The sequence below is a fragment of the Mesorhizobium sp. P160219 genome, from assembly GCF_057786095.1.
In genome coordinates this window covers 174,736-283,694 of the sequence record NZ_JBYNWG010000001.1, presented here as the reverse complement: position 1 = coordinate 283,694, position 108,959 = coordinate 174,736, and the positions used below count along the sequence as shown (strand labels likewise).

Annotated in this window: 119 protein-coding genes, 1 tRNA gene and 1 pseudogene (1 of these 121 running past the window's edge); 63 read left to right on the top strand and 58 right to left on the bottom strand. The window is 63.4% G+C overall.

Annotated elements, in window-relative coordinates; genetic code table 11:
• Window positions 1–238: 238 nt before the first annotated feature.
• The 5 genes from AC3EMP_RS01450 to AC3EMP_RS01430 form a co-directional block, all read right to left on the bottom strand.
• Entirely contained in the window at window positions 239–484 is a 246-nt protein-coding gene (locus tag AC3EMP_RS01450) for a MoaD/ThiS family protein (protein WP_023690044.1), read from the bottom strand.
• Between the two features lie 24 nt (window positions 485–508).
• On the bottom strand, window positions 509–2,773 hold the full coding sequence (locus AC3EMP_RS01445; protein ID WP_023690045.1) for a xanthine dehydrogenase family protein molybdopterin-binding subunit: 2,265 nt from the start codon (window positions 2,771–2,773) through the stop codon (window positions 509–511).
• On the bottom strand, window positions 2,770–3,252 hold the full coding sequence (locus tag AC3EMP_RS01440) for a (2Fe-2S)-binding protein (protein WP_023684040.1): 483 nt from the start codon (window positions 3,250–3,252) through the stop codon (window positions 2,770–2,772). The genes AC3EMP_RS01445 and AC3EMP_RS01440 overlap by 4 nt, the downstream gene beginning before the upstream one ends.
• Window positions 3,252–4,112 (bottom strand): FAD binding domain-containing protein, encoded by an 861-nt coding sequence (locus tag AC3EMP_RS01435; RefSeq protein ID WP_023816392.1) that lies wholly within the window; start codon window positions 4,110–4,112, stop codon window positions 3,252–3,254. Before AC3EMP_RS01435 ends, AC3EMP_RS01440 begins: the two co-directional genes overlap by 1 nt.
• A 178-nt stretch (window positions 4,113–4,290) precedes the next feature.
• Window positions 4,291–5,247, bottom strand: a complete 957-nt coding sequence (locus AC3EMP_RS01430) for an SDR family oxidoreductase (RefSeq protein ID WP_023834960.1) — start codon at window positions 5,245–5,247, stop codon at window positions 4,291–4,293.
• Between the two features lie 95 nt (window positions 5,248–5,342).
• On the opposite strand from AC3EMP_RS01430, the gene AC3EMP_RS01425 reads away from it, so the two are divergent.
• Window positions 5,343–6,251 (top strand): LysR family transcriptional regulator, encoded by a 909-nt coding sequence (locus AC3EMP_RS01425; RefSeq protein WP_023724474.1) that lies wholly within the window; start codon window positions 5,343–5,345, stop codon window positions 6,249–6,251.
• Here the strand turns inward: AC3EMP_RS01425 and AC3EMP_RS01420 are convergent.
• From AC3EMP_RS01420 to AC3EMP_RS01410, 3 genes are all read right to left on the bottom strand, one after another.
• Window positions 6,215–7,390: an MFS transporter gene (locus tag AC3EMP_RS01420; RefSeq protein ID WP_352514802.1), complete on the bottom strand. Its 1,176-nt coding sequence runs from the start codon at window positions 7,388–7,390 to the stop codon at window positions 6,215–6,217. The genes AC3EMP_RS01425 and AC3EMP_RS01420 overlap by 37 nt on opposite strands.
• 324 nt (window positions 7,391–7,714) lie before the next feature.
• On the bottom strand, window positions 7,715–8,023 hold the full coding sequence (locus tag AC3EMP_RS01415; RefSeq protein ID WP_023673120.1) for a DUF1244 domain-containing protein: 309 nt from the start codon (window positions 8,021–8,023) through the stop codon (window positions 7,715–7,717).
• A gap of 12 nt (window positions 8,024–8,035) precedes the next feature.
• Entirely contained in the window at window positions 8,036–8,833 is a 798-nt protein-coding gene (locus tag AC3EMP_RS01410; protein WP_023690052.1) for an N-formylglutamate amidohydrolase, read from the bottom strand.
• 246 nt (window positions 8,834–9,079) lie between these two features.
• On the opposite strand from AC3EMP_RS01410, the gene AC3EMP_RS01405 reads away from it, so the two are divergent.
• Window positions 9,080–9,568, top strand: a complete 489-nt coding sequence (locus AC3EMP_RS01405) for a DUF1036 domain-containing protein (protein WP_023673118.1) — start codon at window positions 9,080–9,082, stop codon at window positions 9,566–9,568.
• Window positions 9,565–11,010 carry a pyruvate kinase gene (gene pyk, locus AC3EMP_RS01400; protein WP_023690053.1) on the top strand — a complete coding sequence of 482 codons (1,446 nt, stop codon included), beginning with the start codon at window positions 9,565–9,567 and terminating at the stop codon, window positions 11,008–11,010. Before AC3EMP_RS01405 ends, pyk begins: the two co-directional genes overlap by 4 nt.
• On the opposite strand, the pseudogene AC3EMP_RS01395 reads toward pyk, so the two are convergent.
• The 4 genes and pseudogenes from AC3EMP_RS01395 to ykgO all read right to left on the bottom strand — a co-directional run bounded on the left by AC3EMP_RS01395 (window position 10,968) and on the right by ykgO (window position 13,501).
• Window positions 10,968–11,473 (bottom strand): annotated as a pseudogene (locus AC3EMP_RS01395) (hypothetical protein). The gene pyk and the pseudogene AC3EMP_RS01395 sit on opposite strands and share 43 nt — an antisense overlap.
• Before the next feature lie 5 nt (window positions 11,474–11,478).
• The gene (locus tag AC3EMP_RS01390) at window positions 11,479–12,543 is read right to left on the bottom strand and encodes an alpha/beta fold hydrolase (RefSeq protein ID WP_023673115.1); all 1,065 of its coding nucleotides are present in this window, start codon (window positions 12,541–12,543) and stop codon (window positions 11,479–11,481) included.
• 137 nt (window positions 12,544–12,680) lie between these two features.
• Window positions 12,681–13,262: a tetratricopeptide repeat protein gene (locus tag AC3EMP_RS01385; RefSeq protein WP_023684032.1), complete on the bottom strand. Its 582-nt coding sequence runs from the start codon at window positions 13,260–13,262 to the stop codon at window positions 12,681–12,683.
• A 113-nt stretch (window positions 13,263–13,375) separates the two neighbouring features.
• Window positions 13,376–13,501 (bottom strand): type B 50S ribosomal protein L36, encoded by a 126-nt coding sequence (ykgO, locus tag AC3EMP_RS01380; protein WP_006327841.1) that lies wholly within the window; start codon window positions 13,499–13,501, stop codon window positions 13,376–13,378.
• A 241-nt stretch (window positions 13,502–13,742) separates the two neighbouring features.
• Between ykgO and AC3EMP_RS01375 the strand changes: the two genes are divergently transcribed.
• Window positions 13,743–14,171: a lysozyme inhibitor LprI family protein gene (locus tag AC3EMP_RS01375; RefSeq protein WP_023702777.1), complete on the top strand. Its 429-nt coding sequence runs from the start codon at window positions 13,743–13,745 to the stop codon at window positions 14,169–14,171.
• Between the two features lie 38 nt (window positions 14,172–14,209).
• Here AC3EMP_RS01375 and AC3EMP_RS01370 read toward each other — a convergent pair whose 3' ends face one another.
• From AC3EMP_RS01370 to AC3EMP_RS01335, 8 genes are all read right to left on the bottom strand, one after another.
• Window positions 14,210–15,286, bottom strand: coding sequence for a 5-(carboxyamino)imidazole ribonucleotide synthase (locus AC3EMP_RS01370; protein ID WP_023698471.1), 1,077 nt, complete (start codon window positions 15,284–15,286; stop codon window positions 14,210–14,212).
• Window positions 15,283–15,780, bottom strand: a complete 498-nt coding sequence (gene purE / locus AC3EMP_RS01365; protein WP_023730826.1) for a 5-(carboxyamino)imidazole ribonucleotide mutase — start codon at window positions 15,778–15,780, stop codon at window positions 15,283–15,285. The genes AC3EMP_RS01370 and purE overlap by 4 nt, the downstream gene beginning before the upstream one ends.
• A gap of 74 nt (window positions 15,781–15,854) precedes the next feature.
• Window positions 15,855–17,060, bottom strand: a complete 1,206-nt coding sequence (locus tag AC3EMP_RS01360; protein ID WP_031195646.1) for an aminotransferase class V-fold PLP-dependent enzyme — start codon at window positions 17,058–17,060, stop codon at window positions 15,855–15,857.
• 20 nt (window positions 17,061–17,080) lie between these two features.
• Window positions 17,081–17,542: a RidA family protein gene (locus tag AC3EMP_RS01355; RefSeq protein WP_023673109.1), complete on the bottom strand. Its 462-nt coding sequence runs from the start codon at window positions 17,540–17,542 to the stop codon at window positions 17,081–17,083.
• Between the two features lie 117 nt (window positions 17,543–17,659).
• Window positions 17,660–18,454, bottom strand: coding sequence for an amino acid ABC transporter ATP-binding protein (locus AC3EMP_RS01350; protein WP_023673108.1), 795 nt, complete (start codon window positions 18,452–18,454; stop codon window positions 17,660–17,662).
• Window positions 18,455–18,458: 4 nt separating this feature from the next.
• The gene (locus tag AC3EMP_RS01345) at window positions 18,459–19,109 is read right to left on the bottom strand and encodes an amino acid ABC transporter permease (protein WP_023684027.1); all 651 of its coding nucleotides are present in this window, start codon (window positions 19,107–19,109) and stop codon (window positions 18,459–18,461) included.
• A gap of 1 nt (window position 19,110) precedes the next feature.
• A complete protein-coding gene (locus AC3EMP_RS01340) occupies window positions 19,111–19,776 on the bottom strand; it encodes an amino acid ABC transporter permease (RefSeq protein WP_023693641.1) in 666 nt (221 codons plus the stop codon).
• Window positions 19,777–19,845: 69 nt separating this feature from the next.
• Complete coding sequence (locus tag AC3EMP_RS01335; RefSeq protein ID WP_023673105.1) at window positions 19,846–20,676, bottom strand: transporter substrate-binding protein; 831 nt, start codon at window positions 20,674–20,676, stop codon at window positions 19,846–19,848.
• A gap of 156 nt (window positions 20,677–20,832) precedes the next feature.
• Here AC3EMP_RS01335 and AC3EMP_RS01330 point away from each other — a divergent pair, with 156 nt between their 5' ends.
• Window positions 20,833–21,648, top strand: a complete 816-nt coding sequence (locus AC3EMP_RS01330) for an IclR family transcriptional regulator (RefSeq protein WP_023684025.1) — start codon at window positions 20,833–20,835, stop codon at window positions 21,646–21,648.
• Window positions 21,649–21,672: 24 nt separating this feature from the next.
• Here AC3EMP_RS01330 and AC3EMP_RS01325 read toward each other — a convergent pair whose 3' ends face one another.
• Complete coding sequence (locus AC3EMP_RS01325) at window positions 21,673–21,876, bottom strand: YdcH family protein (RefSeq protein ID WP_023673103.1); 204 nt, start codon at window positions 21,874–21,876, stop codon at window positions 21,673–21,675.
• 239 nt (window positions 21,877–22,115) lie between these two features.
• On the opposite strand from AC3EMP_RS01325, the gene AC3EMP_RS01320 reads away from it, so the two are divergent.
• The 6 genes from AC3EMP_RS01320 (at window position 22,116) to AC3EMP_RS01295 (ending at window position 27,397) form a co-directional block, all read left to right on the top strand.
• Window positions 22,116–22,295 carry a YdcH family protein gene (locus tag AC3EMP_RS01320; RefSeq protein WP_023684024.1) on the top strand — a complete coding sequence of 60 codons (180 nt, stop codon included), beginning with the start codon at window positions 22,116–22,118 and terminating at the stop codon, window positions 22,293–22,295.
• 287 nt (window positions 22,296–22,582) lie between these two features.
• The gene (gene ispG / locus AC3EMP_RS01315; protein WP_023693643.1) at window positions 22,583–23,836 is read left to right on the top strand and encodes a flavodoxin-dependent (E)-4-hydroxy-3-methylbut-2-enyl-diphosphate synthase; all 1,254 of its coding nucleotides are present in this window, start codon (window positions 22,583–22,585) and stop codon (window positions 23,834–23,836) included.
• A 3-nt stretch (window positions 23,837–23,839) separates the two neighbouring features.
• Window positions 23,840–24,697, top strand: coding sequence for a lytic transglycosylase domain-containing protein (locus AC3EMP_RS01310; protein ID WP_023832024.1), 858 nt, complete (start codon window positions 23,840–23,842; stop codon window positions 24,695–24,697).
• 8 nt (window positions 24,698–24,705) lie between these two features.
• The gene (locus AC3EMP_RS01305) at window positions 24,706–25,257 is read left to right on the top strand and encodes a chloramphenicol phosphotransferase CPT family protein (protein ID WP_023690061.1); all 552 of its coding nucleotides are present in this window, start codon (window positions 24,706–24,708) and stop codon (window positions 25,255–25,257) included.
• A 176-nt stretch (window positions 25,258–25,433) separates the two neighbouring features.
• Complete coding sequence (locus AC3EMP_RS01300) at window positions 25,434–26,564, top strand: sterol desaturase family protein (RefSeq protein WP_352712613.1); 1,131 nt, start codon at window positions 25,434–25,436, stop codon at window positions 26,562–26,564.
• 80 nt (window positions 26,565–26,644) lie between these two features.
• Window positions 26,645–27,397: a Stf0 family sulfotransferase gene (locus tag AC3EMP_RS01295; protein WP_352712611.1), complete on the top strand. Its 753-nt coding sequence runs from the start codon at window positions 26,645–26,647 to the stop codon at window positions 27,395–27,397.
• On the opposite strand, the gene AC3EMP_RS01290 is transcribed toward AC3EMP_RS01295, so the two are convergent.
• From AC3EMP_RS01290 to AC3EMP_RS01280, 3 genes are all read right to left on the bottom strand, one after another.
• Window positions 27,398–29,740, bottom strand: a complete 2,343-nt coding sequence (locus AC3EMP_RS01290; protein ID WP_023711634.1) for a response regulator — start codon at window positions 29,738–29,740, stop codon at window positions 27,398–27,400.
• Window positions 29,741–29,825: 85 nt separating this feature from the next.
• Window positions 29,826–30,011, bottom strand: a complete 186-nt coding sequence (locus AC3EMP_RS01285) for a hypothetical protein (RefSeq protein ID WP_023684018.1) — start codon at window positions 30,009–30,011, stop codon at window positions 29,826–29,828.
• Window positions 30,012–30,048: 37 nt separating this feature from the next.
• Window positions 30,049–31,068: a LacI family DNA-binding transcriptional regulator gene (locus AC3EMP_RS01280; protein WP_031195645.1), complete on the bottom strand. Its 1,020-nt coding sequence runs from the start codon at window positions 31,066–31,068 to the stop codon at window positions 30,049–30,051.
• Between the two features lie 218 nt (window positions 31,069–31,286).
• Between AC3EMP_RS01280 and AC3EMP_RS01275 the strand changes: the two genes are divergently transcribed.
• The 6 genes from AC3EMP_RS01275 (at window position 31,287) to AC3EMP_RS01250 (ending at window position 38,047) form a co-directional block, all read left to right on the top strand.
• Entirely contained in the window at window positions 31,287–32,120 is an 834-nt protein-coding gene (locus tag AC3EMP_RS01275) for an inositol monophosphatase family protein (RefSeq protein ID WP_031198040.1), read from the top strand.
• Window positions 32,121–32,181: 61 nt separating this feature from the next.
• Entirely contained in the window at window positions 32,182–33,207 is a 1,026-nt protein-coding gene (locus tag AC3EMP_RS01270; protein WP_488494720.1) for an ABC transporter substrate-binding protein, read from the top strand.
• A gap of 91 nt (window positions 33,208–33,298) precedes the next feature.
• Window positions 33,299–35,503 carry an ABC transporter permease gene (locus AC3EMP_RS01265; protein ID WP_245275331.1) on the top strand — a complete coding sequence of 735 codons (2,205 nt, stop codon included), beginning with the start codon at window positions 33,299–33,301 and terminating at the stop codon, window positions 35,501–35,503.
• Window positions 35,504–35,517: 14 nt separating this feature from the next.
• Window positions 35,518–36,618 carry an ABC transporter ATP-binding protein gene (locus AC3EMP_RS01260; RefSeq protein WP_352712608.1) on the top strand — a complete coding sequence of 367 codons (1,101 nt, stop codon included), beginning with the start codon at window positions 35,518–35,520 and terminating at the stop codon, window positions 36,616–36,618.
• A gap of 98 nt (window positions 36,619–36,716) precedes the next feature.
• Complete coding sequence (locus AC3EMP_RS01255) at window positions 36,717–37,190, top strand: carboxymuconolactone decarboxylase family protein (RefSeq protein WP_352597604.1); 474 nt, start codon at window positions 36,717–36,719, stop codon at window positions 37,188–37,190.
• Window positions 37,190–38,047 carry a sigma-70 family RNA polymerase sigma factor gene (locus tag AC3EMP_RS01250; protein WP_023736997.1) on the top strand — a complete coding sequence of 286 codons (858 nt, stop codon included), beginning with the start codon at window positions 37,190–37,192 and terminating at the stop codon, window positions 38,045–38,047. The genes AC3EMP_RS01255 and AC3EMP_RS01250 overlap by 1 nt, the downstream gene beginning before the upstream one ends.
• A 113-nt stretch (window positions 38,048–38,160) precedes the next feature.
• Here the strand turns inward: AC3EMP_RS01250 and AC3EMP_RS01245 are convergent, their stop codons facing one another.
• Window positions 38,161–38,745: a TetR/AcrR family transcriptional regulator gene (locus tag AC3EMP_RS01245; RefSeq protein WP_023818413.1), complete on the bottom strand. Its 585-nt coding sequence runs from the start codon at window positions 38,743–38,745 to the stop codon at window positions 38,161–38,163.
• A 105-nt stretch (window positions 38,746–38,850) separates the two neighbouring features.
• On the opposite strand from AC3EMP_RS01245, the gene AC3EMP_RS01240 reads away from it, so the two are divergent.
• Window positions 38,851–39,666 carry an oxidoreductase gene (locus AC3EMP_RS01240; RefSeq protein WP_352712618.1) on the top strand — a complete coding sequence of 272 codons (816 nt, stop codon included), beginning with the start codon at window positions 38,851–38,853 and terminating at the stop codon, window positions 39,664–39,666.
• A 68-nt stretch (window positions 39,667–39,734) separates the two neighbouring features.
• Window positions 39,735–40,754 carry an NADP-dependent oxidoreductase gene (locus tag AC3EMP_RS01235; protein ID WP_352712606.1) on the top strand — a complete coding sequence of 340 codons (1,020 nt, stop codon included), beginning with the start codon at window positions 39,735–39,737 and terminating at the stop codon, window positions 40,752–40,754.
• A 69-nt stretch (window positions 40,755–40,823) separates the two neighbouring features.
• Here the strand turns inward: AC3EMP_RS01235 and AC3EMP_RS01230 are convergent, their stop codons facing one another.
• On the bottom strand, window positions 40,824–41,741 hold the full coding sequence (locus AC3EMP_RS01230; RefSeq protein WP_352712605.1) for a polyprenyl synthetase family protein: 918 nt from the start codon (window positions 41,739–41,741) through the stop codon (window positions 40,824–40,826).
• A 132-nt stretch (window positions 41,742–41,873) separates the two neighbouring features.
• Between AC3EMP_RS01230 and AC3EMP_RS01225 the strand changes: the two genes are divergently transcribed.
• The 4 genes from AC3EMP_RS01225 (at window position 41,874) to AC3EMP_RS01210 (ending at window position 44,656) form a co-directional block, all read left to right on the top strand.
• Window positions 41,874–42,581, top strand: coding sequence for a biosynthetic peptidoglycan transglycosylase (locus tag AC3EMP_RS01225; protein ID WP_050593969.1), 708 nt, complete (start codon window positions 41,874–41,876; stop codon window positions 42,579–42,581).
• Between the two features lie 153 nt (window positions 42,582–42,734).
• Window positions 42,735–42,917 (top strand): 50S ribosomal protein L32, encoded by a 183-nt coding sequence (rpmF, locus tag AC3EMP_RS01220; protein WP_008834724.1) that lies wholly within the window; start codon window positions 42,735–42,737, stop codon window positions 42,915–42,917.
• Window positions 42,918–43,113: 196 nt separating this feature from the next.
• Window positions 43,114–44,061 (top strand): agmatinase, encoded by a 948-nt coding sequence (locus tag AC3EMP_RS01215; protein ID WP_352712603.1) that lies wholly within the window; start codon window positions 43,114–43,116, stop codon window positions 44,059–44,061.
• Window positions 44,062–44,254: 193 nt separating this feature from the next.
• On the top strand, window positions 44,255–44,656 hold the full coding sequence (locus AC3EMP_RS01210; protein WP_023670154.1) for a hypothetical protein: 402 nt from the start codon (window positions 44,255–44,257) through the stop codon (window positions 44,654–44,656).
• A gap of 247 nt (window positions 44,657–44,903) precedes the next feature.
• On the opposite strand, the gene AC3EMP_RS01205 is transcribed toward AC3EMP_RS01210, so the two are convergent.
• From AC3EMP_RS01205 to AC3EMP_RS01195, 3 genes are all read right to left on the bottom strand, one after another.
• On the bottom strand, window positions 44,904–45,335 hold the full coding sequence (locus AC3EMP_RS01205; RefSeq protein WP_352712601.1) for a GlcG/HbpS family heme-binding protein: 432 nt from the start codon (window positions 45,333–45,335) through the stop codon (window positions 44,904–44,906).
• Window positions 45,336–45,509: 174 nt separating this feature from the next.
• A complete protein-coding gene (locus AC3EMP_RS01200; RefSeq protein WP_023684002.1) occupies window positions 45,510–45,743 on the bottom strand; it encodes a hypothetical protein in 234 nt (77 codons plus the stop codon).
• Between the two features lie 78 nt (window positions 45,744–45,821).
• Window positions 45,822–46,349, bottom strand: coding sequence for a winged helix-turn-helix transcriptional regulator (locus AC3EMP_RS01195; protein WP_023670151.1), 528 nt, complete (start codon window positions 46,347–46,349; stop codon window positions 45,822–45,824).
• A gap of 114 nt (window positions 46,350–46,463) precedes the next feature.
• Here AC3EMP_RS01195 and AC3EMP_RS01190 point away from each other — a divergent pair, with 114 nt between their 5' ends.
• The 5 genes from AC3EMP_RS01190 to AC3EMP_RS01170 all read left to right on the top strand — a co-directional run bounded on the left by AC3EMP_RS01190 (window position 46,464) and on the right by AC3EMP_RS01170 (window position 49,281).
• Window positions 46,464–47,297, top strand: a complete 834-nt coding sequence (locus AC3EMP_RS01190; protein WP_352712599.1) for an alpha/beta fold hydrolase — start codon at window positions 46,464–46,466, stop codon at window positions 47,295–47,297.
• A 116-nt stretch (window positions 47,298–47,413) separates the two neighbouring features.
• Complete coding sequence (locus tag AC3EMP_RS01185; RefSeq protein WP_352712597.1) at window positions 47,414–48,070, top strand: glutathione S-transferase family protein; 657 nt, start codon at window positions 47,414–47,416, stop codon at window positions 48,068–48,070.
• 5 nt (window positions 48,071–48,075) lie between these two features.
• Window positions 48,076–48,402 (top strand): ArsR/SmtB family transcription factor, encoded by a 327-nt coding sequence (locus AC3EMP_RS01180; protein WP_023699361.1) that lies wholly within the window; start codon window positions 48,076–48,078, stop codon window positions 48,400–48,402.
• A 23-nt stretch (window positions 48,403–48,425) separates the two neighbouring features.
• Window positions 48,426–48,800 (top strand): nuclear transport factor 2 family protein, encoded by a 375-nt coding sequence (locus AC3EMP_RS01175; protein WP_032996687.1) that lies wholly within the window; start codon window positions 48,426–48,428, stop codon window positions 48,798–48,800.
• Window positions 48,801–48,816: 16 nt separating this feature from the next.
• Window positions 48,817–49,281: an SRPBCC family protein gene (locus AC3EMP_RS01170; protein WP_023690078.1), complete on the top strand. Its 465-nt coding sequence runs from the start codon at window positions 48,817–48,819 to the stop codon at window positions 49,279–49,281.
• 29 nt (window positions 49,282–49,310) lie between these two features.
• On the opposite strand, the gene AC3EMP_RS01165 is transcribed toward AC3EMP_RS01170, so the two are convergent.
• From AC3EMP_RS01165 to AC3EMP_RS01155, 3 genes are all read right to left on the bottom strand, one after another.
• On the bottom strand, window positions 49,311–49,574 hold the full coding sequence (locus AC3EMP_RS01165) for an ArsR/SmtB family transcription factor (protein WP_023690079.1): 264 nt from the start codon (window positions 49,572–49,574) through the stop codon (window positions 49,311–49,313).
• A 32-nt stretch (window positions 49,575–49,606) separates the two neighbouring features.
• Entirely contained in the window at window positions 49,607–50,845 is a 1,239-nt protein-coding gene (locus AC3EMP_RS01160; RefSeq protein WP_023683997.1) for an MFS transporter, read from the bottom strand.
• Window positions 50,846–50,941: 96 nt separating this feature from the next.
• Window positions 50,942–51,136 carry a DUF1192 domain-containing protein gene (locus AC3EMP_RS01155; RefSeq protein ID WP_023670145.1) on the bottom strand — a complete coding sequence of 65 codons (195 nt, stop codon included), beginning with the start codon at window positions 51,134–51,136 and terminating at the stop codon, window positions 50,942–50,944.
• 136 nt (window positions 51,137–51,272) lie between these two features.
• Between AC3EMP_RS01155 and AC3EMP_RS01150 the strand changes: the two genes are divergently transcribed.
• From AC3EMP_RS01150 to AC3EMP_RS01140, 3 genes are all read left to right on the top strand, one after another.
• A complete protein-coding gene (locus AC3EMP_RS01150) occupies window positions 51,273–52,283 on the top strand; it encodes an NAD(P)H-quinone oxidoreductase (protein WP_032903975.1) in 1,011 nt (336 codons plus the stop codon).
• Between the two features lie 356 nt (window positions 52,284–52,639).
• Window positions 52,640–52,780 carry a DUF1127 domain-containing protein gene (locus AC3EMP_RS01145; RefSeq protein ID WP_023670143.1) on the top strand — a complete coding sequence of 47 codons (141 nt, stop codon included), beginning with the start codon at window positions 52,640–52,642 and terminating at the stop codon, window positions 52,778–52,780.
• A 326-nt stretch (window positions 52,781–53,106) separates the two neighbouring features.
• Window positions 53,107–53,799: a DUF1013 domain-containing protein gene (locus AC3EMP_RS01140; protein ID WP_023670142.1), complete on the top strand. Its 693-nt coding sequence runs from the start codon at window positions 53,107–53,109 to the stop codon at window positions 53,797–53,799.
• Between the two features lie 63 nt (window positions 53,800–53,862).
• Here the strand turns inward: AC3EMP_RS01140 and AC3EMP_RS01135 are convergent, their stop codons facing one another.
• From AC3EMP_RS01135 to AC3EMP_RS01125, 3 genes are all read right to left on the bottom strand, one after another.
• The gene (locus tag AC3EMP_RS01135; protein ID WP_023683994.1) at window positions 53,863–54,582 is read right to left on the bottom strand and encodes a helix-turn-helix transcriptional regulator; all 720 of its coding nucleotides are present in this window, start codon (window positions 54,580–54,582) and stop codon (window positions 53,863–53,865) included.
• Between the two features lie 126 nt (window positions 54,583–54,708).
• Window positions 54,709–55,119 (bottom strand): hypothetical protein, encoded by a 411-nt coding sequence (locus AC3EMP_RS01130; protein WP_031196067.1) that lies wholly within the window; start codon window positions 55,117–55,119, stop codon window positions 54,709–54,711.
• Window positions 55,120–55,300: 181 nt separating this feature from the next.
• Window positions 55,301–55,471 (bottom strand): hypothetical protein, encoded by a 171-nt coding sequence (locus AC3EMP_RS01125; protein WP_023670139.1) that lies wholly within the window; start codon window positions 55,469–55,471, stop codon window positions 55,301–55,303.
• Between the two features lie 204 nt (window positions 55,472–55,675).
• Between AC3EMP_RS01125 and AC3EMP_RS01120 the strand changes: the two genes are divergently transcribed.
• Entirely contained in the window at window positions 55,676–55,837 is a 162-nt protein-coding gene (locus AC3EMP_RS01120) for a hypothetical protein (RefSeq protein WP_023683991.1), read from the top strand.
• 9 nt (window positions 55,838–55,846) lie between these two features.
• Here AC3EMP_RS01120 and AC3EMP_RS01115 read toward each other — a convergent pair whose 3' ends face one another.
• From AC3EMP_RS01115 to tkt, 8 genes are all read right to left on the bottom strand, one after another.
• Window positions 55,847–56,167, bottom strand: a complete 321-nt coding sequence (locus tag AC3EMP_RS01115; RefSeq protein ID WP_352712594.1) for a hypothetical protein — start codon at window positions 56,165–56,167, stop codon at window positions 55,847–55,849.
• 25 nt (window positions 56,168–56,192) lie between these two features.
• The gene (locus AC3EMP_RS01110) at window positions 56,193–56,906 is read right to left on the bottom strand and encodes an SGNH/GDSL hydrolase family protein (protein WP_023683989.1); all 714 of its coding nucleotides are present in this window, start codon (window positions 56,904–56,906) and stop codon (window positions 56,193–56,195) included.
• A gap of 62 nt (window positions 56,907–56,968) precedes the next feature.
• Complete coding sequence (locus AC3EMP_RS01105) at window positions 56,969–57,709, bottom strand: DUF899 domain-containing protein (RefSeq protein WP_023683988.1); 741 nt, start codon at window positions 57,707–57,709, stop codon at window positions 56,969–56,971.
• A gap of 171 nt (window positions 57,710–57,880) precedes the next feature.
• Window positions 57,881–58,906: a class I fructose-bisphosphate aldolase gene (locus AC3EMP_RS01100; protein WP_352597607.1), complete on the bottom strand. Its 1,026-nt coding sequence runs from the start codon at window positions 58,904–58,906 to the stop codon at window positions 57,881–57,883.
• A gap of 121 nt (window positions 58,907–59,027) precedes the next feature.
• Window positions 59,028–60,230: a phosphoglycerate kinase gene (locus AC3EMP_RS01095; protein WP_352597608.1), complete on the bottom strand. Its 1,203-nt coding sequence runs from the start codon at window positions 60,228–60,230 to the stop codon at window positions 59,028–59,030.
• A gap of 143 nt (window positions 60,231–60,373) precedes the next feature.
• Window positions 60,374–62,260, bottom strand: a complete 1,887-nt coding sequence (locus AC3EMP_RS01090) for a potassium/proton antiporter (RefSeq protein ID WP_352597609.1) — start codon at window positions 62,258–62,260, stop codon at window positions 60,374–60,376.
• Between the two features lie 205 nt (window positions 62,261–62,465).
• Entirely contained in the window at window positions 62,466–63,476 is a 1,011-nt protein-coding gene (gene gap / locus AC3EMP_RS01085; RefSeq protein WP_027050775.1) for a type I glyceraldehyde-3-phosphate dehydrogenase, read from the bottom strand.
• Between the two features lie 155 nt (window positions 63,477–63,631).
• Window positions 63,632–65,623: a transketolase gene (tkt, locus tag AC3EMP_RS01080; RefSeq protein ID WP_023670129.1), complete on the bottom strand. Its 1,992-nt coding sequence runs from the start codon at window positions 65,621–65,623 to the stop codon at window positions 63,632–63,634.
• Between the two features lie 273 nt (window positions 65,624–65,896).
• On the opposite strand from tkt, the gene AC3EMP_RS01075 reads away from it, so the two are divergent.
• The 4 genes from AC3EMP_RS01075 to AC3EMP_RS01060 all read left to right on the top strand — a co-directional run bounded on the left by AC3EMP_RS01075 (window position 65,897) and on the right by AC3EMP_RS01060 (window position 68,417).
• Window positions 65,897–66,169: a DUF4164 domain-containing protein gene (locus tag AC3EMP_RS01075; RefSeq protein WP_023670128.1), complete on the top strand. Its 273-nt coding sequence runs from the start codon at window positions 65,897–65,899 to the stop codon at window positions 66,167–66,169.
• A gap of 12 nt (window positions 66,170–66,181) precedes the next feature.
• Window positions 66,182–66,547 carry a cell division protein ZapA gene (locus AC3EMP_RS01070; protein ID WP_023735225.1) on the top strand — a complete coding sequence of 122 codons (366 nt, stop codon included), beginning with the start codon at window positions 66,182–66,184 and terminating at the stop codon, window positions 66,545–66,547.
• A gap of 190 nt (window positions 66,548–66,737) precedes the next feature.
• Window positions 66,738–67,397, top strand: coding sequence for a peroxiredoxin (locus AC3EMP_RS01065; RefSeq protein WP_352597610.1), 660 nt, complete (start codon window positions 66,738–66,740; stop codon window positions 67,395–67,397).
• A gap of 147 nt (window positions 67,398–67,544) precedes the next feature.
• Window positions 67,545–68,417, top strand: coding sequence for an MBL fold metallo-hydrolase (locus tag AC3EMP_RS01060; protein WP_031199864.1), 873 nt, complete (start codon window positions 67,545–67,547; stop codon window positions 68,415–68,417).
• 308 nt (window positions 68,418–68,725) lie between these two features.
• On the opposite strand, the gene rpoH is transcribed toward AC3EMP_RS01060, so the two are convergent.
• Window positions 68,726–69,637 carry an RNA polymerase sigma factor RpoH gene (gene rpoH, locus AC3EMP_RS01055; protein WP_023670124.1) on the bottom strand — a complete coding sequence of 304 codons (912 nt, stop codon included), beginning with the start codon at window positions 69,635–69,637 and terminating at the stop codon, window positions 68,726–68,728.
• A gap of 244 nt (window positions 69,638–69,881) precedes the next feature.
• Window positions 69,882–70,940, bottom strand: coding sequence for an RluA family pseudouridine synthase (locus AC3EMP_RS01050; protein ID WP_023735223.1), 1,059 nt, complete (start codon window positions 70,938–70,940; stop codon window positions 69,882–69,884).
• Between the two features lie 26 nt (window positions 70,941–70,966).
• Here AC3EMP_RS01050 and AC3EMP_RS01045 point away from each other — a divergent pair, with 26 nt between their 5' ends.
• The 6 genes from AC3EMP_RS01045 (at window position 70,967) to AC3EMP_RS01020 (ending at window position 74,598) form a co-directional block, all read left to right on the top strand.
• Window positions 70,967–71,347 carry a fimbrial protein gene (locus tag AC3EMP_RS01045; protein WP_352597611.1) on the top strand — a complete coding sequence of 127 codons (381 nt, stop codon included), beginning with the start codon at window positions 70,967–70,969 and terminating at the stop codon, window positions 71,345–71,347.
• A gap of 13 nt (window positions 71,348–71,360) precedes the next feature.
• Entirely contained in the window at window positions 71,361–71,768 is a 408-nt protein-coding gene (locus AC3EMP_RS01040; protein ID WP_023735221.1) for a VOC family protein, read from the top strand.
• A 91-nt stretch (window positions 71,769–71,859) separates the two neighbouring features.
• Window positions 71,860–71,934, top strand: a tRNA-Glu gene (locus AC3EMP_RS01035).
• Between the two features lie 594 nt (window positions 71,935–72,528).
• Entirely contained in the window at window positions 72,529–73,110 is a 582-nt protein-coding gene (locus AC3EMP_RS01030) for a VOC family protein (protein WP_352597612.1), read from the top strand.
• Between the two features lie 25 nt (window positions 73,111–73,135).
• A complete protein-coding gene (locus AC3EMP_RS01025; RefSeq protein WP_023828378.1) occupies window positions 73,136–74,017 on the top strand; it encodes a glutathione S-transferase family protein in 882 nt (293 codons plus the stop codon).
• A gap of 212 nt (window positions 74,018–74,229) precedes the next feature.
• Window positions 74,230–74,598 (top strand): hypothetical protein, encoded by a 369-nt coding sequence (locus tag AC3EMP_RS01020; RefSeq protein WP_023735219.1) that lies wholly within the window; start codon window positions 74,230–74,232, stop codon window positions 74,596–74,598.
• 135 nt (window positions 74,599–74,733) lie between these two features.
• Here AC3EMP_RS01020 and AC3EMP_RS01015 read toward each other — a convergent pair whose 3' ends face one another.
• On the bottom strand, window positions 74,734–74,949 hold the full coding sequence (locus AC3EMP_RS01015) for a hypothetical protein (RefSeq protein WP_023696431.1): 216 nt from the start codon (window positions 74,947–74,949) through the stop codon (window positions 74,734–74,736).
• Window positions 74,950–75,241: 292 nt separating this feature from the next.
• On the opposite strand from AC3EMP_RS01015, the gene AC3EMP_RS01010 reads away from it, so the two are divergent.
• Window positions 75,242–76,153 (top strand): DUF2865 domain-containing protein, encoded by a 912-nt coding sequence (locus AC3EMP_RS01010; protein ID WP_023754145.1) that lies wholly within the window; start codon window positions 75,242–75,244, stop codon window positions 76,151–76,153.
• A 118-nt stretch (window positions 76,154–76,271) separates the two neighbouring features.
• Here AC3EMP_RS01010 and AC3EMP_RS01005 read toward each other — a convergent pair whose 3' ends face one another.
• Complete coding sequence (locus tag AC3EMP_RS01005) at window positions 76,272–76,628, bottom strand: hypothetical protein (RefSeq protein ID WP_023696429.1); 357 nt, start codon at window positions 76,626–76,628, stop codon at window positions 76,272–76,274.
• A gap of 188 nt (window positions 76,629–76,816) precedes the next feature.
• On the opposite strand from AC3EMP_RS01005, the gene AC3EMP_RS01000 reads away from it, so the two are divergent.
• From AC3EMP_RS01000 to phoB, 7 genes are all read left to right on the top strand, one after another.
• A complete protein-coding gene (locus AC3EMP_RS01000) occupies window positions 76,817–81,379 on the top strand; it encodes a PAS domain-containing hybrid sensor histidine kinase/response regulator (RefSeq protein WP_198025491.1) in 4,563 nt (1,520 codons plus the stop codon).
• 497 nt (window positions 81,380–81,876) lie between these two features.
• Entirely contained in the window at window positions 81,877–82,905 is a 1,029-nt protein-coding gene (locus AC3EMP_RS00995) for a substrate-binding domain-containing protein (RefSeq protein WP_023670113.1), read from the top strand.
• Window positions 82,906–83,001: 96 nt separating this feature from the next.
• Window positions 83,002–84,462, top strand: a complete 1,461-nt coding sequence (pstC, locus tag AC3EMP_RS00990) for a phosphate ABC transporter permease subunit PstC (RefSeq protein ID WP_023701343.1) — start codon at window positions 83,002–83,004, stop codon at window positions 84,460–84,462.
• Window positions 84,459–85,775 carry a phosphate ABC transporter permease PstA gene (gene pstA, locus AC3EMP_RS00985; RefSeq protein WP_023683971.1) on the top strand — a complete coding sequence of 439 codons (1,317 nt, stop codon included), beginning with the start codon at window positions 84,459–84,461 and terminating at the stop codon, window positions 85,773–85,775. The genes pstC and pstA overlap by 4 nt, the downstream gene beginning before the upstream one ends.
• A 17-nt stretch (window positions 85,776–85,792) precedes the next feature.
• Entirely contained in the window at window positions 85,793–86,617 is an 825-nt protein-coding gene (gene pstB / locus AC3EMP_RS00980; protein ID WP_023670110.1) for a phosphate ABC transporter ATP-binding protein PstB, read from the top strand.
• Between the two features lie 40 nt (window positions 86,618–86,657).
• On the top strand, window positions 86,658–87,362 hold the full coding sequence (gene phoU, locus AC3EMP_RS00975; protein WP_023670109.1) for a phosphate signaling complex protein PhoU: 705 nt from the start codon (window positions 86,658–86,660) through the stop codon (window positions 87,360–87,362).
• Between the two features lie 16 nt (window positions 87,363–87,378).
• On the top strand, window positions 87,379–88,068 hold the full coding sequence (phoB, locus tag AC3EMP_RS00970) for a phosphate regulon transcriptional regulator PhoB (protein WP_023822590.1): 690 nt from the start codon (window positions 87,379–87,381) through the stop codon (window positions 88,066–88,068).
• Between the two features lie 30 nt (window positions 88,069–88,098).
• Here phoB and AC3EMP_RS00965 read toward each other — a convergent pair whose 3' ends face one another.
• The gene (locus AC3EMP_RS00965; protein WP_023706295.1) at window positions 88,099–89,334 is read right to left on the bottom strand and encodes an ROK family protein; all 1,236 of its coding nucleotides are present in this window, start codon (window positions 89,332–89,334) and stop codon (window positions 88,099–88,101) included.
• Between the two features lie 265 nt (window positions 89,335–89,599).
• Between AC3EMP_RS00965 and xylF the strand changes: the two genes are divergently transcribed.
• From xylF to AC3EMP_RS00945, 4 genes are all read left to right on the top strand, one after another.
• A complete protein-coding gene (xylF, locus tag AC3EMP_RS00960; protein WP_023683968.1) occupies window positions 89,600–90,640 on the top strand; it encodes a D-xylose ABC transporter substrate-binding protein in 1,041 nt (346 codons plus the stop codon).
• Window positions 90,641–90,784: 144 nt separating this feature from the next.
• Window positions 90,785–92,101, top strand: a complete 1,317-nt coding sequence (locus AC3EMP_RS00955; protein ID WP_352712589.1) for a sugar ABC transporter permease — start codon at window positions 90,785–90,787, stop codon at window positions 92,099–92,101.
• A gap of 12 nt (window positions 92,102–92,113) precedes the next feature.
• Window positions 92,114–92,911: an ATP-binding cassette domain-containing protein gene (locus AC3EMP_RS00950; RefSeq protein ID WP_352712587.1), complete on the top strand. Its 798-nt coding sequence runs from the start codon at window positions 92,114–92,116 to the stop codon at window positions 92,909–92,911.
• 156 nt (window positions 92,912–93,067) lie between these two features.
• Complete coding sequence (locus tag AC3EMP_RS00945; protein WP_023670103.1) at window positions 93,068–94,714, top strand: CHASE domain-containing protein; 1,647 nt, start codon at window positions 93,068–93,070, stop codon at window positions 94,712–94,714.
• 39 nt (window positions 94,715–94,753) lie between these two features.
• Here the strand turns inward: AC3EMP_RS00945 and AC3EMP_RS00940 are convergent, their stop codons facing one another.
• The 6 genes from AC3EMP_RS00940 to AC3EMP_RS00915 all read right to left on the bottom strand — a co-directional run bounded on the left by AC3EMP_RS00940 (window position 94,754) and on the right by AC3EMP_RS00915 (window position 98,235).
• Window positions 94,754–94,996, bottom strand: coding sequence for a YMGG-like glycine zipper-containing protein (locus AC3EMP_RS00940; protein WP_023670102.1), 243 nt, complete (start codon window positions 94,994–94,996; stop codon window positions 94,754–94,756).
• Window positions 94,997–95,079: 83 nt separating this feature from the next.
• Window positions 95,080–95,406, bottom strand: coding sequence for a hypothetical protein (locus AC3EMP_RS00935; RefSeq protein WP_023670101.1), 327 nt, complete (start codon window positions 95,404–95,406; stop codon window positions 95,080–95,082).
• Between the two features lie 142 nt (window positions 95,407–95,548).
• Window positions 95,549–95,725, bottom strand: coding sequence for a hypothetical protein (locus AC3EMP_RS00930; RefSeq protein WP_023670100.1), 177 nt, complete (start codon window positions 95,723–95,725; stop codon window positions 95,549–95,551).
• 129 nt (window positions 95,726–95,854) lie between these two features.
• Window positions 95,855–96,889, bottom strand: coding sequence for a sensor histidine kinase (locus AC3EMP_RS00925; protein ID WP_023670099.1), 1,035 nt, complete (start codon window positions 96,887–96,889; stop codon window positions 95,855–95,857).
• Window positions 96,890–97,052: 163 nt separating this feature from the next.
• The gene (locus tag AC3EMP_RS00920) at window positions 97,053–97,220 is read right to left on the bottom strand and encodes a DUF1328 domain-containing protein (protein WP_023670098.1); all 168 of its coding nucleotides are present in this window, start codon (window positions 97,218–97,220) and stop codon (window positions 97,053–97,055) included.
• A gap of 220 nt (window positions 97,221–97,440) precedes the next feature.
• Entirely contained in the window at window positions 97,441–98,235 is a 795-nt protein-coding gene (locus AC3EMP_RS00915; protein ID WP_352712585.1) for a response regulator, read from the bottom strand.
• A gap of 204 nt (window positions 98,236–98,439) precedes the next feature.
• Here AC3EMP_RS00915 and AC3EMP_RS00910 point away from each other — a divergent pair, with 204 nt between their 5' ends.
• Both AC3EMP_RS00910 and AC3EMP_RS00905 read left to right on the top strand, forming a co-directional pair.
• On the top strand, window positions 98,440–98,643 hold the full coding sequence (locus tag AC3EMP_RS00910) for a NepR family anti-sigma factor (RefSeq protein ID WP_023670096.1): 204 nt from the start codon (window positions 98,440–98,442) through the stop codon (window positions 98,641–98,643).
• Window positions 98,644–98,646: 3 nt separating this feature from the next.
• Window positions 98,647–99,198 (top strand): sigma-70 family RNA polymerase sigma factor, encoded by a 552-nt coding sequence (locus AC3EMP_RS00905; RefSeq protein ID WP_023670095.1) that lies wholly within the window; start codon window positions 98,647–98,649, stop codon window positions 99,196–99,198.
• 56 nt (window positions 99,199–99,254) lie between these two features.
• Here AC3EMP_RS00905 and AC3EMP_RS00900 read toward each other — a convergent pair whose 3' ends face one another.
• Window positions 99,255–99,572: a response regulator gene (locus AC3EMP_RS00900; RefSeq protein ID WP_050485906.1), complete on the bottom strand. Its 318-nt coding sequence runs from the start codon at window positions 99,570–99,572 to the stop codon at window positions 99,255–99,257.
• 339 nt (window positions 99,573–99,911) lie between these two features.
• Here AC3EMP_RS00900 and AC3EMP_RS00895 point away from each other — a divergent pair, with 339 nt between their 5' ends.
• The 3 genes from AC3EMP_RS00895 to AC3EMP_RS00885 all read left to right on the top strand — a co-directional run bounded on the left by AC3EMP_RS00895 (window position 99,912) and on the right by AC3EMP_RS00885 (window position 101,597).
• Complete coding sequence (locus AC3EMP_RS00895; RefSeq protein ID WP_023670093.1) at window positions 99,912–100,673, top strand: Crp/Fnr family transcriptional regulator; 762 nt, start codon at window positions 99,912–99,914, stop codon at window positions 100,671–100,673.
• 124 nt (window positions 100,674–100,797) lie between these two features.
• A complete protein-coding gene (locus tag AC3EMP_RS00890) occupies window positions 100,798–101,124 on the top strand; it encodes an ElaB/YgaM/YqjD family protein (protein WP_023670092.1) in 327 nt (108 codons plus the stop codon).
• A gap of 11 nt (window positions 101,125–101,135) precedes the next feature.
• Window positions 101,136–101,597, top strand: a complete 462-nt coding sequence (locus AC3EMP_RS00885) for a hypothetical protein (protein WP_023683962.1) — start codon at window positions 101,136–101,138, stop codon at window positions 101,595–101,597.
• Window positions 101,598–101,655: 58 nt separating this feature from the next.
• On the opposite strand, the gene AC3EMP_RS00880 is transcribed toward AC3EMP_RS00885, so the two are convergent.
• Window positions 101,656–103,230, bottom strand: a complete 1,575-nt coding sequence (locus AC3EMP_RS00880; protein WP_084627206.1) for an HWE histidine kinase domain-containing protein — start codon at window positions 103,228–103,230, stop codon at window positions 101,656–101,658.
• Between the two features lie 115 nt (window positions 103,231–103,345).
• On the opposite strand from AC3EMP_RS00880, the gene AC3EMP_RS00875 reads away from it, so the two are divergent.
• Complete coding sequence (locus AC3EMP_RS00875; RefSeq protein WP_023683960.1) at window positions 103,346–103,573, top strand: hypothetical protein; 228 nt, start codon at window positions 103,346–103,348, stop codon at window positions 103,571–103,573.
• A gap of 26 nt (window positions 103,574–103,599) precedes the next feature.
• Here the strand turns inward: AC3EMP_RS00875 and AC3EMP_RS00870 are convergent, their stop codons facing one another.
• A complete protein-coding gene (locus AC3EMP_RS00870; protein ID WP_352712583.1) occupies window positions 103,600–104,520 on the bottom strand; it encodes a diacylglycerol/lipid kinase family protein in 921 nt (306 codons plus the stop codon).
• A gap of 256 nt (window positions 104,521–104,776) precedes the next feature.
• Between AC3EMP_RS00870 and AC3EMP_RS00865 the strand changes: the two genes are divergently transcribed.
• A complete protein-coding gene (locus tag AC3EMP_RS00865) occupies window positions 104,777–106,081 on the top strand; it encodes a PRC-barrel domain-containing protein (RefSeq protein WP_023715017.1) in 1,305 nt (434 codons plus the stop codon).
• A 125-nt stretch (window positions 106,082–106,206) separates the two neighbouring features.
• On the opposite strand, the gene AC3EMP_RS00860 is transcribed toward AC3EMP_RS00865, so the two are convergent.
• Window positions 106,207–107,745 carry an alkaline phosphatase family protein gene (locus AC3EMP_RS00860; protein ID WP_031197104.1) on the bottom strand — a complete coding sequence of 513 codons (1,539 nt, stop codon included), beginning with the start codon at window positions 107,743–107,745 and terminating at the stop codon, window positions 106,207–106,209.
• 217 nt (window positions 107,746–107,962) lie between these two features.
• Between AC3EMP_RS00860 and AC3EMP_RS00855 the strand changes: the two genes are divergently transcribed.
• Both AC3EMP_RS00855 and AC3EMP_RS00850 read left to right on the top strand, forming a co-directional pair.
• Window positions 107,963–108,895, top strand: coding sequence for a VOC family protein (locus tag AC3EMP_RS00855; RefSeq protein ID WP_352712581.1), 933 nt, complete (start codon window positions 107,963–107,965; stop codon window positions 108,893–108,895).
• A 4-nt stretch (window positions 108,896–108,899) separates the two neighbouring features.
• On the top strand, window positions 108,900–108,959 hold the start of the coding sequence (locus AC3EMP_RS00850) for an alpha/beta hydrolase (RefSeq protein WP_023730788.1). The gene runs 573 nt beyond the window's last position; 60 of the gene's 633 nt are visible here — the first part of the coding sequence; it begins with the start codon at window positions 108,900–108,902; its stop codon lies off the right edge, out of view.

Genomic DNA, 108,959 nt, shown 5'->3' with positions numbered 1-108,959 from the left:
AAAGGGGCCGGTGTTGTCCGTCAAACGGTGACCCGCTCGAGTCACTTCAGAGCCGTGTGCGGACTGATGTCCCTTGCCGATAGTAATCCAGCGAATCAGGTTCTCTGGATTGTTGGCCAACCCGCCGCCGATAAGACGCGGTCAGCAAAACTGGCATCTAGGCGAGGACCGACATTGCACTTGAAGTTCGCAGACCGAGGATGCCGGTCCGCTCTGGGACGTAGGGCGACACCCCACTTCACCCCCCAGCCAACCGCGGCAGCAGGAAAATCTCCGCTCCCTGTGGCAGTTCCTTCGACCAGGTATCGCGATAGATCGTACCGTCGATCGCCACCGCAATGCCCTTCTCGATCCAGGGCTCGATGCCGGGATACTGTTCAGCCAGCTTCCTGAACAGCTCCCTTATGTCCTTGGCCTCGACCTCGATCTTGCTCTGGCCGCCGGCGAGCTGGCCCAGCGCGCCCCAGAGCGTGACTTCGACCATTAGGGCAAGAACCTCATTTTTGCCCTAGCCTCCCCGTTCCGCCTCGATCGCGGCGAGAACCCGTGGCGGCGACATCGGGATGTGGGTCATGCGCACGCCGGCGGCGTTGGAGACCGCGTTGGCGATCGCCGCCAGCGGCGGCACGATCGAGGTTTCGCCGACGCCGCGCACGCCATAGGGGTGGTTGGGATTGGGTATCTCGAGGATCTGCGTGTCGATCATCGGCAGGTCCGAGCAGACCGGGATGCGGTAGTCGAGGAAGCCGGCGTTCTGGAGACGCCCGTCCTTTCCGTAGATGTACTCCTCGTTGAGCGCCCAGCCGATGCCTTGCGCGGCGCCGCCCTGGTACTGGCCCTCGACATAGGTGGGGTGCACCGCCTTGCCGGCATCCTGGATCACCGTGTAGCGGATCACCCTGGTCGAGCCGGTATCGGGGTCGACCTCGATGTCGCATATATGGGTGGCGAAGGAGACGCCGGCGCCGTCGGCGACGAGCTCGCTGTGGCCGGCGATCGGCCCGCCGGTCTTGCCGGACGCGGCGGCGATCTCCTTCAGCGAGAGGGCTGCAAGATTGCCGTACTTCTCGCCCTTGGCGATGGCGTGGCCGTTTTCCCAGACCACGTCGTCGACGGGGATGTCCCACGTCTGGGCGGCGCGCTCACGCAGGATCTTGATGGCGTTGCGGGCGGCCGAGATGGTCGCCATCGAGGACGAGAAGGTGCCGCGGCTGCCGTCGGTCATGTCGTTGTAGCCGAGCGAGGAGGTGTCGGCGACCACCGCCTTGAGCTGGGCATAGTCGATGCCGAGCTCCTCCGCCGCCACCAGCGACAGCGACGCGCGCGAACCGCCGACGTCCACCGTGCCGACGGCCAGCGACACCGAGCCGTCCATGCCGATGTTCAGGTCCACGCAGGTCTGGCCGCCGAAATTGAACCAGAAGCCGCAGGCCATGCCGCGGCCCTGGTTCTTGCTCAGCGGCGCCTTCATGTGCGGATGGTGCTTGGCCGCCTCCAGCGTCGGGCCGATGCCGATCGGGCCGTAGACCGGACCGTAGGAGGAGCGGGTGCCTTCCTGCGCGGCGTTCTTGATGCGGAACTCGACCGGGTCCATGCCGAGTTCCTTGGCCAGCTCGTCGACTGCACTTTCCACCGCGAACGCCGCCATCGGCGCGGAGGGCGCGCGATAGGCCGCGGTCTTCGGCCGGTTGACCAGCACTTCGAAGCCGACGGTCTGGACGTTATCGAGCTTGTAGCAGGCGAAGGCCGTCATGGCGCCGATCTCGGCCCAGGTGCCGGCATAGGGACCGCTGGTGTAGCGCAGCGTCGCTTCGGCGGCAGTGATGGTGCCGTCCTTGCGGGCGCCGATCTTCACGTCGATCGAGGTGGCGCTGGTCGGACCCGAGGCGCGGAACACCTCGTCGCGGGTCATGACGAGCTTGACCGGCCGACCGGCCTTGCGCGACAGCGCCAGCGCCACCGGCTCGGCCCAGACATGGGTCTTGCCGCCGAAGCCGCCGCCGATCTCCGAGGAGGTGACGCGCAGCTTCGAGGCTTCCAGCCCGAGCAGTTGCGCACAATGCTGGCGGTAGACGAAATGGCCCTGCGTGCAGACCCAGAGGTCGGCGGTGCCGTCCGACGAGACGCTCGCCACGCAGGCATGCGGCTCGATATAGCCCTGATGCGTCTGCTCGGTCTTGAAGGAGCGCTCGACAATGACATCGGCGTGGCCAAAGCCCTGATGGACATCGCCATGGCCAAACTGGCTGCGCTTGGTGACGTTGGACGGCTTTGCCGGCTTTTCCTCGAGACCCTCGGTGAAGATCGTGTCGTTGATCAAGGGGGCGGTGTGCTTCATCGCCTCGTCGACATCGGTCACATGCGGCAACAGCTCGTATTCGACCTCGATGAGCTTCAGCGCCTGCCTGGCCGTGCGGGCATCGACGGCGGCGACCGCGGCCACGGCGTGGCCGTCATAGAGCGCCTTGCCGCGCGCCATGCAATTGTCGAGGACGTCATACATGGCGGCGTCGCCATCGGTGAGGTCGGGCAGGTCGGCGGCGGTGATCACCGCTTTCACGCCGGCCAGCTTTTCCGCTTTCGAAGTGTCGATCTTGAGGATCCTGGCATGCGCATGCGGGCTGCGCAGGACACGCCCGACCAGCTGTCCCGCCATGTTGAAGTCGGCGCCGTAACGGGCGCGTCCCGTCACCTTGTCGACGCCGTCGGGACGGATAGGCCGCGTGCCGACGGAGGAGAATTTGCGGCCCGAAAAGCGTGGATCGAAGTTCATGCGTGCGCTCCCTTCATCACATTGGCCGCATCCTGGACCGCGCGCACGATCTTGTCGTAGCCGGTGCAGCGGCAGAGGTTTCCGGCGAGGCCGAAGCGGATTTCTTCCTCGGTCGGATCGGGGTTCTTGGCCAAAAGGTCCTTCGCCGCGATCAGGAAGCCCGGCGTGCAGATGCCGCATTGCAAGGCTGCATGCTCGAGGAATTTCTGCTGCAGCGGATGCAACTGATCGCCATGCGCCATGCCCTCGACGGTTTCGATATGCCGGCCTTCGGCTTCAGCGCCAAGCACAAGGCAGGAGCAGACCAGCCGATTGTCGAGAATGATCGAGCAGGCGCCGCAGTCGCCGGTGCCGCAGCCTTCCTTGGCGCCGGTCAGCCCGAGCCGATCGCGCAGGACGTCGAGCAACGTCTCGTCGGGCTGGCAAAGGTATTCGACGTGATCGCCGTTGATTGTCGTTGAAACTGCTACACCGGCCATCATTTGCCTCCTGCGCGTGCGTAGGCGGTCGTCGCGGCCCGTCCGGCCAGCACGCCCGCAACTTTTCGTCTGAACTCGATGGTGCCGCGCTTGTCGTCGATGGGGCGGCAGGCCCCAGCGCAGATCTTGGCGAGCCGCTCAAGTGCCGCCTCGTCCAGCTTCCTGCCGATGAGAGCCTCGGCTGCTTCTTCCACCAGAAGCACGGTCGGGGCCGCGGCGCCCAGCGCGACGCGCGCGGCCGTGATGACGCCATGCTCGTCGAGCGACAGCTTCACGCCGGCGCTGACCACGGCGATGTCCATCTCGGTGCGCGGAATGAACCTGAGATAGGCGTCGCCCGAACGCGGCTCCCGCTTGCCGAGCAGGATCGCCTCGACGATCTCACCCTTGGTGAGCGAGGTCTTGCCGGGCCCGATCGGCACGGCCTCGACAGGAATGGTGCGCTTGCCCGAGGGGCCGGCAACCACGGCCTTGGCGGCGGCGGCCACCAAGGCCGGGACGCTGTCGGCGGCCGGCGATGCGTTGCACAGATTGCCAACGATGGTGCAGCGGCCCTGGACCTGTTTCGAGCCGATCAGCTTCGACGCTTCGACGACACCGGGCCAGGCCTTCTTCAGAACCGAGCTCTCGCCCAGGACGGCGCAGGGGACGGTGGCGCCGATGCTGAAGCCGTCGGCCGTCTCCCTGATCTCGCTCAAGCCCTCGATCGCCTTGATGTCGACGATCAGGTCGGGATCGACAAACCCGCCCTTCATCCGAACGAGGAGGTCACTGCCTCCAGCGAGAATGGCTGATGTGCCGGAAGCGTCGGCCAGCAGGCCAACGGCGTCTTCGATTGAAAGCGGACGTATGTAACGCATCGTCTCCCCTTGGTGATGGTGATCTCGCCGACCGTTATAAACAGTCTCCTCATAATGACCATCCGGTTGCTGATTTCCAGCGATTGGGCCAGCACCGCGAGAGAGATTTTTGTCTAAAGTCTTTGTTTTGATGCATGTCGTTGTCCCAGAACCGCGCACACTTCTGGGCGACATGCATTTAAGCGGCGTCTTTTGCATTGTCGAGGCTGATGCCGATGTCCTTCAATGCCTCGGCCACGGCCTCGTCCAGCGGCGTGTGCGGGACTTCGCCGATGATGCTTGCCAGCCGGTCGGACACGAGCCGGTGCGGTTCGAAGCGCAGATAGGACATCGAGACGATCTCGCGCCACATCGCCACGAACGGGCTGCCGGCGCGCAGCACCCACCACGGCATGAAGGTCAGTTTCAGCGGCCGGCCAAGCGCCTTCTCGGCCGCGGCCTTGATGTCCATGTCGGTGACGGCGTGGCCGGGGAAGTTGAGCGCCTCAAAGAAGCCGAGCTTGCCCTGATTGCGCGCCAGGCCGACGAAGCCGATGGCGAAGTCCGGCAAATAGGCCCATTCGTGCACGAGGTTGGCAGGGCCAGGCGCGGTGTAGACGCCCTTGCTCATCTTGGCGGCGACGACGAGGTCGAACCATGATCCGCTGCCGGTGCCGCCGAAGAAATCGCCGGCGCGCAGGATGATGGTGCGGACGCGGCCGGCATCGGCCTCGCGGCGAAACAGCGCTTCCATGGCGCAGCGGATGCGGCCCTTCTCGGTGGTCGGACGGAATGGCGTGTCTTCGGTGACCACCTCAGGCATCGGCGAGCCGTAATTGTAGACAGTGCCGGGGAAAAGATGCAGCGCGCCATTGGCATGGCAGGCGGCCATGACGTTCTCCGCCATTGGCAGACACTTGCCCCAGTCGGTGTAGATCGGGTTGAGGCCGTTGAAGATGATGTCGACGCCTTGCGTGGCGCGGATCAGCGCCTCGCGGTCGAGCGCATCGCCGGCGACGGCGGTGGCGCCCTTGAGTTCGGCTGGGACCTTGCCGCTGCGGGTGACGGCGCGGACGTCGAAACCGGCGTCGATGAAGGCTTTGCCAACCACGCGGCCGAGCCGGCCATTGGCCCCCAGAATTGCGATCTTGGTCATTTTTCTTCTCCGTGTTGGTGTTTGCACGGCGAATATGATGCCTCCATATGCGAATGAAAATTGACTATCAATGCAGCTTTGTTATTCATAAATGAATGGAAGACATCGACTGGAACCTGATCAAGAGTTTCGTCACCGTGGCGGAGACCGGCAGCCTGTCGGCCGCGGCGCGCAAACTGTCGGCCAGCCAACCGACGCTCGGGCGTCACATCGGTGAGCTCGAACAGGCGTTGGGCGTCACCTTGTTCCGGCGCGGGCGGCGCGGCTATGCGCTGACGGAAGCAGGCGCCACGCTGTTCGAACGCGGCAGAGCGGTGAGCGAGCAGGCGAGCGCGTTCGCACTATTGGCATTGGGCTCGGTCGAGGCGATCGAAGGCACGGTGCGCATTGCCGCCAGCGAGGTGGTGGCGGCCTATGTGCTGCCGAAGATGACGGCGCGGCTCGGCATCGAGGAGCCCGGCATCGAGGTCGAGATCGTCGCCTCGAACCAGGTCGAGAACCTGCTGCGAAGGGATGCCGACATCGCCATCCGCATGGTCAAGCCGGCGCAGAACGAGCTGACGGCGCGCAAGGTCTGCGATATCAAGCTCTGCTGCTGCGCGGCGAAATCCTATCTCGACCAGCACGGCCGCCCGCTCAAGCCCGCCGATCTTCTCGACCACCCGCTGATCGGCTTCGACCGCAGCGACGAGATGATCCGGGGCTTTACCCAAGCCGGCATCCCCGTCACCCGAAGCAGCTTCCGCTTCAGGGCCGACAACCAGATCGTTCTGTGGGAAGCGCTGCGGGCGGGAAACGGCGTCGGTCTTGGCCAGGAGCCGCTGGCCGACAGCGACCCGTCGCTGGAGAAACTGCTGCCCGGCCTGCCACTGCCCAGCCTGCCGGTGTGGCTGGCCATGCATCGCGACGTGCGCACCAGCGTGCGCATCCGCCGCGTAGCGGATTTCCTCTACGAGGAGCTGAAGCGCTATTCGGCGGGGGCGGCCGCGAATTCGGCGCGGTGAGCGAGCCCGGCCATCAAAAGCACGACGATCAACAGCCCCGACATGGCGACGAAGATCGGCCCGAAGCTGGAATGCTCGGCGACGAAGCCGATCGCCGACGGCGCCACCAATATGCCGGAATAGCCCATGGTGGTGACGACGCTCATGCCGGTGCCCGACGACATGCCTTCCTGGTTGCCGCCGGCCGAGAAGATGATCGGCACCATATTGGCGATGCCGAAGCCGCAGAGAGCAAAAGCCGCGATGGCGATCCAGGGCGAAGGCGACAGGCCGGCGACCAGCATGCCGGCGGCGGCGACCACCGCCGAGCCGCGCAGCGTCGCCACCGCGCCGAAGCGGTTGCGCACGCCGTCGCCGAAGAAGCGCATGACCGCCATGACGCCGGAGAAGGCGGCGTAGGCAAGGCCGGCGATGGCGAGGTCGGCGCCGAGCTCCTGCCTGAGATAAAGCGCTGCCCAGTCGAGCACGGCGCCCTCGGAAATCATCGTCAGCAGCGCCATCAGCCCGACCAGGTAGACCAGCGGGTTGGCCGGCAGCGTAAATTTGTGATGTTCGGCCGCCTGCGGCTTGTCTTCGGCGATGAGGTAGCCGACCGCCACGGCAATGACGGCAAAAGCGATGATCGTGACTACAGCCGCATGGGCGAGGTGGCCGTAAGTCTGGATGGCGTAACCGCCCAGACCGCCACCGGCGAAACCGCCGAGGCTCCAGAAGCCGTGCGAGGACGACATGATGGCGCGGGACAGCCTGCGCTCGACCACCACGGCATTGGCGTTCATGGCGACATCCATGCCGCCGATCGAGCCGCCGAAGATGATCATGGCGATCGACGCCAGCGGCACGTTGGGCGCCAGCGCCACGACCAGCAGGCCGAGGCTGCCGCACAGGCCAAACCAGCGCAACACGGTGCGCGAGCCATGCCTGGAGATCAGATGGCCGCACCAGCTCATGGCCGCGACCGCGCCGACGCCGAACAGAAGGATCAGCAGACCGAGGGTGAATTTCGAGATGTCGAGCCGGGTCAGGAACACCGGAATCTGCGGCGCCCAGCTGCCGGTCAGGAAGCCGTTGCCGAGGAAGATGCTTGCTACAGCCCATCGCCCGCGAATGGCGCTCTGCATGGTGTTTTGCGCGTTCATGGCCCGAATCCGGTCAAAGAATGGCTTTGCGCGGCAAATTAGATCGATTCAATTTCTCGTCAAGCGCTTGGCTGCGAAAAGCTTGTGGGCCACATCTAAGGGGAAACCATTGGGCAGCGTTCCTTCGCGCCCCCCTCTGTCCTGCCGGACATCTCCCCCACAAGTGGGGAGATTGGCGGCTTCGGCGCCTCGCTTATTCTTGCACCGCTGGCGATTGGCTAGAGCCTGCGTGACGGCCAATCTCCCCCCAAGTGGGGGAGATGTCCGGCAGGACAGAGGGGGGCGCTGTCCCGCCGACGTCAATCCTGTGAACCGCGCGCTACTTCAATGATCCCTCGGCCGCCTCGCCTCGAATTCCGCCTTCTTGGCGTCCGAAGCCTCGGTCTGGTTCAGCGCCTGCCATTGCGCATAGGGCATGCCGTAGACGATTTCGCGCGACTGGTCCTTGCCGAGATCGACGCCCTCAGCCTCGGCCGCTTCGCGATACCAGTTCGACAGGCAGTTGCGGCAGAAGCCGGCGAGGTTCATCAGGTCGATGTTTTGCACATCGCTGCGCTCGCGCAGATGATCGACCAGCCGGCGGAAGGCCGCGGCCTCGAAATCGCGTTTCTGGTCATCGCTGAGTTCGGTCATTGCCTTGGGTCCTCACAGCGGCCCGGTGCGCGAGCCGAACATCTTCACCTGATGTATATCGGGACGGCGGTCGATGGCGTCAACGATCGGCGCCAGCCGTTCCGCCCAGGCCAGCGCCCCCTTGCGGTCTGATATCAGGTCCTGGCGGATCTCGATCAGCGCATGGGCAAAGCCGTTGACGATGGCGTGCTTGAACATGGTGTCGCCGCGCAACGCGCCGTCATAGGGTTCATTGTCGCCAACGACGAGGTTTTTATCCTGCGCCAGCATGTCGATCAGCGGCCGCGCCACGCGGTCGTCGAGGTCCCACAATATGCCGACATGCCAAGGGCGGATGAAGCCCTGCATGACAGGGGTGAAGGAGTGTACGGAGAAGATGAGCGGCGCTTTGCCTGAGGCGTGCGCCACCGACGCGATCATGGCGCCGACCGCGTCCTGATAAGGCCGGTAGAAGCCGTCGAGCCGCCTTTCGCGTTCGGCCGGTGCCATAGGGTAGTTTCCCGGCACGACAGTGCCGTCATAGAGCTGGCGGATCAGCGTCGGGTCGTCCTCGCCGCGATTGGGATCGATCAGCAGCCGCGAAAAATTGGCGATCACCGCCGGCACGTCGAGCGCTGCGGCCAGTTCGCGCGTCACCGTCTCGACACCGATGTCGTAGGCGATATGGCGATCGAGTTCCGCCGCCGGCAAGCCGAGACTGCCATACTCCTCCGGCAGGTCGCGGCGGGCATGGTCGGCGACAAGCACGATGCCTCGCTTGCGGTCGCCTTCGACGATATCGAAAGGCGCGAAAACTGTGGATCGGGTCATTGGCTGGAAAGGTCTGTTCGCTGGCTTCCGGGGAGGGTGGTATCGTCATTCCCACGAAGAGGACTGTTGCGCAATGCCGTTGTTTGGCCACGGTTTCTGCGAAAATCCTGTGACGCGCGGCAGATCGCGTGTCGGGGGCCTTTCTAAATCGATTGGAATTGGACAGAACGGCGCGTTGACATGCGCCCGGACTTTTCCGAAAAGGGGCGCTGAGAGATGCAGATGACGTTATTGAGGGGTTTCGGGATGGGTTCCGCCGGCAGGCCGCGTGCGCGCACCGCCTTTGCCGTGCCGCTCCTGACCCTGACGCTAGGGCTCACCGCGCTGGTCGCGGCTTCGCCTGCCCGCGCCGATTTCCGCGTCTGCAACGCCACGCAGAACCTGGTCGGCGTCGGCATCGGCTACCGCGCCAAGGCAGGCTGGATCACCGAGGGGTGGTGGCACATCGAAGGATCGAGCTGCAAGACGCTGATCGAAGGTCCGCTGTCATCGAGGTTTTACTATCTTTATGCAGAAGACGCCGAGCGCGGCGGGCGCTGGGATGGCCCGATCAACATGTGCGTGGCCGAAAAAGAATTCAAGATTGCCGGCGTTACCGATTGCGTCGCCCGGGGCTTCCAGCGCGCCGGATTCCAGGAATATGACACGGGCGAGCAGGCAAGCTGGATGGTCCAGCTGACCGATGAGTCCACAACGGGAGGCGCTCCAGCCGCCCCGGGAACAAACAGTCAATGAGACGTAGCCGCAAGGTCAAGATCCTCGCCACCATCGGTCCTGCCTCCTCGTCCGAGGAGATGCTGCAGAAGCTGTTCGAAGCCGGCGCCGATGTCTTCCGCATCAATATGAGCCACACCGATCACGAGCTGATGCGCACGCTGGTCGGCCGCATCCGCGCGGTCGAGGAAAAGGTCGGCCGTCCGATCGGCATCCTGGCCGATTTGCAGGGACCGAAGCTGCGCGTCGGCAAGTTCGCCAACGGCAAGGAGGTGCTGACCCCGGGCCAGACCTTCACCCTCGACAACAATCCCGAGCCCGGCACGTCGACCCGCGTCTACCTGCCGCATCCCGAAATCCTGAGTTCGGTCGAGGCCGGCCACCGTCTGTTGATCGACGATGGCAAGCTGGAGCTCAGGGCGGTGAAGAGCGACGGCAAGTCGATCACCTGCGCGGTCGTCGCCGGCACCACCATTTCCGACAAGAAGGGCGTCAGCCTGCCCGACACCGACCTGCCGGTCGGTGCGCTGACCGAAAAGGACCGCAAGGACCTCGATGCGGTGCTGGCGGAAAGCGTCGACTGGGTGGCGCTGTCGTTCGTGCAGCGGCCGGAGGATTTGGCGGAAGCCCGCAAGATCGCGCGCGGCCGGGCGCTTATCATGGCCAAGATCGAAAAGCCGCAGGCGGTAGCCCGGCTGGCCGAAATCATCGAACTCTCCGACGCGCTGATGGTCGCCCGCGGCGATCTCGGTGTGGAAATGCCGCTGGAAGCGGTGCCCGGCATCCAGAAGCAGATCACGCGCGCCGCGCGCCGCGCCGGCAAGCCGGTGGTGGTCGCCACGCAAATGCTGGAATCGATGATCACCGCGCCGGTGCCGACCCGCGCCGAGGTCTCCGACGTGTCGATCGCCGTGTTCGAGGGCGCCGACGCCATCATGCTTTCAGCCGAATCCGCTGCCGGCGCCTATCCGGTCGAGGCGGTGGCGATGATGAACCGCATCGCCACCAAGGTCGAAACCGACCCGACCTATGCCGGCATCATCAACGCGCAGCGCTCGGAACCGGAAGCAACCGGCGCCGACGCCATTTCGCTCGCCGCCCGCGAGATTGCCGAGACGCTGAAACTGTCGGCGATCATCACCTATACGGCGTCGGGCACCACCGGCCTGCGCGCCGCGCGCGAGCGGCCGCAAGTGCCGATCATCGCGCTGTCGCCGATCCTCAACACGGCGCGGCGGCTGTCGCTTTTGTGGGGCACGCATTGCGTCGTCTCGCCCGACGCCAGCGACCTCGACGACATGGTCGATCGCGCCTGCCGCATCGCTTTCGAAGAGGGGTTCGGCCAGCCGGGCGACCGCGTCATCATCACGGCGGGCGTGCCGCTGAGGACGCCGGGTTCGACCAACATGCTGCGCATCGCCTATGTCGGATCGGACGTGCAGGCCACCCGCAACATAGGCTGAGACCTCGTCACAGTCCGCAGCGCTCTTGCCGCACCTTCGGCGTGATCGATACGCTGAAGGAAGCGGCGTGCCCGTGGAACGGGGTCGTGCAGGTACTGGTCCGGACCCAGCATCTTTCGCCGGTTGAGTTCGACTGTGTCGAGCAGATCGAAATCGACCGTGGCGATCGTGCAGTGCCACCCGGGATTGCGCGACGCCCAGCCCCTCTCGTGGTGTTCCAAAAGCTGCTCGCGGGCGGAATAGCCGTGATAGTCGAACGCGATCACGCCGTTGGTCGCGTAAATATGGTTCCCGGAAAAGCCCTCGCCGGGAATGATCCGTTCGCCGTAAAATCCTTCCAGAGGAGCATGCTCGAGAAAGGCGCCAGCAAGAATGGCGCACGCGCCATAGCCGAAGAAGATGCGGTCCGGCAACGCCCATCGCTTCTCCGGGTTTCTTTGATGCCGTGTTTCAGGACATACATTGCGATCAGGTCGGGGCCAGTTCCGCGTCGGGCACGGTGATGTCGGGGCATCGCCCCTCATTGTAGGCGTCGCCGGCGATGCGTGCTTCCACGGTTTTTGCCATTGCCTGCAGGTCGACGACCTTGCCGGCGACTTTCTTGATCGCGCCGACGACGAGGTCGGAGGCGATCCAATCCGGCTTGTGGCCGAGATTGTGGACCCAGATCAGTTCGGCGCCGGGGATGTCCCTGACCAGGCCGACCGAATGGATCGAGGCATAGACCACCTTGTCGCGGTCGCCCGAGATGACGATCGTCGGCGCTGTGATGTCGCGGTAATGCGGCGCGGCCTTCAGCGTATAGTCGTAGAGGCCGGCGACATCGATGGCGTTGGCGCGGAAAGCGCCGGGACGCAGCACCAGCGGAATCGAGGCATTGCCGACATAGCCTTCCGGCACCTTGTTGGGAGAAAACACGCAGGCCGTGGCGCTGTCCATCTGCAGCGTGCCTGCCGGATAGGTCAATGTCTCCGAGAACAGCCAGCCGATGATGGGGGTGGCGGTCAGCTTGTAGTACCAGGCGGTCGCGCCGCCCGGCCAGGGGTGGCTGACCGGCGACAGAAAGACCAGCCCGAGCGTCTTCTCCGGGTGTTCGCGGCCAAAGGCGGCGGTGATCACGCCGCCAAAGGAATGGCCGACCATGATCGCATTGTGGATGCCGAGACGGTCCATCAGCCTGGCGATGGTGTCGGCCTGCGCCGACGGGCTCTCATTGCCGGGGCCGCGTGCCGACCAGCCAAAGCCCGGCCGGTCGAGGAAGACCATCTCCGCGCGGCCTTCGAGCAAAGGCCTGATCGGCAGCATCTGATCCCTGAGGTTGGCGCTGGCGCCGTGGATGAAGACGATGGCCGGCAGCTCTGCATTTTGCGGAGCCGGCACGTGGACATAGTGGATGCGGGTGCCGTCGATGTCGGCAAATTCGCCGGCCGGCGGGTTGCGCCACTCGATCAGCCACGCGCCGGCGCGGGTGACACCGGCCAGGGCAAAGACGAGCGCGAGGAGGAAGGCACAGGCGGCGTAGATGAGGTTCATGCGCGGAGATACGGGGGTGGAGGGGGATAAGTTCTAGGGAGTAGGGAGTAGGGAGTAGGGAGTAGGGAGTAGGGAGGTGGCGTCTCGACCAATCTTCTCTACTGACTACTCGCTAATCCCTAATTCCTACTGCCTAATCAAATTCCTTCGCCGGCAAGCTCTTCCGAAATTGCCGCGACCTGGTCCTGGGCGCTGCGCATCATCGGATAGATGGTAAGCACCTTCTGCCAGGCTTCGAGCGCCGATTGCTTGTGGCCGGTGGCGGCCATGATCTGGGCCAGGCCGGAAAGCGCGCCGAAATGGCGCGGTTCCAGCTGCAGCGTCTGGTCGATGTCGGACATCGATTTCCCGAAATTCTTCATCATGTAGTGCACGGTGGCGCGCCGGTTCCAGCCTTCGGCATATTTTGGCTGCAGGATGACGACCTGGTCGAGGAAGTCGAGGGCGACGTCGAACTTCTGGTCGTCCATCGCCTTTTGCGACCATTGCATCATCAGGTCGATCGAGGCGCTGCCGGACTGGAACCATTCGCCCCAGATGCGCCCGGCGATGCGCTCGGCCGCCTTTTCGTTGCGCTCGCGCTTCAGCTCGGCAAACAGTTGGTCGAGCCTGGCTTCCCTGGTCAGGGCAACCGGCGGCTTTGCCGGCGGATCGTCCGCCGACGCCGGAGCGACGCCGAAAAGAAACAGGGTCGCCAAAAATGCAAAAAGAATCCGCATCACCGGAATCTAACCCCGGACGGCGGATCGTCAAACTGAAATTAGCGTGAAAGTGCCTGGAACCAGGCAATTACCATCGTATGGACGGAGACAACGAGCCTCCGGCCGAACACTCAGCCCTGGCGCGCCTTGTAGCGTGGAGCGGTCTTGTTGATGATGTAGACGCGGCCCTTGCGGCGAACCAGCTGGTTGTCGCGGTGACGCGCCTTCAGCGCCTTGAGCGAATTCTTGATCTTCATGGTCTTGCCCGTCGGTCTGGGCCCTATCCGGGCCGAATTATTAAGGCGCGCCTGAAAAGCGCGCCTTGAACTTGCGGTGGCTCATAAACGAGGAGCCTTGCCCGTGTCAACCGCAAGCGTGCTGGATAGAGGCCGAGAATGGCTTTGGCCATCAAATATCCGCCATCTCGGCTCCACGCCATTGCGCAGCCGAAGACGGGCTGGAATGGTGCGGCACCCGCAAGCCGATTTGGAGACCTCCATGCGCCTGTTGTTTGTGTCCGCGAGCCTTGCCGTTCTGGCAGCCGCCTCCATCGCGCAGGCGCAGGAATGCGACCGCAACGACGACAGCCAGCAGATGATGAACATCTGCGCCGGCGAGGACTATCGGGCGGCCGATGCCAAGCTCAACCAGGCCTACAAGGATCTCGTCGGTCGCAACGACGACAAGGGCAGGAAGCTGCTGCAGGTCGCGCAACGCGCCTGGATCGCCTTCCGCGACGCCGAATGCGCCTATACGACGACAGACAGCGAGGGCGGCTCCATCCATCCGATGGAGGTTTCACAATGCCTGACCGAACTGACGGACCAGCGCATCAAACAGCTCACCGCGGGCGCCAATTGTAGGGAAGGCGATGCGAGTTGCGCCAGCCCCGACGAGGACGGAGATCTGAACGACGAGCTGCAATAGGGCTCGAGCCACGCCCTCGCGCAAAGTGCCGGAATGGCTTAGCTACGGCGGCTGATGCGCGTGAAATGGCCCATCTTGCGGCCTGGGCGCGCTTCCGCCTTGCCGTAGAGATGCAGCATCAGATCGGGCTCGGCGAGCAAAGCGGGTACGCGCAGCACATCGTCGCCGATCAGGTTTTCCATGACGCAGTTTGAATGCCGGCCAGGGTTGCCCAGCGGCAGGCCGGCAATGGCGCGGATATGCTGCTCGAATTGCGAAACGATGCAGGCGGCTTCCGTCCAGTGGCCGGAATTGTGCACGCGCGGCGCCATTTCGTTGGCCAGCAGCGTGCCATCGGCAAGAACGAAGAACTCGACGCCGATGACGCCGACATAGTCGAGGGCCGACAGGATTTTCGCTGCCGACCCCTGTGCCGTCGCCGCCGTCTCCAGCCTGATCTGGGCCGGCAGGGTCGAGGTATGCAGGATGCCGTCGCGGTGGACGTTCTCAGCCGGATCGTAGGCGGCGACCGCGCCGTCCAACCCGCGCGCGGCGATGACCGAGATTTCGCGCTCGAAAGCGACGAAGGATTCGAGGATCAGCGGCACATTGCCCATGGTCTCGCATGTGCCGGCAAAGCCGCCCGTCTCCATGTTGCGGAAGACGCGCTGGCCCTTGCCGTCATAGCCCATGCGGCGGGTTTTCAAGATGCCGCTGCCACCGAACTCTCTCAGCGCCGCCGTCAGCTCGTCGTCATTGTCGACGGAGCGGAAATCCGCTGTCCTGATGCCGATGCCGTTCAGGAATAGCTTCTCCGCCACCCGGTCCTGGGCGACTTCCAGCGCCCTGGGTGGCGGATAGACCGGGACCTTGGCGGCGAGCGCGCCGGCAGCCGCTACCGGCACATTCTCGAATTCGTAGGTGACGACGGCGCTGACTGCCGCCAGTTCGGCAAGGGCGTCCGCATCGTCATAGGCGGCGGTGATCTGGCGGTTGGCGACCTGAGCCGCCGGGCAATCGGCCTGCGGTTCGAGGATAATTGTGCGGTAGCCGAGGCGCGCTGCGGCAACAGCCAGCATGCGGCCGAGCTGGCCGCCGCCGATGATGCCGATGCTCGATCCCGCGGGCAGGCTCACGGCGCGTCCGTCGGTTCGGTGGCGACCCTGGCGGTTTGGGCGGTGCGCCAGGCATCCAGGCGGGCGGCAAGTTCTTCGTCGTTCAGCGCCAGCACGGCGGCCGCCAGAAGGGCGGCGTTGGCCGCACCCGCCTTGCCGATGGCAAGCGTGCCGACCGGAATGCCGGCCGGCATCTGGACGATGGAGAGCAGCGAATCCTGGCCTGACAGCGCCTTCGATTCGACCGGCACGCCGAACACCGGCAGCGGCGTCAGAGCCGCCGTCATGCCGGGCAGGTGGGCGGCGCCGCCGGCCCCGGCGATGATCACCTTGTAGCCGGCCGCCTTGGCGCCTTTGGCGAAATCATAGAGGCGGTCCGGGGTGCGGTGGGCGGAGACGATCAGCCGCTTGTGCGGAATGCTCAGCGCCTCCAGCGTTTCGGCGGCGTGGCGCATCGTCGCCCAGTCGGACTGGCTGCCCATGATGATGGCGACGTCGGCGCGGTGGTCGGTCAAGCGCATGCTCCCGGCGGTAAAGGCGCGCCTTAGCGGAATTCGGGCTGGCCCGCAAGGATGGCGGCCGCCGCAGCCTAGTCCGGCCAGCGCAGGGCGCCGGATGAATCCTTTCGCGGCTGTCTCATCGCATCCGTCGGCCTGTCGGCCGCGGTGAGCACGGCGCGCAGCTGCTCGGCGACGATCTCGGCCTCGCCGGGGTGCAGATTGCACGGGTCGAGGAAGAAATGGCCGCGCTCGGCCTCGTGGTTGCGCACGATGATGGGCGGCGATCCGGCCGCCAATGCCGAGGCGAGGCCGGCGGCGGTGAAGCGGCTTTTGGGCAAGACAAAGATTTGCAGCCGGTCGAGCGGATTGGCGGTCGGGTCGGGAATGATGTTTGCGACGATGCCGGGTATTCCCTGTAGCGAATCCCTCCACAGATTGAGCGCCGCTTCCTCGCGCCGGCGGATGCCGGCATGGTCGCGCTTTTCCCAGGCTTCGAGCGCAGCCATGGTGCCGGCGATGCTTTCCTTGCCGACCTTCATGGCGCGGGCGACGCCGCGGTTCTGCAGATAGGCGGCGCGGACAAGATCCTTGCGTCCCGTAACGATGCCGCTGGTTGGCCCCGAAAGGAATTTGTGGCCGCTGTAGACGACGATGTCGGCGCCGCGCGCCAGGAAGCTGCGCAGGTCATATTCGGAAGCCGCGTCGACGATCACCGGCACGCCCCTGGCGTGGCAGATTTCGCAGAATTCCTCGAGGGAAAGCATGCCGTACTGCACGGTGTGGTGCGCGACGACATAGAGTGCTGCCGCCGTGCGCTCATTGATCGCTTCGCGCAGGTGATAGTCCTGGGTGACGCTGACGGTACCGGCTGGAATGACCTTGGCGCCGGCGACGCGGATCGACTGGTCGATCGGCGCGCCGTAATTGACGATATGGCCAAGCTGGATGACGACTTCGGACTTCAGGCCTTCGGTGTCGTCGGGCAGCCGTTCGATCGCCAGCAAATTGGTGCCGGTCATCGCCCCGGCGATCGCCATTGTGATGCCTGAGGCGCAGCAGGCGGTGATGAAGCCGGCCTCGCCGCCGGTGAGGCGGGCGGTGATCACGCTTGCGGCGCGCTGCAGATCGTCCATCTCCACCCATTGCGAGGCGATCTCGGCCATGGCGCTGATCGCCTCGGGAACGATGATCGAGGCGCCGAGGGTCGTCATCGTGCCGGAGACGTTGATGATCGGCCTCAGTCCCAGCCGTTCACGGATCGTGGTGTTGGAGCCGGTGTCGGAATAGGTTTTCATGTTCAGCAATCCCTTGACGGTCAGGCGGCGATCTCGACGACCGCTTCGATTTCGACGGTGATGTTTCCAGGCAGCGAGCCGACCCCGATCGCCGAGCGTGCATGGCCGCCGATCTTGTCGAAGACGCTGGCGAACAGGTCCGAGCAGCCATTGACCACTTTCGGGTGGTCGCTGAAGGTCGGCGTCGCATTGACGAAGCCGAGCAATTTGACGACGCGCACGATGCGGCCGAGATCGCCGGCGGCGGCGTGCATGACGGCGAGCAGGTTGAGGCCGGTGAGGCGGGCATGCTCATAGGCCTGCTCGACGGTGACGTCCTCGCCGACCTTGCCGGTGCACAGCGTGCCGTCGGCGCGCAGCGGCCCTTGACCCGAAAGAAAGATCAGCCGGCCGCTTTCCGCATGGGTGACGAAATTGGCGATCGGCGTCGGCGGCTCGGGCAGCGTCAGGCCGAGCTCGGCGAGCCGGATGTAAGGCGTCATGGAAGAATTCTCCTTGGGCCGGCCTGTTGTTTTACGCAATTCCCAAGGGAAAGCGCTTCGCGCTTTTCCCGGGAAAACCGCTTACACTTTTCCTGGAATTGCTTCGGGCCGCCCATGTCAGAAATGCGAGGCGCGGAACCGCGCCAGGAAAGAGCGCAGGCGCTCATTGGTGGTCTCTTCGGCAAGGATCTCCTTCGGCGGGCCAACAGCGCTGACACCGCCATCGGCCATGAAGACAATGCGGCTCGAAGCGTCGCGGGCAAAGGCCATCTCGTGCGTGACCATCACCATTGTCATGCCGTCTTCGGCCAGGCTGCGCACAACGGCCAGCACCTCGCCGACCAATTCGGGATCGAGCGCGGAGGTGATCTCGTCGAGCAGCAGGATCTTTGGCTCCATGGCGACTGCCCGCGCTATGCCGACGCGCTGCTGCTGGCCCCCGGAGAGTTCCGCCGGCAGGCTGTCGGCCTTGTGGGCGAGGCCGACGCGGCTCAGCCAATGCTCGGCGATCTGGCGCGCCTCGGCCTTGCTCTTGCCGCGCACCTTGGTGAGGCCGAGCATGATGTTGCCGGCGGCGGTGAGGTGCGGAAACAGGTTGAAGCTCTGGAACACCATGCCGGTTTCGGCGCGCATATTGGCAAGGTCGCGCTCGCTGCGCCGCTGGCGCGCGCCGGCCTCACGAAAACCGACCTCCTTGCCGTCGATGCGGATCGAACCTGAGTCGTAGCTTTCGAGAAAGTTGACGCAGCGCAGCAGGGTGGTTTTGCCGCTGCCGGAAGGGCCGATGACGGTGACCACCTCGCCCCTGTCCACCTTGAGGCTGACCGAGCGAAGCACCTCGACCGAACCAAAGGCTTTCGAGACCCCGGCAATGTCGAGAAGGGCAGCATTGTCGTTCGAGCTTGTGGCCATCGTGCTAGTCCCGGATGAAGGCAAAGCGCCGTTCCAGCCGCCGGCTGGCGTAGGAAAGCGCATAGTTGACGGCGAAATAGATCAAGGCGCCGAGGATGTAGAGCGGCATCGCCTCATAGGTGCGGCCGATGACCTGGTTGATCGCCTGCATCAGGTCGGTGATGCCGAGCAGCGAGACCAGGGCGCTGCCCTTGACCGCATCGGTGACGCCGTTGATCCAGGGCGGCAGGAAGCGCCGGAAGGCCTGCGGAAAGATGACGTAGGTGAGCCGCTGGCGAAAAGTCAGCCCAATGGCCATCGCCGCTTCTGACTGGCCCTTGGGAATAGAGCCGACGGCGCCCCGGAGATACTCAATGACCTGCGCCGTCTTGAACAAGGTCAGCGCCAGCACCGCCGCCGAGAAGGATTGCAGATGCAGGCCGATGGCCGGCAGGCCGTAATAGACGAAGAACATCAGCACCAGGATCGGGATGCCGCGGATGGTGTCGGAGAAGATGCGCACGGCCCAGCGCAGCGGCGCCGGGCCGTAGACCAGGCCGACGCCGAGCGCGACGCCGGCAATCAGCGACAGCACCACGACCAGCAGCGACACCCACAAAGTGATGGCGAAGCCCTGGGCGAGGAACGGTACGGCGTAGAGGATCTGGCTCAGCATGTCAGCGCGCAGCCCTGAACCGGCGTTCGACCAGCCGCAGCCCGAAGAGCAGGGTGTAACCGGTCACCAGGTACATCGCCGTCGTCACCAGATAGACCTCGACAATGCGGAAGGTGTTGAAGTTGATCCACTGGGCGCCGAAGGTGAGCTCGGGCACCGAGATGACCGATGCGATGGACGTGTCCTTGAACAGCGAGATGAAGGTGTTGGACAGCGCCGGCAGCGTGATGCGCAGCATGGTCGGCAGGCGCACATGAACCAGCCGCTGCCAGGGCGTCAGGCCGATGGCTTTGCCGGCATCGAGCTGGCCGCGCGGCACGGCTTCCAGGCCGGAGCGGAACACCTCGACCAGATAGGCGCCGCTATAGACCGACAGCGTCAGCACGAACGAGGTCGGCGCGTCGTAGGCGACGTCGATCACCGTCGGCAGGCCGTAGAAGACAAGATAGACGAGCAGGATCAGCGGCACGTTGCGGATGAATTCGACGTAAGCCGCAATGATGGCGCGCACCACGCGTCCGGCCGAGACATACCAGACCGCCAGCACCAGGCCGATGACGACGCCGATGGCAATCGAAATCACGGCAAGCTCGAGGCTGAGCAGAAGGCCGCCCCACAGCTTGTCGAAATGGCGCCAGATCAGGTTGAAGTTGAGCGTATAGCCCATGCGTCTCCCGCAATAACCAAGGGGATGCGAACTAGAAGGCGGAAGGGCTAACCCTTCCGCCAGCACTTGTCAGACAACCGGGAAACCGGGATGGCGGGCCGGCGGCTCTTGGCCGAAATAGTCCTTGAAGGCGGCGTCGTAGAGTGCGGTCTCATGGCCGAACATGGCGATGGTGAAGGTCTGGTTGACGAAGGTCAGCCAGTCCAGGTCGCCCTGCCTGACCGCCGCGCCGTAGAGCATCGAGTACCAGCTCTTGCCGGCATCGAAATATTTGTCGGGGTTGCGCGAGGCCAGCCAGCGCACGGTTGAAAGATCGACAGCGGCGGCATCGGCGCGTTTCGATTCCAGTGCCTGCAGCACATTGGCCTGGGTGTCGATCTGCAGCACCTGCGCCTCCGGCAGGGCGTAATGGACCGAGCTTTCGGCATCGACATTCTGCAGGATCGAGATGCGCGTCGCCGAACCGCCGGCGAGCAGCTTGTCGAAGGTCTTGTTTTCCGCCGTCGGCAGCGTCAGCAGGGCGACGCCCTCGACATAGTATGGCCTGGAGAAGTGGATCAGCTGCGAGCGCTGCGCGGTCATGGTCATGAACTGGATGGTAATGTCGACCTTGTTGGTGGTGACATTGGGGATGCGCTGCGCCGGATCCTGCATGACGAACTCGACCTTGCTCGGATCGTCGAACAGACCCTTGGCCAGGATGCGGCCCATGGTGATGTCCATGCCGACCAGCTCGCCGGCATCGTTTTCGAAATGCCATGGCGCGTTGGTGCTGCCGGTGCCGACGATCAGCTTGCCGCGGTCAAGCGCGGTGCGCAGAACGCTGTCGGATGCGGCTTGTGCCGCCGCCTTTTCGGCGCTGACAGCGGTCATCACGCCCGCCGTTGCAAGCCCGGCCATGCCCAGTTTCAGAAAATCTCGCTTGGATGCGTCGTTCACTGCGACCTCCTGTTGTTTGAATTCCCCTTACAGACACACGTGTCGCCGACCTGAATTGTCTCTTACAATAGACACATGTATCCTGTACAAGACAGATACTAACATCAGGAATCAGTTATGCAAGACAGCAATGGACTCACGGATCGGGCGGAGCTTGGTCCAGCCGAGAGCCCGACGCCCGACAAGACCTCCGGCTCGCGCGAGAAGGGCCTCAACCGGGTGCTGGAGATCCTGGACTTCCTGCATGTTACGCAGCGCGCCATCGGCATTGGCGATCTCGCCAAGGGGGTGAATGCGCCTCGCTCCACCACCTATACGCTGGTGCGTTCGCTAGTCGATGCGGGTCTCCTGGAGATGGAGGGCGACGGCAACCGGGTCTATTTCGGCAAGAAGCTCTACCTCTATGGAATGGACTACGTCAGGGGCAACGACCTGCTTAGGAGAGGCCGGCAGGAGGTCGACAATCTGTCGCGCGAGACCGGCGAGACCTCCGAATTGTGCATGCTGCAAAGCGGCCGCTATACCATCGTCCATTCCAGCCCCGGCACTAGGCCGTTCCGCATCAGCTCGGCCACCGGCCTGCAGATCCCGCTGCCATGGACGGCATCGGGGCGGCTGCTTCTGGCCGGATTGGAAAGGGCCGCCATCCAGGACATGGTCTCGGAAGACGACCTTTTGCTGCCCGACGGCCGCAGGCTGCAGTTCGACGACTTCATTGCCGATATCGCGACGGCCAGAACGACCGGCTATTGCATCACTTCGGGGCTGGTCGACGCCTACACCAAATGCCTGGCCGCCCCTGTCTTCGCGGCCGCCGGCAAGGTCGAGGCGACGATGTGCCTGGTGGTGCCGATCGACACTTCAGCGGAGAAGACCGACGAATTGCTGACGTTGCTGCGCCATCGCGCGGCGCGGCTGTCGATAGCGGGGTGAGCAGTTAGGCCCCGAGGCCGTCGGCTAAGCGATGATGTCCGGAATGATCTTGTCTTCCAGCGCCATCAGCCGGTCCTTGAGGAAAAGCTTCTTCTTCTTCATGCGCTGGATCTGCAAGGGGTCGCAGCCCATGGCGATCATCGCATTGATGGCCGCGTCGAAATCGGCATGCTCCTGCTTCAGGCGGGAAAATTCGAGGCGGACATCGGCCTTTTCCTGGTCGGACATTCTCTACCGTCTGCATGTCTGCGGCGCCCGGCAATGGGCATGATTGGGCGGGGGCGGCATCAATTGCCGCCGGCGCGCAGCCAATATCACATATCACATTGTCGTGGAATGCTACCACGCAGCATTCGACATCGCAGCCGGATGGTGGCAGACTGTCATGGTGCCGTCACAGATGCGACCTGCGGTGGACGTGCCTTTGACGGCTGCAATCGAGGAAACCATGAAAGGGAGAACCAATCATGTCTCTTGCATCCCATCTTGATGAGTTGCAGCGGAAACACGGTGATATCGAACGCGAGATCGACGATGCGATGAACCATCCATCGGTCGACGACCTCGAAATCGTGAATCTGAAGCGACGCAAGCTGGCACTCAAGGACGAGATTGAAAAACTGAAGGCGAAACCGACGAGACACTGACGCCCTTCCAGGATTAGACGCGCCGCCTTGGCGCGTGACTATCGCTCCGGTGGCGACATGCCGCCGGAGGCCTGTTTTTGCTACTGATTCCGATACTGTTGGCTGGCGAAACCCGTCTGTGGGGTCACCGCGCTGCTGCGATTTGGCGGCTCTGCTTGTCTGTCGCCATTGACAAGCCATCTTTGCTCCTCCACCTCATGCCCGAACCTCAGCGCTATGCGCTGATAGCTGATTGAGCGTGCGTCGACGTGGACGTATGTCGCTCGGGTGATCAAGAGGCTGCCGGCATGACCGGGTATTTTTCCTCCCCCTTTGCGCGCCGGACATCGGTCGGCGTCGATGTCGGCGGCGTGGTCGTCGGCGGCGGCGCGCCGGTCGTCGTGCAGTCGATGACCAACACCGACACGGCCGATATCGACCAGACCGTCGCGCAGGTTGCGGCTTTGCATCGCGCTGGCTCCGAGATCGTGCGCATCACCGTCGATCGTGACGAGAGCGCCGCCGCCGTGCCGCGCATCCGCGAACGGCTCGAGCGGCTCGGCATCAATGTGCCGCTGGTCGGCGACTTCCACTATATCGGCCACAAACTGCTGGCCGATCATCCGGCCTGTGCCGAGGCGCTGGCCAAATACCGCATCAATCCTGGCAATGTCGGCTTCAAGGACAAGAAGGACCGCCAGTTCGCCGCGATCGTCGAAATGGCGATCAGGCATGACAAGCCGGTGCGCATCGGCGTCAATTGGGGGTCGCTCGATCAGGAGCTGCTCACCCGGCTGATGGACGAAAACCAGCGCCAAGGCTTTCCGCTGACGGCGCAGGAAGTAACCCGCGAAGCGATCGTGCAGTCGGCCATCCTGTCGGCCGAAATGGCCGAAGAGATAGGCCTCGCCCGCGAAAAGATCATCCTGTCGGCCAAGGTCAGCGGCGTGCAGGATTTGATCGCCGTCTATGCCGAGCTTGCCACGCGCTCCAACCATGCGCTGCATCTTGGCCTCACCGAAGCCGGCATGGGATCCAAGGGCATCGTCGCCTCGTCGGCTGCCATGGGCATCCTCTTGCAGCAAGGCATTGGCGACACCATCCGCATCTCGCTGACGCCGGAGCCGAATGGCGACCGCACGCGCGAGGTGCAGGTCTCGCAGGAACTGCTGCAGACCATGGGCTTCCGTCAGTTCGTGCCGATCGTCGCCGCTTGCCCCGGCTGCGGTCGCACGACCTCCACCGTGTTCCAGGAGCTCGCCCAGAACATCCAGGCCGATTTGCGCAAGAACATGCCGGTCTGGCGGGAGAAATATCCCGGCGTCGAGAACCTCAAGGTCGCGGTGATGGGCTGCATCGTCAACGGCCCCGGCGAATCCAAGCACGCCGATATCGGCATATCGCTGCCCGGCACCGGCGAGATGCCGACCGCACCCGTCTTCGTCGACGGCAAGAAGTCGGCGACGCTGCGCGGTCCGTCGATCGCCGCCGATTTCGAAAAAATGGTTGCCGACTATATCGAGCAGCGGTTTGGACAGCACGGCAAAGCCGCGGCCGAATGAGCCATGCGGGGGCTGCTCAAAGCCGGTGTGATCCTGTTCTGCGGGCTGAGTGCCGGACAGGCGCTTGCCGATCCACCGCAATCGCGCTCGGCGGCGAAACGATTGATCGGCCATGTCTGTGACCTGATCGAGACGCATGCCGAGCGGAACGGCCTGCCGAAGGATTACTTCGCCCGGCTGATCTGGAAAGAAAGCCGCTTCGATCCCAATGCGGTTAGCCCGGTCGGTGCCGAAGGGATCGCCCAGTTCATGCCGAGCACCGCCAAGATGCGCGGGCTGGCCGATCCTTTCGACATCGACCAGGCGATCCCGGCTTCGGCGAAATATCTCGCCGAAATGAAGACCGGCTTCGGCAATCTCGGCCTGGCGGCGGCTGCCTACAATGCCGGCGAGAGCCGCGTTTCGCGCTGGCTGGGTTCGGGCGGCTTCTTGCCCATGGAGACCGAGAGCTACGTCTTCGACATCATGGGCGAACCGGCCGACAAGTTCTCCGACAGCGCCTACGCCGGAACGATCGAGCCGCTCGACGCGAAAACCAGCTTTCCCGTCGCCTGCCGCAAGCTGCCGGTGATCATGTCCAGAACCGTGGCGATGGCCTCGATCAATGTGAAGCCATGGGGCGTCCAGGTGGCCGGCAATTTCCGCAGGGGAGCTGCGATCAATCAGTGGCTGAGGGTCAGGAGCCGGTTTCCGGCGCTGCTTTCCGGTCGTGACCCGGTGGTCAGCCGGGTGCGCACGCCGATCGGCCGACGCGGCATCTACGCCGTCAGGATCGGCGTCGACGACCGTGCCGCCGCCAACGTCATCTGCCAGAAACTGCAAAGCGTCGGCGGCGCCTGTATCGTCGTGCGCAACCGATAGGGGGCGACATGACGGCCAAAATCGTCCTGCTTAATGGCGTCGGCAGCGCCGGCAAAAGCTCGATCGCCAGGGCGCTGCAAACAATCGCCACCGAGCCCTTCCTGCATGTCCAGATGGATGCTTTCATCGACATGCTGCCGCCGGCGCTGCAGGATCATGCCGACGGGTTTTCCTTTGAGACCGTGCTGGAAGACGGCAAGCCGTCGGTGGTGATCAGGAGCGGGCCGGTCGGCGCGCGAGCCATGCGCGGCATGCGCCATGCCATCGCCGCCATGGCCGGGCAAGGCAACAATCTCATTGTCGACGACGTGATCTTCAATGACGAGATAGCGGAGCACCGCAAGTTGCTGTCGAGCTTTGACCTGCATCTGGTCGGCGTCATGGCGCCGCTGGAGGTGCTGGAAGCGCGCGAGGCCGCGCGCGCCGACAGGCTGCCTGGCCTGGCGCGCTGGCAATATGGACGCGTCCACAAGGGCATGGACTACGACCTCGAAGTCGACACCAGCCGGCTGACGCCGCTTGAATGCGCCCGTCGCATCCAGGAAAGATTCCGACTATAGTGGCCGGTGTTCTTTTGTTGCAATCATGGCTCTTCCAATCGCCCAAAAGCGATAGTCACCCGTCATGTGCAGGGTCGTGGCGATTAAATATTAATGAGCCCTGCTGTAGCAAAAGAGGTCGATATCTCCGACGAGAGCTTTTTTGCGATCGTCAAAAAGGCGGGGCATAGGGGGCGGTGGCAAATTTCCTTAGACGCGTTGTAAGTGAACTTGAAACGCCGCGCGCCAAACGGCCGTTCGGTTCTGGCTGGCTGTCCGGCTCGATTGGCTTGCTTGCCGGGGTCACCGCCCTGCTGATGGTCATCGTGCTGCGCTACCCGTCGCTTACATCGATGCCGGATCTGGCCCCCATCCACCAGATGCTGTTCTTCAAGCCGGTGCTCTATTTCGTCCTCATCTCCGGCTATATCCTGGCGATCCTCAGCATGACGCTGCGCAGGCAAAAGACGCTCGGCGCGGCAGCGATGTTCACTGTGCTGCTGGCGTCGCTGGTCGGCATGCTTCCGGTGCGCCATCAACTGCACATCGAAGGGGTGTTCTTCGGGCTCGATTTCTTCATCCTGAACGCCTTGTTCATGGGTGTGCTGTTCGTCCCGCTCGAACGTCTTTTCGCGCGCAACAAGGATCAGACCGTGTTCCGCGACGAATGGCGCGAGGACCTGTTCTACTATCTGGTCTCGTCGCTGCTGGTGCAGATTTTGACCTACCTGACCTTGGCGCCGTCCAACTTCGTCAATTCACAGGGCGCCCTTGGTTCGGTGCGCGCCTGGGTCCACGGCTTGCCGTGGCTGGTGCAACTGCTGGCGGTGATGTTCCTGACCGACCTTGCCCAGTATTGGGTGCATCGGGCCTTTCATCGCATTCCCTGGCTGTGGAAGTTCCATGCCGTGCACCATTCCGCCAAGTCGATGGACTGGATTGCCGGTGCGCGCATGCATTTCCTGGAAATCATCGTGCTGCGCAGCCTGACGGCCACCCCGATGTTCGTGCTGGGGTTCGATGAATCGGCTATCCAGACGTATATATTGATCGTCTACGTCTATTCGTCGTTCATCCATTCCAACATCGGAACCAGTTTCGGTCCAGTCGAAAAGGTGCTGGTGTCGCCGCGTTACCACCACTGGCATCACGGCCTCGAAAAAGAAGCGATCGACGTAAACTTCGCCATCCATTTCCCGCTGCTCGACCGGCTGTTCGGCACCCATCATATGCCCGAAGGGCGCTGGCCGAACGGCTACGGCATTCACGGACATCCCGTTCCGAACGGATACTGGCAGCAATTCCTCTATCCCTTCCGGCGCGGCTAGACTGGAGCCTTTCGCGAAGCGCGCGTGTCACCGCGCCCTGGCGGGGTTAGCCCAATCCATGACAAGCGACAGAGTCCCAGATGCTTGACGGCTACATAATCTGCGGCACGCCGAGAACCGGAAGCACTTTGCTGTGCGGCCTTCTGGCCTCGACGAAAACAGCCGGCGATCCGCACTCATTCTACCGGCGGCAGGACAAAGCGGAATGGGCCGAAGAGTGGAAATTGCCGCATCCCGAGACGATGAGCGCGCATGATTTCGACCTCGCCTATATCGGTGCGGCAATCAGCGCGGGAAGGGGCGGAACGGGCGTCTTCGGCTTGCGCCTGATGCGGGAAAACCTGGATGAACTCTCGGCAATCCTCGACCGGATCTACCCAGACCTGCCATCGGACAAAGCACGCTTTGAAAAGGCCTTCGGGCGGGTCCTCTACATCCATCTTTCGCGCGAAAACAAGCTGGCGCAGGCGGTGTCGCTGATCAAGGCCGAGCAGACCGGGCTTTGGCACATCGCGCCCGACGGAACCGAGATCGAACGAGTTGCACCGCCGCAGGAACCCCGCTACGATTTCAAGCGGATCCAGCGCGAGCTTGCCGAACTCGAAGCCTATGACGCGGGCTGGAACGTCTGGTTCGCGGAGCAGGGGATCGTCCCGCTGCGCATCGGCTATGAGCGCCTGTCAGGCGATCCGGCAGCGGCATTGGCATCCATCTGCAAGGCCCTGGGCGTTCCGGCGCCGAATGCCGCCGACGTAAAGCCGGGCGTCGCCAAGCTCTCGGACGAGATTAGTCTGGACTGGATGCGCCGCTATCGTCTGGACGCGGCGATTTGATCAAGCCCTCTTTACCGCGACCGTTTCGCTGAGCCATGTGCCGATCTTGCTGCCGAGGCGGTCGGGCGACACCGGCTTAGGCAGATAGTCGTCCATTCCGGACTCGATACATTTGTCGCGGTCGCCCTTCAGTGCGTGCGCGGTGACGCCGATGATTGGTGTGTGATTGCCACTCGCTGCCTCCGCCGCCCGGATGGCGCGGGTCGCCTCGTAGCCGTTCATCTCCGGCATGGAGACGTCCATGAGGATCAGCTTCGGCCGCAGCGCCCGGTACATCTCGACGGCCGTGCGGCCATTGCTGGCGATGCGGTAGCTGAGGCCAAGCCCATTGAGGATTTGGCCGAACACCAGCTGGTTCACGTCATTGTCCTCGGCGATCAGAATATCGATCGGGCCGTTTGGCGTGGCGATCGATTCAGGCACTGTGGCCGCCGGAATTGCCGGGCCGCGAATGACGGTGAAGGCGGGTGGCGTCACGGGTGCCGCCTGCGGAACAACAGGCTCGCGAACGAACTGGGCCTTGCCGATCTGGGCCCGCGCTTTCTGGATGGCCGAGATGACGGTGCCGAGCAGGATGGCCGAGCGCGCCGGCTTGGTGAGATGCGCGGCGATGCCGAAATCGATGACCATCTTGCCGAAATCGACCTGATCGACCGAGGTCAGCAGCACCACCGGGATGGCGGAGAGACGGCTGTCGGCGGAAATCGCCTTGGCGACATCGGCGCCGTTCATGCCGGGCATCTGGTAGTCGAGGATGATGCAGTCGACCGCAGCACCGAGTTGGCTGGCCCGGTCTAGAAAGGCGAGGCCGACGGCGCCGCTTTCGGCGGCCGCGCAGTCGAAGCTCCAGCTTCTGAGCTGCTCCAGCAAGATCTCGCGGTTGACCGGGTTGTCGTCGATGACCAGCACGCGGGCGCCGGTGACATCGACCGGCACGATCTCGTTGCGCGTGTCCTGCTGATGCGCCGGCAGCGGCACGGCGAACCAGAACACCGAGCCGCGGCCGATCTCGCTTTCGACGCCGATCTTGCCGCCCATCAGGTCGATGAGGCGGGCGGCGATGGCAAGGCCGAGGCCGGTGCCTTCATGGCGGCGCGTCGACGAGCCGTCGACCTGCGCGAATTTCTCGAACACGTTCTCGAGCTTCTCGGCAGGAATGCCGATGCCTGTGTCCTCGACGCGGACCTTGAGCTGGACCATGCCGTCGACCACCTCGCCGCCGACATCGATCAGCACATGGCCCTTCTCGGTGAACTTCACCGCATTGCCGAGCAGATTGGTGACGATCTGACGGAACCGTCCGGCATCGCCGACGACATGGGCAGGCAGGCGCGGGTCGACACGCACGATCAGCTCGAGGTTCTTTTCGGCGACGCGCGCCGACACCAGTGTGGCCACGTCCTCGACCGCTTCGGCAAGCCGGAAGGGTGCAGGATCGAGCGTCAGCTGACCGGCATTGATCTTGGAGAAATCGAGGATGTCGTTGATGATGGTGAGCAGCGCATTGCCGGACTTGACGATGACTTCGGTGAAGGTTTTCTGGCGCGCGTTAAGCTCGGTCTTGGCGAGCAGTTCGGCCATGCCCAGCACGCCATTCATCGGCGTGCGGATCTCATGGCTCATATTGGCCAGGAATTCCGATTTGGCGCGGTCGGCCGCTTCGGCCTTGAACAAGGATGCGGCGGATTCGGTGAAGGCGCGGCGAATCGCATTTTCCATCGGCCGGAAGATCCAGAGGGCAACGATGGCAAGAACCGCGAACAGAAGGCCGCTTGCCCACAACAGCAGCCTGTCGCTGGAGGCGTCGGCCAGATGGCGTTCGCCATCCATGGCGGTACGCACACGCACCAGCATCGGCTGGACGAACAGGTCGTTCTGGTTGAGGATTTCGCGCGAACTCCATTCGTCGGTCTGTTGCGCCGCCGACATCAGGTTGAAGTTGCGCACGATGTCGCGCGACGACCAGAACAGGTCGCCGTTGACGGCGGCCGACGAGAGTTCGTCCAGCGTTTTGGCCGACAGGCTCGGCTTGATCGCGGCCAACTCCGCGGACAGTGTTTCGATCTCGCTGGTCAGGCGTTGCGAATGGCCGCGCGCTGCGGCGGCAAGGCCGTCACGGGTTTCGGTGCGCCAGGTCGTGCTGGCGGTTTCGGCAAAGCTGGAGGCGTTGCGCAGGTCGCGGGTGAAGACGACGAGATTGCTGCTCAGCGCGTCGATGTCGTGGCGGAAGGAATTGACGCGATTGAGCGCAAACATCACCGCGGTGGAAGCCAGCGCAAAGATGAGCAATCCCGAGATGTAGCGGATCCGGATCGAGCGGATGAAGAAAGAATATTCCGGCATGCGCAACCCCAACACATACGCATCATTTTAACGGTCGGGATTACGCTTGATTTACATTAAAATTCCGTTCGCGCCTGGCGGGCCGTCAAGATCCTGGCTGCACGTGCCCGGAGTTGGCGCCATAGAGGGTGGCATCGCATTCGCGCATCATGCGCAGTGCTTCTTCCTCGGTCAGGCCGAACTTGCGCATCATGCTCCGGATTTCGGGGCCTACAGCTATCTCCACCGGTCTTGCCGCCTGGCGGGTCTTCCTGGCCTTTTTCTTGGACATCAGTACGTTTCCCGTCTTGACCGACACATGTTTCGCATCAGCCCTGGCCCGGCCTCACCGTGCTGCGCCAGACCATGGGCGCATGGCAGATCAGGCGGCTGCCAGCCTCCTCCCGCGCGCCGGTCGCGAGCCGCACGGCGCGCCTGGCGATCTCCTCGATCGGCGGCGAGAACGTCGTCAGCCGGTAAGAGGCCCAGTCGGCCTGTTCAATGTCGTCAAAGCCGATGACGCAGAGATCGCGGGGTACGTTGATGCCGAACTCGTGGCGGGCCGCATCGAGAAAGCCGCACGCAATCAGGTCGGTCACGCAGAACGCCGCATCCGGCCGCTGCCGGCCGGAAAAGAGTCGCCTGGCGCCATCGGCTCCGGTGGCATAGCCGGTGCGGCCCTCGCGCCACACGGTCACCTCCAGCCCTTCCTTCTGCGCGGCGGTAAGGAAGGCGGTTTCGCGGGAGAGCAGGCTGGGCGTGCCGGCAGCCGAGGTCACCAAAGCGGGGCGGGTACAGCCGGCCCGGATGAAGGCATGCAGCGCTGCCTCTGCGGCTGCAGCGTTGTCGACACCGATATTGTGCGGGCCGTCGAAGCGGTCATCGCGATTGATCAGCACCAGCCGCTGGCCGTTCTCAAGACAGGTGCGGATCAGCAACTGCGGCGGCGAGCCGGACAGAACGATGCTCGCATCGGCGCGATAGTTCAGCGTGTTGCGCAGCGCCTGGTCGACATGGTGGCTGGGGCCGGAGGTGTTGAACACCATGGCCATTTTGCCGGCGTCCCGCAGATGTTGGGTCAGCGCCTTCTGCAGGCGGGCATGATAGGGCGTGTCGCCGTCGGCAACGATGAGGCAGACGATGCCGGTCGAAGCCCGCATCAGGCCGCGAGCCAGATGGTTGACGTGATAGCCGAGTTGCTCGGCCGCCAGCATCACCCGCTCGCGGGTTTCCCCGGAAACGGAAGCGCCGGGCGTGAAGGTACGTGACACGGCCGAGCGCGAAACCCCGGCGAGGTCGGCAACCTGCTGGGCGCTGGAAAAACCGGTGCGGATTCTCGGAACCGTCAAGCGAACGCTCTCGCTGCTGTTTTCGTAATTCTTTGCACGCCCGTGCAATGTAATGCAACTCTTCTGCCATTGCCACCCACCGCACTTGACAGGCATGGCGGAATGCAACAGCTTTGCACAGCCGTGCAATACAAGCCGGCTCAAGAGTGGCATCGGAGGAATACCCTGTCCATTTCGCCGAAGACGGCATTGAGGGCGCGACTGTCCGGACCGGCTGCATGAGCAGGGCGGCGGCGCATCCGAAGGCGGACCGGCTGTCCGAGGCCGAGATGGACAGGCGTGCCGAGGTCTGCCGGAAACTGCTTGTCACGGCCGGGCAACTGGCGATGGAAGGCTATGCCCGGCAGGGCGCCGTCCAGCCGGTGGCGATGAAAGGCCCGCAGGATTTTCTCACTGAAACCGACGGTAAGGTCGAGGAGCACATCCGCGCGACGCTGGCAGACGCTTTTCCGCAGGACGGGTTTTTGGGCGAGGAAGGCGGTGGCATCGGCTCTGCCCGCATGTGGGTCGTCGACCCCATCGACGGCACCGCCAATTTCATGCGCGGTATTCCGCATTTCTGCATTTCGATAGCTTTCGTCGAGGACGGCCGCAGCGAGATCGGCGGCATTGCCAATCCGGCCATCGGCGAAACGTATTTTGCCCGTCGCGGGCAAGGCGCGACACGCAATGGCGCGCCGATCCATGTTTCGCCGACGCAAGCGTTCGACCGTGCCTTTGTGGAGTTCGGCTGGTCGCCGAGGATTCCGAACCGTGAGTATCTCGACAAGGTGAGCCTGGTGTGGGCGCTCGGCGCCAATGTACGCCGCTCCGGCTCCGGAGCGCTTGGGCTGGCCTATGTGGCCGACGGCCGCTCGGATGCCTATGCCGAGCTGCACATCAATTCGTGGGACTGCCTGGCCGGATTGCTGCTGGTGGAGGAGGCCGGCGGCCGGGTGAACCGGTTCCTCGACGGCGACGGCATGGCGAAGGGCAATCCCGTGCTTGCGGCAGCACCCGGTGTCGCGGCGACATTGTCCCAGGTGATCGGAGTGCCGCTCGACGACGGGTAGATCGTTTCCAGTGAGAAGACAGGGAGGAATATCGATGAAGACATTTGACAGTAAGCAAGGCTTGCGCGCCGCCTGGCTTGGCCTTGGCGCGGCGCTGGCCATGTTCGGATTGGCGGGTGCCGCCCAGGCGGCCGACCGCAGCCTCACAATGTATTGCGCCGTCGACGAGGCCTGGTGCCGGGCGATGGCGACCACCTACCAGAAGGAGACGGGCGTCAGCGTCGACATGACCCGCATGAGCGCCGGCGAAATCTACGCCCGCCTCCGGGCCGAGAAGGACAATCCGCAAGCCGATATCTGGTGGGGCGGCACCGGCGACCCGCATCTGCAGGCGGCGGAAGAGGGCCTCACCCAGGAATACAAGTCGCCGCAACTGGCAAACTTGCGCGACTGGGCGCTGAAGCAGGCCGACAGGTCGAAGAACCGCACGGTCGGCATTTATCTCGGTGCGCTCGGCTATGGCTACAATGAGGAAGATCTGAAGCAGCGCGGGCTGACCGCGCCGGCGTGCTGGGCCGATCTGGTCAAGCCGGAATTCCAGGGCGAGATCGAGATGGCCGACCCGAATTCATCGGGCACGGCCTGGACCATGTTTGCCACCATCGTCCAGCTGATGGGCGAGGACAAGGCATTCGACTATCTCAAGCAGCTCAACAAGAACATCGCCGAATACACCAAGGCAGGGGCTGCGCCGGCGCTCGCCGTCGGCAAGGGCGAGACGCTGATCGGCATCTCCTTCCAGCACGACGTGATCAATGCCGCGAAACAGAACCCTGCCGTGAAGGTGGTGTCGCCTTGCGAAGGCACCGGCTTCGAGATCGGTTCGATGAGCATCGTGACGGGCGCCAAGCATGCCGAAGAGGCGCAGAAATTCTACGACTGGGCGCTGAGCCCGGACGCGCAGAAGCTCGCGGCGCCGAACGGCAGCTTCCAGATCCCGTCGAACACCGCCACGCCGGTGCCGCCCGAGGCGCCGGACCTCTCGAAGATCAAGCTGATCGACTACGACTTCGCCAAATACGGCTCGTCGGCCGAACGCAAGCGGCTGTTGAAGAAGTTCACCGACGAGGTCCGCAATGGCGGCTGAGCGCGTTCTTTCGCGCTCACTCTAGCATCTGATCGCCGGCTGCCCTTCGCGGCAGCTGGCGCACCGTCCTTTGGCAACAGAAAGACATTGAATGGCCGCGGCCGGTTCCATGGTCAGTTCCGCTCCTGGACGCAGCGCGCTCCCCTGGGTAATGGCCGCGTGGGCGAGCTTCGTGCTCTTGCCTTGGTACAAGGTCGAAGGCGGCTTCCTTTCGTTCGACTGGCTGGCACAGCCGGCGGATGCGACGCCGGCCATCATGCTGGCGCTCGGTGGCCGGCCCTGGCTGTTGCCGATTATCCTGCCGCTTCTGCTGGCGAGCTGGCTGGTGGCGCGCAACAACCCCAAGAGCCTGGCGGTTGCAGGCGCGGCGGGCCTGCTGTGGCTGGCCATCGAAGGCTTTTCCATCATCCATTCGGGCTGGGGATTTGGCTTGCTTACCCAGGTCGCCGGCACGCCGGGACCGATACAGCCGGGGCTCGGCTGGGGTGCGGCGCTCTATGCCGTGGCGATGCTGATGTTCATCGCCGAGGCGCTCGCTGCGCGGGGATGGTGCAAGGGCGACCGTTTCGTCGTCGGCTCGCTCTCAATCGTGATTGCTTCGCTGATCCTGTTCGTCGCCTATCCGCTGCTGTCGATCCTCACCTCGGCCATCAAGGACAATGACGGCAATGTCGTGCCGGCGCTGTTCTTCGATAAGATCTTTAGCGCCAACATATGGAGCCTGCGCTGCCTCTATGGCGAGGGCTCCTGCGGCGTGGCGTGGAACACGGTGGCGATCGCAGTCCTCGTCGGCTTTTTCTGCACGGCGCTCGGCCTAGCGCTGGCGCTGATCGCGCTACGCACCAAGCTGCCGGCCAAATGGTTGCTGCGCGGCCTGTCCATCCTGCCGATCATCACGCCGCCCTTCGTCATCGGCCTGGCGCTGATCCTGCTGTTCGGCCGCGCCGGCATCGTCACCAACCTCATGTCGGTGCATCTCGGCATTCCGCGCAGCCGCTGGATCTATGGCATGGCCGGCATCACCATCGCGCAGGTGCTGGCCTTCACGCCGATCGCCTTCCTGGTTTTGGTCGGCGTGCTGCAAGGGGTCAGCCCGAGCATGGAGGAGGCGTCGCAGACCTTGCGCGCCAGCCGCTGGCGGACGTTTCGCACCGTCACCTGGCCGTTGATCCGGCCGGGCCTGGCCAGCGCCTTCCTGATCTCGTTCATCGAGAGCATGGCCGATTTCGCCAATCCGCTGGTGCTGGGAGGCAATTTCAACGTGCTGTCGACCGATATATTCTTCGCGGTGGTTGGCGCGGCGCACGACCAGGGTCGCGCGGCGGTGCTGGCGATCGTGCTGTTGATGTTCACGCTGGCAGCCTTCGTCATCCAGCGCCGCTGGATCGGCAGCCGCAGCTACGTCACCGTCGCAGGCAAGGGCGATGGCGGCGTACCGGCGACGCTGCCCAAGGCCTTGCGGATCGGCTGCTACGCCGCCGTCGTTCCGTGGCTGGTTCTGACCATCGTGGTCTACGGCATCATCCTGGGCGGCGGTTTCGTGCAATCGATCGGGCGCGACAACACGCCGACGCTCCAATATTTCCTCACCGCCTTTTCGATCGAGAAAGGCGTCAATGGCTGGTTTTTCAGCGGCTCGGCCTGGCCGTCGCTGCTGATGACCATCGGCCTTGCGCTGGTGGCGATGCCGTTCACCGCGGCGCTCGGCATCCTGACGGCCTATCTGCTCGACCGGCAGCGTTTCGCCGGGCGTACCATGTTCGAGTTCCTGGCCATGATGAGTTTCGCCATTCCCGGCACGGTGATCGGCGTCAGCTATATCCTTGCCTTCAACGTGCCGCCGGTGCAGTTGACCGGTACCGGGTTGATCATCGTCATCTCCTTCATCTTCCGTAACATGCCAGTGGCGATCCGTGCCGGGCTCGCCAATCTGGGCCAGATCGACAAGAGCCTGGACGAGGCATCGCTGACGCTTGGGGCGCGGTCTTTTGCTACCTTGCGGCGGGTGATCCTGCCGATCCTGAAGCCGGCGATCGTGACCGCGATGATCTACAGTTTCGTGCGCGCGGTGACGGCGGTCAGCGCCGTCATCTTCCTGGCGAGCGGCCGGTTCAACCTTGCCACGGTCTACATTGTCGGGCGCGCAGATGTCGGCGAATACGGCATCGCGATTGTCTATTCGGCGGTGATGATCGTCGTCATGATGGTCATCCTGATCGGCATCCAGCTGCTGGTCGGCGAACGCCGGCTCGGCCGGCGCCGGCCTGGTCCGGAAGCCGTTGTGGCAGCAATCTGATGGGGAGAAGCGGCGTGGATCAGACGGCGAAGACTGCTGCCCCGGTTGCGACGGACAGGCCAGCGGTGCGGTTCGAGGGCGTCACCAAGAAATATGGCGCGGTGATCGCCGTCGACAACGTCAGCTTCGACATCGCGCCGGCCAGCCTGGTGACGCTGCTCGGGCCCTCGGGTTGCGGCAAGACCACGACGCTCAGGCTGATCGCCGGGCTGGAACAGACCAGCACCGGGCGCATCCTGATCGACGACAAGGACGTCACCTTGCTGTCCGCCGCCGAGCGCGATGTCTCCATGGTGTTCCAGTCCTATGCGCTGTTTCCGCATATGAACGTGATGGAGAATGTTAGCTACGGCCTGCGGGCGATGGGGCTTGGCAAGGCGCAGGCAGCCGAGCGCGCCGCCGAAAAGCTGTCGCTTGTCGGCCTGTCCGGCTACGAGAAGCGCCAGCCGAGCGAATTGTCCGGCGGCCAGCAGCAGCGCGTCGCGGTGGCGCGCGCCATCGTACTGGAGCCGAAGGTGCTGCTGTTCGACGAGCCGCTGTCCAATCTCGACGCCAAGCTGCGCCGGCGGGTGCGCGACGAAATCCGCGGCCTGCAGCAAGATCTGGCGCTGACCATGGTCTATGTCACGCATGACCAGGAAGAGGCGCTCGCCGTCTCCGACCGCATCATCGTCATGAACGCCGCTCGCGTCGCCCAGGACGGCACGCCGCGCGACCTCTACAACGAGCCGACCAACCGTTTCATCGCCGACTTTATGGGCGACGCCAATCTGCTCGACGTCGAGGTGCTTTCCAGCAATGCGACCAGTGCAAGGGTCAAGGTCGGACCCTTGCTGCTCGACATGCCGGGTCGCGGTAACGCTCCGGGACCGGCGATGCTCGCTGTGCGCCCGAATGCCGTGCGAATCTTGCCCGGCCAGCCAGCGGGCACCATGAAGGGCCAGGTGGTCAAGAGCTCGTATCTCGGCGACCACATGGAATACCGGATCGCGATCAGCGATCCGGCGGTCGAACTGTTCGCGACATCGCCTGATGTCACACCCGCTGTGGCGGAAGGGACGATGGTCGGGATCGATTTCGATCCGGCGAAGATCGTGCTGATCAAAGACCATTGAACGCGCCGGGAAAGCACCTTCGAAAAAATCCAGCCTGAATGTCACACCGGCCGGACCTGCCTCGTCATGATGGCGTACCCAACACAAGGACTGCAATCATGACCGCCAAAATCGACCTCTTCGCCGCCGCCCCTGCGCTGATCAAGCAGTGGCAGCGCGCATCGACCGAACTCTCCGTCGCCGCCGGGCTCGAGCACAGCCTCAACGAGCTGGTGAAGCTTCGGGCGTCGCAGATCAATGGCTGCGCCAAGTGCATCAACCTGCATGCCACCGAAGCGCGCGAGAATGGCGAGACCGAGCAGCGCATCTATCTGCTGCCGGCCTGGCGCGAAGCGCCCTGCTACAGCGACCGCGAGCGTGCCGCGCTCGGCTGGACCGATGCGCTGACGCGCCTCTCGGAAGGACAGGACCGCGAAAGCGCCTATGATGATCTTAAGGCGCATTTCACCGAGGAGGAGCAGGTGAAGCTCACCGTTTTGACCAACATCATCAATGGCTGGAACCGCATCGCCGTTGGCTTCGGGCTCTACACCGACGCAGCAACGATACGCGCCAGCGCCAAGGCGGCCTGATGACGGCGACGGCACCCGACGACGCGGCAGCGGGCTTCGGCCCGCTGGGTCCGAAGCTGATGCGGGTCGCCTATCGCATGCTGGGCTCGGTGAGCGACGCCGAGGATGTCGTGCAGGATGCCTTCATCCGCTGGATGGGGACCGACCACTCGCAGGTTCGCGAGCCAGAAGCGTTCCTGCGCCGCACGGTGACGCGGCTTTGCCTTGACCAGCTCAAATCCACGCGGCGCCAGCGCGAGACTTATATCGGCCCTTGGCTGCCCGAGCCGATCGTCGAAGAGGGCGATCTTGAAGATGTCACCTTGCCGCTGATGTTGGCGCTGGAGCGGCTTTCGCCGCTCGAGCGGGCGGCCTTTCTGCTGCACGATGTGTTCGGGCTGGAATTCGAGGAGGTCGCGACCGCCATCGAGCGCGATTCAGCCGCCTGCCGCCAGCTTGCCGCTCGCGCACGGGGCCATGTCCGCGAGGCGCGGCCCCGCTTCAAGGTGGAGAAGCAGCGTGGCCTGGAGATCGCCGAAGCCTTTTTCGCGGCATCGCGCAGCGGCGACATGCAGGCGCTCGGCGCGCTGCTGACGGCAGATGTCAGCGCTCATGCCGATGGCGGCGGCAAGCGTCCGGCGGCTTTGGCGCCGGTGCTGGGCTTCGACGCCGTCATGAAGCAATACGCGCAAGTCGCGGCCTGGCTGCGCGACAATCGCTCGACGCTGGTGCGCATCGGCTTCGTCAATGGACTGCCGGGGTTCGTCACCCAGGAGGCCGATGGCGAACTGCAGACGACCGCGCTTGACATCGAGGACGGGAAGATCGCGGCCGTCTATGTCATGCGCAATCCCGACAAGCTCAGGCATCTGCGTTAGACCCGATTGAATCGGAGCGAAATACCGGTTCGGCCCGCCTCCAAAAGCCGGCCCTTCCTGTGTGCGACCCGCAGGACGATGTCAGGGCCCTTTGCCGCTGCCGCCACCGGCCTCTAGGATGCCTTCTCGCCGTCACGTGGCTGGATCAGCCTGCGCGCGGCATCTGCTCCTGCCGCAAGGAAGCGATCCGACAATTCGGTCCCTGCCACCGCGCGGGCCAGTTGAAGCGCGCCGATGAGGGTCGCAAAGACGCCCATGGCAACGCCTTCCGGATCCCTGGCCTGCGGAAGCGCTGCAGACAACTGGCGCACCAGAACCAGCAAGCGTTCGGTATAGACTTGTCGCGTTTCGAGCGGCTGACGCGCGAGTTCCGGGAGCAGCGCGGCGTTGGCGCAGCCCGTTCCCGGGTTGTCCCGGTGCGCAGCTGACAGATACGCCGCTATGCCCATCTCCGGACCACCGGCGGCCAATACCTCCTGCAGTTGCTGCACCTGGCTCTCCAGTGCCGCTACAAGGCTTTCACGCACGAGCTCCGCCTTGGACTGGAAATGCGGATAGAAGGCTCCGTTCGTCAGTCCGGCGTCGCCCATAATGGCTGCCAGTCCGGACGCGGCGATGCCGTCACCGCGAAAACGCTGGGCTGCGACCTCCACGATGCGATCGCGGGAGGCGTCCTTTCGGCCCTTTTCGTAGCGCATGGCTGCTATTCCTTTCTGCTATTGCATTACGGTCATAATTTGATATTATGATCATAATTCAAGCAGCGAACGAAAGCTAGCCCCAGTGGCTTTGGAGCATAAAAAATCAATGCGAACTCTGGAAAGACCGCAGTCGTGACCGGAGCCTCTTCGGGCATCGGCCGCGCCAGTGCCGAGGCCTTGGCGCGGGCGGGGTATACCGTCTTCGGGACAAGCCGCAGCAAGGCCGGCAACGGCCCGGCTAAGGTGTCCATGCTGACCTGCGACGTGACCGACGGGGAGTCCGTCAGCGCCCTCGTTGCAACCGTGCTGGCCCAGACCGGTCGTATCGATCTGCTGGTGAACAATGCCGGTGTCGGCCTGCTTGGCGGCGCCGAGGAATCTTCGGTCGCACAGGTGCAGGCTCTGTTCGACGTCAATCTGTTCGGCGTCATGCGCATGACCAATGCGGTGTTGCCGTCGATGCGGCGCCGCGGCCAAGGGCGCATCGTCAACATCGGCTCGATTCTGGGATTGGTGCCCGCGCCATACTCAGCGCACTACTCGGCGGTCAAGCACGCGCTGGAGGGCTATTCGGAATCGCTCGATCATGAGGTTCGCGCCTTCAACATTCGCGTCTCGGTCATCGAGCCGGCATTCGTGCGCACCGTCTTCGACCAGAACGGCATCGAGCCGGATTCCCTGTTGAAGGACTACGATCAGGCGCGCGCCGGTCTCAAGGCGCTGCTTGCCGATGTGATGCCCAAGGCCGATCGCCCGGAAGTGGTGGCGGATGTGGTCGTCAAGGCAGCGACCGACGCCCGTCCGCGACGGCGCTATACCGCAGGGAAGGCAGCGCGCCAGGTCAGCCTGCTGCGCCGCTTCGCCCCCGCGGGGATGTTCGACAAGACCTTGCGCAAGCAGTTCCGCCTGCCGGTCTGAACAACGGTGGGACGGAGAATTTCACGCACAGACAGCAGGCCAACGGACACTCTCAGAAAGTCACTGCCATGAAGGCATTCGTTGTCGACAAATATAACAAGAAAGGCATTTTGCGGCTGGCCGAGATGCCGGAGCCGGAGCTGCTGGACAATGACGTCCTGGTCGAGGTCCATGCCGCAGGAGTGAACCTGCTGGATTCCAAAATCAGGACCGGCGAATTCAAACTCGTCCTTCCCTATCGCCGGCCCTTCATCCTCGGTCACGACGTTGCCGGGAGGGTTGTCAGGGTGGGCTCGAAAGTCCGCAAATTCAAACCCGGCGACGCCGTCTATGCGCGGCCGCGCGACGGCCGGATCGGGACATTCGCCGAATTCATCGCAATCGATGAAGCCGACGTGGCGCTGAAGCCGGCGAACCTCAGCATGGAAGAGGCGGCCTCGATCCCGCTGGTCGGTCTGACCGCCTGGCAGGCTCTCATCGAGAGGGCGGGTCTGAAGACAGGCCAGAAGATCTTCATCCAGGCTGGCTCCGGCGGCGTGGGGACATTCGCCATCCAGTTGGCAAAGCACCTCGGCGCGATCGTTGCGACAACAGCGGGCGCGGCAAGCAACGATCTGGTCAGGGATCTCGGCGCCGATGTCGTCGTCGACTACAGGAAGGACGACTTCGAGAAAATCCTGTCGGGCTACGACGTCGTCCTGAACAGCCAGGACGCCAAGACGCTTGAGAAATCCCTGACTGTGCTGAAACCGGGTGGGAAGCTCATCTCGATTTCCGGTCCTCCGGATCCCGAATTTGCCTGGAAACAGGGACTGAACGTGGTGCTAAGGCTGCTGCTGCGGCTGCTGAGCCGTGGTATCAGGACCAAAGCCAAGCGCCGGGGCGTGGGATTTTCGTTCCTGTTCATGTCGGCGCAAGGTGAGCAGCTGAGCAAAATCACGTCCCTCATCGAAGATGGGGCGATTCGCCCGGTCGTCGACAGGGTCTTTCCTTTTGAAGCGACCAATGAGGCGCTGGCTTACGTCGAAACAGGACGCGCCAAGGGCAAGGTCGTCGTCAAGGGCGCCCAGTTGCTTTGGGGCATTTGAGAGACACCAAGCAAGGCAGCGCAAGGCCGACAAATTCCGAAAACGGTTCGGCATCCGATTGCCCAAACCTCAGTTGTTGCGGACTGCCACGAAGCTTGCCGCTGCCTTCAGCAAGGCTGCCTGTTCACCGTAAGGCTCAAGCAATTCATGGGCCTGCTTGACCAGCCCATGGAGCTGGCTGCGCGCCCAGTTCGCGCCATGCAGCGCGACCAGCGTCGCCTTGCCGGCGGCTGCGTCCTTGCCGGTCGCCTTGCCCATCTGGCTGGCATCGGCGGTCAGGTCGAGCAGGTCGTCGGCAAGCTGGAAGGCAAGCCCGACCGCCGAGCCGAATTCGGCCAGCCGGTCGCGGTCCTGCGGTGCAGCGCCGGCAATGATCGCGCCGGCTTCGCAGGCGTAGCGGATCAGCGCGCCGGTTTTCATCGCCTGCAGCCGGACGATGCCGCCCTCGTCCGGCCTGTTGCGCTCGGCTTCGAGATCGAGCGTCTGCCCGCCGACCATGCCCCCCGTGCCGGCGGCGCGCGCCAGCGCCAGCACCAGCGCCGCCCTGCGCTCCGCCGGCAGCGCCGTCGCCTCATCGGCGAGGACATCGAAGGCAAGCGTCAGAAGCGCGTCGCCGGCAAGGATGGCGGTGGCTTCATCGAAGGCCTTGTGCACGGTCGGCTGGCCGCGGCGCAGATCGTCGTCGTCCATAGCAGGCAGATCGTCATGGATCAGCGAATAGCAATGCACGCATTCGAGCGCTGTCGCCACGCGAAGCGACGCCTCGCCATCGGCGCCAAAAAGGGCGGCACTTTCCATGACCAGGAAGGGGCGCAGTCGCTTGCCGCCGTTCAGCACGCCATGGCGCATGGCAGCCATCAAGCGCTCCGGCCGGGCGATCTCGCCGGCAAGCGTGCGGCCTTCGAGCAGCAGCCTGAGTTCGGTCTCGATCGCCGCCGCCCGCCTCAGAAGTGCGGCCTCAAAGGCCAATTGCTCGTCTTTCGTCATGGCCGGGAGCGGTAGCCGACACTCAGACGTTGCGCAAGAAGCCTCGCGCCATTATGCCGGAGGCGGGAGAGTGGCGCGGGTGGGGGCGGCTTGACGGAACCGATCGTCGATCATGAAACCGAAGGGTTTGAGATGGCGCGACCAAGGCGCGTGAACCGCGCCGGTCTGAAGCGCCTGGCACGGCGCGGCCTGGTCGTCGCCGTCGTGCTGGCGGCGATACCCGTTGTGCTGACCTTCCTTTATTTGCCGTCCTTCGTGCATCCGATATCGACCTTGATGGTCAAAGACCTCGCGACCTTTTCCGGCTACGACCGGCGCTGGGTGTCGATCGACGATGTGTCGCCGGTGCTGGCCAATTCGGTGATCATGTCGGAGGACGGTCAGTTCTGCTTCCATCGCGGCATCGATCTCGGCGAATTGCGCGGCGTCGTCGACGATGCGCTGGCCGGCGAGGCGACGCGCGGCGCCTCGACCATCACCATGCAGACGGTGAAGAACCTTTTCCTGTGGTCGCGGCCGCTGGGCTCGGTGCGCAAGGTGGTCGAACTGCCGCTGGCCGTCTATTTCGACGCGGTGATGTCGAAACGGCGGATCATGGAGATCTACCTCAACATCGCCGAATGGGGGCCGGGCGTTTACGGCATCGAGGCGGCGGCCCAGCATCATTTCGGCGTTTCGGCCAAACAGCTGTCGCGGCGGCAGGCGGCATTGCTGGCCGTCTCGCTGCCCAATCCGATCGCCCGCAATCCGGCCAAGCCCGGTCCGGGTCTGCGGCGGCTGGCGTCGCTGATCGAACGCCGCGCCGGCCGTTCGGGCGCGTATGTCGGTTGTCTTGATTAGGTAGAACCGCTGCCAGTTCAAAAAAAATCGCCACGGTGCTGGCCAAAACGGCGCAGGGCGTGTATAGGCACCCGACTTTCTCAGATTATGGCCCTGACGCGGCCCTTTCACGAGGGCTATCGGGGCATTTTGACCATGTAGTGGAGCATATCCATGGCCGTTCCGAAACGAAAAACCTCTCCGTCCAAGCGCGGCATGCGCCGCTCGGCCGACGCTCTCAAGGCCCCGACCTATGTCGAGGACAAGAATTCCGGCGAAATGCGCCGCCCGCACCATATCGACCTGAAGACCGGCATGTATCGCGGTCGCCAGGTGCTGACGCCCAAGGAAAGCTGAGACCAGCTTTCGAAGGGTTTGAATGCCAAAAGAACCGGCCATTGGCCGGTTTTTTTGCGTTTGGTGCGCGTCGCGCCGCCAACTATGCCAAAGACCGGGCGTCCGTGGCGATACAAGCTGCGGCGGCGGTGCTGTATTGAGTGATGCCTTGTCGCGGCGCTTCCGCGCGATGATCGGCCGGCTTCAGAGGGACCGCATGACCAAGCTCACCACAGCACCGCGCGATATCTTCCAGACCTTCATGAACTTCCCGCTGGTCGAGGACCTCGATGCGCTGAAGGCGGATGTCGCCATCATCGGCATGCCTTACGGCAGTCCCTACACGATCGACGAGTTGGTCAACGACCAGACCAACGCGCCGACGGCGGTGCGGCGCGCCTCGCAGCGCATCAGCCTCGGGCTCGACCGCTATGATTTCGACATTGGCGGAACCCTGTTCGACGGGCAGGACGTCAAGGTGGTCGATGTCGGCGATGTCCCCGGCGATGCCGCCGGCGGCCACTACAGGTTGGCCGAAGCGGCGATCCGAAAGATCCGCGTCGCCGGCGCCTTGCCGATCACCATTGGCGGCGATCACGGCGTTCCGATCCCGATCCTGCGGGCGCTTGACGGCGAAGGGCCGATCACCCTGGTTCAGATCGATGCCCATCTCGACTGGCGCGACAATGTCAACGGGGTCAGGGAAGGCTATTCCAGCCCCATCCGCCGCGCTTCGGAGATGGCGCATATAGCCGGGATTTTCCAGCTCGGCATCCGCGGCCAGGGCAGCGCCCGGCTCGAGGAGGTCGAGGCGGCCCGCGCCTACGGCTCCAACATCGTCACCGCCAATGAATGGCAGGATATCGGTACGGCGGCGCTGCTCAAGCGCATCCCGGACCGTGGCCGCTATTACCTGACCATCGATGCCGACGGTCTCGATCCCGCTGTCATGCCGGCGGTCGAAGGGCCGGCGCCTGGCGGCATCAGCTACCGGCAGACGATCGAACTGATCAAGGGGCTGTTCGCCAAGGGACGTGTCGTCGGCATCGACATCGTCGAGATCGCGCCGGCGCGCGACGTCAACGAGATCACCTCGATGACCGCCGGCCTTTTCATCCTCAACGCTATCGGCGCCGCCGTGCGGACAGGCCAGTTCAAGCGCTGAATCCCGGCGTGTCGGTGGTCAGCCGGGGCAACTGTGGCTGACAGGGTTGTTTCGCGCGGTCTTTTTCCGTGTTTGCGGGCGCTAGCGAAAAATCTTGACGGCGTGCCTGCGGGGCATTCTACAGGAGGTGCCCCCATTGTTTAGGCAATTCCTTGGGAAACCGCTTTCCTGGAATTGCTAGAGGAGACGCCTGATGTTCGGTGCCATCCCGCTGCTGATCGTGCCCTTCGTGGCCTACAATCTCGGACTCCTCGGAATATTCGGCAGCGGCGACGATCCGTGGGCGACCGAGATCTTCTCGTTCAGCATGATGTCGGGCGGGGTGTTCTCGATGACGCTCGGCGACCTGATGGTGGTGATCGGGCTGATCTTCCTGTTCCTCGAAATGGTGAAGTCGGTGCGCACCACGAACGCCTCGATCATGGACCATCTGTTGTCGACGCTGGTCTTCGTGGCGTTCCTGGTCGAGTTCCTGCTGGTGAAGGGCGCGGCGCACTCCGTCTTCTTCACGCTGATGGTGATCGCCCTGTTCGATGTGCTGGCCGGGTTTTCGGTGTCGATGCGGTCGGCGAGTAGAGACATAAATTTGAACTAGCCGCCTTCGTTGGATGGTCGCATCGTTCGCGATTGGCGTGGCTGCTCTTTCTGGTCGTCATCCTGGGGCGAAGCAAGGAGCGAAGCGACGCGGCGCAGACCCTGGGATCCATTCCGTGAAGCTAAGGCGTTGCAACGGTTCAGAATTCTGCTCCGCTTACACTTGCGGCAAAGGTCGCGGCATGGATCTTAGGGTCTTCGCGACGGAGTTTCGCTCCTGCTTCGCCCTGGGATGACGAAGCTCCCCCTCAGCCCGGATCGGCGGTGAAGCCCGCCGCTTCGATGCCGGCGATGGCGGCGGCTTCGTCATTGTCCGACGTATCTCCCGAAATTCCGACGGCGCCGATGACGGGGCCTGCCTTGTCGCGGATCAGCACGCCGCCGACGACCGGCAACACGCGTCCACCCGAGACGTCGGAAATGCCGGCGACGAGATGCGGCCGCTCCTTGGCGAAAGTCTCGACACGGCGCGAGCCCATGCCGATGGCCAGCGCCCCATAGGCCTTGCCGGCCGACATTTGCGGGCGCAGGAACGAGGCGCCGTCCTGACGCTGGAAGGCGACGAGATGCGCGCCGGCATCCAGCACGGAAACGCCGAGCGGTTTGAGCTTCATCTCGGCGCCCTTGGCGAAGGCGGCGTCGATGATGTGCTTGGCTTTTTCGAGGGTCAGTGCGGTCATGGCTGTCTCCTGATCAAAACGCGTCAATCATCGCCTGACATGCGGGATGCGAAATCCCGGTGCGGTTGAAATTGCTTCGCGTGGGAAAGCGGAAATGGCGGGCATTGCTGATCGTGGCACATGGCGGATACGATCCGCCGGCATCCAGATCGGGCGTCGATGAAGAAGGCCGCGCTATTTTTTCTTGGCTCGGGGCGCTTTCTTGACCGGAACGGCAGGGGCGTTGGCGAGGTCTTCCGCTTCCTTGGCAAGGCGCAATGCCCGGAGCTTGTTGGTCTTGGCCTGGCGGGCGTCGGCCTCGGCGACATACTCCGCCATCGCCTTTTGCCGCACCGTGGCTGCCTCTTCCTGCTTCTTGAAACGCATATCTGCCCTGGCGCGGGCAGTATCCTTAGAGTTCTCGACCAAGAGCGTTATCCAATCCCGTAAATTATGTTTTTCAGCCCTTGATAGCAGAGCCGGCCTGATAATGGGGAAATAAGTTGGTCAAGCGGCCGGGGCCTCGATGCCGCTCGACGCCTTGCGGGCTACCACCGCCTCATATCCGGCCTGCAATGTAGCGCGGACGGAAGGCTGCGCGGGTGTGGCGACAGGCGTGCCCAGATGGTCGTGGCGCAACTCGTCCATGAACTGCTCCCACATTGGCGGTCCGCCTTTCTCCAGCAGCTCGGCGCGGATCGAAAGCTCCTCGCTCACCGGCAGCCAGACGCGGCCCCAAGCGCCGAGATGCGCCATGATCGGCACCAGCGTGATGGCCATCTCGGTCAGGCTGTAGATCGCCTTCTGCTTGTGCGAGGGGTCGTCGGCCTTGGTCAGCATGCCGAGTTCCATCAGCCGCTTCAGCCGGTCGGCCAGGATATTGGAAGCGATGCCCTCGATCGAGCCGTTGAGCAGTTCGCGAAAGTGGCGTTTGCCGCCAAAAATCATGTCGCGCAGGATGATCAGGCTCCAGCGATCGCCGAACACTTCCAGCGACAGATTGATAGGGCATCCCGAGCGGTGTTCGGTTTTCATCCGACTCTCCTCAAAAACCAGTTGCATTGTCGTATCAGTTTTATTATCGTGCAACCGATTGCAAAACGCAATCAGTTTGGTTGGCCTTTGATTGGCCGATGCGAGGAGAGTCCCATGACACGGGCCGCAGCACCCGAAATCGTCTCCCAGACGTTTGGGAATCCCGGCGATCCAACCGTTCTGCTGATCATGGGCGCCATGGCCTCGATGCTGTGGGGGCCGGAGGCGCTCTGCAAAAAACTCGCCGGCGAGGGCCGTTTCGTGATCCGCTACGACAATCGCGATACCGGCCTGTCGACCAAATATGCGACGGGCGAGCCGCCGTATACGTTCGACGACATGGCGGACGATGCGGTGCGCGTCCTCGACGGTTGCGGCATCGGCAAGGCGCATGTGGTCGGGATGTCAATGGGCGGCACGATCGCGCAACGACCGGCGTTGAGACATCCCTCGCGTGTCATCACACTGACGGTGATCAGCAGTTCGCCGGTGGGGATCGATACATCGCACCTGCCGGGGACGACCGAGGCCGATATGGAGCACTCGGCCGATGGCGCCAAGGTCGATTGGTCGGACCGTCACCAGGTGATCGGCTTCGTCGTCAAGGATGCGCGTGCGATCGCCAGCACCGCGCATCCGTTCGACGAGAAGGCGATGCGCGCGTTCGTCCAACAGGACTACGACCGATCCGGCGGCTTCCTGAGCGCGACCAACCATTTCATGCTGAAGAGCTGCGAGGATCTGAAAGGACGCCTGCGCGAGATCAAGGTTCCGCTGCTCGTCATTCACGGGACATCGGATCCGATCTTTCCGGTCGAGCATGGCGCAGCCCTTGCCGACGCTGTTGCCGGCGGGCGGCTTGTCCGCGTCGAAGGCGGTGGCCACGAACTGCATCCCGACGACTGGGGCACGATCGTTGCCGCCATCGTCACGCATACCAAGCCCTGAAGGCAGTCTCGAACCTTGACACATTCGCCTCACGGGAATAGTTAAGTAAATGCTTCAGTGTTGGCGCTGGCTGGCACCGCTCCAGCATCGGCGAACCACAAACAGACGAGCAAAAAATGTCCCTGACCTTCCATTTCCATCCGCTGGCATCGTTCTGCTGGAAACCGCTGATTGCGTTCTACGAGAACGACACGCCCTTCACGCCGGTTATCGTCGACCTCGGCGACGAGCAGTCGCGGGCAGCATTCCTGAAGGTGTCGCCGACCGGCAAGATGCCGGCGCTGCATGACGATGCACGCAATCGCACGGTGCTGGAATCGACCATCGTCATCGAATATCTGGCCGCGCATTATCCCGGGCCGGTCGAGCTCATCCCGGCCGAGGCCGACCTTGCTCTCCAGGTCCGCCAGGCTGACCGTTTCTACGATTTCTACGTGCAGGCGCCGATGCAGAAGATCGTCGGCGACAGGTTGCGCCCGCAGGACAAGACCGATCCGTTCGGGGTCGATGAGGCGCGCGCGCAACTGCGCAACGCCTATGCGATCATCGAGGAGGAGATGCGCTCGAAACTCTGGGCGGCCGGGCCTACCTTCACCATGGCCGACTGCGCGGCCTCGCCGGCGCTGTTCTACGCCAACAAGGTCGAGCCGTTCGGCGACAGCTATCCGGCCCTGAAACACTACCACGACCGCCTGCTCAAGCGGCCGTCCTTCGCCCGGGTGGTCGAGGAGGCGCAGCCCTACTTCAAGTTCTTTCCCTACAATAACGGCTGATCGCGATGCTGCACGATCCCGCCCAGCTCGACCTGATGTTCCAGGCGCTCGCAGACCCGGCCAGGCGCAGCATGGTCGAACGGCTGTCGCGTGGGCCGGCCTCGGTCAGCCAGTTGGCCGAACCGCTGGCGATGTCGCTGTCGGCCGTCGTCCAGCATCTCAACGTGCTCGAAGCAAGCGGGCTGGTGCGCTCGGAAAAGCTCGGCCGCGTGCGCACCTGCCAGATCGCGCCGCAGGCGCTGCGCAGCGCAGAACACTGGATCAACGAACGGCGGCTGACATGGGAGCGTCGGCTCGACCGGCTCGGCGATTTTCTCGCCGGGACCGAATGACCTGAAGCAGAGGAGAAATGACCATGCCCGGCAAAAGCAGAGCGGAGTTGATCCGCGGCTATTTTTCCGCCTACCAGGCGAATAACAAGGCTGCCGTCGCGGCGGTGCTCGCCGACGATTTCACCTTCACCAGCCCCTATGACGACGCCATCGAGCGTGCGACCTATTTCGAGCGCTGCTGGCCGGACAGCCCGGCCTTCAACTCGATCGTCATCGAGCGGATATGCGAGGACGAGGACGCCGCCTTTGTCCTCTATCGCTGCGAGACGGCGGGCGGAAAGACCTTCCGCAACACCGAACTGCATCTGTTCCATGACGACAGGTTGCGCGCCGTCGAAGTCTATTTCGGCGCGTCCTATCGCGACGGCGTCTTCGTCGCGCAGAAACCATCAAGCTGACCAAGAGGACCTGACCATGGCCGAACGATCCGTCGTCCACTCCACCTTCGTCCTCGAGCGCCTCTATCCAGTTGCGCCGGCGAAAGTCTATTTCGCGCTCAGCGATCCGGCCGCCAAGCGGCGCTGGTTCGCCGACCCCGACAACCCGATGACCCACAGGCACGAAATGGATTTTTGCGTCGGCGGCCAGGAGGTCAATGCCGGCGGGCCGAAGAACGGGCCGATCCACACCTATACCGCCACCTATCAGGACATCGTGCCCAACCAGCGCATCGTCTACAGCTACGACATGCTGTTCGGTGATGTCAGAATCTCGGTTTCGCTGGCGACAATTGAGCTTCGCCCGGAAGGCACGGGCACGCGTCTGGTGCTCACCGAGCAGGGCGCGTTTCTCGATGGGCACGACACACCGTCATCGCGCGAGCATGGTACCCGATTCCTGCTCGATGCGCTGGGCAAGGCGCTGGCAACGGACACTTGAAAGCCAGGGAGGCGAGCTGGAATCTCGGCCTATGCTTCCCAGAACTGATCAAGCCAAATATTGAGCTTGAGGAAGCCGGCACTGCTGACTGTATAGACGCGCCTCGTGCCCTCGGCCCTGGCCTGAACCAGACCGGCGTCCAGCAACACTTTCAAGTGCTGGGACACGGCCGGGCGGGAGACTGGAAGGCCCGAAGCCAGCTCGTTGACGGTTTTCGGGCCACGCCGGAGCTCTTCCAAAAGATAGCGCCGGTTGGGGTCGGCAATCGCCATGAAGGCGTCAGAAAAGATCATGCCTATACTTGTGGGGCAAAGCTTTTCAAATCTCAACCGTCGGCTTCCGCTTTTCTGAGCCGCAGTGCTTCAGGGGTGACCGAGCGATCGGCCGGCTGGGTCTTGAAGGCATCGCGGTCTTCGATCGGCACCGGCGCGCGGCGGCTGATGCGCAGCAACGTGTAGGCGGCGAGGCTGAGATGCGCCAGCGCGGTGGCCAGGAACAGGCCTTCGGGGCGGAGCCAGCCCATCAGGGCGGCAGCCAGCAAGGGCCCGATCATGGTTCCGAAGCCATACAGAAGCAGCAGGCCGCCCGAGACCTTGACGAAATCCTCCGATCGGGCGTGGTCGTTGGCATGCGCCACGGCGATCGAATAGAGCGTGTAGGCAAAGGCGCCGTAGGCAGCGGCGAAGACAATGACGAGGACGGCGGAACGCGGTTCGAACAGGAAGATCAGGATGGCGAACAGTGCGGCGCCGAAAGCCGCGCCCGCCAGCACGAAACGGCGGTCGGTCTTGTCGGAGAGGCGTCCGGCCGGAAGCTGCATGGCCGCGCCGGCAATAACGACAAGGCTCATCATCAGTGCGATCTGGGCGGTGGAGATGCCGATACGGGCGCCGTAGACGGCGCCAAGCGTGCCCCAGGCGCCATTGGCGATGCCGACCAACAGGCAGGCGATCGCCGACACCGGCGAGTTGGCGTAGAGACCTTTGACGTCGAGCTTGACGTCCTGCAAAGGCTTGGGAGACGAAGCCGACGACACCGCGGTCGGGATCAGCGACAGGCAGAACAATATGCCGGTGATCATGAACAGCGATGCCGATCTGACGTCGCCGCCGGCAACGATCATCTGGCCGCCCATGATCGAGGCATAGGTGACCATCATGTAGAGGCCGAAGACGGTGCCGCGGTTCTCGTTGGTGGCCTTCTCGTTCAGCCAGCTTTCGATGACCATGAAGGCTCCGGCCATGGTGAAGCCGGTGAAGGCGCGCAGCAGGATCCAGACATATTCGTCGATGATCAGGCCGGTAAGCAACGCCACGATGGCGCCCGAAGCGGCAAAGGCGCCGAACGCCCGGACGTGGCCGGCGCGGCGCACCAGGCGCGGTGCGAAGAAGCAGCCGGTGACGAAGCCACCGGCCCAGGCTGTGCCCATCAGGCCGAGCGATGCGGTCGAAAACCCTTCGAGCTGGCCGCGCAACGGCAACAACAGGCCGTGCAATCCCGAAGCCGCGAGCAGGAAAGCGGTGCCGCGAAGCAGCGAGAGGATCGGCCTGTAGCTTGCAAACATTGTTTGATCCGTCTGGAGATTCGGTGGCGGGGTCTGAAGACAGGCGCATTCGGGCTTTTCGGCGGCGGATGCTCAACGCCGAAACTAACGCGAAAACTAGCCGCGGCGAAACAGGGCTTCGGCCGCCGATTTGGTGCTGCCCTTGGTCTGGAGCTCGGCTTCGAGCCGGGCAATCTCCTCGCGCAGGATGCTGATCCGTTCGGTCAGGTCACCGACCGAAAGCAGCGACAGATCCTGTCCGATCTCATGCGGGCGGGCTTTCTTCTTGGGTTCGTCGTCGAAGATCGCCATCGTCGCTCCTCCCTATTCAGTATTGGGGCTGATTTGGCCATTTGCCTGATCCGGCAATCAGCATACATAGGGCAGGGGCGTAGATGCAAACAGCCGGCAAGAAGCTGGCAGCCGGCGGACCGAGACGGGAAATTTCATGGCGAGCGGACATAAAATTCCAGCCACGATGACGGCCATTGCAATCTCGCAACCGGGCGGGCCGCGGGTGCTGAAACCGGAAACGCGCGACGTGCCGGTGCCTGGTCCCGGCGAAATCCTGATCCGGGTGCGTGCGGCCGGCGTCAACCGCCCCGACGTGCAGCAGCGCAAGGGCGCCTATCCGGCGCCGCCCGGCGCTTCCGACCTGCCCGGTCTCGAGGCATCGGGCGAAGTGGCCGTCCTTGGCGACGACATATCGCGCTGGCGCATCGGCGACCGGGTCTGCGCGCTGACGCCGGGGGGCGGTTATGCCGAATATGTAAAGGTTCATGCCGGCAGCGTGCTGCCGCTGCCCGCCGGCTTCACCCACACGGAGGCGGCCGCGGTTCCGGAAAACTATTTCACCGTCTGGCACAATGTGTTCGAGCGCGGCGGCCTGAAAAAGGGTGAGACGCTGCTGGTCCATGGCGGCTCATCGGGCATCGGCACCACGGCGATCCAGCTGGCGTCGGCCTTCGGCGCCTATGTCGTCACCACCGCCGGCAGCAAGGAAAAATGCGACGCCTGCCTGAAACTCGGCGCCGACCGGGCGATCAACTACCGCGAGGAGGATTTCGTCGCGGCGGTCAAGGATGCGACCGGCGGCAAGGGGGCCGACGTCATTCTCGACATGGTCGGCGGCGACTATATCGCGCGCAACTACGAGGCCGCCGCGGTCGAGGGCAGGATCGTCCAGATCGCCGTCCAGGCCGGCGCGGTGGCGAGCGCCGATTTCTCGAAAATCATGGTCAAGCGGCTGACCCACACCGGCTCGACGCTGCGGCCTCGCACGGTCGAGTTCAAGGCGGCGCTCGCCGCCGCACTGGAAGCACAGGTGTGGCCGCTGCTCGGCACCCGGAAGGTAGCGCCGGTGATGGACATGATCTTCCCGCTGACCGACGCCTGGCGGGCGCATGAGCGCATGGAAGAGGGCGAGCATATAGGCAAGATCGTTCTCGACGTCGGCTAGATGGGGCGAGATTCAGGTGAGGCCGGCCTGCGAATGGCGGCTCCCTGCGCTTCCGGCCTTCGCCGGCCGAAGCCCTCATGAGGGGTTGCGGCAGTTAAGGCTACGGCCGGCGTAGGCCGGTGCTTCGTACTGAAGTACGCTCCGCTCCGGTTCTCGGGAGCCGCCATTCTCTGCTCGGCCTGACCTGAACCTCGCGCCATGCTCCGCGCTCAGCCTGTCGGCAAGATGAACAGAAGCTTAATGCTGCAATGCAGCATTTGCATTGCGGCTATGCAAAGACGTCTGTTCAATTCGTGGGCAGCACTGCCTATCTAAGCGTCATCGAAACGATTTGATCCAACAACTGGAGGACAACCATGAACCCGATCCGCGCTTTCCGTAACTGGCGTATGTACAACGAAACCGTGCGCGAGCTGAACAAGCTCAATGCCCGTCAGCTCAGCGATCTCGGCATCAGCCGCGGCGACATTGAGAGGATTGCCCGCAAGGCCATCTAATTCGAAGCCTGGTCGACCGATGAGGCCTGACCACGCGGCAGAAGCAAGAGCCGCCGCAGACGGTATCCCGTCGCCGGTTCCGAGCCCGCTGGACCCTGTCCGGCGGGTTTTGTCGTTTTGGACCCCCTGTACGACTCGGCATCAATGATCGCCGGAGCCGAGGTCCTCCTGGCCTCCCCCGCTGTCCGGTGTCCGACGGCTGCGCCCTGCGCCAAAAACATTGCGAAACGGCAGCGGAGCGGTTATACAGGCCGCGAATTTCCCATTTTGGTGGCTCTAAACCACCGCCCGCGCGGGAACGCGGGCGAACGAGAAGGATTTTTGAAATGGCCAATACGCTGCTGATGCCCAAGGCGACCGCCGTCTGGCTGGTCGACAACACCGCGCTTTCCTTCGAGCAGATCGCGCAGTTCTGCGGGTTGCATCCGCTCGAGGTCAAGGCGATCGCCGACGGCGAATCGGCGCAAGGCATCAAGGGCATGGACCCGATCATGACCGGACAGCTGACCCGCGACGAGATCGCGCGCGCCGAGAAGGATCCGAACCAGCGCCTGAAACTGTCCGACCCCAAGGTGCGGGTGCCGGAATCCAAGCGCAAGGGTCCCCGCTACACACCGCTGTCGAAGCGCCAGGACCGGCCCAACGCCATCCTGTGGCTGGTCCGCAACCATCCGGAATTGAAGGACGCGCAGATTTCGCGCCTGGTCGGCACGACCAAGTCGACGATCGAACAGATCCGCGAGCGCAAGCACTGGAATTCGGCCAATCTGCAGCCGATGGACCCGGTGACGCTGGGTCTCGCTTCGCAGATCGACCTCGACATGGAAGTCAACCGCGCCTCGCGCGGCCGCGAGCAGGCGCAGCCTGTCGGCGACACGCTGCTGCCGGCTGCCGTGACCGAGCGCCTGGTGCCGGCGCCGGAGAAGCCGAAGGACGAGGATGCCGAGCTCGACGCAAACGCCGTGTTCGCCAAGCTCTCGGCGCTCAAGTCCAAGAAGGAAGATGCGGACGACGAGTAAGGTTTGCGACAGTTCATCAAAAAAGCCCGCTTCGAGCGGGCTTTTTCATTGATTATCGAAGTCTCAGCTGCGCGCCGCCCGGTCCGGCGTCATGCCATAGTCCTCCGAGCGTTCGACGGCGCGGTAGAAGTCGGCAAGCTGCTTGCCGCGCTCAGGCTTGAAGATGCGGCCGGCGATGACCACCGAGGCGATGCGGTCGATGCGGAAGGCGCGGAAATCGTCGCGCATCTCGCACCAGGCAACCAGCGTCCATACCTTGCCCCAGAACCACAGACCGAGCGGACGGATGTCACGCCCGGTGCCGCGGCCGGCCTCGTCGCGGTAGTCGATGGTCAGCACCTGTCGCTTCTCGACAGCGCGCTCGATCACGTCGATCGCCTCACGCGCGGCGTCGCTCACCACCCACATCGGCGTGTGGATCTCGGTGCGGGCGATGCGGTCCTTCTCGGCGTCGGGCAGGACGGCGCCGATCTTGACCAGCGCCTCGTCGGCCGCACGCGCCATGGCCGCGCCGCCAAAGGCCCGCACCATGCGGGCGCCGGCGACCAGCGCGACGATTTCGTCACGCGTGAACATCAGCGGCGGAAGGTCGAAACCCTCCCTCATCATGTAGCCGACGCCGGCCTCGCCGTCGATCGGCACTCCGGTCGACTGCAAATCGGCGATATCGCGGTAGATGGTCCGCTCGGAAACCTCGAGCCATGTGCCGAGCTTCTGGGCGGTGACCAGCCGGCCGCCACGCAGGTGCTGCACGATCTGAAAGAGCCTGTCGGCACGTCGCATCGTATGGTCCCTCGGCTGCTTTTCTATGAATGTCACGGTCCCGAAACCGGTTCCGGGTGACATCCATCTCCTGTTTTATGCTTGTCGTTCTCCCAAAAACCGCTGCGCACTTTTGGGCGACACGCATTATGGTTTAAGTCCTTCGCGCTTGCGCTGCACGGCGACGAATTCCGCGCCGAAGGACAATTTCTTCGTTGTCGGCGTGTTCACGTCGAGCACACGCCAGTACGGCGTGATATCGTTCAGCGTCATGCCGCGTTCGAGATCCTCATTGGCGGCTTCGGCGACGGTGCGCAGATGATAGCCGATGGTGACCGGACATGTCACTTGCGCCCCATGCTCGATGGCGAGCGCAGTGCGCAAGGCGCGTACATCCATCTCGACGCCGTTGGGGATCGTGCGGATGAAATCATCGACCTGACGGGGCGTCGGCACCAGCATCGGCTGGCCCTCGACGACGTCGCCCATTGTGCGTGGCGTCGGCTTCACGCCGTTGACGCCCGGCGTGTTCAGCCTGTCGTTCCAGCTTTTCACCATTCATGTCTCCTGACACGTTTATGGCATGGTGCTCCTGACAGCATTCTGTCAGGAGCCTTCAGCATTGTCCGTAGCAGGCGCCAAAGTTTTTGCGCCAGCCCGAGGGGTCGCTGCCCGGGGGTCCATGTCAATGATCCGGGCGTTGCGGGGTCCGCATCCAAGCATTGTCAGGTAAAACGCCTCAGATCTCGCGAATGCGGCTGTGACCCTCATACATATCCGGCCAGCCAATGTCCTTGCGGATGTCCGCCGGCAAGGAGTTCAGGAAGCGCTGGGTACGGACTTCATTGCGCATCGTGCGGATCTTGCCGACATAGTGCTGTACGCTGTTCAAAATACCAAAGCTGTTCATGACCATCTCCTCTTCTCTGATGGAGACACTATCGCATACCCCTCCTGACAGCAGTCTGTCAGGAGCATGTCAGCTCGTTGAAGAAAGCTGCGAGGTGCTTGGCGGTCGGTTCGGAAACGAGCCTTTTGTCAGGAATGGCCAAGTCGACCGAGACCATGCAAGAACCGCTTTGACAGCCTGTCGCGATGCTGCTCAAAGGCGGGCATGTCGAAACTCCTCGCGCTCGTCATCATCGGCATGATGGCCATTCAGCTGATCAAGCCGCTCGGCTGGCCGGGCCTGAAGCGGCGCGGCGATTTCTGGAAGCTGGCCCTGATCGCCATGGCGGCCATCGCGCTGGCGGGTGCGCTGGGGCACTGGGCATAGCCTTGAGGGTCAGGTCGGGTCCACCGTTCCCATGGCAATCATCCGGATGGCGTTGAGGCTGGGCACGAAGAAGTAATCGCCACCGCGCGTCGTCATGAATTCCGGCAGGTTCGCCGCAATAAAAGGCGTGGCGTTGGCCGGGCCGGCCGGAATGACATGCTTGCTCGATTCGGCGCGGTTGCCGGTCAGCGTGCAGGTGTCGTTGCCGGTTTCGGAATCCAGGCCGTAGCTCGTCCATTGCTGCTGGATGATATTCTGGCTCAGATCCATTGGAAGCAGGCTGCGATCAACAGTATTTGGAAATACTCGCGTCAGTTCTCTGAAGCCCACCAGTCCGAGCTTGTGCCCCCTCAGGTCAATCGGCGAGCACCCATCCGACCAGATGTTCGGCCCAGGCGCGGTAACCGGCTTCCGAGGCATGAAAGCCATCGGAGGCAAAGCCGGCCTCAGGGTTGGTGATCGGCAGCCGTGGCGCCGGCACGGCGCCGCGCTCGAAACAGAGGCGCTCGCCCATGCGGTTCATTGCGGTAGCGCGGATTTCGAGTATCTTGCCGAGCAGCGGCGGCATGGCCGGCGCACGGGTGAATTCCAGCACCGGCGACCAGACGACGCGGGCCTCCGGCCATTTGGCGCGCAGCGCGTAAAGCAGGCCGCCGAACTCTTTCTTGAAGCGCGGCACCGAGTGGAAATTCTTGGTGTCGTTGGTGCCGATGGCCAGCACTATATGCGTCCACCGATCGGCCGACAGATTGGGCAGCACATGGTCGCGGATCTGGCCCGACGTTGCCGAGTTGAAGCCGGCGGCGCGCCAGCGCACGGCAAGGCCGGTTCGCTGCGCGATCATGACGGCAAGCTGCGCGGCAAGCCCGTTCTCGGAATTGCCGATGCCGACGGAAGCGGCCGAGGAATCGCCCAGCACCAGCAGCGAGATGGCCGGCGCCTTGCCCGATATTTCGTGCATGACCGGCCCTTGTGCCGGCAGCATGCGGGTGGTGCGGCGGCGCACGCCGAGGCCCTGCCAGACATAGACGGGGTAGGCGAGCCAGGTAAGAAGGGCCGGGAAGCGCATGGCAATACCGTTAGAGGTTAACGGCAGCCTTAGCGCATGTTTGGGCGCAGGTGAACGCGCTTCTAGTCGCAGCAGTTTTCCTTAGCCGCCTGCTTTTCCTGATATTCGTCATGCAGCCGCACCCAGTCCATCAGGCTTTGATAAGGGCCATTTTCGCCGCGGCCCTTCGGCGTCATATCGAGATAGTCATAGGTGCCGATCTGCGCCTCGCCGCCGCGGGCGCGCGACATAAAGGTGAGAAAGATGTCGCCGTTCTCGTCCTTGTAGAAAACACTGGTGCCGGGAAGGTCCTTTGACGTGCGCGGACGCGTCTCGAAATTGTAGGTGGTGTCGCCGGCCGCGATCTGCTTGTCGGTGAAGGAGACCTGCATGTCGAAGTTGAAATCCGAGGCGTAGGACGACACCCAGTCGAATTTCCAGCCCATACGCTGCTTGTAAGGCAGCAGTTCCGCCAGCGGCGCGCGCGCAACCACCACCAGCGACACGTCGTGGCGCCTGAGATGCTGATCGGCGCCGTCTATATGGTCGGCAAGGAAGGAGCATCCTTCGCAGCGGTGGTTCGATCCTGGCGTCATCATGAAGTGGTAGACGATCAGTTGGCTGTTGGCGCCGAACAGTCCGGCCAGGTTCTTCGGACCCTGCTCGGTCTCGAAGACATAGTCCTTGCGGATTTTCATCCAGGGCAGTTCACGCCGCTCGGCGGCGATGCGCTCACGCAACCGTGTCAATTCCTTCTCGCGCGCCAGATGCGCCTTGTGCGCCTCAAACCAGTCTTCACGCGAAACCACCTTGCTGCGAGTCATGAAGTTCTCCCTGTCTGTTCACCCAAGGACGTTTGGGGTGGGCAGGAACCGACATCGCCGTCAGCTTTTGCCGAAAAGGAGATAAGGATGGACGGACTCCGTCCAAGCCGGCTTTGCATAAACAAACCCGGGCGCATCGGCCCGGGTTGTATGACAACGGGAGGACTGCGCTCAGGCGGCCTGTTCGAGGCTCGCCGTCCATTGTCCCAGCGCCGCCAGATGGTTCATGTGGGCACGATGGGTGAAGGCGGCCTGGCCGGAGGCGACGTTCGATGCCTTGCCGCTCCAGGCCTTTTGTGGGGCGGCCTGCAAGGCGCGGCCATAGGAGAAGGTCAGCTTCCACGGATGCGGCCCGATGGCGTTGATGGCGTTGAGGTTGGCGGTCGCCTCCTCGTCCGACTGCCCGCCCGAAAGGAAGGCGATGCCCGGCACCGCTGCCGGTACGGTTTCGCGGAACAGTTTTATGGTCTTTTCCGCGACCTCTTCGGGGCTGCTCACCTTGCCCGACTTCCTGCCGGCCAGCACCATGTTCGGCTTCAGGATGGTGCCTCCCAGCAAAACGCGCGCCGCATGCAGCTCGTCATAGAGCTTGATCAGCGTTGCCTTCGAGATGTCGTAGCAGGTGTCGATGTCGTGCGCGCCGTCCATCAGCACTTCCGGCTCGACGATCGGCACGATGCCGGCCTCCTGGCACAGTGCGGCATAGCGGGCCAGCGCATGGGCGTTGGAGCCAATCGAATTGACCGAGGGCACGCCCTTGCCGGTGTCGATGTCGATCACCGCGCGCCATTTGGCGAAGCGGGCGCCGAGCTTGTAATAATCCGCGAGCCGTTCGCGCAGGCCGTCGAGGCCTTCGGTAACGGTATCGCCGGGAAAGCCGGCCAGCGGCTTGGCGCCGGCGTCGACCTTGATGCCGGGGATGGCGCCCGCCGCCTTGATGATGTCGACCAGAGGCGTGCCGTCGGCAGCCTTCTGACGGATGGTCTCGTCGTAGAGAATGACGCCGGAGATGTACTTCGTCATCGCGTCCGTGGCGCGGAACATCATCTCGCGGTAGTCGCGGCGGCTATCGGCGGTCGATTCGACGCCGATAACGTCGAAGCGCTTCTTGATGGTGCCGGAGCTCTCATCGGCGGCCAGCAGGCCCTTGCCGCCGGCCACCATCGCGGCGGCAATGTCTTCGAGACGTTCGCTCATTTTTCTTCTCCTAAGGGGGTACGTTCCGCGCGTAACGGAAGTCTACCGCCAAAGGAATGGGATCGGAAAGCTCGAATCGAATTGAAAGTTCCTGGCGTCCGTTTTTGCGCCCCCGATCCGGTCAGGCTTGTTTCTTCAGCACGTCGACGCCGGGCAGCGGCTTGCCTTCCATCCATTCGAGGAAAGCGCCGCCGGCGGTCGAGACATAGGTGAAGTCGTCGGCGACGCCGGCATGGTTGAGGGCGGCCACCGTATCGCCGCCACCGGCGACCGAGACCAGCTTGCCGGCCCTGGTGCGGGCCGCCGCGTGCCTGGCCGCCGCCACCGTGGCGTGGTCGAAAGGCTCGATCTCGAAGGCGCCGAGCGGGCCGTTCCAGACCAGCGTCGCGGCGCGGTCGATCCATTCACCGATCGTCTTCACGGTCTTTTCGCCGACATCGAGGATCATGCCGTCAGCCGGGACATCCGAAATGGCAACGGTCTCGCTGGCTGCACCCGCCTTGAATTCCTTGGCGACGACACCGTCGACAGGCAGGATGATGGCGCAGCCGGCTTCGGCGGCCTCGATCATGATCTGCTTGGCGGTCGCGGCAAGGTCATGCTCGCACAGCGACTTGCCGACAGCGGTGCCACGCGCGGCGAGAAAAGTGTTGGCCATGCCGCCGCCGATCACCAGCGCGTCGACCTTCTTCACCAGGTTCATCAACAGGTCGATCTTGGTCGAAACCTTGGCGCCGCCGACAATGGCGACGACAGGGCGGATCGGATTGCCGAGCCCCTTCTCCAGCGCCTCGAGCTCGGCCTGCATGGTGCGGCCGGCATAGGACGGCAACAGCCGCGCCAGGCCTTCGGTCGAGGAGTGCGCCCGGTGGGCGGCGGAAAAGGCGTCGTTGACGAAGATATCGCCATTGGCGGCGAGCCGCTCTGTGAAATCAGGGTCGTTCTTCTCCTCGGTCTTGTGGAAGCGGGTGTTTTCCAGCAGCAGCACATCGCCCTTGTTCATGGCGGCGACCGCACTGCCCGCCGTGTCGCCGACGCAATCGCCGGCAAAGCCGACCGGGCGGCCAAGCACCTCCGCGGTAGCCTTGGCGATCGGCTCCAGCGAAAATTCGGGCGAGGGACCATCCTTCGGGCGGCCGAAATGCGCGAGCAGTATGACCTTGGCGCCCTTGCCGGACAGCTCGGCGATGGTCGGTGCGATGCGTTCGATGCGGGTGGCGTCGGTGACCTTGCCGTCGGCGACGGGCACGTTGAGGTCGACGCGCACCAGCACGCGCTTGCCGCTGATATTGCCGATATCGTCGAGTGTCTTGAAGGCGGCCATGCTGATACCTTTCGTGAAAATCGCCGGGACCATACCTCGCATCGATCACGATGCAAGGCTTGAGCCGGGGTGCGAGCTAAATTTTGAGATCAAGGCGAAGGCTGTCGTGATGATGCGGGACGTCAGCGTGAACCGATCGCTTGTCAGCCTTCGGTCGTTATCTTTTCCACCGTCGGCTCAAGGGCCTTCTCATTGGCTGCCGCCTCTGCAGTCTGCGTCTCGGTCGGCTTGCGCCAGTTGCGGATGAAGGCGGAGACACGATCGCCGATCTCGCCGGCGCTCAGGAACACCGGAACCCGCGCCACCGGCGCGGTCGGCTCGAAGGAGAGGCCGAGACCGGTGATCTTGCCCTTGTCGTCGACGTCGCGGACGATCAATTCGATCGGGCCGATCAGCACCCGGTCGGCATATTCGGCATGGCCGCCAAGCCTTGCCGTCACCAGCGCGCCGACGGTGAGCTTCTGCTCGGCTTCGCTCAATCCCGGTGTGTATGCGGCCTCGAGCTCTGCGGCCGAGCGGGCGGGATCGACGGCGAAGGCGCCGAAGAAGTCGGCATCCTCGGGGTCGACTACGGCGCGGCTGGCAAACAGCTTGTCAAGCAGGCGCGGATAGCGGTCGGGCACGAAGATATAAACCTGGTCGCCGGCCGCGAGCCGGCCCATGTCCTGGAAACGCATCGAGCGGCCGTCGCGCAGCACCAACGAGGGCCGTGCCCAGCGCGGGATACGCTCGCCGCGCGCCACCGGGCTGCCGGGCGCCACGCGGTAGGCGAGCAGTTCGTGATGGGCGGAGCCCGGCAGTTCGAGTTCGACCTTGTCGAGCGGCCCGAGCCTCGCCGGCACGATCAGGCCGAGCCGGCGCGCCAGCGGACCGACCGACCAGCCCTGCACCACCAGCGATACCAGCACGATGATGAAGGCGACGTTGAAGATGGTGCGGCCGTTCTCCAGTCCGCCGAGCAGCGGGGTGATGGCAAGCAGGATGGACACGGCGCCGCGCAGGCCGACCCAGGAGACGAAGGCGATCTCGGGACGCGGCAGGCGGAACGGGATCAGGCAGAGCCAGACGGCGACAGGGCGCGCGACAAACATCAGGAATAGGCCGAGCAGCACCGCCGGCACCATGATCGCCGGAAACTGCGAGGGTGTCGCGAACAGGCCGAGGATCAGGAACATGATGATCTGTGCCAGCCACGACATGCCGTCCTGGAAGCGCTTCAGGATGGTGACGGCGCGGATGTCGGAGTTGCCGGCAATGAGCCCGGCGAGATAGACCGCCAGGAAGCCCGAGCCGCCAATGGCGCCGGCCGCGGCGAACACCATCAGTGACAGGGTCAGCACGAAGATCGGCAGCAAGCCATGGTCAAGGTTGAGCCGGTCGACGAGGCGCACGATGCCGAGCCCGCCAAGCACGCCGACGACGGCGCCGAGCCCCATATTGAGCAGGAAGCCGAGGATCAGGTCGGTGACCAGCACATGGGTCTCGGGATTGGCGTGGGCGGCGATGATCTCGACCAGCGTGATGGTCAGGAAGATGGCGATCGGGTCGTTGGTGCCGGATTCGACTTCCAGTGTCGCGCGCACGCGTTCGCGCAGATTGATCTCGCCGGCGCGTAGCAGGAAGAAGACGGCCGCCGCATCGGTCGAGGCGACCGCGGCGCCGAGCAGGAAGGATTCCAGCCAGCTGAGGTCGAGCAGGTAATAGGCGGCGGCGCCGAACAGGCCAGTGGTCAGGATTACGCCGAAGGTCGCCAGCGACACCGCCGGTCCGGCCGCCTGGCGCAGCGCGTTGAGCGGCGTGCCGAAACCGGAATCGAACAGGATGACCGCCAGCGCCAGTGAGCCGGCAAAATATGCCACGCGCGCATTGTCGAATTCGATACCGAGACCATCGACGCCGCTGGCGAGGCCGATGCAGAGGAAGAGCAGCAGCAAAGGGGCGCCGAAGCGGAAGGCGATCAGGCTCGAGAACGCTGCGGCGACGACTAGCGCTGTGCCGACCAGCGTGACGAGATAGATCGCATGCTCCATCGGTGATTTGCCCCTCGAATTCCTCTTTCTACCGATTCACGGGAGAGTGGGGCGAAGGCATGGCCGGTGCAAGGCGCAAGGATGGCTTTTTGCCTTATGCCGCTGATTTTCCGGCGTTTGGCGGCTCGGCGCGCCTTGCCCGGCGCGCTGACGAAAAACGCCCGGACAAGCCGGGCGTTCGAAGCTGCGAGACGATGCCTTCAGGTCAGGCGATGGTCTTGCCAAAGGCGACCGAGGTGTCGGCCATGCGGTTAGAGAAGCCCCACTCATTGTCGTACCAGGACAGCACCGAAACGAAGTTGCCGTCCATGACCTTGGTCTGGTCGAGCGCCAGGATCGACGAGCGCGGATCGTGGTTGAAGTCGATCGACACATTCGGGTGATGGGTGACGCCGAGAATGCCCTTCAACTTGCCGTTGGAGGCGGCGATCACCGCTTCGTTGATCTCCTGCACGGAGGTGGCGCGCTTGGCGATGAACTTGAAGTCGACAACCGAGACGTTGGGGGTCGGCACGCGGATCGAGATGCCGTCGAGCTTGCCCTTGAGGTCGGGCAGCACCAGGCCGATCGCCTTGGCCGCACCGGTCGAGGTCGGGATCTGCGACAGGGCAGCCGCGCGGCCGCGGTAGAGATCCTTGTGCATGGTGTCCAGCGTCGGCTGGTCGCCGGTGTAGGAGTGGATCGTCGTCATCATGCCCTTTTCGATGCCGACGGTCTCGTGCAGCACTGCGGCCAGCGGCGCCAGGCAGTTGGTGGTGCAGGACGCATTCGAGATGACGATGTGGTCCTTGGTCAGCTTGTCGTGGTTGATGCCGTAGACGACGGTGAGGTCAGCACCTTCGGCAGGCGCGGAGACGACGACGCGCTTGGCGCCGGCGGTCAAATGCGCGGCAGCCTTGTCGCGGGCGGTGAAGATGCCGGTGCATTCGAGCGCGATGTCGATGCCGAGTTCCTTCCACGGCAGTTGCGCCGGGTCCTTGATCGCGGTGACCTTGAAGGTCTCCTTGCCGACGGTGATCTGGTCGCCCGAGACCGACACTTCGTGCGGGAAGCGGCCGTGCACGCTGTCATAGCGCAGCAGATGCGCGTTGGTCTCGACCGGGCCGAGGTCGTTGACGGCGACGACGTCGATGTCCTTGCGGCCGGATTCATGGATGGCGCGCAGGATGTTGCGGCCGATGCGGCCAAATCCGTTGATGGCAACTCTGACGGTCATTTTACTCTCCCTGGGAGCTGGAGGCGGCAGATGGGTCCGCAGCTTCATAGCGGCGGATGGCACAAGAATCCAGCCGCAGAAGGCCGAATTTAAATCGATTAGGTTGGTCCAGCCCCGCGAATCCGCCTTGGAGGTGCGCGGGACTGACCCTGATCTTACTTGCCGTGCAGGCGGGCTTCCGCGGCCTTGGCCGCGGCTTCGGCGGTGATGCCGAAATGCGGGTAGAGCTGCTCGATGGTGCCGGAAGCGCCGAAGCCGGTCATGCCGATGAAGATGCCGTCGGAGCCGATCAGGTGATCCCAGCCCTGGCGGATGCCGGCCTCGATCGCCATCTTGATCGGCGCGTTGCCGATCGTCTCCTTGCGGTAGGCGTCGCTCTGCTGGTCGAACAGTTCGAAGCAAGGCACCGAGACGACGCGGGTCGGGTGCCCATGCTTTTCAAGCAAATCACGGGCGCCGAGCGCGATCTCGACCTCGGAGCCGGTCGCGAAGATCGTCACCGCCGCTTCGCCGCTCGCCGCGGCCAGTTCATAGGCGCCCTGGCTCGAGAGGTTCCTGGCCGAGTGCTCGGTGCGCACCGTCGGCAGGTTCTGGCGGGTCAGCGCCAGGGTGGACGGGGTCTTTTCCGATTCAATGGCAATCTGCCAGCATTCGGCGGTTTCCACCGCGTCGGCCGGACGGAAGACATTGTGGTTGGGGATGGCGCGGAGCGCCGCCAGGTGCTCGACCGGCTGGTGGGTCGGGCCGTCTTCGCCCAAACCGATCGAATCATGGGTCATGACGAAGATCGAGCGGATGCCCATCAGCGACGCCAGCCGCATCGACGGACGGGCATAGTCAGAGAAGCACATGAAGGTGCCACCATAGGCGATGAGGCCGCCATGCAGCGTCAGGCCGTTGAGGGCGGCCGCCATGCCATGCTCGCGGATGCCGTAGTGGACATAGCGCTGGCCGTAATCGTCCGGCGTGATGTTCTTGGTCTGGCTGGTCTTGGTGTTGTTGGAGCCCGTCAGGTCGGCAGAGCCGCCGATGGTTTCCGGCACCGCGCCGTTGATGACTTCCAGCGCCATTTCCGACGATTTGCGGGTGGCGACCTTCGGCTTGTCGGCCGACAGCTTCTTCTTGTAGTCGGCAATGACGGCATCGAAATTCGACGGCAGCTTGCCGGCGAGGCGGCGCTCGAACTCGGCCTTCAGCTCGGGCTTGGCCTTGGCGAGCCGGCCTTCCCAGTCGGTGCGCGGCTTGACGCCGGCCTTGCCGGCGGTGCGCCAGGCGTCGAGAATGTCGGCCGGAATTTCGAAGGGCGGGGAGTCCCAGTTGAAGAATTTCCGCGCGCCGGCGATCTCGTCGGCGCCGAGCGGTGAGCCATGTGCCTTGTTGGTGCCGGCCTTGGTCGGGGCGCCGAAGCCGATGGTCGTCTTGCAGGCAATCATCGTCGGCTTGTCGGAATGGCGGGCGGCTTCGATGGCGTAGGCGATTGCCTCGGGGTCGGTGCCGTCAATGTGGCTGGCGTTCCAGCCCGAGGCCTGGAAGCGGGCGACCTGGTCGGTGTTGTCTGCAAGCGAAACCGGACCGTCGATCGAGATGTTGTTGTTGTCCCAGAAGACGATCAGCTTGTTGAGCTTGAGGTGCCCGGCCAGCGCGATGGCTTCCTGGGAAACACCTTCCATCAGGCAGCCGTCGCCGGCCAGCACATAGGTGTAGTGGTCGACGAGGTCGTTGCCGAAGGCGGCGTTCATGATGCGCTCGCCGAGCGCGAAGCCGACCGAATTGGCGAGACCCTGGCCGAGCGGGCCGGTCGTCGTCTCGATGCCGGTGGCATGGCCGTATTCGGGATGGCCGGCAGTCTTGGAACCCAGCTGGCGGAAATGCTTGATCTGGTCGAGGGTCATGTCCTCGTAACCGGTCAGATGCAGCAGCGAGTAGAGCAGCATCGAACCATGGCCGGCCGACAGGATGAAGCGGTCGCGGTCCGGCCAATGGGGGTTCTTCGGATCATATTTCAGAAAGCGGGTGAACAGCACTGTGGCGATGTCGGCGCAGCCCATGGGCAGGCCGGGATGGCCGGACTGGGACTTCTCGACGGCGTCCATGGAGAGAAAACGGATCGCATTGGCCATCCGGTCATGTTGTTCACGCGACGTCATGGTACCTCCGGGGTGGGGATTTGTGGGCTTGGCAGAGCCCAGGAAAGAGTGCGCGACACATAGCAGCCACGGGCTTTTAGTCAACAAATCGGCTGCACATTTGCCGGTCTTGTGATGGCTTTGAGACCTTATGGGGCGACCTACATTAGCGTTAGCGGGGGACAGTCGCGAGAGCTTTGTTGACGTTGCCTTCACCCGGTGCCTAATGTTTCCTTGTTAACGCGTTCTGAACGCGAAGCGATTCGGTGATGGGCAGGGCACAGGACGAAGGCCATGACCGGCGAAACCACACTCAAGGAAGTCATCCACAGGCTGGGCAAGGCCATCGAGGGGCTGGAAAACGCCGTCGCGGCCAAGCTCGAGCACGAGCGCGACTATTCCGAAGCCGAGGCTGAGGTGCAGCGCATGAACGCCGACCGTTCACGGCTGGCGCAGGAACTCGACAATTCCGAAGCCCGCGCCGAACGGCTGGAAGATGCCAACAAGGAAGTTTCGCGCCGCTTGGTGACCGCCATGGAAACCATCCGCGCGGTGCTGGACAGGTAGGAGCTGCAGGCCATGGCACAGGTCACGGTTTCCATCGACGGCAAGCAGTATCGCATGGCTTGCGACGAGGGTCAGGAAGAGCACCTGATCGACCTCGCCGAGCGGTTCGACCGTTATGTCTCGCATCTGAAGGATTCGTTCGGCGAGATCGGCGACCAGCGGCTGACGGTGATGGCCGGCATCATGGTGATGGACGAGCTTTCGGAGCTGCAGAAGCGGGTCAAGGGCATGGAGGCCGAAGTGCAGACGCTGCGCAAGACGCGCGACGAAGCGCTGACCAAGGCCGACAAGAACGACACCGTGCTGACCAGCGCGCTCGGCGCGCTCGCCCAGCGCATGGAAGACCTGGCCACGTCGCTGGCGGTCAACAAGGCCTGAGCCTTTCCCGCACAAACGAAAGATTGTCGGCCCAACGTCGGTCCGTAGAACGAAAGTGCTCGTTCCGTCGCCAATAATAGTTTCCTATTGTCCTGCAGCCGCGATTTTTGCGCTAAGATGCGGCAATGCCGGAGCGTTGACGCCGTCCACGGCCGCTCCTGACGAAATCTGTTGCTGGGGAAATAATGCCATGAGCCTTCGTATCAACGACATCGCGCCTGACTTCACCGCCGAGACCACGCAAGGGCCGATCAAGTTTCATGACTGGATCGGCGACGGCTGGGCGATCCTGTTCAGCCATCCGAAGAATTTCACCCCGGTCTGCACCACCGAGCTGGGCACGATGGCGGGGCTCGAAGGCGAGTTCAAGAAGCGCAACGTCAAGGTCATCGGCATTTCCGTCGATCCCGTTGCGAGCCACGACAAGTGGCAGGCCGACATCAAGACGGCGACCGGCCAGACGGTGAACTACCCGCTGATCGGCGACAAGGATCTCAAGGTGGCCAAGCTTTATGACATGCTGCCGGCGGGCGCCGGCGAGACGTCGGAAGGCCGCACGCCGGCCGACAACGCCACGGTGCGCTCGGTCTATGTCGTCGGGTCGGACAAGAAGATCAAGCTGGTGCTGACTTACCCAATGACGACGGGCCGCAACTTCGACGAGATCCTGCGCGCGGTCGATTCCATGCAGCTGACCGCCAAGCACCAGGTGGCGACGCCGGCCAACTGGAAGCAGGGCGAGGATGTGATCATCACCGCCGCGGTTTCGAACGAAGATGCGGTCAAGCGTTTTGGCGCTTTCGAGACGATCCTGCCCTATCTCAGGAAGACCAAGCAGCCGTCAGCCTAGGTTTTGCTCCGTCGGAGCTATTTCGGGCTTCAGTCCTATTTGTGGCAAGGCGTGCTTGACCGGCGCGCTTTGCCAGATGACCATGCTCTTGTTCAGTCCCGACGGAGAAAACGGTTCCTGTCGGGCAAGGGGCAGGGGAGCCGGACATTGGACATCGCTTCGGCCAAACCTGAGGTCGCCGGCTTCTACGACAAGCCGACCGGCGCGATCCAGTATGTCGTCACCGACCCGGTGACGAGACGCTGCGCCGTCATCGACCCGATCCTCGACTTCGACGAAAAATCCGGCGCGACGGCGACGAAGAATGCCGACGCCTTGCTGGATTTTATCCGCGAAAACGGGCTGGAGCTCGAGTGGATCCTGGACACCCATCCGCATGCCGATCATTTCTCGGCGGCGCACTATCTCCGGGAAAAGACCGGCGCGCCGACGGCGATCGGCGACAGGATCATCGAAGTCCAGGCGCTGTGGAAGGCGATCTACAACTGGCCGGATTTCCCCGCAGACGGCTCGCAGTGGGACCGGCTGTTTGGGGAAGGCGAAACGTTCATGATCGGCAACCTGCCGGTCAAGGTGCTGTTCTCGCCCGGCCACACGCTGGCCTCGATCACCTATGTCATCGGCGACGCAGCCTTCGTCCACGACACGCTGTTCATGCCCGACAGCGGCTCGGCAAGGACGGACTTTCCCGGCGGCAGTGCCGCGCGGCTGTGGCATTCGATTGAGGGCATTCTGGCGCTGCCGGACGATACGCGCGTGTTCGTCGGCCACGACTATCAGGCCGGCGGGCGCGAGCCGTACTGGGAGAGCACGGTCGCCGAGCAGAGGGCAAAGAATATCCACCTCGTTGCGGCGCGCAGCGAAGCCGAGTTCGTCGACTTGCGCGAAGCGCGCGACAAGACACTGCCGATGCCGCGGCTGATCCTGCATGCGCTGCAGGTCAACATGAATGGTGGACGGCTGCCGGAACCGGAGGCCAACGGCCGAAGGTATCTCAAGTTTCCGCTGGATGGGCTGTAGATCGGTTCATGCTGTTGGCGCCGTCGCCGAAGCTGCCAACCTCCCCACTTGAGGGGGAGATGCCCGGCAGGGCAGAGGGGGGTGCTGTCCCGCCGACCTTTGCTGTGTGCTCGAACAATTCCAGGTTGGGGATAGTTAAAATCGCAAGCTGCGATCCGTCACGCCCCCCTCTGTCCTGCCGGATATCTCCCCCTCAAGGGGGGAGATCAGCTGTTGCCCGACTTTCGCTAACCGCCGACGGACGACAAAACAAAAAAGGCGGCGCCGGTTTCCCGACGCCGCCTTCTGTTCCTTAGCCGAACCCGGCTTTACGCCGCGGGCTGCGCCTCGATCGTGCGCAGCGCCTGCATCTGGCGCTTGGCGGCGGCCTTGACCGCGTCCTGCACCTTCTCGAAGGCGCGCACCTCGATCTGGCGCACGCGCTCGCGGCTGATGTCGAACTCGGACGACAGCTCTTCCAGCGTCAGTGGCTCCTCGGCGAGGCGGCGTGCCTCGAAGATGCGCCGCTCACGATCGTTCAGCACGGCCAAAGCACCCGACAGCATGCCGCGGCGGTTTTCCAGCTCGTCCTGTTCGATCAGCATGTCTTCCTGGCTTTCGTGGTCATCGACCAGCCAGTCCTGCCATTCGCCGGATTCACCTTCGCTGGCGCGGATCGGCGCGTTCAGCGACGCGTCGCCCGACAGGCGGCGGTTCATCGACACGACTTCGGCTTCCGACACGTTCAGCCGGGTGGCGATCTCGGTGATCTGGTCGGGCTTGAGGTCGCCATCGTCCAGCGCCTGGATCTTGCCCTTCACCTTGCGCAGGTTGAAGAACAGGCGCTTCTGATTGGCGGTCGTGCCCATCTTGACCAGGCTCCACGAGCGCAGGATGTACTCCTGGATCGAGGCCTTGATCCACCACATGGCGTAGGTCGCGAGGCGGAAGCCACGCTCGGGTTCGAATTTCTTGACGGCCTGCATCAGGCCGACATTGCCTTCCGAGATCACTTCGCCGATCGGCAGGCCGTAGCCGCGATAGCCCATGGCGATCTTGGCAACGAGCCGAAGGTGGCTGGTGACGAGCTTGTGCGCAGCGCTGGTGTCTTCATGCTCGGCGTAGCGCTTGGCGAGCATGTACTCTTCCTGCGGCTGAAGCATGGGAAAGCGGCGGATTTCTTCCAGGTAGCGGCTGAGGCCGCCTTCGCCGGAAACAATACTGGGTAGTGACTGGGCCATGATTGCGCCCCCTCTCTATTGGAGTGATGCCCCCGAAACGCGGCGGGCATGTGACGCGAGCACCAAAAGGCTCGCCCGCGGCAACTGATTTATATAGGAACAAAACCAGAAAAGACAGGCATTTGTTCAACACGAAACAGTGTGTCACGCTGAAGTGAACAATGCCGCTCAGGTTTTAGCTGGCTTGTTTAGACGCAATTCCGGACGGAAAACCGTTTCACACTTTTCCTGGAATTGCTCGGGTTCAGAGCTTGCGGAAGCCGCCGACGAGTTCCTCCATGTCCCCCGGTATCGGCGCCTCGAACCTCATCGATAAATGGGTAGCCGGGTGCCGAAATGCAAGAAGCCAGGCATGCAAAGCTTGCCTGGAAAATGCCTTGACCTGACCCTTCAGCAGTTCGGGCAGCCGGTTGGCCTTGGTGCGGAAGGCCTGGCCGTAATCGGGGTCACCGATGACGGGATGGCCGATATGAGCCATGTGAACGCGGATCTGGTGGGTGCGGCCGGTTTCCAGCCGGCATTCGACCAGGCTGGCGGTGGCGAACGCCTGCTGGCCCTCGCCGAAACGCTCCTTGACGGTGAAATGGGTCACGGCGCGGCGGGCATCGTCACGGCCTTCCGGCACGACGGCGCGGCGCACGCGGTCGGCAGCACGGCCAAGCGGCGCGTCGACCGTTCCGGTCGGCCGTGGAGGGATGCCCCAAACCAGCGCCAAATAAGCACGTTCGAGGTCGCCGGTGCGGCCGTGGTCGGCAAAGGCCTCCGACAGCGCCTTGTGGGCGCGGTCGGTCTTAGCCACCACCATGACGCCGCTGGTTTCCTTGTCCAGCCGATGGACGATGCCCGGCCGCCTGACGCCGCCAATGCCTGAAAGACTGTCGCCGCAGTGGTGGATCAGGGCATTGACCAGCGTGCCGGTCCAGTTGCCGGCGCCGGGATGGACGACGAGGCCGGCCGGCTTGTTGATGACGATCAGCTCGTCGTCCTCATAAAGCACGTCGAGCGCGATGGGCTCGCCTTGCGGTTCGGCCGGTTCGGGCTTGGGCATGACGACCGATACGCGCTCGCCGGCACTCATTTTGCGCTTGGTCTCGTCGACCGGCTTGCCGTCGATCGAAACGGCACCTTGCCGGATCAGCATCTGCACCCGGCTGCGCGACATGTCAGGCCCGAGGGCGCTCGCCAGCCACTGGTCGAGGCGCTGGCCGGCCGCTTCCGCGCCGGCTTCGAGCACGGTCGGCGCCGCCTCTATGAATTGTCCAGCCTCTATCAATTCAGGGGTCTCTTCGCTATGAGCGCTCATCGAAAAAAGTTCCGGAAAGTTCTGCCATGGCCCGGCCCGTTGCCGATGAAGAAGAAAAGCCGCTCGATCCCGAGATCGAAAAGGTGCGCGGCAGGCTCATCCGTTTCATGGCCATCAATCTCGGCCTGCTTTTGCTGGCCCTTATGGTGGTGATCGCGGCCATTGTCTACAAATCGCGCAAAGCGCCGCCCGCGAACCCGCCGCTCGCCAACGACATTCCAGTTCCGCCCGGCGAGCCGCTCGTGGCCGACATAGTGCTCCCGGTCGGAGCCAAGGTGATCAGCCAGGCTCTGTTGGGCAATCGCATTTCGATCGACGCCGAGATCAGCGACGGCAGCCGCACCATCTTCGTCTACGACATCGCCGAGCGCCGTATCATCGGCCGCTTCGCCATCCGCAACAAATGAGCGGGCCGAAACAATGACCGGGTTTGCCGACCATCGCCGCATCGCAACCATCACGCTCGTCGTCGCCGACTATGACGAGGCGATCGCCTGGTATGTCGGCAAGCTTGGCTTTGTCCTCTGCGACGACATCGAGCTCGGCGACGGCAAGCGCTGGGTGACGGTAACGCCGGCGGTCGGGCAAGGGCCCCGGCTGCTTCTGGCGGAAGCGTTGGACGATGTGCAGAAGAGCCGCGTCGGCGACCAGACCGGAGGCCGCGTGGTTTTGTTTCTCGAAACCGATGATTTTGCCAGGGACCATGCGACGATGCTGGAAAACGGCGTCGAGTTCCACGAAACGCCACGCCATGAGCCTTACGGCACCGTGGCGGTTTTCGCCGACCTCTATGGCAATCTGTGGGACCTGATCGAGCCGAAACGCTAGGTCCACGAACCGACATTGCACAGAAGCGGTCCGGCCGTTCGAAGCCAGTTGCTTTTTCCAAACCGTCAGCCTATATCGCCGGTTCTTGAACGCGCCCATCGTCTAGCGGTCAGGACACCGCCCTCTCACGGCGGGAACAGGGGTTCGATTCCCCTTGGGCGTACCAAGCAACGACTTTCCTTCCGCATCATCGAAAATTTCGGGCAGCAGCCGCGCGGATCGCGTGTGACCGCGAGGGTCGGCGGCATCAGCGAAAACCCGGCAAATCCGCGTCACAGATACACCCAATTTAAGTCAGACCGCGACGCTTGAAAGCGTAGCGATCTCTGTTACTTGCGGTGCGGGGATAGCATCTGCGGCAACGCGGATTTGGTTGGGCATAGCAGGTATGAGTTCGGCAAAAATGATATGCCCGTGCTGTCACGGCAGCGGGCAGGTTTTCGATTGCTTGAAATGGCGCGAGTCGAAAGGGCATTGCTGCCCGCAAGGCACGCATCGGGCCGGCTGTCCCGGGCAGACCATGGCATGCGCCGAATGCGCGGGCCTGGGCACGCTGGCGGAAGCCGAGCTCAGAGCGGTCGCGTAGCCTCAGGTCATGCAACCTTAAGCCTCTTTCACCATCCAGCGCCGGCAGTCTCCGCGAGCTTCTGGCGCGGCGCTGCCAATTGCACTAGCATCATGTACGAAGCCTTGCCAAAGGGCTCGTTGCGGCGCGCAAGACGCCGGGGAACATAGGCGAGGGTCGGCGAGGAGGAGACCGATGCAGAAACTGCAGTCGCAGGGCGTCCATCACATCACCCTCGTCGGCGCCGGCCGCCAGACCTCGATCGATTTCTGGGAGGGCGTGCTCGGCATGCCGTTCGTTTTCGAGCAACCCAATCTCGACAAGCCAAGCGAAAGCCATCTCTATTTCGATCCCGGCGACGGCAGGTTGATCACCGTCTTCACCGACGAGAGCCGCACGCCGGTCAAGCGGCGCACGCCCACCGAACCGGGCTGCGTCCATCATATTGCGTTCTCGGTGTCGCGCGTGACCTTCCTGCAGGCGGTCGCCCGGCTCGACGAGCGCGCCATCAAGCACAGCGGCGTCAAGGATCGCGGCTTCATGGATTCGATCTATTTCGAGGATCCGCTCGGCCTTCTGATCGAGCTGGCGTCCTACCGCTTCGAGCCGCCGGCCGGCTTCACCCATGCCGACGTCTTGATGCAGGCGCACAAGCTGCGCGTTGCGCGCGGCGACTACAACATCGCCGAAGTGCACCTTGCCGACGCGATCCAGACGCTGGTCGAGTGGTCGCGCGCGACCTTGTCGGACGACCGGACGCCGAAGAATCCATACTGACGGCCAGCAAAAGGGGAGGACCACAATGGCAAAGACAGTTAAGAGCGCTGGCAAATCAGCGCCCAAGCCTGCGGCAAAAGCGGCTGCGAAGCCGGCGGCAAAAGCGGCGGTAAAGGCCGCGCCGAAGGCAGCCGCAAAGCCGGCCGCGAAAACCGCGACGAGGCCGGCTGCCAAGAAATCCGCGCCGAAGGCCAAGGCGGCGAAAAAACCGGCGCTGAAGCTCTCGATGCTGAAGCCAAGCGTCAACAACATGACCGTTCGGGTGTTTGCCCGTGCGGCCGGGTTCGACGCCGCCGAGACCGACGCCTGGGGCCATACCCGGTCGCCGGAATATATGGCGCGCAATCCGGCGCATCTGACGCCGATGATCGAGGACAAGGGGCTGCCGCGCGGCGTGCTGTGGGAGAGCTGCGCCATCATGCAGTATCTCGCCAACAAGCACGGGCTGGAGAAATTCTATCCCAAGGCGCCGGCCAAGCGGGCGATGGTCGACAGCGCCATGTTCTACCTGATCGGCACGCTCTACCCGTATGTGGCGCGCGCCACCTATCCGGCGCTGGGTTTCCCGCACTATGCCGGCGAGGTCGGCCATAGCGACGCCCATCCGGAGAAGAAGTCCGAGGCGCAGAAGGCCGCCATGGCGGCAATTGCCGAGCCGCTGGAGGTGTTTCACTCCTTCTTCAGGGACGGCAAGCCGTTCATCGGCGGCAAGCACCCGTCGATCGCCGACATACGCCTGGCATCGACGCTGGAGTTCCTGGCCGTCATCGACTATGCGCTGCCCAAATGGGCCATGGAGTATGTCGCTGCGATGGAGAAGAAACTCGGCCAGGCCTATGCCGAGCCGGCCGGCGACGTGCGCGGCTACATTGCGTATGTGAAGTCGCAGGCCAACGCGCAACGCTAAGGATTCATTAACCAAAACGCTGTCTATTGAAGGCACCGCGCGACCACGGATGTACTGGCGCAAGGGTGAAGGGAAAGGTCGGCGCAATGCCGGCCTTTTGCTTTTCGCCGATGCGCCATCAGGCGCGTCTCATGCTGTAAGACATCAGGCATATTGCCATCGTCTGCTTCGACCCTACCATCATGGTCGGCGGACGACACACGAGGAGCTTTATGAAGGGCGTAGCGAGAGTGTTTGCGATTGCCGGTGTTGTGTTGGCCGGAGGCTACCCCTCCGATGCCGCGCCGCTCGACACGATGGCGGAGGTCGGCGATGCCATCCAGGCGTGCTGGACGCCGCCGGCGGGTGTTGGAAATGCCAGCGTCACCTTGAGCTTCAGCTTCAAGCGCGACGGCACGCTGATTGGTCCGCCGCGGCCGACGGCGATCAAGGTCGATGGCGATGCCGATACCAGGAAATCATTCGTCGACGCCGCAACTACTGCCCTGCAAAAGTGCTTGCCGTTGAGCTTCTCGCCGACGCTGGCGCAAGGCGTCGCGGGCAATGTCTTCACCGTGCAATTCGCTTCGCCCAAGCGGTAGGCGAGCGGGCGAGCGTTTCACCGTTTTCACAGAAACGGCGACCCCCTCTCTCGTTGTCTTGACGCAATTCCCAGGGGAAAGCGCTACGCGCTTTTCCCGGAAAAACGACTCACACTTTTCCTGAAGTTGCTCTGATCAGTTGTGCAGGCGTCTGATATCGACATGCCGCTGCAGTTCCGGCGTCTCGAAGACGTAGTCGGCCCAGGCGGATTCCGGAATCTGTCCGGCCAGATAGCATTCCAGCAACAGGCTCTGTTCGGGATCGAGCGCTCTCGGCGCCCGCTCATGGTCCAGCCCCAGCGAGTGGAACAGGTTCCTGGTCAGGCCAGAGACAGTGAAGTGAATAGACATCTTCGTCTCCTTTGCCCGACACAACGCGAGACACCGGAGAAAGGTTTCATCCGCAAGGGCCCGATAACGCGGGATCGATGATTGCGGGCGGCCTGGCTCGCCCGAGCCTGGCTTCGTCTCATCTTGAAACAAAAGTGTAATAGCGAATTTACAGGAACCGGCATAATACACTCGGCATAAAATACCTGGCGGTTGCTGGCGTCTCTTGAATTAGACTTACCTCCCGCATTGAGGCTCAATCGGCTGGAGCGGCGATCGGCTCCACAGGGGTACAAGGAACCAGGTGTCGCCGATGATGCGTTTGTGGCTTGTCGTGACCTTTGCACTGGTGTCGGTAGCGGCAAGCGTCCTCGGCATTTCGGCTTCCCTTGCCGATCCATGCGCCGCGCTCAGGAGCCAGCTGGCACCGTCCGGCCGCAGCGGCGGGATCAGCTCCGAGCTTGCGCAGCTACGTCGCCAGCTTGCGGCGATCCAGGGGCTGGAGAGGCAACGCCGGTGCACGGCGCAAAGTGCGGTGGGGGGCTTCTTCAATGCTTGCGCCGACCTCGCCAAAAGCCGCACACAGGTGCAACGCCAGATCGCCGGCGCCGCGATTTCGCGCCGGGATGCGTCCGGACTGCAGGCCAGGCTCGTCGCGCTCGGCTGCACGCCCGCCGCCGGGCAACAAAGACAGCGTCCGGCTGGCGCCATGATCGGCAGCAATTCGATGCTGTTTTGCGTTCGTCTCTCGGACGGCTATTTCTTCCCGGCGCCGAAATCGCAGTTCGTGCAAGGCGGCGATGCCAAGGAGATGGTCGATCAGTGCCGCTACATCTGCGACGATGCCGGCGTCGACCTATACACGCTCAGTGACCCAAGCCTTGAAACCGAAGAGATGGTCGCGCTCGATACGCGCACATCCTACAAGGACCTGCCGACGGCCTTCAAATATCGCAATGATGCGAACTTCAGGGCCTGCGACCTCAAGCGCTATCACCGGCGCGTTGCCGAGCTGAGAGCGCGCACGGTGACGCCAGCCAATATGGCCAACGCGATCATTCCTTTGCCGTCAGCGAAGCCGGATCTTGGCACCGTGGCGCAACTTCTCCAGCCTGGCGCAGACGCTGCAGAGGCCAGGGGCGCCGCCCAGCGACAGTCGGTCGAGCCATTGGCCGGCTCGCGGCCGGTCAGGGTGGTCGGGCCGGCTTTCTTCCCGGCGGAGTAACCTGCGCCTAGAGCGTTTCACCGTTTCACCGAAACGGCGAACCGCTCTATGTCTTTGTTTTACGCAATTCCGGACGGAAAACCGTTTCACACTTTTCCTGGAATTGCTCTAGTACCAGCTATTCGCAAACCATCCTGTAGCGTTTGCCGGGTTCGCTGACATTCTTGCAGGTGAGCGGATTGGCCGGTTCGGAAGCCATGCTGGGCGGGCTGGACCTGACGTGCCGCCTTGGCGCAGCTATTTGTGTCGTGTGCCTGCGTGCCGCGGGCCGGTAGGGCTCCTGCGGCGGTGGCGTCGGAAACACACCGGCTGCCGCCTGCATCTGGCTGGCCTCAGTCTGCGACGGATCGCGATCCCAGACCCGCCTGATATCGAGCGGCTTCGGGATCACCACCGTGCCGTCATAGCTGCGTGCGCAGCCGCTGCCCGCAAGCAGCGCCAGGCACAGGAAACAAGGCACGATCCAACCGGTCATCAGCAACACCCCCGCTGACTTATAGCCCGGCCGGGGTTCCGCCGACAACCGGCGGAATACCGCAGGGCAATGTGGCTCTGGCCGCAGTCTGGATTGGTTATGGTTAGCGGATCATTAATGCTTCTCGGGCACATTCCGCCGGCGAACCGCTGAGGGGGTTCGGCCTTGGCTTTCGGGGTGGGAACGGGATGGCTGACGGGACTGTTGGAACACGTGGCGGACGCGGTTCCCTAAAAGGGGTGGTGAACGGCGAGGATACGTCCGTCGGGGGTTCGCCCGAAGCGCTGCGCGAACTGGTCGGGGCCGGCGCCGACTGGGTCTGGGAGACCGACGCCGAGCTGCGCTTTTCCTGGCTTTCGGAGAACTACCAGGCCGCCACCGGCATCGATCCCGCCAGCATTCTTGGCCGTTTCCGCTTCGATTTCCTCAAGCAGATGGTGCACGGCAATCGACACGCCGCCGCGCATCTGGAGGATCTGCAGGCGCATCGGCCGTTTCGCGACTTTGTTTATGAGTTGAAGGGCGGCCGTCCCGGCTGCCGCTGGGTTTCGATCACCGGTTCCCCGCGGTTCGACGGCGAAGGCGAATTCATCGGCTATCGCGGCATCGGCCGCAACGTCACGGCACTGGCCGGTGCGCTGGACGAACTGCGGCAGGACGAGAGCGATCCGCCGGCCGGCGAGGCTACGCAGCACCTCGCCGATCTCGAGCGGACAATGGATGCCATGCATATGGGCGTCGTGGTGCTTGACGCGAAGTTCGACACGCTCATCGTCAACAAGGCCTATCGCGAGCTCTCCAGGATCCCCGACGGCGCCGTCACGGTCGGCGCGCCGTTCAGCCTGTTGATGGAACTCAACCGCCGCAACGGCATCTACGGCGATCTCGATGGACAGCAGTGGCAGCACTACCTCGCCACCCGCATCGAGGAGATCAGCGCCGGCTCGGTTGCGCCACGCGAATTTCTCCATGCCAATGGCAGGACGATGATGTTCTCCGTGACGGCGTTGTCCGGCGGCAAGCGGCTGTTGACCTACTACGACGTCTCCGAGCTCAAGCGTCGCGACGCCGAGATCGAGAGTGCCAACGCCAAGATCACCGAGACCTTCGCCAATCTTCGCACGATGGTCGACCAGATGCCGATCGGCGTGCTCGTCCTCGATGCCGACATGCGCGCGGAGGTGATCAACCGCGCCTTCTATGATTTCTGGGAAATCGATCCCCGGCGCGCCGGCATCGGCTGCGGCTTCCGCGAACTGATGCAGGCCAGCCGCGATATGGACCCGTACGGTGCTGACGATGCGGAATGGCAGGACCACATCGCCGAGCGCGAAGCAGAAATCTCGGCCGGCCTGGTGGGCTCCAGGCAACTGCCACGCAATGACGGCCGTACGCTGATTGCCTCGCTGGCGCCGCTCGCCGGCGGCAAAAGGCTGATCTCCTATGTCGACGTCACCAACATGAAGGATCGCGAGGCTGAACTCGCCCAAGCGCTGGAGAAATCGCGGCTGGCCGAGGCGGTGATCAACGGCGTCAAGGACCCGATCTTCGTAAAGGACGACAATCTGCGTTTCGTCTTCGTCAATGAGGCGTTTTCGGCACTGTTCGGACAGAGCCCGCAAGCGATGCTGGGCAGGCCCGGCGGCGACTTCCTCAAGCAAAAGGACGCCGCGCAATTCGAAGACAGCGAACGCGCCGTGCTGGCGACCGGCACGCCCTACGAGGTCGAGGAGACTTTCGACGCCGAGGGCGCCAGCCGCTCGCGCATCGTGCGCAAGAACCGCGTCGGCATGCCCAGTGGCCGCAACTATGTCGCCGGTTTCCTGTTCGACATTTCCGACATGAAGCGCCGCGAGACCGAGGCCGAGGACGCGCGCAAGAACCTCGCCACGGTGCTGGAGTCGCTGCCGGCGGCCGTCATCATCTATGACCGCGACGACAAGTTCATCTTTGCCAATCGCAAGCTGCAGGACACGCTGCCGGCGCTGAAACCGGCATGGCAGCCCGGCCGCACCTTCCGCGAGGCGTTGGAACTTGGACATTCCGTGGGATATTTCCGCTTCAGTGGCGATCCGGAGACCGACAAGCTCTATGACGGCGATCGAGACATCTGGCTGGATGCCATTCTCGCCCGCTACCGCCTGCCGAACTCCTCCTACGAACGGAGCAATCCCGACGGCCGCTGGTATCAGGTCTACGATATGCGCACCGAGGACGGCACCTTCATCGGCGTGCGCGTCGACATCTCGGAGATCAAGAGCCGCGAAAAGGCGCTGCAGGAAAGCATGCGCCAGATCGACCTGTTCCGCCACGTCATGGACGAACTGCCGGTCGCCGCCTTCATCAAGGCGCAGGATCTGAGCATGGAATTCGTCAACAAGGCCTGGTGCGCGCTGACCGGCATCCCCAAGGAGGAGGTCATCGGCCGAACCGATCTCCAGCTTTTCGGCATAGACGACGCCGAAACCTACACCCATGACGACACCCAGGTCGTCGTCACCGGCCGCGGCCGCGAGATCGAGGAGCCCGTTACCCATCGCGACGGCACGGTGCGGCAATTGATGACGCGCAAGAGCCGGCTGGTGGCGCTCGATGGGTCGGTGCACCTGGTCGGGTCCAGCACCGACATCACCGACGTCAAGGCGCGCGAGCAGGCGTTGGAAGAGAGCATGCGCGAGAACGAGGTGTTCCGCAATCTCATCGACAACGTGCCGGTGTCGATCTACGCCAAGCGCTCCGACCTCAGGCAGTTCTACGTCAACAAGGGCTGGTGCGACCTCACCGGCCTCCGCAGGGAAGACGCGATCGGCAAGACGGACATCGAGATTTTCGGCGAGGACGGCGAAGCCTTCGTCAACAGCGATCTCGCCGTGCTGCGCACAGGCGATACACAGGAGATCGAGGAAACGGTGACGCTTGCCGACGGCAGCGTGCGCCACCAGTTCGCCCGCAAGGGCGCGATGATCGCGTCCGATGGTTCGCTCTATCTGATTGGGTCGACCACCGACATCACCGAACTGAAGCTGCGCGAGGCCGAACTGCGCGAGGCGCGCCAGCGCGCCGTACTGGCCGACCGCGCCAAGTCGGAATTCCTGGCCAATATGAGCCACGAGATCCGCACGCCGATGAACGGCGTACTCGGCATGGCCGAGTTGCTGGCCAAATCCGACCTCGATCCCAAGCAGAAGACGTTCACCGACATCATCGTCAAATCGGGTAACGCGCTCTTGACCATCATCAACGACATACTGGACTTCTCCAAGATCGATGCCGGACAGCTGGTGCTCGACCCTGCGCCCTTCAACCTGCCCGAAGCGATCGAGGATGTGGCGACGCTGATATCGACGCGCGCCAAGGAGAAGGACCTCGAGCTCATCGTGCGCGTCGAGCCGGGCCTGGAAAGCCTGTTCGTCGGCGATGTCGGTCGCATGAGGCAGATCGTCACCAATCTGGTCGGCAACGCGGTGAAGTTTACCGACGAAGGCCACGTGCTGGTCGACGTGACCGGACAAAGGGGGCCGACGGGGACAAAGCTTACCGTTTCGGTCACCGACACCGGCATCGGCATTCCGCAGCAGAAACTGAAGCTCGTCTTCGAAAAATTCAGTCAGGCCGACACCTCGTCGACCAGACGCCACGAAGGCACGGGGCTCGGGCTCGCCATCACCTCGCGGCTGGTCGAGTTGATGGGCGGCGAGATCGGTGTCGAGAGCGCCGAAGGCAAGGGCTCGACCTTCTGGTTCACCGTGACATTGCCCAGGGCCGAGGAACAGACCGGACGGCGGATCATGCCGGTCGACGTGACCGGCTCACGGGTGCTGATCGTCGACGACAATGCCGTCAACCGATCGATCCTGAGCGAGCAGATGGCGTCATGGACCTTCGATTCCTGCGCCGCCGAAAGCGGACCCGAAGGGCTCAAGGTGCTGGTCGCCGCGGCTGCCTACGGCGTGCCGGTCGATTGCGTCGTGCTCGATTATCAGATGCCGGGGATGAGCGGCGCCGAGATGGCGCGCGTCGTGCGCAGCACCGCAGGGCTGGCCGACACGCCGATCATCATGCTGACTTCGGTCGACCAGTCGCTCGCCAACACCAGCTATCGCGATCTCGGCATCGACGCCCAGCTAATCAAGCCGGCGCGTTCCTCGGTGCTTCTGGAAACGCTGGTCGCCACCATCCAGCGGCACCATCACAATATCACAGACGGCCGTGTGCTGCCGGCGGCAAGCAGCGGTTCCGGCGGCGGCAGGAACGAACCGTCGCCGGCAAAGCCGCCGCTCGCTGCCTCGGAACGCGCCCTGCTGCAACCGCCGCCGGTTCGTGCCCGCGCCCGGGCCGCCGGGGATGAACGTCGGCTCGACATCCTCGTTGCGGAGGACAATGAAGTGAACCAGATGGTGTTCACCCAGATAATCGGCGAAACCGGCTACAGTTTCGAAATCGTCGGCAACGGCCGCAAGGCGCTTGATGCCTTCGGCCGGCTTAATCCGCGCATGATCCTGATGGACGTCTCGATGCCGGAGATGAACGGGCTCGAGGCCACCGCCGCAATTCGCCGGCTGGAAGAACATACGGGTATGCATATCCCGATCGTCGGCGTCACCGCGCATGCCTTGAAGGGCGACCGTGAGCGCTGCCTGGAAGCCGGCATGGACGACTATCTGCCCAAGCCGATCAGCCCCAGGGCGCTGCTCGAAAAGGTCGAGCGCTGGGTCGGCATATCAGGCGAAGCCCAACGAGACGCTGGATAGCAACCTGCGGCGCCGGCCGGGATTCGGCCGCGCCGCAACAGCCAAGGCTATGGTGCGATCGCACCATATCAAAGCTGGCGCCCAGTCAGGACAATGGTCGCAACGAAACCGCTCATTCAGTTACGGGCGGGAGCAAGCGACCGCCGACAAGAAACAGCGTCGAATCTACCCCAACGGACCTGTTTTTGGCGATGGCTCGGCCAAAATTCGCTCTGGCCACGGGCAACGCGCTCCCGTCCGGTTTTTCTTTCTCGGCATCGCGGCCTGCGATCTGCCGGGACTTGATGCCAGCACGAATCGCGCAAGCGTCTGATTCCAGCGGCAACTTCCATCCCCACAAACCGGCTTAAAGGCTGCGGCTCACGAGGCGTCTGTGCGACGTTACCGGGCTGACACGAAACTGTCATGCGACTGTAATAATCGAAGGCTATTGGCCTCAGCGGGCGCCGGTTTGAAGAGGGCGCCAAGAGACCATCTTCCGAACAGGAGCAGGCCACATGAAGAAATTCCTCGTTACGGCATCGGCCGTGGCGGTAGCGTTCGCCGCATCGTCCGGTGTCGCCGCTGCGCGTGACCAGATCCAGGTCGCCGGTTCGTCGACCGTGCTGCCTTACGCCAAGATCGTCGCCGAGCAGTTCGGCGAAACCTTCACCAACTTCAAGACCCCGGTGGTCGAGTCCGGCGGCAGCGGCGCCGGCATCAAGGAGTTCTGCAAGGGCGTCGGCGAAGACACGATCGACATCGCCAACTCCTCGCGCCCGATCAAGAAGGACGAGCTGAAGTCCTGCGCCGACGCCGGCGTCAAGGACGTCCAGGAAGTCCGCATCGGCTATGACGGCATCGTCTTTGCCACCGACATCAAGGGTCCGGACTGGGCGCTGGTTCCCGCCGACATCTACAAGGCGCTCGCCGCCAAGCTGGTGGTCGACGGCAAGCTGGTCGACAACCCGAACACCAAGTGGAACCAGGTCAATCCGAAGCTGCCCGACTGGGATATCGCCGCCTATATCCCGGGTGAGAAGCACGGCACCCGTGAAGTGTTCGAGACCAAGCTGCTCGACGCCGGCTGCGACAAGGCCGCTTTGAAGGCTGCCGGCATCGCCGACGACAAGGAAATCGGCAAGACCTGCATCGCCATCCGCAAGGACGGCAAGGCTGTCGACATCGATGGCGACTACACCGAGACGCTGGCCCGCATCGACTCCAACAAGACCGGCGTTGGCGTGTTCGGCCTCGCCTTCTACGAGAACAATGCCGACAAGCTGAAGGTCGCTACCGTGGAAGGCATCGTGCCTTCGACGCAGACCATCGCCGATGGCACGTACCCCGTGTCGCGGCCGTTGTTCTTCTACGTCAAGAAGGCGCATCTGGGCGTCGTTCCCGGCCTCAAGGAATATGTCGAGTTCTTCCTTGATGACCAGATGATCGGCCCGGAAAGCCCGCTCGCCCAGTACGGCCTGGTTTCCGCTCCCGACGCCGAACGTCAGGGCCAGCGCGACGCCTTCGCCGCCGGAAAGACAATGTAATCAACCGACCGGATCAGGGCGCGGACCAAATCCGCGCCCTGATTTCGCCGCTTGCCGCAACGGCGGCGGCGATCTGAATTTTCCCTGGGGTGGGTGATGTCGTCCTTGCTCGTACTCGCCATAGTCATTGCCATAGGCGTGGTCGCTTTTGTGATCGGCCGCCAGCGCGCCGCGGCGCAGGATACCGGCAAGGTCAAGCCGCATTCGCGCGCGCATTATCATGGCTGGTGGGCCTTTCTGATCGCGGTCCTGCCTGCCGTCCTTTTGCTCGCCGTCTGGGATATCGGCTCTTCCTTCTATCTCGACCGGCATATCCATGCCGCTTTGCCCGAGCGCACCGCCGACACAAAGGTGGCCAGCGAAGCGCTCGACGCCAGCCTGGTGAAGAGCCTGGCCAAGGGCCTGCGCCGGCTCGATGGCGATACCGCACTTCCCGCTACTTTCGCCGAATTGCAGCCGCTGCTCGCCGCCAAGGGCGTGGCACTGGCCAGCGACACCCAGGACTATATGATTCCGATCGCGGTCGAGGCGAACCAGGTCCAGGACCGGCTCGGCCTGTTCAGCGCCGTGCTGACCTTCGCGCTGTCGGTCGCCGGCGCCTTCTATGCGCTGAGGCAGATCGCGCCGCGCGCCAGGGCGCGCAACAACGTCGAGAAGCTGATGCTGTGGGGGCTGCTTGCGGCCTCGACCATCGCCATCCTGACCACGGTCGGCATCGTGCTGTCGATGCTGTTCCAGACCATCACCTTCTTCGAGAGCGTGTCGCCGATGAGCTTCTTCTTCGGAACGGTGTGGGATCCGCGTTTCGCCGCCGCCGGTTCCGGCGGCAGCCAGGGTCAGTTCGGCCTGATCCCGCTACTGGCCGGCACGCTCTACATCGCCGCCGTTGCGCTTCTGGTCGCAGTGCCGGTCGGGCTGATGTCGGCGGTCTACATGTCCGAATACGCCTCGCGCAGCGTCCGGTCGGTGGTCAAGCCCGCGCTTGAACTGCTGGCCGGCATCCCGACCATCGTCTACGGCATCTTCGCCGTGGTCACGCTCGGACCGTTCCTGCGCGACCTCTCGGCAGCCCTCACCGGCGGCTCTCCCTTCATCCAGGGCCAGAGCATCTTCACCGCCGGCCTGGTGATGGGCGTCATGCTGATCCCGGTCGTGTCCTCTTTGTCCGACGACATCATCACCGCGGTGCCGCGCGCAATGCGTGACGGCTCGCTCGGCCTCGGTGCCACGCGCTCCGAGACGATCAAGCGGGTGATCCTGCCGGCGGCACTGCCCGGCATCGTCGGCGCCATCCTGTTGACGGCGTCGCGCGCCATCGGCGAGACGATGATCGTCGTGCTGGCGGCGGGCGTCGCCGCCAATCTGACGGCCAATCCGTTCGAGGCGATGACGACCATCACCGTCAAGATTGTCAACCAGCTGACCGGCGATCTCGAGTTCAACTCACCGCAGACGCTGGTCGCCTTCGCGCTCGGCCTGACGCTGTTCGCGCTGACGCTGGTGATGAACATCGTCGCCCTCTACATCGTGCGCAAGTACCGGGAGCAGTACGAATGACCGACATCCCCCTGGACACGATGGCGGGTGCCGTCGCGCGTCCGCGCCGCGACATCGGGCTGAAGGCGCGCTATGCCGCCGAACGCCGGTTCCGCATCTATGGCGTGATTGCGATCTCGGTGGGCCTGGCGTTCCTGGCCATCATGCTGATCACCATCGTCTCGAAAGGCTACACCGCCTTCTGGCAGACGACCGTGACGCTGCCGGTGACCTTCGACGAGAAGGTGATCGATCCCTCCGGCAAGCGCGCCACCGACCCTACCGTGCTGATCAAGGCGAACTATCCCAAGCTCGCCGAAAACGCGCTGGTGGCCAAGCTCGGCATCGATCCGGCCAACAAGCCGATGATGCTGAAGCTCAAGGGCTTCCTGTCGGAAGGCGCCCGCGTCCAGCTGCGCGACATCGTCTCCGCCGATCCGTCGGTGATCGGCAGGACGCGTGACGTCGACATCCTGGCTGCCGCGAACCTCGACTCGGCCTTCAAGGGTCAGATCGACCTCGGCGTCGATGAAGCGCGCCGCAAGGTGTCCAACCAGCAGATCGACTGGATGAACAAGCTTAAAGCCGACGGCGTGATGGCCGAGCATTTCAACACCGGCCTGTTCACCTATGGCGCCTCCAGCCGGCCCGAAACGTCGGGCATGGGCGTGGCGATCATCGGCTCGTTCTACATGATGGTGATCGTGCTGTTGCTGGCGCTGCCGATCGGCGTCGCCGCCTCGATCTATCTCGAGGAATTCGCCAAGAAGAACCGCTTCACCGACCTGATCGAGGTCAACATCAACAATCTCGCGGCGGTGCCGTCGATCGTCTTCGGCCTGCTCGGCCTTGCCGTGTTCATCAACTTCCTCGGCATGCCGCGCTCGGCTTCCTTCGTCGGCGGCCTGGTGCTGACGCTGATGACGCTGCCGACCATCATCATCGCCACGCGCGCCGCCCTTGCCGCGGTGCCGCCGTCGATCCGCTCGGCGGCGCTCGGCCTCGGCGCCTCCAAGATGCAGATGGTGTTCCACCACATCCTGCCGCTTGCCGCTCCGGGCATCCTTACCGGCACCATCATCGGCCTGGCGCGTGCGCTCGGCGAGACAGCACCGCTGCTCTTGATCGGCATGGTCGCTTTCGTCGCCGATTATCCGACGACGCCTTTCGATCCGGCGACCGCGCTGCCGGTGCAGATCTATATGTGGGCAAACGAGGCTGAGCGCGCTTTTGTCGAGCGCATGTCCGGCGCCATCATCATCCTGCTCGTCTTCCTCATGGCCATGAACATCACCGCGATCGTGCTTCGGCGCCGGTTCGAGCGGCGCTGGTAGAAAAAAGGCAATTTGGTATGAACATCATGACCGAACAGTCCCTTGAAAATGCAGTGGGCGACAAAATGAACGCCAAGTCGAACGAAGTCATCAAGATGCGCGGCGACAAGGTCGGCGTCTTCTACGGCGAGAAGCAGGCGTTGTTCGACGTCAATCTCGACGTCCGCCAGAACCAGGTGACGGCGCTGATCGGCCCGTCCGGCTGCGGCAAGTCGACCTTCCTGCGCTGCCTCAACCGCATGAACGACACCATCGATTCGGCGCGGGTGACCGGCAAGATCACGCTCGATGAAGACGACATCTACGACAAGAACATCGATGTCGTCGAACTGCGCGCACGCGTCGGCATGGTGTTCCAGAAACCCAATCCGTTCCCGAAGTCGATCTACGAGAACGTCGCCTACGGCCCGCGCATCCATGGGCTGGCCAAGCGCAAGTCCGACATGGACCAGATCGTCGAGCAGAGCCTGAAGAAGGCGGCGATCTGGAACGAGGTCAAGGACCGCCTGCAGGAGCCCGGCACCGGCCTGTCCGGCGGCCAGCAGCAGCGCCTGTGCATCGCGCGCGCCATCGCCGTGTCGCCGGAAGTGATCCTGATGGATGAGCCCTGCTCGGCGCTTGATCCGATCGCCACCGCCCGTGTCGAGGAGCTGATCGACGAACTGCGCCAGAACTACACGATCGTCATCGTCACCCATTCGATGCAGCAGGCGGCGCGCGTGTCGCAGCGCACGGCGATGTTCCATCTCGGCTATCTCGTCGAGGAGGGCGCAACCGACAAGATGTTCACCAACCCCGACGACAAGCGCACCCAAGATTACATTACCGGCCGCTTCGGCTGAACCTTCCGGCGGGTGAATTTCAGGCACGAGGACCAAGATCATGGGTGAACATACCGTCGCCTCCTTCGATGAAGAGCTCGGGCAGATCAGCAAGCTGATCCGCGACATGGGCGATCTGGCAGGCTCGATGGTCAGCGGCTCGACCAGGGCGCTGCTCAATTCGGACAATGCGCTGGCACAGCGTGTCGTTTCCGACGACGCCATCATGGATGCGCGCCAGCGCGAACTGGACGACCGCGCCATCACGCTGATCGCCAAGCGCCAGCCGATGGCCAACGATCTGCGCGCCGTGGTCGGCTCGATCCGCATGGCCGGCGACCTCGAGCGCATCGGCGATCTCGCCAAGAACATCGCCAAACGCGTCGGCACCGTGGGCTTGAGCGTCACGCCGCGCGACCTCTCGCACTCCATCGATGCCATGGCGCAACTGGTGCTGATCCAGGTGCAAGGCGTCGTCGAGGAATATGCCGCCACCGATGCGGCAGCTCTTGCAAAACTCAGGAATGACGACGAGCGCATCGACGTCAAATACACGTCCGTGTTTCGTGAGCTCTTGACCTACATGATGGAAGACCCTCGCAACATCACCGCCTGCACGCATCTCTTGTTCTGCGCCAAGAATCTTGAGCGCATCGGCGATCATGTCACCAACATCGCCGAAAATGCGTATTATGTGCTTACCGGCCAGCAATTGCCCGCCAATCGTCCGAAGCAGGACGAGACGGCGATGGCCACGCCGGCCTGATGAGGGTGAACTGCCTATGATCGCGCCACGCATCATGGTCGTGGAGGACGAGGAGCCACTAGGCGTGCTCCTCCGCTACAACCTCGAATCCGAAGGCTATCAGGTCGAGGTGGTGACACGCGGCGACGAGGCCGAGATCCGCCTGCAGGAAAACGTGCCCGATCTCCTGGTGCTCGACTGGATGGTGCCGGCTGTTTCCGGCATCGAGCTCTGCCGGCGGCTTAGAGTGCGGCCCGAAACCGAGCGGCTGCCGATCATCATGCTGACCGCGCGCGGTGAGGAAAGCGACCGCGTGCGCGGCCTGTCCACCGGTGCCGACGACTATCTGGTCAAGCCATTCTCGACGCCGGAGTTCATGGCGCGCGTGAAAGCGCTGCTGCGCCGCGCCAAGCCGGAAGTGCTGTCGAGCGTGCTCAAGGTCGGCGACATCGTGCTCGATCGAGAATCGCACCGGGTCTACCGCAAGAAGAGCGAGATCAGGCTCGGACCGACCGAGTTCCGGCTGCTCGAATTCATGATGCGCCATCCCGGCCGCGTGTTCTCGCGCAGCCAACTGCTCGACAATGTCTGGGGCGAGACGATCTATATAGACGAGCGAACCGTCGACGTGCATGTCGGGCGGCTGCGCAAGGCCGTCAACAACGGCCGCATGCCGGATGTCATCCGTACCATTCGCGGCGCCGGCTACGCTATTAGGGAAGACTAGGATGCTGCGCGTCGCGCCGTTGCCGGCCATTCAGGCGACATGCTTGCCGGATTTCGCCTGAATGCCCGGCGCGAAAATCTCCTGGTCGACGAAGCCGAGCGCGCGCATGGCGCAGCCTTCGCGGATCAGCGGCAGCTCGTTGGGCTCGGTGTCGAAGGAGATCGATTTCGAGTGCTGGCCGCCGGCGGTCTGGGCGATCGCTTCGCGCAATGCCGGTTCGATCAGGTCGAAGGCGGCGGCGCTGACGCCGACCATGGCGACGGGTGCCGGATCGATCAGAGCAAACAGGCTGCCGAGGCCGAAGCCGAGCGCCTCACCGGCCCTGCGATAGGCTTCGCGCTCCGGGCCATCGGTTTCGCGGGCGCGCGCGGCGAGTGCGCGCATATCAGCGTCGCCGATATCGACCGGCTCGGCATCCTCGCCCATCATTTTGGCGCTGCGCCAGATGGCGTAGTTTCCGGCATAGGCCTCGACGCAGCCGCGCCGCCCGCAGCGGCAGAGCGCGCCGCCCGGACGGTGGATCATGTGGCCGAACTCGCCGCCCGAGGAATGGGTGCCGGTGAACAGTTCGCCTTTCAGCACCAGTCCCATGCCGATGCCGTGCGACAAGAGGATGGCGATAAAGTTGTCGCGGTAGCGCTCGGGCTGGCGCCATTGCAGCGCCACCGCCATCATATTGCAGTCGTTCTCCATGGTGGCCGGAATGCCGAATTCCACTTCCAACATGTCGGCGAAGGCAATGTCGGTCAGTGGCGTGATTGGCGACCACAGCATGGCGCGCGCCTGCGAATCGGTGATGCCCTGGATGCCCATGGCAATGCGGGCGATGCTCTGGACATCGAGGTCGGGATCCTCAAGCCGCCGCCGGACGATTGCTACGCATTCGCCAATCAGCTCGTCGCGCGGCTTGGTCAGCGTGTCCAGCCGGCGCTGTTCCTCGGCGACGACGTGGCCGGCATAGTCGATGACGGTGACGGACAGGAAATTGAGCGACAGCACGACGGTCATCACCGCCGCCGCTTCCGGGTTGAGGCCAAGGCCGACCTGCGGCCGGCCGCGTTTCAGTGCGCCTGTCTCGCCAGGTTTGCCTTCAATCAGGACGCCTTCTTGAATCAGATCAGACGAGATTGCCGATATGGTCGAGTGGCTGAGGCCGGTGGTCGCCGCAATCTCGGTCCGCGACGGCTGGCCGGCCCGGCGCACGGCCGAAATCACCATGGCACGGTTGCGACGGCGCAGATCGTCGTGGCGGATTCCAACCGACATTTGTTTCCTCCCGGCCTCCTCGCGCCTCATGATAGTGAAGGCGTTCGACGGCACCAGCCAAATATTGGCAGACGCCGGCAGCCCTGTCATTGTTTATTGCGGACCTCGAAAAAATTCGGCAAGGCCATCAGAATCCATCAGAATCGATGTTGACAGCGCCTTATCATTGAACCAGTATTTTTTCGAGGCTCGAAAAAATAGGGCCTCTGTGTGCCGGCCCTCGGGCCAGTTTTGTCGCGCCGCACGCGGCGCAGGGAGGATTATGATGAACAGATTTGCAGCCGCCATGCTGGCGGGTGTCGCCATGTCGCTGGCGCTGATGTCGGTCGCGCAGGCGAAGGACAAGGTCATCGGCGTGTCGTGGTCGAACTTCCAGGAAGAGCGCTGGAAGACCGACGAGGCGGCGATGAAAACGGCGATCGAGGCTGCCGGCGACAAGTACATTTCGGCCGACGCGCAGTCCAATCCCGGCAAGCAGCTGACCGACGTCGAAAGCCTGATCTCGCAGGGCGCCAACTCGCTGATCATCCTGGCGCAGGACGCCTCGGCCATCGGCCCGGCGGTGCAGAAGGCGCTGGACGAAGGCATTCCGGTCGTCGGCTATGACCGCCTGATCGAGAACAAGGACGTCTTCTACCTGACCTTCGATAACAAGGAAGTCGGCCGCATGCAGGCCCGCGAAGTGTTCAAGGCGAAGCCCGAAGGCAACTATGTCTTCATCAAGGGCTCGGGCTCGGATCCGAATGCCGATTTCCTGTTCTCGGGCTCGATGGAAGTGCTCAAGGAAGCCATCGACTCGGGCAAGATCAAGAATGTCGGCGAGGCCTATACCGATGGCTGGCTGCCGGCCAATGCCCAGAAGAACATGGAACAGTTCCTGACCGCCAATGACAACAAGGTCGATGCCGTGGTTGCGGCCAATGACGGCACCGCCGGCGGCGTTGTCGCCGCGCTGACGGCGCAGGGCCTTGCCGGAACGGTTCCGGTCTCCGGCCAGGACGGCGACCATGCCGCTCTGAACCGCATCGCGCTCGGCACGCAGACGGTGTCGGTGTGGAAGGACGCGCGCGAACTCGGCAAGAACGCCGCCGAGATCGCCTCGCAGCTTGCCGATGGCAAGAAGACGGGCGACATTGCCGGCGCCAAGGACTTCACCACGCCTGGCGGCAACACCGTCAAGTCGCTGTTCCTGACCCCCGTCGCGATCACCAAGGACAACCTCAACGTCGTCATCGACGCCGGCTGGATCAAGAAGGACGAAGTCTGCACGGGCGTCGCCGCCGGCAGCGTCGCGGCTTGCAACTGATCTCGACGACTTGAAGAAATGAGGCGCCGCGGCTGTCAAGCCGCGGCGTTTTCTCTACGAGAATTGTGTGTTTCCGCCATCGGCGGCAAACTTCTAGGCTGTGGTCCGGCATCCGCGCCAGACGGCAAGCCGCTGGAGGACATCATGACCGACACGACCTCAAATCCGCAGGCCGATACGGCACGAGCGTCTGAACTCGGCGCGGTCGCCCGGTTCCTGAAAGCGACCGAGCTCGACACGCGCATGCTCGGCATGGTCGGCGCGCTGCTGGTCATCTGGGTCGGCATACATATCCTGTCGGGTGGGCTTTTCCTGACGCCGCGCAATCTTTGGAACCTGTCGGTGCAGACGTCCTCGGTCGCGATCATGGCGACCGGCATGGTATTGGTCATCGTGATGCGCAACATCGACCTTTCGGTGGGCTCCGTCGAAGGCGTGATCGGCATGATCATGGGCGTGGCACAGGCCGAATTCCTGATTCGCGTCATCGGCTTCCAGCTTGGAAACCCCTGGCTCTGGATCGTCGCGCTTGCCGCCGGCGTGGTGCTTGGTCTGCTGATCGGCGCGTTCCAGGGCTTCATCATCGCCTATATGCAGGTTCCGGCCTTCATCGTGACGCTTGGTGGCCTGCTGGTCTGGCGTGGCATGGCATGGCTCATCACCAGCGGGCGCACGGTCGCGCCACTCGACGCCACCTTCCAGCTGATGGGCGGCGGACCACGCGGCTCGATTGGCGCCGCTGCCAGCTGGATCGTCGGCATCGTCGCCTGCGCGGCGGTCGCCTTCGCGCTGCTCAACGGTCGCTCGCAGCGCAAGCGCTTCAGCTTTCCACTGCGCCCCGTCTGGGCCGAGACCCTGCTTGGCGTGGTCGCTTGCGCGGCCATCCTCGGCGCCGTGTGGATCGCCAATTCCTATCCATGGCCGATCGGCGTCGTGCGCCAGTACGCACAGCAGAACGGCATCACCGTTCCCGAAGGCGGGCTGTTCATCGCGCATGGCATCGCCATACCGGTGCTGATGGCGGTGACTGTCGGCATCATCATGACGTTTATCACCAAGCGCACGCGTTTCGGCCGCTATGTCTTCGCCATCGGCGGCAATCCGGAGGCAGCGGAACTCGCCGGCATCAACACGCGCTGGGTGACCATGAAGGTGTTCATGATCATGGGTGTGCTGGCTGCAATCAGCGCGGCGATCTCGTCTGCCCGTCTCAATGCGTCGACCAACGCGCTGGGCACACTGGACGAGCTTTTGGTGATCGCGGCCGCTGTCATCGGCGGCACGTCGCTCGCGGGCGGCGCCGGAACGGTGATGGGGGCCATGCTCGGCGCGCTTCTGATGCAGTCGCTGCAATCCGGCATGGTGCTGCTCGGCATCGACTCGCCGCTCCAGAGCATTGTCGTTGGCGCCGTCCTGGTTATCGCCGTCTGGCTCGACACCGTCTATCGCAAGCGCGTCTAGGGAGGAACGATTATGGAAAAAACTGCTCCCACCGGTACGCCACTGATCGACATGCGCAACATCTCGATCGCGTTCGGTGGCATTCGCGCCGTCGACGATGCGTCCATCGATCTTTTCCCGGGCGAAGTGGTGGCGCTGCTTGGCCACAACGGCGCCGGTAAGTCGACGCTGATCAAGATCCTGTCGGGCGCCTACAAGCGCGATGCCGGCCAGATCTTGGTCAACGGCCAGGAGGCCTCGATCTCCAATCCGCGCGACGCCAAGAAATACGGCATCGAAACGATCTACCAGACGCTTGCGCTGGCCGACAATGTCGACGCTGCCGCCAACCTCTTCCTCGGCCGCGAACTGATGACCGCGTGGGGGACACTCGACGATGTCGCCATGGAGGCCAAGGCGCGCAAGGTGATGGGCCGGCTCAATCCGCGCTTCCAGCGCTTCAAGGAGCCCGTGATCAAGCTATCGGGCGGCCAGCGCCAGTCGGTGGCGATCGCACGCGCCATCCTGTTCAACGCCCGCATCCTGATCATGGACGAACCGACGGCCGCGCTTGGGCCGCAGGAGACGGCGCAGGTCGGCGAACTGGTAAAGCAGCTCAAGGCCGAGGGCATCGGCATTTTCCTGATCAGCCACGACATTCACGACGTGTTCGAGCTTGCCGACCGGGTCTGCGTAATGAAGAACGGCCAGGTCGTCGGCACCGCGCTCACCACCGATGTGACGCAGGACGAAGTGCTCGGCATGATCATCTTGGGAAAGTGTCCGCCCGGCGCCATTCCCGGTCCGGGTGCGCTGAAGATCGCGGCCTGAGACCACGCTATCGTCAGCTGTCATGTTCACTGATGCTCGAGATCGATAAGCCGGCTAAATATGCATGATATGCCAGCTGTCATTATGGCTTGGCCGCGCCATTGTCTTGCCGCGGCGACTTGCCCATAAAGGTCCCGAACCGTCCATGGGCCTGCGTTGAAGAAGTTTTTCCCGATCCTTGCCTTCATTGCCGTTGCACTGATCAGCCTGACGATGGCGGGCTTCGCCTATTTCGCGACCCAGGAAGCGGCGCGCATCAAGTTCGAGGCGACGGCCGACGACGCGCTCAACCGCATCGAAAGCCGTATCGATCTGCATCTGTCACTGCTGCGCTCGACGCAGGCGCTGTTCGACGCCCGCAATGGCGAGATTTCAGGTAGCGAATTCAAGGCCTTCTTCAGCGCCCTCGATGTCGATAACAATTTCGCCGGCCTGCGCGGCATCGGCTATCTCAGGCTGGCCAAGACCGGTGACGAAGCGGCGGTCGAGCGCGACATGTTGCGCGACCGCGGCGCCGCCCACACGGTCTATCCGGACACGACACAGCCATGGCGCACGCCCGTCGTGCTGTTCGAGCCGCTCGACCCTGCCAACGAATCCACCATCGGCTACGACATGTTCACCGAGCCGGTGCGGCGCGAGGCGATCGAAAAAGCGATGGCCGATGACGCACAGCACGCAAGCGGTCTGGTCCAGCTCGGCCAGGACACTGGCGCGGCGCAGACCTTTACCGGTTTCCTGGTCTTCGTCAGGCTCAATGTCGAAACCGCGCCGGATGGTATCAATGCGTCCAGATCATCGACATCAGGCCTTCTCTACGCGGCCTTCCGCGCCCGCGACCTGTTCCAGACCGCGCTCAGCCGCACGCCTTTGCTGCCGGTCAACACCGCGGTCTATGACGGCACGGCCGACGCCGACAATCTTCTGTTCCAGTCGGAAACGCCGCCGGTTGCGAGCTTTGGCGACAGGCTGTTGGTGACGCGCAAGATCATCGTCGCCGGTCGGCCGTGGACGGTGCTGTTCCGGCCGACAAGTGCATTTTCGCAACCGTCCTCGCGCGCCATTCCGGTCATGCTCGGGCTGTTCGGCCTGCTTCTGGCCGGGGCCATCGCGTTGGTGGCGCGCTACCAGGAGCGCGCCTACGACGCCAAGTCGCTGCTGCATGAAACGACGGAAAAAAGCCTGCTCGAAAAGGATTTGATGCTGCAGGAGATGAAGCATCGGATCAAGAATTCGATCACGCGGGTGCTGGCGATTGCGCGCCAGACGGCAGCGCAAGCAACCGACGTGAAGGAGTTCTCAACTTCCTTCTCAGCCCGCCTGCAGGCAATGGCGGCTTCCCAGGATATGCTGACGCGTTCGCGCTGGCAGAAGGCCGATCTTGGCGACCTGCTGCGCATCGAGCTCGGCCAGGTGTTCGGCAAGGAGCTTCCGGAAGGGATATTGTCAGGGCCTCAGGTGCTGCTCGACGAGAGGACGACGCAGGCGCTTGGCCTGACCTTTCACGAACTGGCGACGAATGCGCTGAAATATGGCGAGGCCGGCAATTCCGTGGGTGCGCTCAAGGTCGACTGGTCGTTCGAGGGGCGCGGGTCCGAGCGGATGCTGGTTCTGAACTGGCGCGAGGCCGGGCAGAAGGAACTCGAAGCGCCGGCGAAGACCGGCTTCGGCACCAAGCTGATCGACCTCAATGTCACGCGCGAATTGCGCGGCACGATTGCCCGAGATTTTCGCATCGATGGGCTTACGGTGGAAATCAGGATCCCGCAGCCTGATGCAGTCAAACAAACGGAGACCGGCTGACCGGTCTCCGTCGCGATTGTCTGACGCTTTTTAAGCGGATCAGCAGCGAGCGGTGTAGAGCCGGCCGCGATTGTCGCGATACTGGCAATAGCCGTTGCGCAGGTTGCGCACCAGCAGGCCGGAACCGGCGCCAACGGCTGCGCCGATCAGCGCACCCTTGCCGCCGCCGATCAGTCCGCCGGCCAAAGCACCGACACCGGCGCCGACACCGACATCCTGCTCGGTCGTGCTGCAGCCGCTGACGGCGACCACCGCAACCATGGCAATAATCAATTTCCGCATAGAATCTCTCCTCACTTTTGTCCTCACTTTAGTAAGCTCCAGCCGCTATTTAGCACGAAACAGCAGCCTTTGCCCGCTCGATCTTATTGTTGGCTAAGAGAGTCTTTTTCGCGGCGCGTGGCGTTCGACGCGACCACGACACTGGAAATCTGCAAAGACGCGTCGAGGGTGCCGTCCGGGCGCACGTTCCAGACGATCTGGTCGTAATCATCCTCCAGCGCGGGGTCGACCGTAAGACATTTGGCAACGACGTGCTCGGCCTGACCCTGCACGTCGCCGGCAGCGAATGGACGTTCTGCCGTGCATGCTTCGGCGGTTTCGAAAACACTGACCGGCACCGGCAGTTCACGACATTCGGTCATGTTGTTCGAACAGCCAATTACCAAAAGCAAAGCGGCGATGTGTTCCACGGCGATACGTCCTCTCGCCATAAGAACGGTCCACAGCCGTCAAAGTTCCTGTGCCGAAAGGGGCGTTAATAATTGGTCGGCTACGAGCTGGACAGCTTCTGAGCCAGGCTGCTTGGGAGCAGCGTGAACCTGAGCATCTGGCTCAGGCCAATTGCGACGCCACGATCAGCACAACAGCGGCGACGAGCGCGACAGCGGCGACGCGAAGCAAGGGATGCCAGGCGTGCTGCAAAGGCGAGGCTGAAGCGTCAGGATCCTGAAAGCCGCTCATGGACACCCGGGCGGCCTGCTCCAGCCTGTTCATATCGGCAACCGTCATGATCATTCCTCCCATACTCGCGTTGCAGGCTGCGGCCGAAACATCGGTTGAATCGGTCAAGATCCAGCAATCTCTGGGAACCACAGCATCGGATTTTATGGTGAACAGCCGGTTAAGGAATCCCGCCGCTCATTCGGTTTCGAAATTGCCGTGCGGAACGACGAGGCGATATTCGAGGCGGTCACTGGTGATCTCCAGCGTCGCCGTGCCGTTCAGCGATGCCGGCACGACACGTTCGAGGGCAACGCTGCCGAAGCGTTTCTCGGTGCGCCTGTTATCATTGGCGACAATGGCCTCGACCCAGGTCAGCGACAAAGCCGGCTTGTCTGCGGCCTCTGCGACGTTCGACAGATCGGCGGTTACCTCGACAAAGCCGTCCGGCCGCGCCAGGGCGCCGTAGCTGAATGAATTGACGGCGAGTTCGTGCATTGCCAGTCCAATATGAATGGCCGCGTTGGGATTGAGGTAGGGGTTGACGCCATTGAAGCGCAGGCTCTGCGCGGGATCGGCGCCGTAGCGAACGACCTGGCCGCGGATAAGCTCGCGAAGTGCTGCACCCCGCCAGTTCGACGACGTTACCAGATCCTGGGAGGAAGCCAGTGACTGCAGGCGGCCGCGAAAGCGCTTCAGGAAATCGTCGGGTGTCTCGGAATAGCGGCCGGTCTGGGTGGCAATACTCTGGATGATGGCCAACAGGTTCTTGGAGCGGTGGCTGACTTCGCGCAACAGCGTCTTCAGCGTCTGTTCGCGGCGTTTCTGCTCGGTGGTTTCCACCATCGTGGTGACGACGCCCTGAACGTCGCCGCGATGGCCCCGATCGGCATCGACCCATACCTGGAACCAGCGCATGCCATCACCGGTGGGAACACTCAGTTCAAGGCGTTCCGGATTGCCGGAAGCGATCACATTGCTTTTGGCGGCGGCGATTTGCTCAGCTTGCGCCGGTGGCAACGCGCCGTTGCTGTCGGCTGTGTCGGAAACCCACGGCGCACGCATGTTGCGGGCCCATACAGTCTTCAATTCACGATCCTGATAGAGGACGGAAATGCCGGCATTGTGCAGAGCGTGAAGCAAGGCCCGGCCAAGCTGCATTCCGCTTTCAGCCGGGTGCAGTGCGATCACCTCGTCGCCCTGTCCGCTCTCGCCTCCGCCAATGGAACGCATCAATCACCTGTCCACCTGATCAGGACCGAACGATTCACTTGGACTCAGTTCCTGAGTAGGTCCCCAGAAAAGGTCCGCCGGACGATGTCCCGTTGGAGGACATCGCCCGGCGGTGGCTGGAAACCGTTTGAGGGGTGCGGCTTCCAGTGTTCTTCGCCCGCTCCTACGATGCCCGTCTGAACAGGCCGGCCAGAAGCGAGATGACGAGGAAGGCGAGAAAGATGAAGAACAATATTTGCGCGATACCGGCCGAGGTACCGGCGATGCCGCCGAAACCAAGCGCGCCGGCGATGATCGCCACGACGAGAAATACGAGCGCCCAGTAGAGCATGATCTGTCTCCTTCCGATACTGGATCAAGAACGTGAGTGATTGCTGTTTGTTCCACCATTTGCCGAAAAAGAAGGTCTTTGGAAGAGGCCCGGACGCGAATTGATTCGCGCGCGTGAGCGCGATACGGCGCGACGGGCAGCCGCCGATCGCCGGGTTAGGCGATCGCCAGTGCCGCCAACGCTGCGAGGCGGCGAAAAGTTGGAGATTGAAGGCCCTACTTCACGCGGCGGCCTTGGCCTGCCGGTCGAAGAACAGCGCTTGGCTGATCAGCGCCTTGACCATGTCGGGATTGAACGGCTTGGTGACGAGGAAGGCCGGTTCAGGCCGCTCGCCGGTCAGCAGACGTTCGGGGAAGGCGGTGATGAAGATTACCGGCACCGAAGTCGACGACAGGATTTCGTTGACCGCATCGATACCCGAGCTGCCATCGGCAAGCTGAATGTCGGCCAGCACCATCTTCGGCCTTGTCTTGCCGAACATCGCCACCGCCTCGGTATGGGTGCGCGCGGTTCCGACCACGTGGTGGCCGAGGCTCTCGACCATTTCCTCGATGTCCATGGCGATCAGCGGCTCGTCCTCGATGATCAGCACATCGGTCGCCACCTGGCGAGAGATCTCGTTGCTCGCCTGGGCAAGCAGTTCGGAGAATTCCTTGGCGTCGACATCGAGAATTTCAGCTGCCTCGTCTTCACCGAAGCCTTCGACCGCGACCAGCAGGAAAGCCTGGCGTGGCCGTGGCGCAATGGCGTTCAGATTGGCGGCGGCGCGCTGCTCCCATGCCGATTGCGTCTGCTCCTGCGGAACGCGGATGGCAATGGAGGTGAACAGTTTGGCGAATACCTTGTAGAGCGCGATGCGGTCGCTTGACGCTTGCGGGAAGATGTCGACGTCGGCGATGATGGCTTCGAGCATCGCGGCTACCAGCGCATCGCCACTCTCCTGCGATCCGGATACGGCGCGTGAAAAGCGGCGCAGGAACGGCAGGTGCGGAGCGATGGTTGCGGAAAGGCTCATGGTAGACGTCTCCCTCAGATGACGTGATTGGCAGGTCAAGCTGATTGCAAGCCCCAACACCCAAACGCGGGTTTTGCGAAAAAGTTCCGACACTTGTGGAACGAAACTGCACGGGCGACGTTTGTGGTGCGATGGGCAACCAGACGAGGGGGCCGCTTTGCGTTGTGTAATGGGGCGGCTCGGGGCGCTGGATTTAAGGGCGAAATGAAGGACATGAATAAAGAAACGCTGGCTGGCGCCGCTGACAGGCGCCGGGCCAATTCCGGCGACCCGCTCGGGGCGAATTCGGAAATTGGCCGTAAACTCAAACAGTATTATGACGAGCTGGTCTCGGACAATGTGCCGGATCGCTTTGCCCAGTTGCTCAGCCAACTGGAAAAGGCCGAACCCGCACAGAAGAAGGACTGAGGCATGGCAGCTGTCTCACAAGGGTTCAAGACCGACCTGCTCGGCTCGATCCCGAGCCTGCGGGCTTTTGCCGTGTCGCTGACGCAGAATGCCGACAAGGCCGACGATCTGGTGCAGGAGACGCTGGTCAAGGCTTGGGACAAGCATGAGAGCTTTCAGCCCGGCACCAATCTCAAGGCATGGCTGTTCACCATCCTGCGCAACGAGTTCTATTCCCAGATGCGCAAGCGCGGCCGCGAGGTGCAGGACAGCGACGGCATCATGACGGCCAGGCTTGCCGTTCATCCGGCTCAGCACGGCCAGCTTGACCTCAAGGATTTCCGCGGCGCGCTCGAGCAACTCCCCGAGGACCAGCGCGAAGCCATCATCCTCATCGGCGCTTCAGGCTTTTCCTATGAAGAGGCCGCCGAAATCTGCGGCTGTGCGGTCGGAACGATCAAGAGCCGGGTCAGCCGGGCCCGCACGCGGTTGCAGGAGATCCTCAAAATCTCCGGCGAAGACGAATACGGGCCGGACGCGATCTCGTCCCAGGTGACGGGTTCAAACGCTGCCTGACGGCGGAGGCCCCGTTTGCGGGCCTGGGCTCTCTACACATACGCATCGAAGATATCTCAGACTGGCGCGCGGCCGCAGGCCGCCGCCAGAGCCTCGACGAGATCGGTCCCCGAATAGGGCTTGGTGACCAGGCGGATGCCGGGAAAAGACCCTTTGATCTCATCGGGGTCCGAATAGCCGGAGGCAAAGACAAACGGCAGGCCCGATTGGCGCAGCCGCGCGGCGAAATCGAGTGTGGACGTTCCGCCCAGCATGAGGTCCACGATAGCGGCGTCGAACTCGCCAACGACCTTCTGCTCATCGATCTCGGCCAGAGCGCGGGCAATCACTACGTCGTTCGCGCCATGGTCGCGGCAAAGCTGCTCGACATCCATGGCGATCAGGAATTCATCCTCCAAGACAAGAATTCGCAATCCCTCAAGCAATGGCGGCACTTGGCAATCTCTCCTCAATTCTTGCAGCATCGGGTACAGTGACTCCAGTCAACCGCATCGCGGACCTTGGGGGATCGGTCAGGCCTTAATCCGAAAAGTTCGCCCACCGGCTCTACTCCACAAGCGGGCTTCGAATTCGCCTCAGTGGAGTGTAGCGAGTCATGATCGCTATTTGCCATCCTGTCATTTAAAAAAGACATGCCATCGGCAGCGGAACCGCGGCCTTGCAAAAGCGTAGCACTCAGTCTCTGGCAAGAGACGTTCGAAAGAGGGATCGAAATGTCTGGCCAGAATGGTCGTTCGTTTTCCAGCCGTCAGTACCCATGCGAGATCTGCCCGCTTCGGCCATTGCCGGTGTTCCGGGAATTCGAGAAGCAGGAGCTTGCCTATGTCAGCATGTTCAAGAAGGGCGAACTGGCCGTCGACAAGGGCGCCACAGTGCTGGTCGAAGGCAGCCAAAGTGCTCATCTCTACACCGTGCTTTCGGGCTGGGCCTTCCGCTACAAACTATTGTCGGACGGCAGGCGCCAGATCCTGAACTACTCCATGCCCGGCGATCTTATCGGGCTGCAGGGCAGCCTGATGGGCGAAATGCAGCACTCGGTCGAGGCGCTGTCGCCCATGCTGTTGTGCGTCTTCGAGCGTGAAAACCTGCACGAGCTCTACCGCAACCATCCGGGCCTTGCCTACGACATTACATGGCTGGCGTCGCGCGAGGAGCGCATGCTGGACGAGAACCTGCTCAGCGTCGGCCGGCGTACGGCGGTCGAGCGCACCGCCTATCTCATTGCCTTCATCGCCAGCCGCGCGGCGGCAGTCGGGCTCAACGGCAAGGCGCCGGTGCAAATCCCGATTACCCAGCAGCATGTCGCCGATACGCTCGGCCTGTCGCTGGTCCACACCAACAAGACGATCCGCAAGCTCATCGATCGCAAGCTGATCGCCTGGCGCGACGGCGGTTGCGAAGTGATCGACGGGGAGGGGCTGAAGGATCTCGCGCGCTGGGAGGGCCTAAGCGAAGGCCGTCGGCCGCTGATCTGACAGGCAGGCCTCCATCTGGGGCTGGACTCGCACTTGCAAACACCCTTTCATGGATACGGTCTCCGATTTCGGAACCATGACGTGTGTCGGGCGTTTGAAGCCAAGCAAACGCAAGGAGTTTAGAATGGCAACTGCCGCAGGAAAAACCGCCAACGAAAGTCAGACGAACGCCGACCTGGAAGCCGACATTCGGCAGTTGAAGGCGGATATCGAAAAGTTGACCAAGCAATTGGCCAAGACCGGCGAACATGGTTACGGCACGGCGCGGCGCGCTGCTGCCGAAGGCGTCGACCAGTTGCGCGCCCAGGGTGAAGCCGTCTTCGACAGCCTGCGTGGCAACGCCAAGGATCTTGAGGCCCAGATCACGGCCAATGTGCGCGAGAAGCCGGTCACTTCACTGGCGATCGCGGCCGGCGTCGGCTTCCTGTTTGCGCTTCTTGCCCGGCGCTAGTTTCGACAGAGATGGGCATGCTGGCACCGCTTATCTCGGCCTTGGCCTCGGGTGAAGCCATTGCCGCCATGCGCCGCGCGCGCACGGCGGCAATCGTCTACGGGCTCGCCGCCGTGGCTGCCCTGTGCGGCCTCGGGTTTCTCCTGGGGGCGGCCTACATCTGGGCGGCTGACCGTTATGGCTCGATGGCCGCCTGTCTTGGCTTCGCCGCTGGTTTCCTGGTACTGGCCGGGCTTATCGTGCTCATTCATCAACTTGCGGCTGGAACGCGTGCACGCCGACGTGCGCGAAGGCGCAATGCCGACCTGAAGGCGCTCGGTATCACCGCGGCGCTTGCCGTGCTGCCGGCCTTGCTCAAGGGGAAAGGCGGGAAGGGCGTCATTCTCGGCCCGATGATCGCGCTCGCGGCCTATGCCATCTACCGCGAGAACGTCAAACCGGATCCGGGCGATCCAGACAGCGAAGCCGACTAAAGCGCGTCGCGCTGATACGCTGTTCCCGGGAAAACCGCTTCGCACTTCTGAAATTGCTTTAAGCCGGCAGATCTTCAAGCGGCATCGATATTTCGGCGAACACGCCTTCGCTGCGGAATTCGTGGGTCACTTCGCTCGACAAAACCTTGGCGAGGCTGCGGCGGATCAGGATAGAGCCGAAGCCCTGGCGTTCCGGCGGGTCGACTTTCGGCCCGCCGCTTTCGATCCAGGTCAGCACAAGGCGGTGCGCGCCTTTCTTGCCCGCCGCCTTCCAGTCGACATCGACCTTCCCCGAGCCAACCGACAGCGATCCGTATTGCAGCGCGTTGCTGGCCAGTTCGTGCATGATCAGGCCGAGCCCCACCGCCTGGTCGGGCGAAAGCAGCAGCTCCGGACCGGAGATCACGATGCGCGGCCGTTCTGCCGAATCGAACGGCTTGACCTCGATCTGCATCAGTTCGCGAATACCGATGCCGCGCCATTCGCGATCCGACAGCAGGTTATGGGCAGCGCCCAGCGCCTGCAGCCTGGCGCCGAAGGCTTCCAGGAATTCGCTTGGGCGGCGAGCGTGGCGAACGGTCTGCGTCGCCAGCGCCTGCACCGTCGCCAGCGTGTTCTTGACCCGATGGTTGAGCTCGCGCAGCAGCAGCCTTTGCCGGTCCTCGCCGAGCTTGCGTTCCGAGATGTCGTAGTTGACGCCAAAGATAAGCGTCGGCTTGCCTTCGCCGTCGCGCTCGATGACGCGGCCGCGGGTGACTATCCAGCGCGGCGGATCGAAGCCTTTGACCCGGTATTCGCCGAAATAGTCGTCGCTGCCGGTCAGGGCATCGCGAAAGCGCGTCTCGGTCTGGTAGACGTCGCGCGGGTCGATGGCGGCCAAAATGTCGCGCGCCCGCAGCCGGTTCGAACGCGGCAGGTTGAACAGCTCCGACAAACGCACGTCGCATTCGATCATGTCGGTGCGGATATCCCAGGCCCAACTGGCGAGCGAGGCGGCATCGAGCGCTATGGCTCGGCGCTTTTCCTCCTGCGCCAAAGCAGCCGTGGCAATGGCGCCGCTGCGGGTGGCGTCCTTGAGGGTAAACAGGCTGGCGGCGAGGCTGGCCAGCGATTTCAAATGATCGAGCGCGGCAGCGGACGGAAGTTCATGCGGCTCCCGGTCGAATACGCACACCGTACCGACGCGCGCGCCGGCGACCACCATCGGCGCGCCGACATAAAAGCGGACATGGTGTTCGCCGGTGACCAGTGGGTTGCGGGAGAAGCGAGGGTCGATGCTGGCATCCGGCACCACCATGGGCTCGTCGCCGGCGGCAATGGTATGGGCGCAGAACGATATGTCGGTCGCGGTTTCGGTCTCGTTGAAGCCGACACAGGATTTGAACCACTGTCGTTCGGTGTCGAGCAGCGTGACGAGCGCGATCGGCGCCTGCATCACGGCTGCGGCAAGGCCGGTGATGCGATCGAAGTCGGGATCGGAGTCGGTGTCGATCGCGTCAAGCCTATGCAGTACGGCAAGCCGCTCCGGCGCCGCCACAGCGCGGCGGACCTCAACCGGCAAACCAGCCTGCTTCGCCACCTTGCTATCCACCAAGCCCCCTCGCTTGCAGGCCCCACCTGCGGCGGCGCGCATCTCGCGCGGCCGTCGTCGCGCGCCGGAACTTTTGTAGCAAGCAATCGTTACCCCACCATGTTTCGCCGGCGATGGTTTTATCCACCATCCCGGTTGCGCGATAGGAACGCCGCCAATGACCAAGATCGCCCCTGAAAACAAAGCCCGTCAGGGGCGGTGGGGTTGGCACGGCCTGCGCATATTGGTCGCCGCTTTGCTCCTGGCTTTCATTGCTTGGGGAGCGGCCGAGATTTATGGCCAAAAGATCGATCCAGATACCCCTGAAAGCCAGGGGCAGCCCACCGGCCAGAGCGCGCCGGCCAACCAGAGCGCGCCAGCCGGCGAGGGGCAGTCGGGCGGCTAGGGTTTTCCGCGTCATTCGTAATCGCATCAGGCGGCCTTCGCCTGGGCGGCTTGCGCCGGAACCAGGACGTTCAGTGCGCCAGGGTGGATCTGGATTGTCGTTTCGCGCTCCAGCTTGACCAGTTCGCCGTCGATGACGGCGCCGAATTTCTTGCTCCCTGTATGGATCTTCACGATTGCCTTGTCGGCCTGATGAGTTTCGACATGATCGCTGTCGCGCCACCTGCCTCGAGCCATGTCGAAGAGCGCCCTGACCAGCTCGCCACGCTGCCGCGCCACGGTGACATAGATGCCGAGCACGCCGCCGGCAGGATTGTCGGCATAAGGCAGATGGCCTTCGCCAAACAGATTGTTGGAAATGCCGATGCCGCTGATGCGGGTCACGATCTCGGCTTCGCCGACCGTCAATGTCACCTTCATGGCGGGAGGATTGTTGATCGTAGTCCAGGCGGCCTTGGCCGAAGCGCGAATCTTTCCCAGGCGCGAGGCGAATTCCATATTGTCGCGCAGCTTCACCATCCTGGCGTGCAGGCCGATCGAGAACTGATGCACGAACGGCCGGCCATTCGCGCTCGCGATATCAACCGCCATGATCTCGCCGTCGGCAAAGGACTTCAGCGCGCCATCGATGGTCTGCGGAATTCCAAGGCCGCGGGCGAACAGGTTCATTGTTCCTGCAGGCAGGACGGCCAGCGCCTTCTTGCCATTCATCAGCCGCCCCGCGGCGGCCGAAATGGTGCCGTCGCCGCCACCGGCCAGCACGACGTCGAAGTCGCGCCGCGCGGCGACCTTGTCGAGCGCCGCGACAATCTCCTTGCCGGCGACGATGTCGATCTCGATGAAGTGACCAGCCGCCTCGAGCGTCTGGCGCATCCGGTCGGTTAGCGCTGAAAGATCGGTGGTCCGCAAGGTGCCGCCGTCCCGGTTCAGCACCGCTGCAAATCGCATGCCCCACTCCGTATTCTTTAGCGGCCGGAATGCCAGCCGCAGGCTGAAACGGGCAAGCTTGGGAAAGGTTCCATCGGCCGGGTGGGAATGTCGGGCGATTCCGCGGACTTGCCCAGAGTATTTCGATGCTCCCGTTTTTTCGGAACAAGCGCCTTGTCACAACGTTGTGATCCCATTGGAGGCGCCGCCTTCGGTCTCCCGGCAAGTGGTTTGCCGATTGCGGCGCACATGAGATCACGCAAGAGGAGACTTAATCATGATCCGCACACTGTTCGCGACGACCGCACTGGCAACGCTGATCGCTACCGGTGCGTTTGCGCAGTCAACGACGACCCCGGCGACGACCCCAGCGCCGGCTGAAGCCCCTGCTACCATCGCGCCGGCGCCGCAACAGGCCGACGGCGCGCTGATGACCAATATCATCGGCGAGTCTGTCTACAATGGCACTGGCGACGATGCGCAGAAGATCGGTGACGTCAGCGACGTCGTCCTCGATGAAAACGGCCAGGCGAAATCCGCCATTATCGGCGTTGGCGGCTTCCTCGGCATAGGCAGCAAGAACGTCGCCTTCGACTACGGCAAGTTGCAATGGGTCGAGAGGAATGGTGATCGCTGGCTCGTCGCCGAGACGACGAAAGAAGCGTTGACGGCGCTGCCCGACTTCGACCGTAAGCCTTACGATCCGGCCCCGGCGCCTGCTTCCACGGCGCAGAACGACCCGCAGAAGCCGGTTGATCTCAACGCCGCGCCGTCAGAACCGGCGGTGAAACGCGCTGACGGCAATCTCGCAACCAACATCATCGGCGAGAATGTCTACAATGGCACTGGCGACGATGCCCAGAATATCGGCGACGTCAATGACATCGTGCTGACCAAGGATGGCAAGGCGCAGTCGCTGGTGATCGGCGTCGGCGGCTTCCTCGGCATGGGTGAAAAGAACGTCACCTATGATTTCGCCAAGGCACGGTGGGCCGAAAAGAACGGCGATCGCTGGCTGGTGGCGCAGACGACCAAGGAGGAACTGCAGGCGCAGCCTGATTTCGACCGCAAGCCCTATGATCCGGCGCCGGTGACGACAACCTCCGACGCAACGCAGCCGACTGCTCCCGCTGCCCCGACGGCCGTTGCACCGGCTGACAATGCTCAGCCAGCGGACAAGACCGCGGAAGCTCCGGCCGGTACCAAAGCCACCGATCCGACGCAAACGGCAGCGATCGACAAGTCGACACTGACCGAAATGCCGGTCGGCAACATCAGAGGCGACGACCTGAAGGGCACCACCGTCTATGGCGCCAACGACGCCAAGGTCGGCGAGATCGGCGACGTCGTGCTCACGCCCGACAGCAAGCCGGATGCCGTCATCATCGATGTCGGCGGCTTTCTAGGCATCGGCGCCAAGGAGGTCGCGGTCGGCATGGACAAGCTCAAATTCATGACCGACAAGGACGGCAACAAATATCTCTACACCAACTTCACCAAGGAGCAGCTGCAGGCGCAGGCTGCGTATGACAAGGGCAGCTATGCCGAGAAGCGCGACCAGCAGCGGATGATGGTACAGTAAGGGAATAGGCAGTAGGGATTGGGCAGTAGGCGAAACCGAGTGACGAGGCAATCAGGCCGCCAGAACATTCTACTGCCTACTGCCTACTGCCTACTGCCTACTGCCTACTGCCTACTGCCTACTGCCTACCACATATCCACCACCCCTTCGTCCGTCAGCTCTGCAAGCGCCAACGACTGGTCAAGATGCTCGGCGCGCCAGGCAAGCAGTCGCTCGGCAAATTCAAGCCGCACGCTGAGATAGGCCGGGTCGGCGGCAACGTTGGCCAGTTCGCCCGGATCCTTCTGCATGTCGAAGAGCAGCGGCGGCAGGCCGCCGCCGAAATGCACGTATTTGAATTTTTCCGTACGGATGACGGCGAGGTTGCACTGGCGCGAGCCGATGCCGAAATGCCGTTCGGCCTCACCGCTGGCAATCGAGCGGAAGTCGAACTCCCAATGCGCCGCGTCGCGCCAATCCTTAGGCGGTTCATCTTGCAGGAACGGTTTTAGCGAGCGGCCGTCGAGATGCAGCTGGGCGTCGGCGTCCAGCAGATCGAGCAAGGTCGGGAAGATGTCGACGGCCTCGGTGAAGTGGTTGACGGTCGAGCCGGCTGCATTGCCGTGACGCGGGTCGCGCACGATCAATGGGATGTGATAGCTGCCGTCGAAGAAGCCGCCTTTGCCCAGCATGAAATGGTCGCCCATCATCTCGGCGTGGTCCGAAGTCAGCACGATGATGGTGTCATCCCATGCATTCGCCGTCTTGATCGCTTGCCAGATGCGGCCAAGCTGCGCGTCGACCTCCGAGATCATGCCGTAATAGATCGCGCGGATGGCCCGGATGTTGTCGTCGCCCCAGTCGCGCACGTGGCCGTCGGTGCCGGGGCGGAAGCTTCTCCGCTTCTGGCGACCAAGGTCGTAAGCCAGATAGGGATGCCTTTGCGCCTCGGCCTGCCAAGTCTCGACATGGCGGAAGGGCGGTCCGTCCGCCGGATCATACAGCGTGTTGTAGGGCCGCGGTACGACAAAGGGCGGATGCGGGCTGATGAAGGAGACATGCGCGAACCATGGCGAATCCTGTTCGTCCAGCCAGCGAATGAATTCGCCGGCAAGAAAAGCGGTCGGCGTCTCGTCCCTGGAATAGACAGGCGGCGCGCTGGTCACGGCGTCGCCCGCTTCCCCGCCCACGGGGCGGTGAATGCCGGGAGAGCCCGCGCTGGTGTCGACGCCACGTGCCTTCAGCCATGACAGCCATGGTTTCTGATGCTCAGGCAGGAACTGGCGAACGCTGAAGCCGGGCAGCACGCCCTCATAGCTTTTCAGCCGGGGATCGCCCGGCGCCATCGTGCGCGGATCGGGCGAGACGTCGGTGTAGCCGAACAAAGTCGGATCATAGCCGAGGGCGCGGGCCGAAAGCGCCATGTTGCCGTGGCGGGCGTCGAGCGGCGTGCCGTTGCGGCAGACGCGATTGTTCATCTGGTAGAGGCCGGTGTAGAGGCACGCGCGGGCCGGCGAGCAGGGCGCCGCGCCGCCGTAATGCCGCATGAAAAGGACGCCTTCGGCGGCGAGCGCATCGGCATTCGGCGTCTTCACCACGGCATGGCCGGCAGCCGACAGGCAATCGCCCCGCCATTGGTCGCAGGAGATCAATAGGATGTTCGGGCGTCTGCTTTTCGCGGCCAATGCTCTATCCTGTCACGTCGGGAAGACGTTCAATGAACCGGAATTTGGCGGCAGCGCAAGCCTGTCAGTCTTGCTTAAATGGTGAACGAAAATTTCCTGCTGTTCACTATTGGGATACAGTCCATTCTGAGTTTGCCGCCTTTGCCATTGCCAGGCGGCCCCTCATATAGGCGTGGACAGCGGCAAGAGCCGCAAACCGAAGGGAAGGAGCAAGACAATGCTCGACCAGATCAAGGGCCTGCATCACGTGACGTCGATGGCCGGCGATGCGCGCCAGAACAATAATTTCTTCACGCACAAGCTCGGCCTGCGCCGGGTCAAGAAGACCGTCAACTTCGACGCGCCAGATGTCTATCACCTCTATTATGGTGACGAGCACGGTACGCCCGGCTCGGTGATGACCTATTTTCCGTTCCCGGACATTGCCAGGGGTCGCCACGGCGTCGGCGAGGTCGGGACCACGGCCTATTCGGTGCCGGCCGGCACGCTCGGCTATTGGGAAAAGCGCTTCGCCGATGAAGGCGTTGCGGGTGTCTCCCGCGAAGAGACGTTCGGCGAGAAGCGGCTGGCCTTCGCCGGTCCCGACGGCGACGGTTTCGCGCTGGTCGAAGACAAAGCGGACAGCCGCGCGCCATGGTTGAAAGGCGGCATTCCCGCTGATGAGGCGATACGCGGCTTCCACTCGGTCTCCCTCAGATTGAAGGATGGTGGCGCCACGGAAGAGCTGTTGAAGTTCATGGGCTATGAGCAAGTGGACAAGTCCGGCAATGTCAGCCGGCTCGCCATCAAGAACGGCAACGGCGCTGACGTCGTCGATATTGAATCGCTGCCTACGGCGGGCTTTGCCAATCTCGGCGCCGGCTCGGTCCACCATGTCGCCTTCGCGGTGGAGAACCGCGCCAAGCAGCTCGAAGTGCGCAAGGCGCTGATCGATACGGGTTACGGCGTGACGCCGGTGATCGACCGCGACTATTTCTGGGCGATCTACTTCCGAACGCCGGGCGGCGTGCTGTTCGAAGTCGCTACCAATGAGCCGGGCTTCGACCGCGACGAGGACACCGCCCATCTCGGCGAAGCCCTGAAACTGCCGACGCAGCACCAGCATCTGCGGCCCTATCTTGAAGAGCATCTGCAGAAGCTGGAAGGCTGAGACGATGAGCAAGGAAGCTTACATCCATAAGGCGCTGCCGGGTTCGCCCGGCGGCCCGCTGCTC

Bases quoted from the DNA above. Each gene is read 5' to 3' on its own strand.
- AC3EMP_RS01450 (WP_023690044.1), bottom strand. From the start codon at position 484: ATGGTCGAAGTCACGCTCTGGGGCGCGCTGGGCCAGCTCGCCGGCGGC.
- AC3EMP_RS01445 (WP_023690045.1), bottom strand. From the start codon at position 2,773: ATGAACTTCGATCCACGCTTTTCGGGCCGCAAATTCTCCTCCGTCGGC.
- AC3EMP_RS01440 (WP_023684040.1), bottom strand. From the start codon at position 3,252: ATGGCCGGTGTAGCAGTTTCAACGACAATCAACGGCGATCACGTCGAA.
- AC3EMP_RS01435 (WP_023816392.1), bottom strand. From the start codon at position 4,112: ATGCGTTACATACGTCCGCTTTCAATCGAAGACGCCGTTGGCCTGCTG.
- AC3EMP_RS01430 (WP_023834960.1), bottom strand. From the start codon at position 5,247: ATGACCAAGATCGCAATTCTGGGGGCCAATGGCCGGCTCGGCCGCGTG.
- AC3EMP_RS01425 (WP_023724474.1), top strand. From the start codon at position 5,343: ATGGAAGACATCGACTGGAACCTGATCAAGAGTTTCGTCACCGTGGCG.
- AC3EMP_RS01420 (WP_352514802.1), bottom strand. From the start codon at position 7,390: ATGAACGCGCAAAACACCATGCAGAGCGCCATTCGCGGGCGATGGGCT.
- AC3EMP_RS01415 (WP_023673120.1), bottom strand. From the start codon at position 8,023: ATGACCGAACTCAGCGATGACCAGAAACGCGATTTCGAGGCCGCGGCC.
- AC3EMP_RS01410 (WP_023690052.1), bottom strand. From the start codon at position 8,833: ATGACCCGATCCACAGTTTTCGCGCCTTTCGATATCGTCGAAGGCGAC.
- AC3EMP_RS01405 (WP_023673118.1), top strand. From the start codon at position 9,080: ATGGGTTCCGCCGGCAGGCCGCGTGCGCGCACCGCCTTTGCCGTGCCG.
- pyk (WP_023690053.1), top strand. From the start codon at position 9,565: ATGAGACGTAGCCGCAAGGTCAAGATCCTCGCCACCATCGGTCCTGCC.
- AC3EMP_RS01390 (WP_023673115.1), bottom strand. From the start codon at position 12,543: ATGAACCTCATCTACGCCGCCTGTGCCTTCCTCCTCGCGCTCGTCTTT.
- AC3EMP_RS01385 (WP_023684032.1), bottom strand. From the start codon at position 13,262: ATGCGGATTCTTTTTGCATTTTTGGCGACCCTGTTTCTTTTCGGCGTC.
- ykgO (WP_006327841.1), bottom strand. From the start codon at position 13,501: ATGAAGATCAAGAATTCGCTCAAGGCGCTGAAGGCGCGTCACCGCGAC.
- AC3EMP_RS01375 (WP_023702777.1), top strand. From the start codon at position 13,743: ATGCGCCTGTTGTTTGTGTCCGCGAGCCTTGCCGTTCTGGCAGCCGCC.
- AC3EMP_RS01360 (WP_031195646.1), bottom strand. From the start codon at position 17,060: ATGAAAACCTATTCCGACACCGGCTCCAACACCACGATCCGTGAACGG.
- AC3EMP_RS01355 (WP_023673109.1), bottom strand. From the start codon at position 17,542: ATGACGCCTTACATCCGGCTCGCCGAGCTCGGCCTGACGCTGCCCGAG.
- AC3EMP_RS01350 (WP_023673108.1), bottom strand. From the start codon at position 18,454: ATGGCCACAAGCTCGAACGACAATGCTGCCCTTCTCGACATTGCCGGG.
- AC3EMP_RS01345 (WP_023684027.1), bottom strand. From the start codon at position 19,109: ATGCTGAGCCAGATCCTCTACGCCGTACCGTTCCTCGCCCAGGGCTTC.
- AC3EMP_RS01340 (WP_023693641.1), bottom strand. From the start codon at position 19,776: ATGGGCTATACGCTCAACTTCAACCTGATCTGGCGCCATTTCGACAAG.
- AC3EMP_RS01335 (WP_023673105.1), bottom strand. From the start codon at position 20,676: ATGGCCGGGCTTGCAACGGCGGGCGTGATGACCGCTGTCAGCGCCGAA.
- AC3EMP_RS01330 (WP_023684025.1), top strand. From the start codon at position 20,833: ATGCAAGACAGCAATGGACTCACGGATCGGGCGGAGCTTGGTCCAGCC.
- AC3EMP_RS01325 (WP_023673103.1), bottom strand. From the start codon at position 21,876: ATGTCCGACCAGGAAAAGGCCGATGTCCGCCTCGAATTTTCCCGCCTG.
- AC3EMP_RS01320 (WP_023684024.1), top strand. From the start codon at position 22,116: ATGTCTCTTGCATCCCATCTTGATGAGTTGCAGCGGAAACACGGTGAT.
- ispG (WP_023693643.1), top strand. From the start codon at position 22,583: ATGACCGGGTATTTTTCCTCCCCCTTTGCGCGCCGGACATCGGTCGGC.
- AC3EMP_RS01310 (WP_023832024.1), top strand. From the start codon at position 23,840: ATGCGGGGGCTGCTCAAAGCCGGTGTGATCCTGTTCTGCGGGCTGAGT.
- AC3EMP_RS01305 (WP_023690061.1), top strand. From the start codon at position 24,706: ATGACGGCCAAAATCGTCCTGCTTAATGGCGTCGGCAGCGCCGGCAAA.
- AC3EMP_RS01295 (WP_352712611.1), top strand. From the start codon at position 26,645: ATGCTTGACGGCTACATAATCTGCGGCACGCCGAGAACCGGAAGCACT.
- AC3EMP_RS01290 (WP_023711634.1), bottom strand. From the start codon at position 29,740: ATGCCGGAATATTCTTTCTTCATCCGCTCGATCCGGATCCGCTACATC.
- AC3EMP_RS01285 (WP_023684018.1), bottom strand. From the start codon at position 30,011: ATGTCCAAGAAAAAGGCCAGGAAGACCCGCCAGGCGGCAAGACCGGTG.
- AC3EMP_RS01275 (WP_031198040.1), top strand. From the start codon at position 31,287: ATGAGCAGGGCGGCGGCGCATCCGAAGGCGGACCGGCTGTCCGAGGCC.
- AC3EMP_RS01265 (WP_245275331.1), top strand. From the start codon at position 33,299: ATGGCCGCGGCCGGTTCCATGGTCAGTTCCGCTCCTGGACGCAGCGCG.
- AC3EMP_RS01255 (WP_352597604.1), top strand. From the start codon at position 36,717: ATGACCGCCAAAATCGACCTCTTCGCCGCCGCCCCTGCGCTGATCAAG.
- AC3EMP_RS01250 (WP_023736997.1), top strand. From the start codon at position 37,190: ATGACGGCGACGGCACCCGACGACGCGGCAGCGGGCTTCGGCCCGCTG.
- AC3EMP_RS01245 (WP_023818413.1), bottom strand. From the start codon at position 38,745: ATGCGCTACGAAAAGGGCCGAAAGGACGCCTCCCGCGATCGCATCGTG.
- AC3EMP_RS01235 (WP_352712606.1), top strand. From the start codon at position 39,735: ATGAAGGCATTCGTTGTCGACAAATATAACAAGAAAGGCATTTTGCGG.
- AC3EMP_RS01230 (WP_352712605.1), bottom strand. From the start codon at position 41,741: ATGACGAAAGACGAGCAATTGGCCTTTGAGGCCGCACTTCTGAGGCGG.
- AC3EMP_RS01225 (WP_050593969.1), top strand. From the start codon at position 41,874: ATGGCGCGACCAAGGCGCGTGAACCGCGCCGGTCTGAAGCGCCTGGCA.
- rpmF (WP_008834724.1), top strand. From the start codon at position 42,735: ATGGCCGTTCCGAAACGAAAAACCTCTCCGTCCAAGCGCGGCATGCGC.
- AC3EMP_RS01215 (WP_352712603.1), top strand. From the start codon at position 43,114: ATGACCAAGCTCACCACAGCACCGCGCGATATCTTCCAGACCTTCATG.
- AC3EMP_RS01210 (WP_023670154.1), top strand. From the start codon at position 44,255: ATGTTCGGTGCCATCCCGCTGCTGATCGTGCCCTTCGTGGCCTACAAT.
- AC3EMP_RS01205 (WP_352712601.1), bottom strand. From the start codon at position 45,335: ATGACCGCACTGACCCTCGAAAAAGCCAAGCACATCATCGACGCCGCC.
- AC3EMP_RS01195 (WP_023670151.1), bottom strand. From the start codon at position 46,349: ATGAAAACCGAACACCGCTCGGGATGCCCTATCAATCTGTCGCTGGAA.
- AC3EMP_RS01190 (WP_352712599.1), top strand. From the start codon at position 46,464: ATGACACGGGCCGCAGCACCCGAAATCGTCTCCCAGACGTTTGGGAAT.
- AC3EMP_RS01185 (WP_352712597.1), top strand. From the start codon at position 47,414: ATGTCCCTGACCTTCCATTTCCATCCGCTGGCATCGTTCTGCTGGAAA.
- AC3EMP_RS01180 (WP_023699361.1), top strand. From the start codon at position 48,076: ATGCTGCACGATCCCGCCCAGCTCGACCTGATGTTCCAGGCGCTCGCA.
- AC3EMP_RS01175 (WP_032996687.1), top strand. From the start codon at position 48,426: ATGCCCGGCAAAAGCAGAGCGGAGTTGATCCGCGGCTATTTTTCCGCC.
- AC3EMP_RS01170 (WP_023690078.1), top strand. From the start codon at position 48,817: ATGGCCGAACGATCCGTCGTCCACTCCACCTTCGTCCTCGAGCGCCTC.
- AC3EMP_RS01165 (WP_023690079.1), bottom strand. From the start codon at position 49,574: ATGATCTTTTCTGACGCCTTCATGGCGATTGCCGACCCCAACCGGCGC.
- AC3EMP_RS01160 (WP_023683997.1), bottom strand. From the start codon at position 50,845: ATGTTTGCAAGCTACAGGCCGATCCTCTCGCTGCTTCGCGGCACCGCT.
- AC3EMP_RS01155 (WP_023670145.1), bottom strand. From the start codon at position 51,136: ATGGCGATCTTCGACGACGAACCCAAGAAGAAAGCCCGCCCGCATGAG.
- AC3EMP_RS01150 (WP_032903975.1), top strand. From the start codon at position 51,273: ATGGCGAGCGGACATAAAATTCCAGCCACGATGACGGCCATTGCAATC.
- AC3EMP_RS01145 (WP_023670143.1), top strand. From the start codon at position 52,640: ATGAACCCGATCCGCGCTTTCCGTAACTGGCGTATGTACAACGAAACC.
- AC3EMP_RS01140 (WP_023670142.1), top strand. From the start codon at position 53,107: ATGGCCAATACGCTGCTGATGCCCAAGGCGACCGCCGTCTGGCTGGTC.
- AC3EMP_RS01135 (WP_023683994.1), bottom strand. From the start codon at position 54,582: ATGCGACGTGCCGACAGGCTCTTTCAGATCGTGCAGCACCTGCGTGGC.
- AC3EMP_RS01130 (WP_031196067.1), bottom strand. From the start codon at position 55,119: ATGGTGAAAAGCTGGAACGACAGGCTGAACACGCCGGGCGTCAACGGC.
- AC3EMP_RS01125 (WP_023670139.1), bottom strand. From the start codon at position 55,471: ATGAACAGCTTTGGTATTTTGAACAGCGTACAGCACTATGTCGGCAAG.
- AC3EMP_RS01120 (WP_023683991.1), top strand. From the start codon at position 55,676: ATGTCGAAACTCCTCGCGCTCGTCATCATCGGCATGATGGCCATTCAG.
- AC3EMP_RS01110 (WP_023683989.1), bottom strand. From the start codon at position 56,906: ATGCGCTTCCCGGCCCTTCTTACCTGGCTCGCCTACCCCGTCTATGTC.
- AC3EMP_RS01105 (WP_023683988.1), bottom strand. From the start codon at position 57,709: ATGACTCGCAGCAAGGTGGTTTCGCGTGAAGACTGGTTTGAGGCGCAC.
- AC3EMP_RS01100 (WP_352597607.1), bottom strand. From the start codon at position 58,906: ATGAGCGAACGTCTCGAAGACATTGCCGCCGCGATGGTGGCCGGCGGC.
- AC3EMP_RS01095 (WP_352597608.1), bottom strand. From the start codon at position 60,230: ATGGCCGCCTTCAAGACACTCGACGATATCGGCAATATCAGCGGCAAG.
- AC3EMP_RS01090 (WP_352597609.1), bottom strand. From the start codon at position 62,260: ATGGAGCATGCGATCTATCTCGTCACGCTGGTCGGCACAGCGCTAGTC.
- gap (WP_027050775.1), bottom strand. From the start codon at position 63,476: ATGACCGTCAGAGTTGCCATCAACGGATTTGGCCGCATCGGCCGCAAC.
- tkt (WP_023670129.1), bottom strand. From the start codon at position 65,623: ATGACGTCGCGTGAACAACATGACCGGATGGCCAATGCGATCCGTTTT.
- AC3EMP_RS01075 (WP_023670128.1), top strand. From the start codon at position 65,897: ATGACCGGCGAAACCACACTCAAGGAAGTCATCCACAGGCTGGGCAAG.
- AC3EMP_RS01070 (WP_023735225.1), top strand. From the start codon at position 66,182: ATGGCACAGGTCACGGTTTCCATCGACGGCAAGCAGTATCGCATGGCT.
- AC3EMP_RS01065 (WP_352597610.1), top strand. From the start codon at position 66,738: ATGAGCCTTCGTATCAACGACATCGCGCCTGACTTCACCGCCGAGACC.
- rpoH (WP_023670124.1), bottom strand. From the start codon at position 69,637: ATGGCCCAGTCACTACCCAGTATTGTTTCCGGCGAAGGCGGCCTCAGC.
- AC3EMP_RS01050 (WP_023735223.1), bottom strand. From the start codon at position 70,940: ATGAGCGCTCATAGCGAAGAGACCCCTGAATTGATAGAGGCTGGACAA.
- AC3EMP_RS01045 (WP_352597611.1), top strand. From the start codon at position 70,967: ATGGCCCGGCCCGTTGCCGATGAAGAAGAAAAGCCGCTCGATCCCGAG.
- AC3EMP_RS01040 (WP_023735221.1), top strand. From the start codon at position 71,361: ATGACCGGGTTTGCCGACCATCGCCGCATCGCAACCATCACGCTCGTC.
- AC3EMP_RS01030 (WP_352597612.1), top strand. From the start codon at position 72,529: ATGCAGAAACTGCAGTCGCAGGGCGTCCATCACATCACCCTCGTCGGC.
- AC3EMP_RS01025 (WP_023828378.1), top strand. From the start codon at position 73,136: ATGGCAAAGACAGTTAAGAGCGCTGGCAAATCAGCGCCCAAGCCTGCG.
- AC3EMP_RS01020 (WP_023735219.1), top strand. From the start codon at position 74,230: ATGAAGGGCGTAGCGAGAGTGTTTGCGATTGCCGGTGTTGTGTTGGCC.
- AC3EMP_RS01015 (WP_023696431.1), bottom strand. From the start codon at position 74,949: ATGTCTATTCACTTCACTGTCTCTGGCCTGACCAGGAACCTGTTCCAC.
- AC3EMP_RS01010 (WP_023754145.1), top strand. From the start codon at position 75,242: ATGATGCGTTTGTGGCTTGTCGTGACCTTTGCACTGGTGTCGGTAGCG.
- AC3EMP_RS01005 (WP_023696429.1), bottom strand. From the start codon at position 76,628: ATGACCGGTTGGATCGTGCCTTGTTTCCTGTGCCTGGCGCTGCTTGCG.
- AC3EMP_RS01000 (WP_198025491.1), top strand. From the start codon at position 76,817: ATGGCTGACGGGACTGTTGGAACACGTGGCGGACGCGGTTCCCTAAAA.
- AC3EMP_RS00995 (WP_023670113.1), top strand. From the start codon at position 81,877: ATGAAGAAATTCCTCGTTACGGCATCGGCCGTGGCGGTAGCGTTCGCC.
- pstC (WP_023701343.1), top strand. From the start codon at position 83,002: ATGTCGTCCTTGCTCGTACTCGCCATAGTCATTGCCATAGGCGTGGTC.
- pstA (WP_023683971.1), top strand. From the start codon at position 84,459: ATGACCGACATCCCCCTGGACACGATGGCGGGTGCCGTCGCGCGTCCG.
- pstB (WP_023670110.1), top strand. From the start codon at position 85,793: ATGAACATCATGACCGAACAGTCCCTTGAAAATGCAGTGGGCGACAAA.
- phoU (WP_023670109.1), top strand. From the start codon at position 86,658: ATGGGTGAACATACCGTCGCCTCCTTCGATGAAGAGCTCGGGCAGATC.
- phoB (WP_023822590.1), top strand. From the start codon at position 87,379: ATGATCGCGCCACGCATCATGGTCGTGGAGGACGAGGAGCCACTAGGC.
- AC3EMP_RS00965 (WP_023706295.1), bottom strand. From the start codon at position 89,334: ATGTCGGTTGGAATCCGCCACGACGATCTGCGCCGTCGCAACCGTGCC.
- xylF (WP_023683968.1), top strand. From the start codon at position 89,600: ATGAACAGATTTGCAGCCGCCATGCTGGCGGGTGTCGCCATGTCGCTG.
- AC3EMP_RS00955 (WP_352712589.1), top strand. From the start codon at position 90,785: ATGACCGACACGACCTCAAATCCGCAGGCCGATACGGCACGAGCGTCT.
- AC3EMP_RS00950 (WP_352712587.1), top strand. From the start codon at position 92,114: ATGGAAAAAACTGCTCCCACCGGTACGCCACTGATCGACATGCGCAAC.
- AC3EMP_RS00940 (WP_023670102.1), bottom strand. From the start codon at position 94,996: ATGCGGAAATTGATTATTGCCATGGTTGCGGTGGTCGCCGTCAGCGGC.
- AC3EMP_RS00930 (WP_023670100.1), bottom strand. From the start codon at position 95,725: ATGACGGTTGCCGATATGAACAGGCTGGAGCAGGCCGCCCGGGTGTCC.
- AC3EMP_RS00925 (WP_023670099.1), bottom strand. From the start codon at position 96,889: ATGCGTTCCATTGGCGGAGGCGAGAGCGGACAGGGCGACGAGGTGATC.
- AC3EMP_RS00920 (WP_023670098.1), bottom strand. From the start codon at position 97,220: ATGCTCTACTGGGCGCTCGTATTTCTCGTCGTGGCGATCATCGCCGGC.
- AC3EMP_RS00915 (WP_352712585.1), bottom strand. From the start codon at position 98,235: ATGAGCCTTTCCGCAACCATCGCTCCGCACCTGCCGTTCCTGCGCCGC.
- AC3EMP_RS00910 (WP_023670096.1), top strand. From the start codon at position 98,440: ATGAAGGACATGAATAAAGAAACGCTGGCTGGCGCCGCTGACAGGCGC.
- AC3EMP_RS00905 (WP_023670095.1), top strand. From the start codon at position 98,647: ATGGCAGCTGTCTCACAAGGGTTCAAGACCGACCTGCTCGGCTCGATC.
- AC3EMP_RS00900 (WP_050485906.1), bottom strand. From the start codon at position 99,572: ATGGATGTCGAGCAGCTTTGCCGCGACCATGGCGCGAACGACGTAGTG.
- AC3EMP_RS00895 (WP_023670093.1), top strand. From the start codon at position 99,912: ATGTCTGGCCAGAATGGTCGTTCGTTTTCCAGCCGTCAGTACCCATGC.
- AC3EMP_RS00890 (WP_023670092.1), top strand. From the start codon at position 100,798: ATGGCAACTGCCGCAGGAAAAACCGCCAACGAAAGTCAGACGAACGCC.
- AC3EMP_RS00885 (WP_023683962.1), top strand. From the start codon at position 101,136: ATGGGCATGCTGGCACCGCTTATCTCGGCCTTGGCCTCGGGTGAAGCC.
- AC3EMP_RS00880 (WP_084627206.1), bottom strand. From the start codon at position 103,230: ATGCGCGCCGCCGCAGGTGGGGCCTGCAAGCGAGGGGGCTTGGTGGAT.
- AC3EMP_RS00875 (WP_023683960.1), top strand. From the start codon at position 103,346: ATGACCAAGATCGCCCCTGAAAACAAAGCCCGTCAGGGGCGGTGGGGT.
- AC3EMP_RS00870 (WP_352712583.1), bottom strand. From the start codon at position 104,520: ATGCGATTTGCAGCGGTGCTGAACCGGGACGGCGGCACCTTGCGGACC.
- AC3EMP_RS00865 (WP_023715017.1), top strand. From the start codon at position 104,777: ATGATCCGCACACTGTTCGCGACGACCGCACTGGCAACGCTGATCGCT.
- AC3EMP_RS00855 (WP_352712581.1), top strand. From the start codon at position 107,963: ATGCTCGACCAGATCAAGGGCCTGCATCACGTGACGTCGATGGCCGGC.